Genomic DNA, 115,343 nt, shown 5'->3' with positions numbered 1-115,343 from the left:
GAAGCAAAATCACGAAATTATGGCAAGGTCGGAGATGACAACGGATTTGACGATTTGTAAGTCATAAGATACAGCCTTAGCTCGGTACTTACCGGGCTAAGGCTTTTTTCATGAGAATTTACGCAAATGTGCACTCACCCATCATGCGTTCAGCCGCTTCTTCACCAGCTTCTACACATTCCTGCCATTTTGTAAAATCGAACGCCGCAATATGTCCAACCTCAGGACGAATAACAATATCCGCAAGTCGAAGACTGTTATGCTTTCGTTCGGCGGTCATCAAGCTGTAGGAGCGGTACACAACTTCCATCATATTGCGTGGCGGCCTTTTCTCGTGTCCTCGTGCCACATCAACAGCAATGACTAAATAATCGGATTCCCGACTCAACTCCTCTACGGGCAAATTGTTTAATACCCCTCCGTCCACCAGCATCTTGCCCTCATGCATTACAGGAGCGAATAAGCCAGGAAAAGCCATGGTAGCCCGTAGTGCTGTCACCAAGTCGCCTTGCTCAAAAACGGCCTGCTTGCCTTCCAAAAGATCGACAGAGACAGCCTTAAAGCGGATAGGAAGAGCCTCAATTTTCTGTTTATGTTGTCCGTGCTGCTGCAACAGCTCATTCACTACTGTATTCACACTATTACCGGCGATTAAACCACGATGCCGTATGCCGATATCCAGCAGGCGATATTTAGGCGTCTTTTCAATACAATCGCGCAGAGCATCCGCAGGAACACCTGCAGCATAGAGTCCGCCAATGATGCCACCCATACTCGTACCGACAATGCAGTCGACCTGTATTCCGTGTCTCTCGAACACTCTTAGTACCCCAAGATGAGCCAAACCTCTGACCGCTCCTCCACCCAAAACCAAACCTACCTTTGACATTTACGCAGCCCCCTTGAATGTATTCAATAAATCTCCACCACACAAAAGACCCAAAAACTAAACAGAGAAGAGCGCCTCCTCTCCTTGGAATAACTTCATTCCTGTTCTATTCCAGGATAACCATGTTCTCACTCCATATATTTAAAAATGAAAAGCCTCGCCCAGAAAATCAAAAAGCAGTCCCTTTTCCTCCTCAGAAAGATCCGAGATGGTTTGTAGAAAACGGGAAACCAGTTCCGTAATTTCAAGCCCCAATTCATCATTCATCGTTTGTATAGCCATACCTAAAACTGTGCCGACGAACATGGTCATCCCCATTTCCTTGCTTGGTGCTGTAAGGACAATCTGGTGAATCCAGGGACCTGTTTTACCATCAATTTTCTTCAAATATATTAACAGCAGTCCAATGATATAGGCACAGAAGTTAATTCTGGTACTGGATTTTGGAATTTCCATCCAAATTTTACGCACAGCTTCGTTGAGACTCGTACTGTCCAAATGTTTGAGCAATTCGAAGATGCTATCAGCGTTTTTCTTCCAATCCACCAGATCCACTAGTTCATTCCGGGATTGATTGAACAAATCCGCTGCTTTATCCGTGGGTACAAATACAACCTGTGAGCGTCCGGTTACCTTAGTATTTACCTCATAACTGCGCGTAATAAAACCAAGCTTTTCAATTTCTTTCAGCATGTCATAGGCCGTCCACTTGCTAACCCCTAATGATTTGGCCAAGGCTTCGTAATGAATGGGTAAATTCGTTTTTTGGTACAGCTCAACTAATGTATGCAAAAACTGCAGTCGGCGTTTAGTAAGTGACATGATAGTGTTGTAACCTCCCTCTGTATTTTGTTCTGCCAATCCGTTCTTGGGTTTTTTGTGTCTTACATAATAGCACTGAATACCTGTATAAGCAAGCCACTGCATTTTTCCTGATTCCTGCACAGCGGGCTGCTCTTTTACATATTTCCTTTTTAATCGGCCTGTGTTATATTTTTATCCATATTGTTTTTTGGTTTTTTTGGTCTTTAAGGTTTTCTGTGTGATTATTTTATTGGAGGGAAACGTTTATGCAATCAGCTCTCAACCCGAACGGGGTTACTATTACAGGCACAGGATTTTACGTCCCGACGTCTCTATTAACCAATTTGGATTTAGCCGCGTCCCTAGATACATCTGATGAATGGATTAGCCAGCGAACAGGCATCCGTCAGCGATATATTGCAGAAGCATCCGCAGAAACCTCTGACCTGGCCGTCATGGCTGCAACCGATGCTTTGCACCGTGCCCAATTATCACCGGAAGATGTGGATCTTATTGTAGTGGCAACTTCCACTCCTGACTACGCTTTTCCCTCCACGGCCATGCTCGTCAAGCAAAAGCTCGGAAGCCGCGCACCTGCATTTGATCTGTCCGCAGCCTGTTCCGGTTTTGTGTATGCCCTCTCGATCAGCAGTGACTTGATGAAATCGGGCGCTTACCACAACGTTCTAGTGATTGGTGCGGACAAGTTCTCCAAAATCATGGATTGGCAGAACCGTAATACCGCCGTTTTGTTCGGGGATGGTGCAGGAGCTGTCGTCCTTCAATCTCGCCCTGGGGCTTCTTCGCCATTCTCCTTGCTGGGCTCGGAAGAACGTGGAGCAGACACACTGATCTCCCCCGTTACAGGACCAATTACGATGCATGGACGAGAGGTTTTCAAGTTCGGGGTGCGCATTCTGGAATCGATGCTGACCAAGGTGATGGGGGAATTGGAATTAAGCCTGGAGGATATCGCTTTGATTATTCCGCATCAAGCCAATGTTCGGATCATTGAGCATGCCGCAGACAAGATGAATATTCCAATGGATAAGTTCTTTATGAATATCGAAACCTACGGAAATACGTCAGCAGCTTCTATTCCCATTGCGCTCGCGGAAGCTGTGGAACAACAACGAATCCAGGCTGGGGATATTGTGGTCCTGGCTGGTTTTGGCGCAGGATTAGCCTGGGGCGTTCAAGTCATCCAGCTCGGATGAAATATGCTATTCTACAAAAAAAGCCTTGTCCCGTATCTATGAACCTTCTCCTTGTCGAGATGGAGCATTAGTAACGGGCTGAGGCTTTTTTTACATATAAACTAATAAAATGCTACAGACATATACTCAGAATCTGAGAAGTTCACCTTCACCCGATGTAGAGCATACATATAACCTAGAAGCGTGTAATTGAATCCATAGCCCCACAGTATGTCAACGCTATTCACGACGGAGGCATCAACGCGGTTTTTACCTGTTTCGTATAAGAAGGATAGCCTCCCGTATGCTGGAGCATTTCGATTTCACGCAAAATACGCGGCAAGTCAGCGACCGAGTTCATCACGATGTGAGCTCCTGCCCTTTTTAAACCATATACACTCTGTCTGCGCCGTTCCTCAGCCACTCTGTCGTCCGCTTCGCGGCTGGTCGTCTGAGCTGCGGTCGTCACGCTTTCGTTATGGTTCAACACACCAATCGTCCATACACCGGCGTTGCGTCCCTCTTGCATATCGGCTGCTGTATCTCCTACTTTCACAATATCGCTAAGCGGGAATACCTGCAAGCGATGTGCAATTTCATAAATCATCCACGGATAGGGCCTCCCCTGCGAAACTTCACAAGGGGCTACCATACAATCCAACGTATAGGGGGACTGTGCAGGCGTAAATATGTGACTGAGCATCTCCATCGGACAGGATGCAGTGGCACCTGACTGAATGCGACGATCCTGCAACTCCTGCAGCGCCCTGTCTATACCGACAGCAGGCTCCGCCCCTTGGATCAAGGAGCGGAGAACAGGGACAAGCTCAAGATAAATATGCTCAATATCCACTCTGCCAGGATGCGCACCAAAGCACTCCAGCCATTTTCTCCGAACCTCTGAAAGTCCCAGCACATTTGCAATATGATCCCGGATCGGCATTCCCCGCCCATGAGATACCTGTTCTTCAGTTACCTGTATACCTTTCCATCTGAAAATGTCACGCATTCCCTGGGTTAAGCCTCGTCCTCCGGGGTCTAACAATGTACTTTCGAGATTAAAAATAACCGCCTGTATCATGCAATCCCCGCCTTTCCGTACCGCGGCTATCCGCAATCTTTATTTTGCTTAGGAACATGATACACAGCTAACGTAAACTGAAATGTCGTAAACGGTAAGCGGATTGTAATTGAAAATAAATTCCTTGATTGGTTGTGAATACCGAGTGTGATAAGAGGAGGAGTCGCAACATGAAACAGCCTTGGAATGAATTTAATTCCAAAATGCCTTGGCGGATGGAGCTTGGTTGTTATGCGCTGAATAAACTAGCCTGTGGAGGATTGGTTTTTGGTCTCTTATGGGTTTACTGCTATCTGACAGAGGAAGTAACCGGGATTCCTCTGACTATAGCAGGCAATAGTGGTGAACTGACCGCACAGCTGTGGGCCTATGGCTTTGCCCTTCCGGCGGCTCTTGCCGCTGATGCGCTACGCGATCTTTTACCCTGGCTTCGTAAGCCCGAGCAGCTCACCCTATACCTCGCCGCAGGATTCAGTGTCTTCCTTCTGCTAGGTTCTTTGATGTCTCCTGCCGGAACGGGCATTTTATGGAGCAACGGCATAGCAGGTGCAGGGATTACACTGCTGTATTATGGAGGAAGGCACTGGCTGAACCGTGAATATGGATTACAGATCATGCTCGCCTTCCTCCTGCCACTGCTGCTATGGCCTATAGGGCTTCAATAATGTCGCCAGCTACCACTGAAGCAGGGTGCTGACGATGGCGTGCGGCTGTTTCTCCAGCCGCACCATGCAGATACACGCCAAAGGCTGCTGCCTGCGCAGCGTTCAAGCCCTGAGCCAGCAAACCTGCGATGATGCCTGTCAGCACATCGCCCGCACCGCCTGTCGCCATCCCAGCATGGCCTGTGGTATTGACATAGGCCATTCCGTCAGGACAAGCGATGACGGTGCGCGCTCCTTTGAGCACCAGCGTGACCCCACGTGTCCGGGCGTACTCCCGAGCATGGGTGATACGGTCACGCTGCACCTCTGCTGTCGGTATGCCCAGCAGACGAGCCATTTCACCGGGGTGCGGCGTCAGTACGACCGCCGAACTTCTCGGCTTCCAAGCCTCCAACTCAGGCCCCGCCGAGGCGAGAATGTTCAAGGCGTCCGCATCAAGCACGAGCGGACCGCCGTATTCCTCCCACAGGCGGCGCAGCCAACCGGTGTCCCCTGCAAAGCGGCCGAGGCCGGGGCCGACGGCTAATACATCACGTGCCTGCGCGAGCTGTAGCAGCTCGTCTGCGGACTCGGCATTCCATTCGCCGTCTCCGCCTGCTGCTGCGGCAGCGAGCATCAGTTCCGGCGCAGCGCCAATGACGCGCGGCAACAACGCCTCGGGCACCGCCCACGTGACAAGGCCGCTGCCGATGCGCAGGGCGGCACGTGCGGCCAGCAAGCCCGCGCCGCTCATGCGCAGGCTTCCGGCCGCAACCAGAACGTGGCCGTAGGTGCCCTTGTGCCCGTCCGGCACGCGGCTACGGCTTACATCCACGTCCAGCGCATCGCGCAGCGTGTCACGGGTCAAGAGCCGTAGCTGCACGCCGCACTCACGGGCAAGGCCGGGCGGGATACCGATGTAGCGTACCACTACATCGCCTGCGGTCCCGGCGCCCGGATATTGGACGAGCCCACGCTTCAAGTAGGCGAGGCATACGGTGACGCGCGCACGAATGCATGGCTCGTGCAGCGCACCTGTGTCGGCGTCGAGGCCGCTAGGCACATCTACCGACACGAGCGGCGCGCCGCTGGCATTGGCCTCGCGGATCAGCGAGGCGTAGGGTTCGCGCGGCGGGCCTTGCGTGCCCGTGCCCAGCAGGGCATCGACGATGCCGGAGGCGCCGCGCAGGTCGAGGGTATCCCGGCCATAGAGGATCACCGGGATACCCAGAGCCGCAATGATATCGCGTTGCGCAGCCGCTTCACCGCGTAGCGTGTCTGGCGGCTCGACGTACACAACGGTGACGCGCAGCCCTGCATCGGTTAGATGGCGGGCCGCCACCAGTCCGTCACCACCGTTGTTGCCTTTACCTGCGAGGATATACCAGTGTTCCCGTTCACGTAAGTCATGTCGCCCTTGGCTCCACGACTCTGTCCGTATAACACCGCCATGTCCCGGTATATCCCCTGGCCCTATGTGTGAAAGCTTCAATACCTCGTCAGCTACCGCACGCCCGGCATTTTCCATCAAGGTTAGGGCCGGAATACCCAGCTTGTCAATTGTGTACCGATCCAATTGCCGCATTTCTTCGGCGGTCACCATATACATGCTTTTCGCCTCCCGTAGGGCTATCCCTGCTTATTAATATCCGACCGTAAAACGGGAATTGACAAATTCCCCTTGTACTAATTCATCGATCAGGGCTACCGCATAATCTTCGACCGAGATACGGCTATGGCCTAATTCGTCAACCACCAAATGATCCAAACCAATACGGAACTGCCCTGTACGTTTTCCTGATTCAATCATTCCGGCAGGACTACAATAGGTCCAATCTACATCCGCAGCGCGGTACAGCTCCAGTGCATCTGCATGGGCAGCCGCTAGTGGCTTCACTTCCTCCGGAAACTCGGCGGTATCCATGAGGCGTTCACCGTTTTCTGTTTTCAGACTCCCCGCTCCGCCAACGACAAGTATGCGCTCAGCACCAGAACGCCGAGTTCCTTCCAGCAAAGAACGAGTCGCTTCGAGCAGTTCTTCCTCTTCTCCAAACTTGGGACCGTACGCGCTAATGATAGCATCGTGGCCTTTGGCCACATCCGTAACGGAATTCGGATTCAGAATATCTGCTTGAACCACCGTCAAATATTCACTTTGCTCCGTCACACGTTGGGGATCGCGCACCGCTGCTGTCACCTCATACTTACGCTTGATTGCTTCCTTTACTAAAGCTTGACCAATTGTTCCAGTTGCTCCAAAAATAATAACTTTCATATAAATGTGCCTTCTTCCTGTCTATATTTTACTTACTGTTATTTATCCGTTTTATCTCCAGCTTAAACCCGTACAAGATATCAGCTTACAGTCCTCCCGGCTGTCGCCAGTACATCCCTTCTGACCTCGGGCTAACCAACTGGAAGCCGAACTGTGCATACAATTGATCGGCTGGTTTATCCGCAATCAGCGTTGCAAAGCTGCCCGCCGGAACCTCCCGTCTTAAATACCCCATAATCTCTTCCATAAGCTTACGTCCATAGCCTTTCCCCTGATGGGAAGGCTTGACTGCAATATCCGTAACCAGAAAAAACACACCTCCATCACCGCTCACCCGGCCCATTCCGATCAATTCCTGCCCAAACCGTAACGTCACGGCAAATAGACTGTTTGGCAGACCCTTGGCTGCCGCTTCTTCCGTAATTTGCGTCAAACCAGCTTCTTTGCGTAGCGCCCGATACTCCTCGACGGATGGAATGGCGTAATCTACACGAAGCAGCTCATACGGTTGATTCGATGTCTCATGATGTTCTGTTGCATTTTCTATATTTTTATTCATGCCGAATCTCCTCTTCCTGCTTGTAATCTTGTCTATTTTACCAAAAAACACTTCATATATCCTGATCAGAGGTATACAAGCCCTTGAAATGCCTGTATGGTCTGTGCAATAGTGTAGAAAGAACAATGGAAGGAGGGATTGCGGGTGTCCCCGACGGACTTCGCGGCGTTAGCCGCATATATCTCACCCGGTCTGATTGCCTTCCTGCTGGCGTTGTCTTTGCTGGTATGGCTGTATGTTCACAGTGCAGCCCAGCTTCGAAATTCGCGTCAGCAGCGGCTGAAAGAATTACAGGAATCGTTGCGTATCTATGGACGATTAGCTGGTTGTCTCCAAACCGCTACCCAGAACGGGTTCAATAACAGCGAAAAGCAGTACCAGAACGGACTCATCCACGCTCTTCAGGAAGCCAAAGCTGCTCCCTATTTGACCCCTCACCTTCAAGAGCAGGTTCAAGCATCCCTTCGGGAGTGTGATACGTTCCGCAGAGAATTGCTTCTCAAATCACTGGAGCGTGAAATGAACAAACTCATCGAGGAACGGCGTCTTGTTCTGCTGGAATCTCATGCTCCGGGCTGGGGAACAGCATTGTGGAAGCTATTGCGCCCAGCAGCGGGTCCGTTGGCCCTGGCAGGAATTGTCTGGTTGGTCTCAAGGCTGGTTGTGGAACTGATAGCCTCCAGCCATGTTGATGTTAGTCTGCCCGACACTGCACAATCTGCCTCATGGCTCATAGGATGTGCATGGATGAGGTTCGTTTCCGGCTTGATCGCCCTACTGTATGTATACCGGCTGATGACCCTGCGCAGGCAAAATGATCTGGACGTGACGGCATCCCACTTTCCAACAAGCCTGTTGTGCTTGGTAATCGCCGCTGTCGCCCTGTTTCAATGGATCGGACCGGAAGCGTCTCCCTACATACTGGCTGTACAGCTTGTGCTGTTCTTGATTGGCTTCCGACTTACCCGAGGCCGCTCGCGCAGTGATCGTCCTTATGTTGGTCACCCCGGCTTGATCAAGGCAGATGCTTCTCAACATCAGGACGTACATGCAGCAGATAAAGATAAAACGGCTGACTCTTCTTTGGCAGAAGAACATATCCGGTCCTAAACACCAATGGCACATGACTCTACCCCCGTATCCACCCTGCAAATCACATACCATCACAGGACATCCCAACACAAAGAAAGAGTTCATGGGGTGTCCTGTTTTTCGAACAATTTTTGGCTTTTTGAGGGGTTAGGCTTGTGCCAGTGATCAAGGAAAGGGTATATTGTTTATATAAATGTAAATTATATCGTTTTTTATGTATGAATATTGAAAAAAATCCATATATGTTAAACTGCCATCAATTTATGATGTACGTTAGAATTGGAGGAACTATGCAACTGGACATTTCTGAAAAATCACTTCCCGTTTATGAGGCGCTGGCCAGTGAGGTTCGGCTAAATATGATTGTTCTGCTTGCGGAGAAGCCTATGAATATACGTGAGCTGGCGGAAGCGTTGGGGCTCAGCAGTGCGATTATGACGATGCATGTCAAGAAACTGGAGAGAGCGTCCATTATTTCGACCAAAATGCTGCCTGGACGAGGCGGGGTACAGAAAGTGTGCTCACTGGCTACAGACAAAATTGAAATCGCCATGCCACGCTACCAGCAAGATGTAAGGCAATTCCATCAGACGGAGATTTCCGTCGGACACTTTACAGATTTTGAGATTCAGTCGACCTGCGGACTGGCTACCGTCGAAAAGATCATTGGTGAATTCGATGAGCCTCGTTCGTTCTTGGACCCTGAGCGCTTCAATTCCAAAATTCTGTGGTTCAGCCAAGGATATATGGATTATAAGGTGCCGAATTTCCTACTGTCCAGCCAAAAAGCTGAGGAACTGGAAATTTCGATGGAACTATCATCCGAGGCCCCTTTTACCAATGATAATTGGCCTTCAGATATCACTTTTTTCCTAAATGATGTGAATTTGGGTACATGGACCAGTCCAGGGGATTTCGGGGATAACCGTGGTAAATACACACCTGCATGGTGGCCTGATTTTATCAATCAATATGGTCTCCTTAAAAGACTTCGCGTTACCTCCGAAGGTACCTTTATGGATGGCAAGCAAATATCCGACGTGACTTTAAGCCAAGTGCTGATTGATCAGAAGCAATGGAAATTCCGCATTGCCATATTGGATGATGCCCAGCATGTTGGAGGGGTTACTCTGTTCGGTACCGGATTCGGTAACTACAATCAGGACATCCTGTTCCGTTTGTACTACAAACATGCAGAAAATCATACGAAAACAGTAACGGTAGAAGCTGGCGATAGCAGCAAATAGTTTTTAGTCCACTTCAAGACCTGAACACGGCGTTTTGCCCATGCCTTTCATGGGAAACAAAGCGCCGTGTTTTATTTTTTCACCCACTTTTATCGTACTCTTTTGCCATGTGCTATCCGATTAGCGTACAGGTTCAACACACACAGGTGAAGGAACCTCCAGCACATATCCTGTTCGGGTCAGCCGTCCATCCTCACTATGGATGGCAAAGGATACGATGTTGTTTCCATCCTGATTCGCTACTACCAAATAACCGGACAGGATGTTAAAGTTACGCGGCGTGCTGCCGAAGGTTTCCACCCATTCCACCGTCTTCAGCTTGCCGCTGTCCAGATCGATATGGTACAGCACGATGCTGTCATGACCGCGGTTTGACACATACAAAAAGCGTCCACAGGGCGTAATCCGAATATCGGCTGCTGTATTTTCTACATCTATAATGCCTTCTGGCAGTGTGGACAGGCTTTGCAGCAATGTAAGCTCCCCATTACGTTCGTTATAACTAAACACAGCGACTGTATTGTTCAACTCATTGGCGACAAAAGCATATGGACGCGAAGGATGAAAAACCAGATGACGCGGTCCAGAACCAGGTGGCAAATCTGTCTCACGATGGGTCACCAGTTTTCCATCCTCTGTCAAACGGTATACCACAATCTGATCCAGCCCCAAATCACATACCAGGGCATACTGTCCTGAAGGATCTGGAATAATCGAATGCGGATGTGCCGCATCCTGGCGGTCCTGGCGAATACCTGAGCCAGTATGCTGAACCTGCCCCGACATGTCTCCCAACCCTCCAGCTTCCGTCACAGGGAACACAACGGCATTGCCGCCTGAATAGTTGGAAGCCAGCACATATCGTCCATCGGTTGTTACGGAAACATAGCAAGTATGTGCTCCCCCCGTCCCTTTTCGATCCAAAGGATGTAATTCCCCCGTCTGGGTATTCACCTGATACGCATACAGCTCGCCTTCTTCTGTTTCACTGGCAGCATACAGCTTCGTCCCATCCGGGTGTAGCGCGAGAAAAGAAGGCCTCTCCATCCCTTCCACACCTCCAACCATGCGCAGATCACCATTGGTCACATTCAAAGCACATACATATATTCCTCTTTCCTGACGAGACGCATAAGTTCCTGTATAAAATAACTGCTCATTCCGCTCTTTCATCGGCTCTCATCTCCTTCTAGCTGTTTTTTACATATGATCTGGCTTTTAGCTCTACTATTTGGCTTGTTGTAAACTCATCATGCATTATTACCCAAGATTCTGTCGTTTCATTAACGTTTCGCGATGTATGCAAAAAAATAGCCTCCTTCGGTGCAATCTGTGGTTCACAAGAACGTCACAGTTCACACCAAAAGAGACTAAATTTACGAGAAGAACAACATTAAACCGCTGTAGTCTGCGTATCTCTGCTATTCCATTTTACAGCCAGCCCCAAACTAAGAATGAGAATGACTGCCCCAAAAATGTATGGCAAATTGATATGCACCTCGAACAATGTACCCGCAAGCGCAGGCCCCAGAATATTACCAATACTCATATAAGCATTGTTCATCCCGGCTGCAACTCCCTGCTCATCCCCCGCCATTTTGGATAAAGCAGTATTAATGGCAGGCCGCAGCAACGACGTAGCAGTAAAGAAGATGAGCGATACCCCGAGTACATAATAAAAGTTGCCGGAGAGCAGCATAAGCACAAGGGAAATTGCCGAAAACAGAAAGGAGCCGATAATAACACCTTTTTCGCCAAAACGATTCAACATCGGACTAATGACCACAGCTTGAATCACCGTTCCGACCAGTGCACCTACGGTAATAATGATAGCAATATCACGCTCATTATAATGGAACTTGCCTGTCACAAAGAAAGGAAACATCGTTTCAAAATGAGTCAGTCCAAAGGTTAACGTGAATATCATAATCAGCAGCATAAAGTAAGGCTTGCGGAAAGAAAGGGCAAACTGTTTAATCACATTGTCCCGTTTGGCCTTGACATTCCGAAACTTCAATTGTTTCTCCAGCGACAAGGTTTCGGGCAGCATAATCAAGGAAATCAGTGCAGCTACACCTGATACGGCCGCCGAAACATATAAAGGCGTACGAATCGAGATATCTGCCAGCAAGCCGCCCACACCTGGACCAATCACAAAGCCAAGAGACATGGCGGCACCCAACAGCCCCATTCCTCTACCGCGATTGTGGACCGTTGTAATGTCAGCAATATAGGCCATCATCGGAGGAATCATAAAAGCTGCCCCTGCACCTCCCAGTAAACGGGAGATATACAGTATGGTCAACGATTCCCCAATCGCAAACAATACAGAAGACGCCGTCATGATTACCAAACCGATAATAATCATTTTTTTACGTCCGTATTTATCGGACCATTCTCCCGCTAGCGGCGAAAACAGGAATTGGGTTAAGCCAAACACGGCAACCAAATAACCACCCGTTTCACCACTACCTCCTAAGGAGCTCATAAACTTGGGAAGGATCGGAATAATGAGCCCAATTCCCAGCATGGCAATAAACATATTAATCATCAAAATGACCAGCGGGCCCATTTTCAACTGTTGTGAATCTGACATGTTGCGTTTTGTCCTCCTCAGGTTCTTTATTTCGTATACGAAAATCTTATTTTGCAACCATTTCAGCAAAACTCTTCATTATATTAATAGAGAGAGAGACAAATAACAATCATAAAATACTTCCGATAACCCTGAATCTTTCCTTTGGCAGAACAGCAAAAAGGAACAACCTGAAAAGACGATGTTGTCCCTCTCATAACGAACGACCAGGGTGAAACTTCTGGAACGGTCTGGCGGTCCCTACGATCCCTATTGTGGATCTTCGAATAGCTCCTGTATCATCTTTTCCTTGTTATTCAGAAATTGTTTCGTGATGATAAAATGGTCGGTTTCCTCCAGCGTCCGGGTGTCGATCCCTTCATGTGTCAGATGATATAAGATGGAATCTGGATAAGCCATCAAAATGGGGGAATGAGTAGAAATGATAAACTGTGAGCCCTGCTGCACCAGCTCGTGAATCCGTGCAAGCATGGCCATCTGGCGCAAAGGCGATAACGCAGCCTCCGGTTCATCCAAAATATACAATCCTTGTCCTCCAAACCGATGCACAAATGCAGCAAAAAATGACTCGCCATGCGACTGCTCATGCAACGACTTACCCCCGTAGGAATCTCGAATCGGTCGCCCTCCTCCTTCTCGATCCATCTCGTCGATGTGAGTCGCCACATTATAGTAGCTTTCCGCCCGGAAAAAGAAGCCATCCCTCGGCTTCTCTATCCCTCTCACCAGCCGGATATGCTCATGCAGTGAGGAATGCGTGGCTTGTGTAGAAAAATTGAAGTTTTTAGTACCGCCCTCTGGATTAAATCCCCACGCGACCGCGATTGCCTCCATAAGCGTCGATTTACCTACGCCATTTTCTCCAATAATATAGGTGACGGAAGGATGGAATTTGAGTTCGTTCCACTGGTGTAAGGCTTTTAAGTTAAACGGATATTGGCTCTCGTCAGCATCAGGGGGCCATATCAGCTCCAGGCGACGTATAAAAAGATTGCGATCCCATATACTCATGTTCAGTTCAGCTCCATTGCCAAGCAATTCACTAGGTTTTCCATCATTATATTGGAATTATTTACAGCAATCAAACTGAAATCCCATTTCGTAACCCTTCTGTTGTTATTCAAGCGATTATTATAGGTATAATATATAGTAATGTTCATCGGGCATGAAATCTAATCACTTCATTCCATGTATATCTCATTCTTTTCCAAGCAGGTGAATCTATGAAATCTAATCACAAACCGATTCAATCTTTTAAAATCGTACAGTTCGTAATGACCATCTACAGGCAACGATTGACACGTATTTTGCTACCGTTGGCTGTACTGGCTTTTATTATATGGGAGGCCGGGCGAGAACTAAAAGACTTTAATCTGGCGCGTATGCTTCATGAACTGCGGCGAATGGATGCCACCTTTCTCATCGAGATTGGCTTGTTCTCACTGGCTGCCGTGGCGGCTATGAGCGCATACGATTACGTAATCAGGCATCATTTCAAGCTTCAGGTCAAGCCTGGAACAACATTTCGCTACGCTTGGATCTCCAATACCTTCAATAATGTCTTTGGTTTTGCAGGCTTTACAGGAGCGGGACTTCGCACAGTACTGTATAAAAAAAGCGGGGTGCCGTTGGGTGTCATCACCTCTGCGGTCGTGTTTCTTTCGCCAGTCGTCATTACCGGACTATCTTTGCTGGCTTGGGGAGCCATTGTCCATCTGTATCCGGTACAGCCTGTACTGGATGCTCATCCGTGGCTTCATTGGGCGCTGTGGGGAATGGCGTTGTACCTGCCGCTATTTCTGATCATGCAGCGCTCCAAACGGTATTCCACATGGTTCAACAAGGGAGAAGGACAGCTTTCCTGGTCCACCATCTCCGCTTCCATCAGTGCTTCCCTGCTGGAATGGCTGTTGGCTGGCCTTACCTTTGCATGGATCGGCTCGCACTTGCTCCATGAACTGCCGATGCATGCTGTGTTCGGCATTTATGTGATAGCCGCGATTGCCGGGTTGATCAGTCTTGCACCCGGAGGGGTCGGGGCATTCGACATCATTGCCCTGCTCGGGCTGCAAATGGCGGGAGCCAACTCAGATCGGGCACTGGCTGTGCTGCTGGTCTTTCGTGTCTTTTATTACATCATCCCGTGGCTCATTGGCTTGGTATTAGCCGCGCTGGAAATGATTCCGCGTAACGAGCGCCTGAATCAGCTAGCTGAGACGGGTTGGGATTACTCCCTTAATGCTTGGCAGAAGGTATGGGGCTGGCCTGGTCAATTTCGGTTTTTGGCAGATCTAGGGGTATGGGCGCTTGGTAAGCTGGTACTCATCTCTGGCGTGGTGCTTCTTTTGTCGGCAGCTACGCCAGGTCTGTTATATCGGCTCCGTTTTGCTGAGCATTTGCTCAGCCTGCCCGTCATGCGCTTGTCGCATGAAATCTCAGTCATCATCGGGATTATGCTTGTCGTCCTGTCCCACGGGATCTCTCTACGTATTCGCAGAGCATTGCGACTGACATTGATACTGCTGCTGACAGGAGCTATTTTCACCTTCACTAAAGGTCTAGATTTTGAAGAAGCCTTATTCCTACTGTTTGTGGCGTTAATGCTATGGATCTCGCGTTCGCGGTTTTATCGGGTCAGTGCACCGCTGAATCGGCACAACATCTTAATATGGGGTGGATTATCTCTACTCGTAACCGGAGCTTATTTTATCATTGGGGCAGGCTCCAACACTCCTTTTATGCGCCATTTGCATGCCAAGGTCCATCTGGACTTTTTTATGAACCGCAGCGATTACGGAGTTACCGCCGTGTTTAGTCTGATTTTGGCATGGGTATTCCTAACGGTATATTTCTTTCTTCGACCTCAGCGTAGCATCGCCAATCTACCCGACGAGCAGGAGCTGGATAAGCTAAAAGAATTTTTGGAGCGGCAGGGTGGTAATCTCGTTTCTCATATGCTTTTTTTGGGCGATAAATATCTGTATTGGACCAAGAACGAACAGGTGGTCATTCCCTATGCGCGCAGCCGGGACAAACTGATTGTATTAGGTGACCCCCTCGGTCCAAAAGAACGCGTGAGTGAAGCCATTCAGGAATTTCAGCGGTTCGCAGATCGGTATGCGTTGACGGCTGTATTTTATCAGGCATCGCCGGAGTATTTGTCCATCTATCACGAGAACGGCTATCGCTTTTTCAAACTGGGCGAGGAAGCACTTGTGCCGCTGGAATCATTTACACTGACGGGTAAAAGCAATCAAGCGCTACGCAGCGCCAAAAACCGCTTTGACCGCGATGGCTACTCGTTCGAAATCATCCAACCGCCTCTAGAGGCATCACTGATTGAAGAGATGCGTCATGTTTCGAATATTTGGCTGGACGGGCGCAAGGAGAAGGGATATTCACTCGGCTGGTTCAAAGAGCCTTATCTTCAATTGGCTCCGATTGCATTGCTAAAGGACTCTGAAGGAAAAGTCATCGCTTTCGCTACGATGGCCCCTGCATATGATCATGGACGGACGGTCTCCATTGACCTGATGCGCCACTTGCCTGACACGCCAAATGGCACGATGGATTACTTATTCACACGGGTCATTGAGTGGGCCAAGGAGAGTGGATATACGACATTTAATCTGGGAATGGCACCGCTGTCCCAGGTAGGACAAAGCGAAAAGGCATTGCGCGAGGAAAAGCTGGCTCGACTTGTTTTCCAATACGGGGGGCATTTTTACGGTTTTCAGGGGCTTCGGCGCTTTAAGGATAAGTTCAAGCCGCAATGGGAGCCGCGCTATCTGGCCTATCCGGCTTCTGTCTTTCTACCGATCCTGACGCTGGAGCTAGTATATCTCGTATCCAAACGCTCGGACTAAACAAAGAGCTAAACAAAAGGCTTTTGACAGCCTAACACGACGTAAAAAAGGGTGTTCCCCAACCACGAACGGTTGCAGGAACACCCTTTTACATTCACAAATCTTCTTAGAAGCTGCCTTTTACAACAACTTCAGACAGTGGGAAACGTCCTGATGGACGTGCTGGCACTTGTGCCTTACCTACGCTAATAAGCAGGGTTGGCAGGTAACGTGCTGGAATATTGAATTGCTCGATCAATTGTGCTGGAATGAAACCGCCCATTGCGCAAGTATCGTAGCCCAGAGATTTAGCAGCCAGCATAATGTTTTGTGCTGCAAAAGCAGAGTTCAGGATGGCGGCATCGCGAGCTACTTGCGGGTTTTGGTACGCGCCGTTGATTTGACCTACCAAGGCGTCGCGGATTTCCGCTGGCAGTGCGCCTGCTTCTACCGCTTGATCATAAATGACGGTGTTGCGGTTCGCTTCCAAATCACCCAATACGGCAATCGTAACGGAACTTTCCGCTACTTGGCCCTGATTGTAGGCGATAGGCAGCAATTTTTGCTTGTCTGCTTCGCTTTCGATAACAAGGAATTTCCAATGTTGAAGGTTCCAAGCGGAAGGAGCTTCTATCGCCGCAGTCAAAATAGCCTCCAAATCTTCCTCTGGCAATTTAAAATCCTTAACATAGCTCTTTACCGCGTGTCTTTCACTAATAGTAGATAGGGTTTCATTTTTTGGACTGGTCGACATTCTAGGCACACTCCTAATTTCTTAATATATATATCTAACTTGAATCCTCATTAACTTCCCAAACTACTGCAATTATAAAAATGATAGTGAATGATGTCAATATGTTTAAGTATGACCCTGCACTCAAAATACAGTACAATACGGATTAAGACATACATATCGGCAGATGCCTGCCGATGGGACAAGACACGGGTGAGTTCATATTGTTCTCATTTGAATTAAAAAAGGAGCGTTACTATGATTGGATCTTTTAAAAAAACGGATATTGCTTTGTTTGCCGCCTGGGTTGTAGCTTGTGTGGCCACATTGGGCAGTCTGTATCTCAGCGAGATTTTGGGGTATGAGCCTTGTAAGCTGTGCTGGTTTCAGCGCATTCTGATGTATCCCCTGACCCTTCTACTCGGGCTCGCCTATTTTCGAGGGGATTCGGGGATACGCCGTTATGTCATGCCGTTGGCTATCATTGGAGGTGCAATTTCAGCCTATCATTTCATCATTCAGCGCATCCATGCAGCCGCCAAAGCAGCTGCGCAAACTTCAACTTCCTGCGGCAGAGTATCCTGTGAACAGGATTACCTGAACTGGTTCGATTTTATTACCATTCCTTTTCTCGCACTGATCGCCTTTATCCTTATTATTGCAGCCATGGGTTATATCATGCGTCAGGAGAAAAAATCAGCTCAAGGAGAGGTACAAGCAAAGGAACTCGCATAAGTATGAAAGAGACCTAATTATAGGACCTGTTACCACCAAGAGGCGTATAATCCGCTTGCCAGAGGAAAGACTGTAACTAAATATATCCATTGCATATGTGGTATAATGTAAAAGGTTTGCAGTCTGTCCAATAACGCTTATATTCCTTATAGAGGGGGCCAGTCCATGTTTCATATTAGCACCCCATTGCTGCAATATGGCGCAACCTTCGGTATGATCGTAATCGCTATTTCGGCTATTTTCATCCGTATGAAGACAGGTCATCGCCCGATTAATGCAAAAAAAATCATCATTCCTCCGCTCGGCATGAGCACCGGTTTTATGATGTTTGTCGTGCCGGAAGTACGGGTTCCCTGGCTTTGGGCGCTGGGCGCTTTTCTGGTCGGCTGGTTTATTTTTTCTTACCCGCTGATCCGCAGCACCAAATTTGAATTGCAAGAAGGGCTGGTTTTCGTGCAACGCTCACGTACCTTCTTTTTTATCCTGATCAGCCTGCTGATCGTCCGATTGCTGCTGCATGAATTTATTCAGCATTACATTACCATTCCGCAGACGGCAGGGCTATTTTTCATCCTAGCCTTCGGGACCTTGTTACACTGGCGGCTTCGTATGTATTTTCAATATCGTCAGTTCGTTCCGAAAGAGACAGAAGTTCGCATCTGACAAACGGGTTTTTAACATGCATGTCCGCATGTTGCTGTATAGACCAAAAAGACACGTTCTCCCGACAGGAGGCCGCGTCCTTTTGGTCTTTTTGGTCTTTTTGGTCTTTTTGGTCTTTTTAGACCATCGGAGGCTACATTCCCGTCTTGCCCGAACGCCGGGCGCTAGACACTTACTGGGAGCTTTCCTTTGTAAACAGTGTGCTGCCGTTTGTATTGTTCTGCGGAGCATAAGCGCCATCCCAGGTGATAAAGAAGCTTGCTCCAGTGTAGATTTCATTCAGGGCCTTGTTCCAAAGCGAATAATCAAATTTCTTGAGTTGATTATTGTTGAGATCCACATGGTCGCCGCCCACGGCTGGTCCAATTTCGCTGAAGCCATAAGTTTTGCCAAGTCCTTTGATGTCATTGTAAGCCATCTTGATTTCATTGTCATTGGACGGATCGTCGCTGTAGGCATCGATGCCAATCCAGGTGACATAGCTGGAGCCGGGGTAATAAGCAGCCGCGTTGGCTCCTTTATTAGGAGCATAGACAAAATTGACGTTGGACATGCCATTGGTCGTCACAATGTAATTGTACAGATTGATGTACAGGTTCTTATAGTCCGTCGTGTTCTTGTCTCCCCACCAGAACCAGCCTCCGTTCATTTCATGGAAGGGTCTATAGTAAACAGGGGATGAGTTAAACTTTTGCAGGCCGTTCACGACGTTGTCAACCTGGGCCTTATAATTTTGCAGCCATGCGGGGCTGGACGAATTGATGGATGCAATGTCTGTATTGGCCAAGATCGTAAAATCGGAATCAGACATTGGGGCGTTTACATTTCCACCCTGGGGATTGGGCATGTGGGTGGAAACGGTGACGATTTTCCCCAAGTCTTGGATGGCGGAGGCGCTATCGGAGGTAATGGATGCTGTATCGGTTCCCCCCTGGTTCCAGTTCTGCAGATCATAAGAGACGATGTCAGGGTTGTAGGTCCAGACAGGACTGGTGTTTACAGTTCTATCATAGCCCAGGAACATGCCAGTATAGTTGATATTGCTCTCCGCGCCTGCCGTCATCGGTAGCGACAATAATAATGCAGCCCCGGTCAGGGCGCCGATCAAGCTCTTCGTTTTCTTGAATGAATTCATAATGGTTATCCTCCTGATGTTTATATCTTGCTGTTTGTAATCGCAAGACTTAAGATGTGACCGATATTCCCCTAGGACAATTCTGACTCGCAACCTACATGTTTTTCGTTTTAGCGAGTGGATCTGCATCTTCCTAAAGGAATACGTTTTTGTGATCCTCAATTACATCGACATCAAGGAAAAAAGTTGAAATAGTTCTATTAGAGTAAAAAAATAATTCATATAACAATAAACAAACAATTTCTGAAAAATGTGGTAGGGACTAAGTGTGTAATAAAGGAAATTTTTTTATTTCATTCTTATGAATTTGTTTTCAAATTATTGTTATTTTTGTACTATATAGAAGATTCATAATCACACACTTAACGTATCCTAACGTCTATCAGAACTAAGCTGATCACTCTGATGGCATAGCGTACATTTTCGTTAAAATGGTGGCCTGGCACTCATGAAACGAAAAAAACCGATATTCGCCTTTTCGCCAAAATCGGTTTTTGGAGGTGAAACTTTTATTCCCCGCAGTTTCCTATTCTTTATCCAGTCCATGCACCCGTTGGATCTTGATTAATTTTTTTTCGCTCTAAAAGGCTTGTAGAAGGCACGAATGTCCTGAGCTAAAAGCTTAGGTTCTTCACCCGCCGCAGCAAATTTTTTGTACTGGACCTTAATAGAATGCACGTAGCAAAAAGGGACTGTCCCCTGGACAGCCCCTTTTTGTAATATGTCTAGCCCATTCACCACGGTAATCTGTTTCCATGCGGTGGATGCCTGCTTTTATTGCTGGGTCAAAATGATCGGACCCTCTGCTGTAATGGCCAGCGTATGCTCGTATTGCGCAGACAAGCCGCCGTCCAACGTGCGTGCGGTCCAGCCGTCCGCATCAATTTTACTGCGGTATGTGCCCGTGTTGAGCATCGGCTCAATCGTAATGACCATACCCTCTTTTAAGCGTGGTCCCCGGTGCGGAGGTCCGTAATGTGGAACCTGCGGTTGCTCATGCATCTCTTCCCCGATGCCGTGCCCAATAAATTCGCGTACAACCGAGAAGCCTTCCGCTTCCGCGTAAGTTTGTATCGCATGGGAAATATCACCGATCCGGTTACCAATAACGGCTTGCTCAATCCCTTTATACAGCGATTCCTTGGTAACATCCAGCAGCTTTTGCGCCTGCTCAGACACATTACCCACCGCATACGACCAAGCGGAATCTGCCAGCCAGCCATTCAGGTTCACAACCATGTCGATCGTCACGATGTCCCCGTCCTTCAACGGTGTCTTATTTGGAAAGCCGTGGCAAATCACATCGTTAGGTGAGCCACAAGTTGCAAACTGGTAGCCGTTATAGCCCTTTTGCTCCGGTGTTGCGCCATGCTTCTTCATAAAGGCTTCCGCAAAGGCGTCAATTTCTAGTGTCGTAATGCCCGGCTTGATCATTTTGGCAATTTCCCGGTGGCAAGCAGCCAAAATGTCTCCAGCTTTTTTCATATTTTCAATTTGTTCTTTGGTTTTAATGATAATCATTAAACGGTCTCCTTCTTTTCCGTGTTCGTTCCACTTTTCACTGCTTCTTTTTTCTGCTTCTATTGTAACGCTAAAAGCAGCGAAATGGAACCGATGTCAACTGATACCGTTTACAAGGATCTTAAACGGGGTATATAATATTCCATAACTTGTATACCAGTATGCAAAATCATTTCCAAGATAGGAGTATCCTATGAAATATCCAACAACCTGGTTACAGGGCGCATCGCTTGGGGAAAGGATTGCTTGTGAACTTCGGCTTCAGATTATACGTGGCATTCAGACACCAGGCACTGTGCTATCTGAGAATCAGATTGCTGCCGATTTTGGTACCAGTCGTTCTCCGGTGCGTGAAGCCATGAAGGCACTCTCGGGCGAAGGACTGATCCGTTTGGAGCGCATGGGAGCGATTGTCGTCGGCATGACACCCGGTGATATGGAGGAGCTATTCGATGTGCGAATGCTGATTGAGCATTTTGTTGTACAAAGGTATGTACATAGTGATAATGCCACATTGGTGACTGTTTTGAATCAGATGATTGACAAAATGGAAGTCGCTCTCAAGTACAGGGATGTCGTTGAATTTTCTCTTCAGGATTTTAAGTTTCATGAGGCTCTGGTTCTGGAAGCAGGCCATACTCGTATTCTTCATACCTGGAACGGTATGAGACAGCTAATCCTAACGGTCATGTTAGCTGCGACAGAACAACGATTTGCGTCCAACATCGAAGAATCACAAGGCACGATTCACAAACATCGAACCTTTGCAAACGCTTTAAATGGAGGGAATGCTCAGGAGTTGTCGGGATTTATTGAGGATCATTATCGAGATACCCGCAACGCGGTTAACGATAGCGTCCTGTCTCCCTACAGAAGAAAGACATCGTCCTAGCCACAACGTGCGTGACAAAGAGCCGATGTACCGCGCTTTATGCGTTTCTCGCTGGCGCGGTTCTCTTTTAATTGAAGTTGTCGACAAGTATACATTTAGCTATACATATAAGAATAAGGAGGCATACCTTCATGAACACATTATTCGGCTTAAGCCATAACGCGTCCCTGCTCATATGGGCGCTAGTTACCGTCATTCTTTTGATTTTGCTAATTGCCAAATTCAAATGGAATCCCTTCGTTTCACTGCTGCTTTCGTCGGTATTTCTCGGACTGGTTAACGGGATGCCTGGACATGAAGTTACTGCCTCCATCACCAAAGGGCTCGGCAGTACACTCGGCTCCATCGCCATCGTGATCGGTTTAGGCACAATGCTCGGTAAAATGATGGCAGAATCCGGCGGTGCCGAACGCATCGCGACCACACTGATGGATCGTTTTGGTGAAAAACACGTTCATTGGGCGATGATGATCGTAGGCTTTATCGTGGGCATTCCGGTTTTTTTTGAGGTTGGTATTATTTTATTAATTCCCATCCTGTTCACGGTTGCCCGTAAAATGAATATGTCTCTGCTGAAAATCGGTATTCCAATGCTGGCAGGACTATCGACAGTACACGGTCTTTTACCCCCCCACCCGGCTCCAATGATCGCGATTGAAGCCTTTAACGCCAATATTGGACGCACGATAGGATATGCACTCATCGTGGGCATCCCATCCGCCATTATTGCAGGCCCGGTCTTCGGCGCTTGGATTGGTAAAAGAATCATGGTCAGACCTTCCGAGAAACTGGACGAGCAGTTCAGAAATACGACGGGACGGTCGTTACCTCCTTTTTGGATTACTTTGTTCACCATTTTGTTACCTGTTATTCTAATGCTTAGCGGATCAGTCGCTGAAATCGTAGACCCAGCCAATACACATCCGCTCTCTGTATTTTTCAAATTCATTGGTGATGAGGTTATGGCATTGCTGATTGCGGCCGTGTTTTCTTTTTTCTCGCTAGGCTATGCACGTGGTCTAAAGAAAGAGGACTTGTCCCGTTTTACCAGTGAATGTCTGGCACCAACAGCCTCTATTATCTTAATTATCGGGAGCGGTGGTGCATTTAAAACGGTATTGATCGACAGCGGTGTAGGTCAGGCCATTGCAGCGGTCGCTACAGGAGCCCATATGAATGTGATTGTATTTGCTTTTCTGGTCGCTGCGCTCATTCGTGTAGCCACTGGATCAGCGACAGTCGCGATGACGACAGGCTCCGGTATTGTCGCACCTGTGCTGGCGCTTACTCCCGGTGCGAATGTCGAACTGGTCGTCCTTGCTACAGGAGCAGGGTCGCTGATCTTGTCTCATGTGAATGACGCTGGTTTTTGGATGATTAAAGAATTTTTCAATATGACGGTTCCGCAGACTCTAAAATCATGGACCGTTATGGAAACCATCCTCTCCCTGGTCGCTTTCGGTTTGATTATGCTGCTGAGTGTGTTAATTTAACGATAATGAGCTAATAACGGTAAGTGAAGGGGAGATTGAATATGACAGACATCCGATATATGATCGGCGTCGATATCGGTACGACCAGTACCAAAGCGGTGCTTTTCGAAGAAAACGGCAATATTGCCGCCCAGCACCATGTGGGCTATCCGCTCCATACACCTGAGCCGGATGCGGCAGAACAGGACCCGGAAGATATTTTCAAAGCTGTCGTGACGACGGTGCAAGAGGTCATGAAACAAAGCGGAGTGTCAGCCGAGCATGTGCTGTTCGTCTCCTTCAGTTCGGCCATGCACAGTGTACTGGCGGTGGATAAGAACGGCAAACCGCTGACCGCCTCCATCACTTGGGCAGATAACCGTAGCGCCAAATGGGCCGAAGCGCTCAAACATGAATACAACGGACACGACATTTACTTACGCACCGGCACGCCCATTCATCCCATGTCACCGCTAACGAAACTGATGTGGATTACACGGGATTTACCGGATGTTGTGGCCCAGACGTACAAATTCATTTCCATTAAGGAGTACGTCTTTGCCCGGTTATTCCACCAATATGTCGTGGATCACTCGATTGCCTCTGCAACCGGACTCATGAATTTGCAACAGCTGGACTGGGACGAGGAAGCGCTACACATTGCAGGTGTGACGAAGGAGCAGCTATCCGAGTTGGTGCCGACAACTCATGTGCTCAAAGGGCTGGATGAGACCTATGCGCATGACATGGGCCTACTGGAGACGACTCCTTTTGTGATTGGGGCCAGTGACGGTGTCTTGTCCAACCTCGGTGTGAATGCGATCAAGCCTGGAGTCGTCGCGGTTACCATCGGCACCAGCGGAGCCATCCGTACTGTAGTTGATAAGCCGCTTACGGATGCCAAAGGACGCTTCTTCTGTTACGCCTTGACCGAAAAGCTGTGGGTCATCGGCGGCCCGGTGAACAACGGAGGTATAGTCTTCCGCTGGATCCGGGATGAATTTGCAGCCTCCGAGGTGGAAACGGCCAAACGACTGGGACTTGATCCATATCATGTACTGACCCAAATTGCGGAACAGGTACGTCCTGGTTCCGACGGTCTGCTCTTTCTTCCGTACTTATCCGGTGAACGTGCGCCCCTGTGGGACCCGAATGCTCGCGGCTCCTTCTTCGGTCTGTCCCTGCGTCACAAAAAAGAGCATATGATTCGCGCCGCCCTGGAAGGTGTGCTGTTCAATTTGTATACCGTCATGCTCGCCATGGAAGAAGTCATCGACAGACCGTCAGTCATTCACGCCACGGGTGGATTTGCACGCTCGGAGCTATGGAGACAGCTCATGGCAGATATTTTTGATCAGGAAGTCATTATCCCCGAAAGTCTGGAAAGCTCATGTCTGGGCGCAGCTATTCTAGGCTTGTACGCACTGGGACGGATTGATTCGCTGGATGCTGTGTCCGGTATGATCGGTACCACTCACCAGCACAAACCGGTAGCAGAACACGTGGATATTTATCGTGATTTACTGCCGATTTATATTCGCATTTCACGTAAATTCGAAGAAGAATTCAAGGATATTGCGGAATTTCAGGCCAAGTCCCTACAATCTTTAAATTAGTGGAACCTGTTCTAACGCTGCTGCGTATTACCGTTTTATAAAAACCTGTCTATGTCAGTTGGGCAGGGTAAGAAGGAGGATTAGACGATGCTCAAACAATTACTGCACCGCCTGCTACATTCCACCTCTCATTCTCATAAGCGGCGATACAGCAGCTCAGACCGTTATTACGAACGTGAACGTAAACGCCATTCTTCTTCAGACGGTTACAAGAATAGCCACAATGGACACCGATATTACAAAGATAAACGCCGTCATTACTCCAGTTCTTAGCCAAACAACAAGTAGTAGCGACGGAATAGAGCGTAACTAAAGCGAAGACCCTTCTCATCTCAAGGGCCTTCGCTTTATTGTTGTGCGCCCTTCGTTATGCAGGGCAACATCGGTGCATTGTACAGGAAATCGGCCATGACCGAAATTACAGAAACAGGGTTTTAGAGATGATCACCAACAAAATAAACAGAACCAGAATTGCTCCTACAGAGGTCCATGCTCCTACACCATAACCCATTCCGCCTACTCCACACATATGACTCATTTACAACACTCCCTTCGCTCATTTACAGGATCATTGTATGTAGACCTGGTCAAATGCGTAAGGGGGGCATTCCCCCATTTTTGCGGCGAATGCCTGTTTATTTTCAGGAATTAACGTTATGGGTTAACCTCAAGCAGCAACAATGCTTCCTCCAGCTCTTGCATAAACTGTCGGCTATTCTCATAACGTGGCCGAATCTGAAAAAGACGCTCCAGCATATGACGCACAGGTGAACTCAGCTTCAATTCTTCCTGCCAGCTTGCCGGCGGTTGATCCGGCTGAGGCTCGTAACTGCTATACAGCATAAAAAGCATTAAATGTCCGACATCGTACAAATCGCTGTAGACGGCGACATCTTGTCGCTCGAGTGCGCGCTTTTCCAGCATGGATTCGGTAAATACATCCTCCTGTCGCTCTCCCACCGCCAGAGCAAGACCAAAGTCGATCAGGTAAGGCTTCCCCTCACGGTGAATCACATTGGGAATGCGGATATCCCGATGGATATAGCCCCGTTCATGTACATGCAGAACTCGCTCCATTAACTCCAAAATGTAGACAACGCATTCCTGTTCTGTAAAGGAACGCTCCTGTTCAAATATAAGCTCCTCCAGCGTCATGCCGGAGATGTATTCCATGACCACAACTATTCCGTTCGAATGTTCGACACTTTCGAGTAGCTTCGGAATATAGGGGTGTTCCATCTGCCGCATAATATGAGCCTCGCGCTGCAATAGTTGAACTGCCTTCGCCCGTTTGCTCGGTCTGGGCATTTTCACCGCCACCTCTTGTCCGCTGTGCCGATCCAAACAGAGATAGGTCAGACCATAGCTCCCCATGCCTAAAAGCGAACGAACATCATAACGTCCGCTCAGTAAATCGCCAGGCTGTTTCGGATAATCCAACCATGATTCATATGCGTTCCGCAACCATGCAAACATACTTATATCCTTTCCTCTACATGCCGCAGCAACGTTTCTTATGCGGCTTGTTCTAGTATTCTTGTGTTCCGTTATTATACCATCCACGATAAAAGACCATCAGTCCCGGAAGGTCTGATGGTCTTTATCAGAAAAGATGCTGGCTATGCCTCTCTGCGTCTGCGCGGTGTCAGACCAAGCCAGGACAACAACGAACTGCGCGATTTGCGTTGCCTGCCCTGGTAGGTACGCAAATTAGTAATTAACTGCCGGTCCCGTTCCTCATCGATCCTTTCTTTCATCCAACGTTTTTGATCCTCCAGTTGGTTAGACAGGTTGATATTCTTTTCCACCAAACGGCTGTGCTCTGCTTCCAGTTCCTCCAAACGGCTCCGCATTTCCAACAATGCGGTTTGCACCATGTCCTGCATCTGCGCCATTTCTTGCGACTCTACAGACTCCTGCGTTTGTAAGGATACAGGCGCTTGCTCCAATCTATACTCAATCGCTGATGCCAAAGTCTGGAACTCTTCCTGCGACTGTAACTGCATGGATTCCTCTGACAGTTCCTGAGCATTCATTTCATCCTGTAACTCTGTCAATTCAACCGTAGCAGCAGCTTGCGCCTGCATGACCGTCTCTTCCCTGCCCTCAGCCGCCGCCATTATTTCTTCCCAGGTTGCGGTCAATGACTCAGCATCCGAGATGGGTGGCAAGCGGAATTCTTCATCCTCCATTTGAAAGGGAGCGGTCACTCTCTCAAGCACCACCTGAACCGCCTGCTCCATCGTCATATGCTGCTCACGCAACGCCCTCCGCATCAGCTTCAAGCACTCAACATCCTCAGCACTGAACATCCTCGATTGATTCGCGGAACGCTGAAACACATACCCCTGCTCCTCCAGCGCCGCTGCATATTTACGAAGGGTACTCGCCCCGATTCCCAACTGTTTTGCTGCTTCCGTCGTCGATTTGCTTTCTTCCATTTAATCATTACCTCCCCGGATGGTATGGAAAGAAATAAGCTTGTATATGTAGAATTCGCGAAATCCATTGGAAACCCTTTGGCAAAAATGTTCTAATATTGCAGACTGCTAAGAACCTTTGTCATAACGAAATATTTGTAGATATACCAGGATTTCGCAAAATTCGATTCCAGTCGCTCCAAAGTGCAAGATATAGACGAACTAAACCATTTCGATCTTTATCTTGTTCATTGGAAGTCGCTTAAGGGATTTTTGCAAAATCCTCAGATATACAAGAAACGACATTGCAGAGAATACTTCGTTCTATGTACACTAAAGACTCTTTAAAGAGCGTCACATAAATGTCACACTTTCATTATTTCTATGGCACTATTCCTTCCATCAATATAGTTCATGTTATAATTTATACAGCAGTCACCTTAAATATAAATTGAAATGTGCTCTCCTATCTTCCAGTAAAAGTATTGATAATTTACGTTCATTCTATAATTAATCCTAAAGAACACCTCTATTCACAGTTTATCTTTAATTTCCCGGAATGGAGACAAAAAAATGGATATTTTCAAAAGATCAGCAATATGTTATGTTATGTAACGTAAAATGGATTTCAGGCATAATTTGTAGCATATTAACGTTCGCTGGAACGAGGAGGCAACATAGATGAAGGGGAAGGCAAGGAAAGTAGCTATTGTCGGCGCGGGAATGGTCGGTTCGAGCTGTGCCTACTCAATGGTTAATCAGTCCATTTGTGATGAGATCATGATGATTGACCGCACGTATGATCGGGCTTTGGCCCATGCATTGGATCTGTCCCATTGTATGGATTTTACGTCTACACGTACCAAGGTGCGTGCAGGCACGTATGCAGACTGTACGGATATGGACGTGGTGATTATAACGGCTGGAGCCAACCCTAAACCGGGTCAAGACCGCCTATCTGTGCTGGACGACGCAGTGCTTATTACCAGAGAGATTGTAACAGCGATTATGGAGGGTGGCTTCGACGGTATATTCGTCATTGCCGCTAATCCTGTCGACATTGTAACGTATATGGTACAAAGTATATCCGGTCTGCCGCGCAACAAGGTGATCGGCACGGGCACCTCCATTGACTCATCCCGACTTAAGACGTTGCTTTCTGAAGTATTTTCCATAGATCCACGCAGCGTACAAGGATATGCTCTTGGCGAGCATGGCGAATCCCAATTCGTTGCCTGGTCACACGTCACGATTGGCGGTAAGCCGCTTTTACACATTTTACGGCAGCATAAGGAACGATTCAGCCACGTCGATCTGGACGACATTGCCCGTAAAACTCGTGATGCAGGCTGGGAGATCTTTACCCGCAAAGGGGCCACTTATTTTGGTATTGCCAATGCGCTGGCGTACATTACCCGTTCCATTTTAAATGATGATGGTAAAATTATAGCGGTCTCTGCTGTATTGGACGGCGAGTACGGGCACACAGATGTCTGCACGGGTGTTCCAGCGATTATCGGCAGCAAAGGAATTCAAGAGGTCATCGAGCTGGAGCTAAGTCCAGAAGAACAAGCGAAGTTCGACGCCTCTTGCCACCTTATCAGCAATAATATCCGTGCCATTTCAGGCTTAGTGTAAACCAATAGCACAGTAAAAAACTCCTTACCTCATTTAGGATAAGGAGTTTTTGCAGTCCCCGTATTTCGCCCTATATCTCTTTATAACGAAATACCGTCAGTCCCGCCACCGTAAATACGACAAAGCTACCCATTATAACCGTCAACAGTGTATCAGTTGGCACCATGAACGCCCCGAAGTTGTCTCTTCCACTCGGCATCATCGCCAATAAAGGCTGTGTCCATGGATAGTACGGACCGTAGGTTTGAGAATTGGCGACCAGAATATTCGGCACGGTGAATACGAAATTCAACGCAAGCGGTGCGGCAAAGCTGGACCACAGGAAGGACACCATCAACTGCAACGCAGCCAGCGGCAGGCAGGCTACCCAGCCTGCGAGCAAACTTTGAGCGATCACGGCCCATGGAATCGGTCCGTTCATGTCCTGCACAGCTCCAACACCCAGCAGCGCTCCTCCGAACAGTAGCTGGGTCAATCCGACCAAGGCCATAATGATGGTCAGCTTGGCCGCGTACAGACTGGTGCGGGACAATGGCAATGACATGAGTTGCTTCCAACCGCCGCCCCCATGCTCGAATCGGCAGACCAGAGATGCAAATACGGCGGTCAGCATCGGCATGAACAGCAGCGCATGAACTGTAAGCATGGCAGACAACAACACCTGCCAATTCCCTCCTGGATTTGCCAGCAAACCAATCAGGACGGCAATCGCCGGGCTGACGAGCGCGAGCAGCCAGACGGGCGATTTCGCCATTTTCAACCGTTCAACAGAAAGCAGCCGTACATATCCTCCGAACATTACGCCACATCCTTTCGGCTAAAATGGGCCGCTGTCAGCAGGCTGAGAAGCACACCCGTTCCGCAACCGACGGACGCAAACATCCACGCTTGAGGTGCAACCCATGCGAATTGAGGCCAAGCCAATGGAAACCATTCGGACAGCTGCGAAGCAAACAAGCTGCCGATGCCTAACGTAATGCCCAGTGTTACAGGCAGCGCCTGATTATGGAACGTGACCGTTAACCACAACAACAATACGAGCATAGGCAGCGTGCCGCCCAAGGGCCAAAACCCGAGTCGTAGCAGTTCCCCTACGGGTGCGGGCTCTCCCCCGAAGCCGAGTAGCATGCCCAGTCCCCACGTTCCGGCCGTCAGGAGTACACAGGACACACACAGCATCCCGATCGCCAGTGTCAGCTTGGCCATATAGACGCTGAATTTGGAAATCGGCAAAGCCAACAGTTGCTTCCAGGAGTTAGACGAATGTTCCACATTCGCCAGCATGGAAGCAACCATGGTGGCTCCTAATACCAGCGCAAGGGGGACGAAAACAGCGATGTTATCCATCAAGCTTTCCCATAAACGTCCCTTGTATCGCGGAATCAGATAGTCATAGCGGAGTCCAAAGTTCAGCGCCTGCATGGCCACCAGCCCCAGAGGACCGAGAAACACCAGGAACCAGATTCCCTTTCTACGTGCTTTGAGCAGATCCGCCATCAGTGCTCGTAGCATCATAAGGAAGCTCCTCCTTTGCCCACCACCTGCATGAACATATCTTCCAGCGATTTGCGGTGTTCCTCCACACGGTATACAGCATGCGTATTTTCGACCAATCTTCTGACCAGCAGCGCAACAGCCGCATCATTCATGTTCTCGAATTCCAGCGCCGACCCGTCCTTCACCGAATGGTAGCCCTGCTCACGTGCAATCAACTGGGCGGCTTCCGGTTCCGACACTACGATCCGAATCCCGCCTGCGGATTCCTGACGGAGATTATGGATCGTGTTTTGAAAGACCAACTCTCCTTCACGGATAATACCCACGGTATTCGCCATATGCTCTACCTCGCTCAACAGATGGCTGGATACCAGCACGGTGATCCCCCGTTGCTTGGGCATCTCCTGAATCAATGTGCGCATCTCCTGAATACCCTCCGGGTCCAAGCCATTCGTAGGCTCATCCAAAATGAGCACTTCGGGATTCCCAAGCAGGGCGGCTGCAATACCCAGTCTCTGCTTCATGCCCAGCGAGTAGCCTTTGACTGGACGTTTGGCATGCTTGGTCAGTCGGACGACCTCTAACACTTCCGCAATGTTTTGCTTGGGTACATTTAAAATACGGCGAATGGCCTCCAGATTTTCAATGGCGTTCAAATGACCATAATACGAAGGATACTCCACCAACGAGCCGACCTTACGCAAAATATCAAGCTTATGTCTGCGAATATCTTTGCCGAATATACGGATCGTTCCTCGAGTTGGGCGAATAAGTCCAAGCAGCATGCGGATCGTCGTCGTTTTCCCCGCTCCATTCGGACCCAGAAATCCGTAAATATCTCCTCGGGCTATTTTCAGGTCCAGCTGATTAACCGCCGCGCGGCCTTTGTATATTTTGCTGAGACTGTTCGTTTCAATAATGTATTCGTTCAAGTTCCTCACCTCGACACCTATCGTAACGTGCCAAGTTTAAAGCCAAGGGGACACCGAGTTTAAGTTTTGTTTAAAAAACAGATTCGGGTCCCGGCTGATGAACTGAAAATCTCCCTCTCCAAATTCATTTCGCGAGCCAGCAGTTCTGTAATCGCCAAACCAATCCCAGCTCCTTTTGCACTGGACTGTTGCTCCATACCGGGCCCTTTATCTGTGATAACTAATGCCTCTTTCCCATTATTTTTCCGTACTTGAACACCGATATATCGGCCTGAGGCAGCATGGCGAACTACATTTTGAAAGAGATTGTCCAGCAGACGACGGAAGCCTTGCTCATCGACATTCCACACCATACTATGCTCAGGCAGGTCGATATCCACTTCAAAGCCCTCCTTTTCCCACACCGGATACCAGCTGGCTACACACTCTCGCACTAGCCGCAGGATATCACGCGGTGTGTTATTCATAGTGTATTTCCCACTAGCTAACAGATTATAGGTGAGCAGATTATCGATCAGACTCCCAAGGTCTTTTAGCTTGTTTTCCATCAGGGTAATCGACTGTTTCCCTCTGCTGCTCAGATTTTCACCATCTAGTGTATACAGATGGCTACGCACGACCGTAAGCGGCGTCCGAATATCGTGTGATAGATCCGCGACCAGTCTCTTCCGCAGCTCTTCCTCCTGACGCTCACGTCCCCGACTCTCTGCCAACTGCTCGACCATTTGATTAAATGCTTCTTCCAGCTTGCCGATTTCATCCGGGCGTCCAGCAGCAACAAGAATAGGCAAGCCATCCTCTCCTCGCTGCGACATGGCGGCCTGAAGCTGCAACAGTCTACGCCGAATGCCTCCAAAAAACAGAAGAGATACGCATATAAAAGCGCCCAGAATCAATACGATAAAAAAGAGATAGTACATCAACATGCTACTATTTGTAGGTGGCTGTTCAAAGAACGAACGAGGCACTTTTAATACCATATAGCCCTGATTCATATCATTCTTGCCCCCGCCAATAAAGGCTACTACCGTAAACGGCTCCTCATAACTTGCTTGCTTCATAAAAGCTATAGCCTGCGCAGCGTTCCATTGTTTTGGCAGGTTAGGTTGTGTCGGTAACTCCAACCTTGTTAACCCTGCGGTATCCACCCAAAATATTTGTGAGTTAGGGAACATATCTTGTTGTATTTTGCGCAGATGGACTGAGATTTGCTCTGGTGTGGCTCCTTTCAAGGCTACAGCTTCGCGATGCCAGCTATTTTCGGTATAGGTAGCAGAGGGATAGTAAGCGTTTTTAGGCTTGGACTCCGCCCCCCAATTTAATAACACGCTATATATCAAGGCTGTAGCAGGCAACACAATGGGCAACAACATCATAGCAACCATAATAATGACCAGATAACGGAACAACAGTGAACTGCGAAACCGACCTCCCTGACCCGGCCTAGAGCTGGGGTGCAGCCTTCTCCAATCCTTGCGCGTCCTGCTCATTATGCTTTCACCCGATATCCTACACCACGGATCGTCTCAATGATGCGAGGTGCCGCAGGATCAATCTCCAGCTTTTCGCGAAGGTGTCGGATGTGAACCATTAAAGTTTTGTCCCCGTCGATATATGGATCTCCCCATACCGCTTCATACATTTGTTCTTTCGTCATAATCTGGCCCAAATGCCGCAGCAAATAAGCAAAAATGTGATATTGCTTGCCTGTCAGTGTAATTTCCTCCCCGGTATCACGGTTCACAATACGGTTATCAGGAGAGAACACAGAGAGATGCCCCAGTTGCAAGGATTCTTCGGGCACGGTTCCCGATCGGCGCAGCAAAATTTCCATACGTGCTATGAGCTCGTCCGGGTGAAAGGGCTTGGTTACATAATCGTCGGCAAAATCCAGTCCTTGCAGCTTATCGTCAATGGATGTACGGGCAGACAACATGAGAATGGGAAGCTCCGGGTACTCTTTCTTGAGCCGCTTCCCTATGGTGAATCCATCCAGACCGGGTAACATCACATCCAAAATCACGAGCTGGCACGTACGGGCTGCTTCCACAGCCCCCTCCCCGCTGCGAAGCCATACTACTGCGTAATTCCGCTCTTCCAAATACTGATGCGTCCAAGCACCGATATCCTGATCATCTTCGATGTATAACACATTTGTTTTCATCATGGGCACCTACTTATCGTTTTTCTTTTATGTAATGGGCATTATAGCATTTATGGTACATAACCCACTTAAAAAGGTTAATAACTACCTTATACGACATATGCTTCACATTTTCAAATTTGAATGCTTATAAAAAAAGGAGGCCTACCCGATGCTGCTGGAAGCGATATACCATCACCCGAAACGCAATTGGGCTTTTGGTTATAATGATGAAACGATATTTCTACGGCTACGTACGAAGAAAAATGACCTGGACACCGTTCATGCTCTCACCGGAGATAAATACGATTGGGACCGCACCCGACAGCTTGTCCCGATGTCCAAATTCGCTACTGATGGCAGGTTTGATTACTATGAGTGCAGTGTAAAACCTACTCACCGTCGGCTGAAATATGGATTTTTGCTAGAAGACGGTGAGGAACGTATTTGGATGAACGAGGACGACTTTACTACCCAAGAACCCGAAAATGCAGATAAACTGTTCCAATATCCGTTTTTGAACCCGATTGATATTCTGAAGCCACCTGCATGGGTGAAGGATGCGGTATTTTATCAGATTTTCCCGGAACGTTTTGCGAATGGTGACCCCTCCATCAGCCCAGAAGGTGCGGAGACATGGGGCGGAACGCCACAAAGAGACAATTTTTTCGGTGGCGATCTACAGGGGATTCTCGATCACCTGGACCACCTGAACGAGCTGGGGATTAACGCCATATATATGACTCCTGTGTTCAAGGCGACGACCAATCATAAATATGATACAGAGGATTATATGGAGGTGGACCCGCATTTCGGGGACAAAAAAACATTGAAAAAACTGGTCGATGCCTGCCACGATCGAGGAATTCGGGTACTACTTGATGCGGTGTTCAACCATTCAGGGCGTACTTTTAAACCGTTCGTTGACGCGCAGGAAAAAGGCGAAGCCTCACCTTACAAGGACTGGTTCCATGTACATAGATTTCCCCTGAAAGTGGTGGATGGTACACCGACGTACGATACATTCGGGCTGGAACCGATGATGCCCAAGCTGAACACCGAACATCCTGAGGTGAAAAGGTACCTGCTGGATGTGGCAAAGCATTGGATTGAAGAAATCGGCATCGATGGTTGGCGGTTGGATGTGGCAGACGAGGTGGATCACGCCTTTTGGCGGGAATTCCGCACTACAGTCAAGCAGGCCAATCCGGATGCGTACATTTTGGGTGAAATGTGGAATGAATCGTCTGAATGGCTTCAGGGGGATCAGTTCGATGCAACGATGAATTATCCGTTCACCTACGCGGTGAATGATTTTTTCGTCAAAAAAGTGACCGATGCCCAAAGCTTTGCCTTCGCCATCGGACGACAGCTGGCCCGCTATCCACAACAAGCATCCGAGGTTGCCTTCAATCTGCTGGATAGCCACGACACACCACGCCTACTGACACTGTGCGGGGATGACAAGCGGCTGATGCGGCTGGCCGCTTTGTTCCAGTTCACGTACATGGGCGCACCCTGCATTTATTACGGCGATGAAATCGGCCTGGATGGAGATGCCGATCCAGACTGCCGCAAGTGCATGGAATGGGACACCGACAAGCAGGACCGCGAGCTATTCGACTTTTATCGTGAGCTGATTGCGCTTCGTAAGGGGCACCCGGTCCTCCGTGATCAGGGAAGCATCACTTTCCTGGAGGCACAGCCGGAGGGCACCTCACTCGCCTATGAGCGCTGCAGCGAGGAAGAAGTGCTGCTCGTGCTGCTCAACCGTTCCGATGAGGATCACGTTTTTGAACTGGACATTCCCGAGCAGGAATGGCAATTAGCTTTTGGCGAAAGCCAATGGTCCATAGGAGCGAAGGGGTTGCATGCCAAGCTTCCACCCTACGGATACGCTGTGCTGAAGGCAGCGCCTGCTCGGTCAGGAAAACCTGCTTAAGAGGATGATGTCAAAACGGGAAGAAAGGCATCCGCCTATATAGGCGGATGCTGATGAAGGTACCTGCCGAATACGGCAAAAAAGGCGAAACCACTAGGAACAAGATAGTTAACTTGTTCCTAGTGGTCTTTTTACGTTGAATATGAGCTTCTATCCAAGTCGTTTATTTGTTTTTAACATCTGTTCTTACTACCCCAACATCCGAAGCATTGATCGAAATGGGGTTACCGCCTTGTCCTGTCTGAGCTGAAGAAGATTGTCTGACGTTCACCGAAATTCTTTTATTTTTAAAGCCAGTTCGTCTCGTTCTTCCCAATGCAATACCTCCTTAGATAGATACGTGTGTTCCTTAAGCCTCTCAATTACGACTCAACTGTGAAGAGATATGCTATATGAATATGCCACTGAAGAAAACGTGTAGCGGCGAATAGCAGATCATAAAGAAAAGAGGCTCGGTGATTCACACAAAAAAAAACGAAATTTCCATCTATAAAAACTGCTCCAAGAGGATATACCCTTGAAGCAGTTTTTGAGTGCTACCTGAGCCAGTACAGCAGTTTACGCAGGTAGCGTCTGTGTTTTCAATTGCACGTACAACTGGTGCGTCACCTGCTGCGGCTCAATACCCAACTCATCTTCCAGTATACGGACGAAGCTTTCATAATGCTTTTGCGCAGCGGTATAATCGCCCAGTTGGGCATAGGCGGTCAGCAGCAGACCGCAGATATCGTCTGCGTACGGCTCCCGTTGCTGTAGGCTGAGCAAGCGCTGAACAGACTGCCGAGTACGACCTGAGCGAAGCTCTTCTCTCGCCAGCTCAGAAGCACATGCCAGATACATACTGCGCAGCTTCTCTCTTTTTGCATACGCCCACGGATAATCGTGCTCCTCCAGATAGTTGCCACGGTATAGAGCCAACAGGCTCTCAATACGCGGCGTACCGCCGCTACCGGATGCAGCCCATTCGGATATTCCCCGCTCGAATAGCTCCACATCTGTAATCCAGCCATTGCGGTTCAAGCGGTAGCGATCCAGATTGTATTCCAGCTTCGTATCTTGCATCCGTTCTTTCAACGCCTTGCGAATTTGGTAAATGGACGTGTGCAGGTGAACAACAGCCTTGTCCAAATGATATTCAGGCCACAGCGCATCCAGCAATTGTTCTTTGCTCACCCATTCCCCTTCATGGTGTAGTAAAAAGGAAAATAGCTCCTGTGACTTTAATGTGCGCCATTTGAGTGGTTTCGCTCCTACGACTTCCTGTCCAACCTCCAAAATTTCAAGCTTTTGAAAACAACGCACCTTTGGGGATTGCTCTGCCGCAATTCCCTTGCTGGAAGAACGGGAATCAGCCAGCGTGGATGAAATCCGGTCTAACGTTTTGGATAGCCGCCGGGCATGAACGGGCTTTAACAAGTAATCCAGTGCTTGCAGCTCGAACGCTTCAATAGCATATTCCGAGTACGCGGTCACAAAGACGATATGAATATGGGAATCCAGCTGTTGAATCCACTCGGCGGCCTCCAGACCGTTCATCTCTGGCATTCCGATATCTATAAAAACAATATCCGCACGTTCTGACGCCAGATGATCCAGCCCCGCTTGTGCAGACGTATACTTGCCCATTACCGTCAACCGTCCGTCCGCCTCCAACAACCGTTCCAAGTAGGTTAATGCCGACCTCTCATCATCAATCAAAATCGCCTTCATTTGTGTCCGTACTCCCTTCCTGCTGTAACCATCCATCATGATGCTCTATTTACATGCTATCCGCTTTATCCTTACGATTTTTAATTTCTTATATTTTATATATCGTATCATCGCGGGCGCGACATTAGCTTTTCCGACCAATGTACTGTACTTTTTTTATTCATCAGTATTCCGGGGCAAAATCATTTCCGGCACACGGAAGCTTACCGTCGTCCCTTGTATAGGATTACTTTCAATCCGCAATCCTTCTCCATACATATGGATAAGACGGCGATGGATATTACGCAGTCCCACGCTGGAAGATATATGATCCTCCGACAGCAGTTGTTCCAGTCGCTCGGGTGGAATCCCTACGCCGTCATCGGTCACGCTGACCACAAAATCGGTTCCATCCTCCTGCACAACCACTCGCACGGTTCCACCTGTTGCCCGTTGCATCACACCATGCCGTATCGCATTTTCCACGATGGGTTGAATACTTAATGGCGGGATGAGCGACCGGATGTTCCTCCCTACCTCTACGGTTACCTGCAAACGTTCTTCAAATCGTGCTTTCTCCAGTGCCACATACGATTCTACCAATTCCAGCTCCTTGGATAACGGTACCGTATTCTCCCTGTTCTGAAAATCAAAGCTCCCCCGCAAATACTGGCTCAGCTCCATGAGCAGCTCCGCTGCTTTGTCCGGGTCTACGGCTACGGTCGAAACAATGACATTCAAGGCATTGTACAGAAAATGCGGCTTGATTTGTGCCTGTAAAAAGGCCATTTCCGAACGCACCGCTTCCTCCGCTGAATGACGCATGTTCAACAGCGTGCGCACACGCGCCTTTAATTCCTCAGCATCAACAGGCTTACGTAGAAAATCATTCGCTCCCGCCATAAAACCTGCGCGGATATCGCCGGGCAGGTCGCGTGCCGTCAGCAGCAGCACCGGTAGCTCGGACAGGGAGTATCGTTCCCGTATCCGTCGACACAGCTCAATACCGGACATTTCCGGCATCATCCAATCCGTAATGACTAGGTCAAATCGGGTACGCCCATTCAGCATGTGAAGTGCCTCCTCGGCATGATCCACAGCCACTACGCTACAACCTGTGGTATATAATAGCTCCTCCAGCACCCGAAGATTAACCTCATCATCATCTACAGCCAGCACTTTGTAAGGAACAGTCTGAACTTGCTCCAGTGCATCCTCTTCATGTGGAATCACATTCTGAATGGACGTCACGCCAGGCTGCAATATAACCGCAGACGAAACATCTTTTTGAGCTTCATGTCCCAACGTTCTAGTCTGCGCCAAGGGCAGTGTAAAATAAAAGGTCGAACCCTTGCCCAATCTAGATTCTACCCGGATATGGCCCCCATGCAGCTCCACCAGACGACGGACTATACCTAATCCAAGCCCTGTTCCACTGTATCCTTCATCCTCAGCATTCGCCCCTCGGTTAAAAGGTTCAAATATATGCGAAAGATGCTCCTGGGCAATACCGGAGCCAGTATCCTTTACACTGATTTCCATTTCACGGGTCCCCGCTTTGGCAGAGATTACGATTTTGCCTTCCTCCGTAAATTTCACCGCATTCCCCAATAAATTGTACAAAATCTGAATCAGCCGATCCTCATCCGCATCCACCTTGGGCAATGAACTGGGCCATTCTTTGACGAATAGGAGCTTTTTCTTACCCACCGTATGCCCCAATACCTCCAGCACGGAATTCACAGCTGCCTGTACATTGACAGGCCGACGATTTAAGGCTAATCTGCCATTTTTCAAATTAGAAAAATCCAGAATATCGTTAATTAAATAAGAAAGTCTGCGTCCTACATTCGCAATCAAGGCCAAATTGTGCTTTTGCGGCTCATTGAATTGTGTACCGTAGCGGTCTAGCATGGATTGAGCGATATTAATAATTCCATGCAGAGGAGTGCGCAGCTCATGTGACGTGTTCGCCAGAAATTCGTTTTTCAACCCATCCAGTGTGAGCAATCGTCGTGACAGGTTCTCAACCTCCATAAACGAATGTACAAAACGTTTGGCCAGCAGCAGTGTTTGAGCCAATACGAATATGAGCATTTCATAGGCTGTCACCCCACGCACATCTCCCCAGCCCAGAATATACACAAAACTAGTCACTACAATCATAAGAATGCTCATAATACTAATGACTAACAGTGCAGCGTCATCCGTCCGTTGAAGAAGTCCACGAATCAAGATCAGTAATACATATCCCACACTGACAACACCAAAAAGAAGAATAAACGCTTCAAAGGATGAGAGTATCAGTGTAGGCAACAATAGCCCCATACCCAACATCAATGCGGTTGTAATATTATAGAGGCGCAGCACGATCCGATTCATAACAATCTGCGTCGAAAGATGAACATAGCGGATCAGAAAATAGTAGAACAGCGTTGAAGAGAACGACTGTATTTTCAGTATCCATTCATAAGGTAAATCTGGCATTCCCCAGACTAGCAGCTTCTCTCCATGTGTCAGAATGTAAAATAATGCCGCGATGCAGGAGCATGCTAAGAAAAGCAGTGCCTTCTCTTTTTTACGTAAAAGGTACAGCATGATAAAAAATACGGTAGGAATAAAAAATCCCGCAACCAGTACGGTGTCCTCTGCCATTGCAACTTCCCGACTATGCGTAATACTGGCATAATCCCCAAACAACAGCGGATAAATGATCCCACCGGAGGAATAGCTATAATTAGCTACATGCACGGTAATATCAGCCGAATGTCCATCTACCGCTGCAAATCCAACATAGGGGGCATTGCCCTGCTCGCCCTTGTCGGCCGAAACAGAGGGAATACCACTCGCCCCCACCTCCGCTCCGTTAATCCATACTCGGCTGGAGCTGCGAATATTTTGCATATGGATGCCGTACAGATTTTCCACTTTTTCAGGTAACAGTATACGGACATGGTAGGTGCCATATCCCGTCGCCTGTCCCTCAGGCATCCACTGATTCCATCTACCAGGCACATCCACAATCTTGGCAGAAGATCTCGTTTCCATCCCCAACTCTGAAGAACTCTGATGATTTTCCCAATCCTTATCTTGTATTCCATGAAAGGATGAAGGTTGCACAAGCTGATTGGGATAAAATTCCCATTCCCCTCCCAGCTGTACAGGGCCTTCCTTATCGGGGTCCCAATTACGCAAATCAATAACACCGTTGTGAGCTTTCCAATGACTGTTCCCGGATAAAACACCCGACACTAACGGATACACCGGCAACGCAACCGCAAGCAGAAGTATAATAAAAAATAAAACACCCTGTTTTTTCATAAATCCTCCGCTCTTTTCAATATCATCTATCTTTTAGTATCGGTTATTCTAACCAGCTGTATTAGAAGCGCTCCCCATGCAAAAAGGGACGCCCGCCGCAGACAAAAATCTGTGCGGAATCGTCCCCTTCTATACACCCTTGTACTTCCTGTATTCCCCTTATTAAGGAATCATAACGTCATCAATACTACCGCCAGGAATCGAGCCTGAATCATCTCCGCTGCTATCGCTTGGGGGCGTTGCTCCACCACTGCTGTCGCTGCTTCCTGTTCCGCTGTTATCGCTCGGTGGTGTTACTCCACCACTGCTATCGCCGCTCCCTGTTCCGCTGTTATCGCTCGGTGGTGTTACTCCACCACTGCTATCGCCGCTTCCTGTTCCACTGTTATCGCTTGGCGGTGTTGCTCCACTGCTGCTGTCGCTGCTTCCTGTTCCGCTGCTATCGCTTGGTGGTGTTTCTCGACCGTTGCTGTCACTGCTTCCTGTTCCGCTGCTTTGTTGCTGGCTGGCTACAAAATCTTTATACTCCTGAATCGCATCTTCCAGATTCATATAATTTTTCTTAACTTCCGGCATAGGATAATACGGGTCCAGATGATTATATGCATCCACTACTCTTTGAAATTGGATCGTCGTAGTATCTGTACCATTTGCCGTGAGCAGATTGTTTGCAATGGTCTTGAGCTCTTGGATATCCTGATCAGTTACTATCCATTTGGATTGGTAGTTCGCAAACGCTGTAATCAAATCCGTGTTAGCCTGGTCTACCTGCAGCTGTGTGCTATCCGGAGTATTAAGCACAAGGTTTGCCTGATTAATTGGCCCTTGAAGTTCTTCGTTATCTTGTTCGGTATAATGACGGCCGAACGTCTGAACTTCATTAATAGCCAAATTTATGTTGTAATTCAACAACGTAGTATCCACTGCTATAGGTGCAGCATACTGGCTCTGTACCTGTTGCAACTCCTCGTATACAGGAACAACGTCTTGCAATTCAAAATTGGGCAACCCCAAGAAGATGGAGGCATGCTCTGAAGCAGAAGACAGGGCTTGTTGGGCTTCAGCGCTTAATGCGCCTGAATTTTGCACCAAAATTCCATTGATCGATGTCTGCATTTCAATGACTTCGTCTCTTAATTGTAGTTTTTTCTCGTTATATTTTTCAATATAAGTCCCTTTAGCCTGACTTAATTGATTATAAGAGATCACCAATTGCTCCTCAGGAGTAAACGGCATAATGAGTGCAAAGTTAGCTTGTCCTGTTTGTTGATCTAAAGACAGCATTTCCGCATTCAAGTAATTACGAGCCACAGGGTTGGACAACAATTTCAAATGAATATCTTGAACCAACTGCTCCAGTTTTTCCCGAGTTGTAGCAGGCTCTGGGGAGTTAAATTCCGCAAGCCTTTGACTCAGTTCCATGTTCAAAGTCATTACGTCCTGTTGCGTCATAGCAGTATGCATCTTCTCTGTATATTCCTGAATGAGGTTGTACAGTTCAGCATTTTGAGAGACTCTCTCATCGTAGAGAACCTGCGCTTCTTGCAAAGTATTTTTAAGCACTGAGAAGTCCGCTGTTTGCAGTGCCATGAATGATTCAGTGGCAGCTTCTATTTTTCGTGTCCATTCCTCAAACTGCTCAGTTGAAGTTAATGGGTTTACATATACGCCTAATCCTTCCCTTACTAAGGGCTTGTAGCGCGCTTTATCTGTATTCAAATTATCTACACGATCCGTTACATCGACAAAATGCAGATAGGCATCTCTGAGTTTTACCGATGCTTTGTAGACTTCAATTACTCGACGCAAGCTTTTTACTTCCCGATCCACAATATTTTGAGGCGCATTCCCTTCCAACACATTGTTGCCAAATTGAATAGCTCGACTTAGTGATTCATCCCAAAGAGGCGGGAATTCGTCGCCAACTATTCGGTTTTGTTCAAGGGTAGTCGAAGCTACCTGAATCAGTCTAGTTAATTCCTGTGTCCCAATCACCGGTTCTGTGGCTGAGGCTGTGTACACAGAAACATCTTGTTTCAATGTGCTGAGTGCTTGATCTACTTCTGCCTGTGTAGCTGCTGTATTGTTCAGTACCAGCATAGCTTGATTGATTGCTATGGACAGGTTTTCCTTCGCTGCGGCCGTGTAAAGCGCCTGATCCAGTCCAACCTCACCTGCACGCTCTAGCAGTTCTTTGGCTGCATGGACTTCTGTCTCCAGATGACTGCGGTCTACGCTGATAATGTCACTGTTGTGTTTTTTCTTATCTTTGCTGTCTGTATCCGTGACAACCGATCCCGTAGAGGATGAGTTCGTCGTACCATTTACGAGACTAACAGCTTCTTTCATCGCATTATAGTTAATAATAACATCCTGCGGCTGTTTTTGTTCCGGCAGATTAAGCTGGCTGATTGCCGCTCCCTTAGCCAGCGTAATAAAAGGAACGCCCACATATTGAGATGCATCCAGCAAACCAATACTACCGTTAACCAACAGCTTGCCGAGTCCCTGTTGCAATGAAACACGACTAATCGCGGCATTTCCTTCGGTCACGATCGATGCATCATTTTTCAGCGTCAAGTTGTCAATCTTTGTCGTCCCGGTTGCTGTCAATTGTGCATCTTTAGAGCCAAGCTCCACACCAGACCATGTCGTATTTTCCAGAATTGCCGATACAGGCTGGGTACCTGAGCCTTTGATTTCTAATACGCCTGTGGAGGACATGTTTTTCAAGGTTACCGAACCATTGACGATCAGGCGTCCTTCAAAAGACACACCCTTACCGTCAAATACGCCGCCGTCTGCGTTAATTTCCAGCTTATTTACACCTGTGAGTGTACGTAAATTACGGTTAAGATCGATTTTTGCCCCTTTTAATACCGTTTTGTTATTTTCACCGAACAAACCTTGCAAAGATCCTTCCAGCTGGTACGGGATATTTCCGATTCGAACGGTATTGCCCTCTGATTTCACTTCTCCTACCGGATGATCCAGCAGGCTGACGAATACTTCCGCACCACTCTCCCGGTTCAATGGATTTTTCAAATCCGTTGCAGAAGCATCCTCTGATAACAGGCCATAAGAGCGGGCAACTTGAACTGCATTTTGCTGTGCATTCGCTGTGCTGGCATCCTGTAAGTCCATTGCACGTACTAGCGATACGATCAGTTCTTCCTTGGTAATGGCATCCCCCGGACGGAACAGTTCCCCGTTACCTGTCATATACCCGGCTGCACGTACAGCCTCAATATAGGGAGCGCCCCATGCATCGGACGATACATCCATAAAAGAAGTCTGCGACTGGTTGTTAACTTCCAACTGGAACAGACTGCACAAAATTTTAGCCGATTCTGCACGGGTCAAATTCTTTTGTGCCATAAAATCGCCCTGCTTACCGCCTGTCATCAAACCCAAGGTGCGGGCTTGTGCTACAAATCCAGTTTCGCTTTGTGTGTCTGCTGTCGCTGCATAAGCAATCTGAGCGCCTCCCAGCCAAGGTAGAGATACGATGGAGCCTGAAGCAATCCCCAATACCATCGCAGATGCAACCCATTTATTTCGATTTATAAGTTTCAACATTTCCACTCCTAGACGCTATTTATTGGCATATATCCTGTTTTATCAAAGTCTTTAGTCATGTTTAGTTCTACGGATTATGCAACCAAGGAACTATGCTAAGAGAATTATACGAAGGTTCACTGAACCAATTCTGAACAATTAGACCTAGATAAGCACTGGAAGTGGAAAAACATAAAAAAAGCGCCACCTATGTAGGTGGACGCATTATACATTTTTATCATTAACCCCTGCGTGCTTTACGGGACAATAGATTGCCTAAGGACTGAACACCTTGTACAAACAAGACTAGAATGATGACAGTAATCAGCATAACCAGCGTATCAAAACGTTGATAACCATATGCGATCGCCAGATCGCCAATTCCGCCTCCTCCGACCGCACCAGCCATAGCAGTAGCACCAATCAGACCAATAGCGGCTGTCGTTAACGACAAAATCAGAGAACTGAATGCCTCAGGGAGCAAAAAGTAGCGAATGACCTGGAATGGGGTCGCTCCCATCGCATCTGCTGCCTCCAGTATCCCCGGATTTACCTCCAACAGCGAGTTTTCGACCAGCCTGCCGATATATGGCGCAATATATATAATTAAGGGAACAATGGCTGCGCTGGTTCCAATGGATGTATGCACTATCAGACGAGTTAACGGAATGATCGCAATCAGCAAGATAATAAATGGCAAGGAACGAACAATGTTAATGATCGGATTCAAAATATTGTGCAGCCATTTGTTCTCCAGAATTCCGCCCGGGCGTGTGATGACGAGTAAAATACCGATAGGGATACCGATCAGGGCGCCAATGAATAATGATATGCTGACCATGAGCACGGATTCATACAAAGCTTCCCACAGTTGATCCCAGGTGATCGTGGTTCCTGTAATCATCATAGACTCTCTACCTCCTGAATATGGACTCCTTTGCTCTTGAGAAAATCAACAGCCTGCTGAATGGAATGCTGTCCACCGCGCAGTTGGATCGTCATATAGCCAATTGTCGTTTCTTGAATCTCCGTCATGTTGGCAAACAAAATGTTCACGTGGATATCATGCTGCCGAATCAATTCATGAACCACCGGATCAGAAGCAACCTGCCCTATAAACTCCAGCTTGTAAATTCGCTGTGATTCTTGCTGTTCGAACGTTTGCAGCACACTCTCGGGTACCGTATCGTGAATGACCGTGCGTACAAAGCTCTGTGTCGTTGGGTGCTGCGGCTGCCCGAATACCTCCAGGACATTGCCCTGCTCGATGATTTCCCCCTTTTCCATTACGGCTACCTTGTTGCAAATCCGCTGAATCACCGACATCTCATGGGTGATGATCAAAATGGTGATCTTGTATTCCTTATTGATTTTGCGAAGCAAGTCGAGAATGGACTGTGTGGTCTGCGGATCAAGTGCCGAGGTTGCCTCATCACAGAGCAAAATGGACGGGTTGCTCGCAAGCGCCCGTGCAATCCCTACACGCTGCTTTTGTCCGCCGGAAAGCTCGTTGGGATAGCTGTTCGCCTTGTCCGACAATCCTATGAACGCCAAAAGCTCTTTTACACGCCCCTCTATTTCCCGTTTGTTGCGCTTAAGCAGCACCAACGGAATTGCAATGTTGTCGAACACCGTTTTCGATTCCAGCAGATTAAAATGCTGAAAAATCATTCCGATCTTCTTCCTTACCTTCCGCAGCCCAGAGGTCGAGTAGGTATTTAACTGTTCCCCCTCAACAAGAACCTCTCCGCTGGTTACTTTCTCCAGACGATTGACCAAACGGATTAGCGTACTTTTCCCTGCGCCACTGAATCCGATAAATCCGAAGATATCTCCTTTATCCACTTTGATATTTATATTTTTTAACGCTTCAATACTTAGACCTTTTCTCACATAGGTTTTGGATACATTCCTAAGTTCAATCATGAGTCCTAACTCCTTCCGTTCTCACAAGTATGTAAGATGTTCTAAGCTAAATTGCTTTTCTTGGTATGAAAGATCGAATTAAATCCGACTATTCTAGTAAGTTTTATAAAGTATACTACTTCGATTTAATATTCATGTCAATATGTGTTTTACATTCGGTCAAAGCATGTCCTTGCATAAATCAGTACGATATTGCAGATGGTATGAAATATGTCGAAGCATACACACCTTACCCGAACGGGACGAAAGCGGAGGAAAATAGATGAAGCGAATATTTACCTTGTGGCTATGCATTGCAGTTATGGGTATGTTGGCAGTTACGGCGCAACCCGCATGGGCTACTCAGACTGTTGACGGACAGCCTTATCATTTTGGGTTTAAAAAAAGTAAAGGGGGGGAGCTACCTTCCATCGCACAAGAAGGCTTTATGCACCTGATCGAAAGACAAGGTGGCATCTTTCTGGGAGATACGACTAAAAAAGAATTATTTCTCACTTTCGACAACGGCTATGAGAATGGATATACTCCCAAAGTGCTGGATGTATTGAAGGCCAAAAAGGTTCCAGCCGCCTTCTTTGTGACGGGGCATTTTGTAAAAGACCAACCGGATTTGATGCGCCGCATGGCGAGCGAAGGCCATATTATCGGAAACCATTCATGGAGCCATCCTGATATGAGCACCATTTCTTCGGCAGAGATCCGATCTGAGCTGGATCGGGTACGAAATGCATCGGCAGAGCTAACCGGGCAAAAAGAAATGAAATATGTCCGGCCGCCTCGCGGCATTTTTAGTGAAAAAGCATTGGCTTCTTGTCGAGAAGCCGGATATACGAGCGTATTCTGGTCTGTGGCTTACAAGGACTGGGACACAAATATTCAGCAAGGAACGGACTATGCCTATCGTCAAGTCATGGGTCAGCTCCACCCTGGTGCGGTCATTCTTCTCCATTCCGTATCCAAGGACAATGCCGAGGCGCTTGCTTCTATCATCGACGAGGCTCGCAAGCAAGGGTATGAGTTTAAAAGTCTAGACGACCTTAAAGTGAAACATTATCACTAAATAGTAACTGTATTTAATGAGCCAATACGCGTTATCAGCCCGATCCACACTTGCCCATGGTAGCCAGTGTGAATCGGGCTTTTTAGTTTACGACCAAGGAAGGGAAGGCTTCTATGAGCCTTCCCTTCCTTTTACCATTCTAAAGATAGCAACGCCTATTTAATGGTTAGCTTATACACCCGGGCTTCATAAGGGCGCAGCTTCAAGGCATGCAGTTGTTCCCCTTGTATTGGCTTGTAGTTGGACAGCAGCAGCTCCGCCTTGGCGGTAGGAAGCTCCTCACCTTCGGGCCAGTGGAACACCGGATCACGGTCAAAGAAATTCAAAATAACCAGCAAACATTCTTTTCCCAGCATACGAGTGAATACATACAGCTCCGTATCCAGTGGCAACAGTAGCTTGTATTCGCCATAGACTATGACCTCATGTTGTTTGCGCAGAGCAATCAACTTACGATAATAGTGGTAAATCGAGCCCGGATTATTTCTTTCAGCCTCTGCATTAATGTGTGTGTAGTTATCGTTAATCTTCATCCACGGCTCTCCATCGGTAAATCCGGCTGAAGGTCCAGCATTCCATTGCATGGGAGTACGCGCATTATCCCGACTTTTTCGCCAGATCTCTGCCATAATCTGTTCCTCAGACTCACCGATCTTCCGTTGCTGCTCATAATAATTCAACGTTTCCACATCCCGATAATCATCAATGGACGGGAATGCAATATTCGTCATCCCAATTTCCTCACCCTGATAAATATAAGGCGTACCCTCAAGCATATGTGTGAAGGTTGCCAGCATTTTGGCCGACTCCACACGATATTGTCCATCATTCGCAAATCGCGAAAGAGCCCGCGGTTGGTCATGATTGTTCAGATAATTGGCATTCCATCCTTCCTCATGAAGCACTATCTGCCAGCTGCTCATTATTTTTTTTAGCTCTACCAGTGTCCAGGGCTTGGACTTCCATTTTTCCGTCCCTAGCCCTTGTGCATCAATAAACATGTGTTCAAACTGGAACACCATATTCAGCTCATGCCGCTGGTCCCCCACATAATCAAGCGCCTGCTCGGGTCCTAAACCGGACGTCTCGCCGACCGTCATTAAGGGATAACGTTCCAGCACCTTTTCATTCAGCATCCGTAGAAGTACATGTACCTGTTTCAGGTTGGAAAAGAGCTGATAGGCCCGCACCAAGGTTCGTTTATCGGGATTATCGGCATCCGGCAGCCCTTCGGCTTTGACAATATGGGCAATGGCGTCAAAACGGAAACCATCGACTCCCTTTTTCAACCACCACTCCACCATGCGGTAGAGCTCGCCCACCATCTCTTCATTTTCCCAGTTCAGATCCGGCTGATGTTCGGAATATAGATGCATATAATATTCGTCTGTAAGCTTGTCATATTTCCACACCGAGCCAGAAAAATACGATTCCCAGTTGTTCGGATATCCGCCATTTTTGCCTGTTCGCCATATGTAGTAGTCCCGCTTCGGATTATCCTTGGACGAGCGTGACTCCGTAAACCACGGATGCTCATCCGATGTATGGTTTAATACCAAATCCATCATGATTTTGATGCCTCGTTCATGCGCCTGATGAAGCAGTTCGTCAAAATCCTCCATTGTTCCAAACTCATCCATAATGGCATAATAATCACTAATATCATATCCGTTATCGTGATTGGGTGATTTATATACCGGACAAATCCAGATTACATCAATACCCAGCTCACACAAATAATTCAGCCTGGACAAAATGCCTCGCAAGTCTCCTTTACCGTCTCCGTCAGAATCCTGAAAACTGATCGGGTAAATCTGATATACAACGGCTTCCTTCCACCATATTTTTCTAGGCATGTTTCCCTCCTGTAGCTTCTCTGTACATCCAATAGCTTATGCTCTTAACATACACGCAATACCTGTCTGCGAATCGTTGGTGTAGGGGAACAAGAGTCTTGTAAGCTTGCTTCGGCGCATCAGCAGAGCCTCTATAACCTACGGAGGTTTATTTTAAAAAAATATTTTGCAAAACAGGTTGTAAAAGTGGATCTGGCGTTACCTATATTTATGAACTGCCCATATACATGTACTCAAAGCGTTGCCACTTTTGAATAAAAGGAGGAATTTACATGAACCATCGACCCAAGGAGCCAAAGGATCTGATTGTGGAAACTGCCGTGATCCCCCCCAACATCCATGTGGATGTGGAGTCAGCCACTGAGGGCGGAACACGCCGCCTGATGCTTAGCGATAACCCGGAGACGCTTATCCAAGTGACGGTACCTACCGAGCAAGCCACCCTGTGGCATGACATGGTTCGCACGACAACCCGAACAGTCAAACATCGCATTTTCGGCTGGCATTATAACAAAATCGGCAGCGCTGTTAAACTGGGCATCACCGTAGAGAACAGAAGCGCTGCTAAACTAGAAGTACGACATATTGAACGTGCCCTTAAGATTGTGCCTGAAGACGGCAACTGGATTATAGATGTCGGGCAGTCTATTGCTAAAAGCTGTTTGGCGGGTTCGATGGAACGTCTGAAGCCAGCAGACCGTCATAAATTCGGCAAAGGCACCGCTCTGCTGGAGGAATTTGAGCTGGCCGAAGGATCGCTGGCCGGATTCATCTATGACCTCACAGTAGAATTTGCTGAAGGCCACGGTACGCTGGATTATGTGATTCGCACCGTGATCAGTAAGGATACGCAGACCGATCTGCGCCAGATTCATACGGATGCGCTTCCTCCCGTACCTCCACCACAGGCGCATCCACGTGGGGTGTGGTCCTTTTCCGAAACGAATGCGCGAATGCCAGAGTACGTGGTGGGGCAGAGCGCCAACTATCGGGCGTGTGCCACCAAAAAGCTGAACGGCGAGGCTCCTGCCGATCTGCTGTTTACCGGGGCACGCAGCGAGCTGGGGCCTGCGCTCGATAATCGCGGACAATTCGGAACCGTATACAACGCGACCATTCCCATCGTTAATGACAGTGACGAGGTACGTATCGTACGAATCTACGCCAATCCACGTGGGGGCGCGTTCGCCGGGTCTGTACGCTTGGATGATCGTGTATATGGTATCCCTTTGCTACGAGATAATACCAAGGTATGCCGGCTGGCTGACATCAGCGTCCCGCCCGGTAAGTCCAGCTATTCTCTCAGCTTTATGGTTGCAGGGAGCGCAACTACGCCGCTAGGTCTGTACGTCATTACACTATAGCTATGCTCACGATGACTGGATGAGCGAACGTGGGCCCAAAATTTTCACAGGATATGGTCTGCTCTATAGTAAATGGAGCTGTCCCAAAGCTGGTTATAAATTTTATTGGACAGTCACGCTTCGTCATTAGTATAAAAAAGCACGAGTACAAGGGTTATTCCTCCCCTGTAGCTCGCGCTTTTTGGTTCATGCTCACCCATTTGAGCAGGTTATGGTCATGCGAAGGCACGTAGTCCTCTTCGTCGCATACTCGGCATCGGCGATGACCATACCCGGTTACCCCGTTTGTGTCAGAATAAATATCGCTCTATTTGAACCGCTGGACCTGCCTCGAAGGCATAATGGTCAGCTCTGGAATATTGACATGCTCCGGCTGCTCTAGTGCATAAAGGGCAGCTTCTGCAACATCATCGGGATGCAGCGGCAAAACGCTCGAAGCAAACGCCCGAATTTCCTGCTCGGGATATCCGGCCACCTGCGAAAATTCCGTCGCCACCGCCCCGGGGTGAATCGTAGTTACACGAATTCCTTGCGTACTGGTCTCCAAACGCAATGCAGAGGCTATGGCGCTAACGCCGTACTTGGTAGCGCTGTATAGTCCTCCTCCGGCAACCACTTCCTTCGCTGCAATAGAGGAGACAATGACAACATCCCCCTTGGCCTGTTCCGTCATTGGCTGAAGTCCGTACTTCAGTGTCAAGACAAGTCCGTGCACATTCGTCTTGTAAAGCTCCTCCCATCTTTCCAGTTCCACTTCTGCCAGTGGGCTTCGATACCCGAAGCCGGCATTGGCAACGATAATGTCAAGCCGCCCCCAGCGTTCAAGAATGGCGTGGACCGCCTGCTGTACGTCTTCAGCTTTTTGGATATCGGCAGGTATTGCCATGACCTCGTACAATTCCTCTTGGTGCAAGTCGCGAACCAATTCATCCAATCGCTCCTGACGGCGTGCCAATACAGCTACATACGCGCCTCGCTTTGCCAGTTTTTTTGCAATCGATGCCCCAATGCCGCTGCTTGCGCCTGTAACCAAAGCTACTTTCCCGGCCAGGCTTTCCTTCGCTTTCCAAGATAATTTCAACTCATCCAATATCATGTTAAACCCTCCCCAAACTTATTTGGTTAAAAGCACGCGATGAACACCCTGGCTGCCTCCAGGAGCTGTACCTATATATAAATATCCGTCATGGTTTACAGCCGTGGTTACCCCATAAAGCGAGCCTTCAGGATCATGCCAGCTTCCGATGAGTTTACCCTGCGGATTAAGCTCCACAGCAAGCCCATGCTTCACAGGTGCGCTTGCACCGCTGAGCAGCGATTGAGGCAATTTGGCCATCATTCCAGCCAGCCACGGGCTTCCATGCATCTGATCTACAAAGGGTATACGTGTCGTGAAGAGACCGACCCAGAAATGGCCTTGATCATCACGCGTAATGTTATCCGGAAAACCAGCGAGATTATCCGCAAAAATATCCGAAGTCCCCTTCTTCGGCCCTTTGAGCCAGTATCGGGTCAATTGGTAGTGATACGACTCTGCCACAAGTACAAAATCTTCGTCCGCAGACAAGGCAACCCCGTTCGCAAAATAAAGGCCTTCCAACAGAACTGTCGTCTGCTTGGTCGCCGGATCATATTTCAGCAAACGTCCATGCGGCTTGTTCTCGGCAATTTCTTTGAAGACTACACTGCCATAATTGGAGGTGTCAGAAAAATAAATGGTACCATCTTTAGCAATATCCAGCTCGTTGGCCAAATAGATCGGTGTGCCGTCGACTTGATCGGCCAACACCGTCACGTTTCCGGAAGGATCTACCGACAGCAGCCCCTTCTTAACATCCGTAACGATCAGATTTCCACTTGCGTCAAACATAAGTCCATTGGGCGTTCCTTTGGTATCTGCATATAGCTGGGCCTTTTGCGGATTGCCCTTAGCATCAAAGGCAACCTTATAAATTTTCCCGTCGGAGTCTCCCGTATATAAATTTCCTTCCTTGTCAAAGGTGATAAATTCCGGGAACTTAGGGGCATCTGTAACAAGCTCTGCGGAGCTGAGTTTGTTGTTTTGTTGCCATGGCCCCGCTTGTTCAAAAGAGGGTGCCGAAGGTGCAAGCCATTTTGCAGGCTGGACAGGAGAAGGGATGAGCATAAAAATAACCACTCCCAGAAGGATTACCGCCAGCAGCGATAATCCGGTTCTGCGTACCCATTTACGCGGTTTCTTATTCTTTCTTCCTTGAGAATCTTTGACAGATAAATCAGGTTTACTGGGCATTAGAGTGCCTCCTATGTGATGTGAATAATATTTCAGCATTTTGCATAATTCGATTCCCAACGCTCGAAAGTACACTATATAGACGAACTAAACCGTTTCGATCTATATATTGCTGATTTGAAATCGCTCTTGGGATTTATGCAAAATGCTCATTTATAATTGAACGACGATTTTACCGAAATACTGTTTTCCTTCAGCTAAAAGTGCGAAGGCTTCGCCGATTCGGCTGAGCGGGAATACCCGATCGATGACAGGATGTAAACGATGGCGGGAAATGGCACGATTCATGTTTTCGAAATGTTCCCGGTTACCGACTTGGCTGCCGCGAATCGTCGCAGCCTTCTGCAAAATGCTGGTGACATCGAACTCAGGAACGGTCAAGCCAGATAAGAATCCGACCATGCTCACAGTCCCTCCGGTGCGAAGTGCATTGATGGATTGCGCCATTGTTGCCGCTCCCCCTACATCCAGGACATGGTCGACTCCGCCGTCTGTCAGATCCAGAGCCACCTTATCCCACTCGGGAACCTCCGAATAGTTAATTGTCTGCCATGCGCCGAGAGCCTTTGCCCGTTCCAGCTTGTCATTGCTGCTCGATGTGATAATTACCCGTGCTCCCGCCATCAGAGAGAATTGAAGCCCAAAGATGGAAACACCACCTGTTCCTTGCAAGAGCACCGTATCCCCCGCTCGCAGCCCGCCGGATTCCATCAGCATGCTCCATGCGGTTAATGCCGCAATCGGCAAGGTGGAAGCCTCCTCCCAAGAAAGGTGATCCGGAATGGCGACGACCCCTTCTTCATGCAGAACGATATATTCAGCCGCCACTCCACTGAGCGGGCCTCCCAGACTGTCCTTTAAGACCTCCGCTCTCGTGCTCCCGCCAATGAATTTCTGTTGTAAATTTGCCGCTACCCTTTGTCCAACCTGAAATTTTGTCACCCCTTCGCCCACAGCTACAATTTCACCCGCTCCATCGGATAACGGAATGAATGGAAATTGAATGCCGATCGGCATGACTCCGTTGATAACTACCAAATCACGGTAATTGAGGGACGCTGCCCTTATGCGGATCAGAACTTCTAGCCGTCCCGGCACCGGTGTGTCAAGTTCCGTCAAGGTTAACTCTTCAAAGCCAAAACCGTTTTTCAGTTGCACTGCTTTCATTTTGGTTGTCCTCCCTGTAATGTTAAACCTTTTATCTAATATAGATACAGTGTATCGATGAGGAAACACTGTTTCTTATATAGTACACTGTATCCAATTGTCTTCAAAACGTCAATCTTTACTTTAAAAATAAAAACGGTCGTAAACTGCTTCCGGGCTTTTAACGTTCCTTACCAAGTAAAATTGGAGACTGGGTGGCTTCGCTTGTCCAGAAGTTGCTCAGGTGGGCAAGCATGACCAAAAAACGCGAGCTGCAGGGGTGAAATACCCCCTGCAGCTCGCGTTTTTTACATTGATGGTGATATAAGCGGTGTTCAATAGAATCGGAATTTGCTTATGCCACTGCCTTATTTAAGCTCCAATTTTTATAAAATACGTCTACTTAATTTTGTTCCTGACTATACTACGCTACTAAGTATAAAATTGGAGGGCGGACCGGGCTCCGGCTTGCCAAACAAATAACCCTGTGCCAGGGACACACCTGCTTCACGACAAAATTCAAAATCCTCCATCTGCTCTACGCCTTCAGCCAACACTTGGCCTCCAAAACGAAAAGCCGATTCTACAATCCCTGCAATTTGTCGCTTCTGATCACTGTTACTATGACAGCCGTCAATTATACTGCGGTCAATTTTAACATAATCCGGCTGAAGGCAATTCATAAGCTCTGTCGTAGAATAACCTGCCCCCACATCGTCCAGGGCAACTGAAACTCCTCGATTACGATATTGCTCAAAGATATGATGCAAAAAATTAAGGTCGTCTATCTCTTCCGTTTCTACAACCTCAAATACAAAATCCTTCGTACTCATGGATAACCGATCAATCGTCTCAAAGGTGTGGTTCAAGCAATAAGCCGGATTATAAATGGTGGAAGGGAGAAAGTTAATAAAACGTTTAATCCCCGCCGGAAGGCATATTGCACTTTTTTCAATAGCGGAAATACGAGCCGAGCGATCCAGATGAGCATGCAAGCCAGCTTCACGGGCGATTTCAAACAGTCGGAAAGGCTGAAAAGGTCTCTCTGCATGTGACGGACGCAGTAAAAACTCAAACCCGATAATATTCAGCTTGTGGTCAACAATAGGCTGCATATGGCTGGAAAAACTTTGATCCTTAATAATACTCACGATATCCGGATGTTGCAGTCTGGCTTGCAATTGACTAAATAAAAGCCAGTCCTCATATCCTTCGACATGATGCAAGCCGGTCACCACAACTTGTATATGGTTCAAGTATTCCTGCGGCAGACGAGCCAGTCCGTTAACTAGCTGTTCCAGCTCTGAACGGCTGTCATAGCGAAACTCTATGCCGCCCTCACGCCCATGTTCCTGCTTCATTTGTTCCGATAGCATACCCAAACCATCTAATGCTGGAGTAAGCGACATCCTGGAATGCCTAATTCTGAGCAATCCTTGATCCTTAATAGGTAATATGATGCTGCAATTGCTGCATGTCATAATGGTCCTCCTCGGAACAATTTTCCGGTTTTTTCACCATTATATCACAAATAACTAGAACAAAAGTACTATATAATTACGTGATTTTACAAAAAATCAGCTTATTCTTAACGACAACTTAGGACTTAAGTATATATTCGACAAAAACAATACCTTTTTACACTCATGATAATTCGAGGGCTGTTGTTTTTGGTATTAAAAAAAGCAGCAAATCTCTTGGTTAAAGAGACTTGCTGCTTCATTCTGATATGGAGTGAAACTAAAATGCGAAGTTATTTGGACGCCTTTGGCTTCGTTGTTTTAACTGGTTTAACAGCCGCAGGTTTGGTCGTTTTAGCAGCTGGCTTTACTGTTGCTTTCGCGGGAGCCACAGCTTCCTTTACAGGAGTCGTTGCTGCACTAGGCTTAGCGCCAGCTTTTAAGCTGTATTTGGCAAAACCGTCTGCCGCGCTACTCAAGTATGAAATTTGTTGATTTCCTGCCAGCACATCTTTGGCATCAGGAGAGGACTCGAAAGTAACCTTTGCCTGACCAAAAGGAGCAATAGACCAATTGCCATCCGCCGCTGGATTAATCGTTCCGTTCGTACGGATATAGTCAATAATGACCTGGCGATTTTCATCCGGTGCTGCCATCACAATTCGTTTGCCATCTGGATTAGCCAGTTTGGATGAGGAAGCACGATAGTTATTGGTGGCTACGATAAATTTCTGCTCAGGATCAATAGCCTTCCCATTGTATTGCAGATCCTTGATACGATGGGCTGAAGAATCAATAATCGTCCCCTTGGCATCATATCGTGCAGGCTGAGTTACATCAATCTGGTAATTCACACCGTCAATGACATCAAAATTATAGGTTGGGAAATCTTTGTTGATCAGCGATTGCTCCTCAGTTTGCTTTGGATCAATACGGTTGAACTGCCCCGCAGACCACTCCAGCCATTCCTGAATTTCAGCACCGGTCACTTCTACAGCATGAACTGTGTTCGGGTACACATACAGGTCGGACACATTTTTAATCGCTACCGTACCTTCAGGAATATTGGTGTAATACTCGGCTCCGTTTCGACCGCCGGCCTTGAATGGAGCGCCTGCCGACAATACTGGAAGTTTTTCGTATTCAGTTCCTTTGAGATGGTTTTGAACATACCATTTCTGTGCATTCGTCACAATTTGAACGGAAGGGTCGTCCTGCACTAATGCAAAATAGCTGGTAATCGGTGCAGTCGTTGTTCCAACAGGTTGACGAACATAATCCAGCGTTCCTTGATGCTCGCTCTGGATCGCGTCTTTCAATTTAGTGTCAGGATTAAATTGCAAAGTTTGATCCTTGGCACTCAAAATCGGTCGCACTTGAGACTGAGAGTCAAGTACTCTCCAATCGCGGTTTTTCTTTTTTAGACTAAGATCAATAATACCCAGATCCTTGCCCCATGAAGAAGCTTCCACCGCCGGTACGCCGTTAATGGTTCCTTTATCTAAATCTACACCCTTCATATCTTTAAAATCAGGGCCGGGGAACGATTTATGAGCATGGCCGAACAGAATCGCGTTAATTCCTTCCACCTGGCTCAAATATTTAACGGCATTCTCCATCATTGGCGTTTGCGGCACATCTTCATAACCTGTGTGCGCAAGCACGATAATAATGTCAGCACCCTCTGCTTTCATTTGTGGAATAAACTTTTTCGCTGTTTCCACAATATCTTTCGTAACAACCTTATCCTTCAAATTAGCTTCATCCCACTGCATGATTTGAGGTGTGACCAAGCCGATGACGCCCACTCTAAGAGTATGATCGTCGCCCTTTTCATCCGTTACTGTTTTGTCCAAAATCTGATAAGGAGTAAAATAATTTTTAGTAGCTTGCCCCTCCTTATCAACATAAACATTCGCATTTACGTAAGGAAAGTCAGCTCCCTTGAGAGATTTATCCAGAAAGTCAAGCCCATAGTTGAATTCGTGGTTGCCCACTGTAGCCGCATCATATCCCATCAAGTTCATCATCTTGTAGACTGGATGGATACCGCCTTCTTTCTCGAAGGTTCTATTTCTGGCCATATAATCGCCTAGTGGATTGCCTTGTAACAAATCACCATTATCAAACAGCATACTGTTTCTTTTTTCACTACGCGCCTGTTGGATCAATCCGGCTGTGTTGACCAATCCAAATTCGTTGGTTTCTTTGTCCGAATAATAATCATAGTTCATCAGATTCGCATGAATATCCGTTGTTTCCATGATTCGCAAATTCACCGTAGCGCTATCGCGAGAATTGCTGGAACTGCTAGCTGCCCAGGATGGAGCGGCTAAAAACACCAGCATACTACAAGCTACAACGGCTGCTGTCAAACCTTTAAACCCATTTTTACGAAATAACAAAATATACCCCTCCTCATTAAGGTGTATGCCTCATATACATACTTTTGCACATATATGTAAGCCTTGAACCCACCATTTCTATTTTAATCCAACGCCAGACAAAAGAGTAGTCATTTACTTAAAATTATTTATGAAAAAATAATTAATTTTCTCAAACATAAAAAAACCAGCACACCCCCTAAAAAAGCTCGGAGATTCACTGGTTTATCCATTTATATTCGTATTATTTCTTCCACATCTGGCGCTCCGTTTGCTGACCCACATACTCAATGCGAGTCGGATTCACGTCCAAAATGACATAATCGGGATCGTCTGGTCCTGAAAACCATTCCTTCAAGGAATCGTTCCACACTTGTTTGCGTAGTCCCTCATCAGCTGTAATCTGGACGGTAGCCTCCACTTCTACGACTTCCTTCGTACCGCCAACTTCATAGCCCAGCAGCAGATAAGCATTCGGATTGTCCTTTAGCTCATCCACTTTATGCGTTTTGCGATCTGTCGCCAGATGAATGTTCATTCCATCGTTAAAAAGGGCCATATAGCGTACTTTCGGTTTGCCCCCCTCTACCGTACCTAACGAGCAAAATTTGTTGTTATCCAAAGCCTTCACAATGGCTTGTTCCAGTTGGTTGCGATCCAATGTTTCCGTTTTACCCACAGTACAACAACTCCTTTTCACGAATTAGAATTCGAATTCTCTACGGCCATGCCATTGGGCACCAGCCCATCTGAACCTACTTGCGCAGCTGTTCTGAAAATAACACGACCGGATCGAATCGGATTGATTCACGCTCATTTTCAGATCAAAGCTCACAGTAAAAGTGTACCCTGTCGTTCGGCAAATGAACCGTCATCTCTCCCTTCATGCTGGACAGACCCGCATTCAAGGCATATAATCGTCGTAGTAAACCCGAATAAATGAACCCATTAAACCATACAATGCCAGGGGTGCTGGAATCGGCCGGCTGAGAGTGTGTCCCAAGACACTGACCCTTACAACCTGATCTGGGTAATGCCAGCGTAGGAATGCTTAAGCAAGATGTGCCCTTTTTACATAGGACCATCCCTTACTTTGGTATATACAAGCGCAAGCGTCCCGGAAACTCGGGGCGCTTTTTTTGTTGAAGATTAAGTTGGAAAGATCGCGTCCGGCAGATGTTATTTTTAGAAAATGGGGAACTTAAGCTGTCTGATTGGACGGATAACGGGTAATTAAAGGAGAGAACACAACGATGAAGCGCATGAAAATGTTAAGCCTGGGACTGATCAGTCTGTGGCTCATGGCCCTGACCCTCACCGCTTGCGGTGGAAGTCCCCCCACATCCCAAGAACCGGCTACCGCTACCGACACTCAAACGTCTACTCCGGCAAAGGAGCTCAAAGATGTTAAAGTCGTGCTCGACTGGACACCCAATACGAATCATACGGGACTCTATGTCGCCAAGGACAAAGGATTTTACGAAAAAGCGGGCTTGAATGTCCAAATTGTTCAACCTGGTTCAGGCGGAGCCGATCAAATGGTTGCTTCTAATGCTGCACCTTTTGGTATCAGCTACCAAGAAGGCGTCACACAGGCTCGTACACAAGGCGTGCCGCTTGTATCCATCGCTGCGGTGATTCAGCATAATACCTCAGGCTTCGCAGCCCCGGTAGATCGCGGAATTAAGAGCCCGAAAGATTTTGAAGGTAAAAAATACGGCGGTTGGGGCTCTCCCGTAGAAGAAGCGGTCATGAAATCCATCATGGATTCAGACAAAGGCGATGTGAGCAAAGTGAAGATCGTCAACATGGGCAATGCAGACTATTTTACAGCCGTGAAGCGGGATATCGACTTTGCCTGGATTTTCTACGCATGGACCGGAATCGAAGCCCAGCTTCGAGGTGAGCCTTTGGATATGCTGTATGTAAAAGATTATTCCAAAAGCCTCGATTACTATACGCCTGTAATTGTGAGCAACGGACAGACGATAAAAAATGATCCAGAGCTGGTCAAAGCGTTCATGGACGCTACCGCAAAAGGCTATGAATACACCATCGCCCATCCGGAAGAAGCCGCGGACATCTTAAGCAAAGCTGTACCGGAGCTGGATAAAAAGCTGGTACTTGCCAGCCAAAAATGGCTAAGCCCGCGTTATCAGGACGATGCCGCGCAATGGGGTGTGCAAAAAGCGGAGATATGGCAAAACTATTCGGACTGGATGTACGAACGCAAGCTGCTCAGCAAGCCTTTGGAAGTGGATAAAGCCTTCACAAACGACTTCTTGCCCAAGCGCTGATCATTTGTTAAAACGCTAAATAAGACTGAACTAGAGAAGAGAACGAAGCGCCACTACGCAGTCGGATGGTGCTTCCCATCGCTGTTGTACCCAGATTTCTTTTATGAATATCCAGAGGTTAAAATCTGGGTACAAAGGCGAACGCTAACGCTTGTACAGCACCATTCCGCCCACTTCGTTCTCGTTCCACTTGGTTATTCTTTAGTCTCATAGTATCTAAAGCGCAAAAACAGATGCGCTTGTGTGTAAAAATGCCACACAACCTAGCTTTAAAAATAAGGTGCTTTTAAGGCGGTTGGCAGCGTAGCGGTTCATTTGAATCTGGAGAAGCGCAGCGTTCGCCTTTGCCGTTGGATTCTTACCTTTTAAAATTTATTCAAAGAATCCCACGGCAACAGCGATCGTAAGATCAAATGAAACGCGAAGCGGTCTCACCCGCCTTAAACCACCCGATTTTCTCTAAAACACTCCAAATGAAGGACAGGTGAATTTCCATGGCTAATACACTGCTCAGTATTCAAGTAATCCCTAAAACTCCTAATAACGAGGACTCTTACCCGTATGTTGATAAGGCGATTGAGGTCATTCAACGCTCCGGCGTCAAACATCAGGTGAATCCATTGGATACGACCATGGAGGGCGAACTCGACGAGTTGCTGAGAGTGGTTAAAGAAATGCACGAGGCTTTGACGGAGGCGGGCAGTCCCAGCGTCATTTCACAGATCAAAATCGCACATAACCTACAAGGCATCAGCATGAACAAGCTGACCGAGAAATATCGCCCATGAATCCGAAAGGCAAGAACGCATCCTGGTGGAAAAGCGTATGGCCGCCCTTTGTGGCGGTCCTCTTCTTTTTAGCGGCCTGGCAGGGGGCGGTTTCCTATTTGCATGTTGAATCCTGGCTGCTGCCTGCTCCATCCCTCATCGTACAAGAGGGCATGGCCCAGATGGCGCTGCTTGGTGCCCATACATGGGCTACAATTCGCCTGACACTTGCGGGATTCGCTATAGGGACAGCAACAGGACTGTTGATCGCCATCGTTCTTCATACAATTCCTTTTCTCAAATCCGCCCTGTATCCGCTGCTTATCCTGAGCCAAAACATTCCGATCATCGCCCTGGGGCCGCTACTCATGGTGTGGTTTGGTTTTGGTGTGCTACCCAAGCTGATGGTCATTACCTTAGTATGCTTTTTCCCCGTGGCTGTAGCGGCCATGGACGGGCTGACTCGAACAGACCGTACGATGATGAACTATATGCGGATGTCGGGTGCAAGCCGCATGGCTATTTTTATGAAGCTGGAGCTGCCACATTCCCTGCCGCAAGTCTTTTCTGGCATTAAAATTGCTGCTACCTATAGTGTGATGGGCGCGATCATTGCCGAATGGATCGGAGCTAGTGAAGGAATTGGATATTATATGCTGCTGCAAAAATCGGCCTATCGCACGGACCTCATTTTTGCTGCCATCGGCATTATTGTCGCACTCAGCTTACTCATGTTTGTGGTTATTTTACTACTGGAGAAATGGCTGGTTCGCTGGAAACCCGATCGAGAGTAGCTTCCTCCTTAAATTAAATACACAAAGGAAAGGACGTGGCGCATATGAGTCTGCATCCGATTGGCTTATCATCACATAACGTGGCTAATGAACAACGAGCCGGGGAACAGCAGAGTACTTCAACTGCTCCTCCTGCTTTGGAATTGGAAGGCATCAGCCTCGCCTTCCGCGAAAAGCGAAGCTTACTGCCTGTACTGCAGGATGTATCCTTAACCGTCAAGCCGGGAGAATTTGTCTCTCTCATCGGTCCGTCAGGCAGCGGCAAAAGCACGCTGTTTCACATCATCGGCGGGCTACTCAAACCACAGCAGGGACGTATCCGTATGCACGGACGGGACATGACTGGTGAACGTGGGCATATCAGCTATATGCCACAGCAGCCCGCCCTTTTCCCGTGGCGTACCACGCTGGACAACGTACTGCTTGGGCAGGAAAATGCTCCACGTAAAACTACAGCAGTCCCCCCTGAGTACGCCAGTGAACGCGAGCGTCGCAAAGAAGCCTTGCAATGGCTCGAACAGGTTGGACTTGGTAAATTCGCCAAGGCGTATCCACATACGCTGTCTGGTGGAATGCAACAGCGCGCAGCCTTTCTTCGCGCACTGCTCAGCCCGCAGGAATTAATGCTGCTGGATGAGCCGTTCAGCGCACTCGATGCGCTGACACGTGCAGACATGCAGCAATGGTTATTGCGCATGTGGGAGAAGAACCGCCGCTCTGTGCTGTTTATTACCCACAGCATTGAAGAAGCGCTGATGCTCTCCGACCGCATCTATGTGCTGTCGGCGCGACCTGCTTCGGTGGTGCATGTCGTAGATGTCCCTTTTCCCCGCCCGCGTAGGGAAGAAATCACCCTCGATCCGCTCTTTATTGAATGGAAGCGGACCATGACCAGCTGGATGCGCGAGGAAAAGCACAAATTGGACGGCGACATGGACAATGCTCAGAGCGTCCACAAGAATATCCCGGAAGATGGATTGAATCGGCATGAGTGACGTAAAAGTTCGATGTGCATTGAAATGGAACAGCCAAACAAAGCTAGGCTTGGATTTGACCGCAATTGAACCCGCTCCATTGATCGACGCGCATATTCATGTAGACAGCTATCCGCCTGAACAACAGGAGTTATTGCTCGCTTCACTTGCCAATAGCAGCGTCCAAACCGTGATAGCCGTGTCGATGCACCTATTCTCCAGCAGAGCCAATCTATGGTTAGCTGAGCGTTACCCTAGGCTGGTACGACCAGCCTTTGGCTTTCATCCCGAACAGGCTCTTCCACCACAAGCTGAGCTTGACCTCTTATTCGACTGGATGGACGAACATATACAGCAGATGGTCGCCGTGGGGGAAGTCGGCTTGCCCTTTTACAATCGGCTGGAAGCCTCACAGAGCGGTTCACCTTTTGACCTTGCTCCCTACATAGCGCTGCTGGAGCGTTTTATCCAGTTTGCAAGCAAGCATAATAAGCCCATTGTCCTGCACGCCGTTTATGAAGACGCAGACATCGCCTGTGACCTTTTGGAACGTCATGGCGTCACACAGGCGCATTTTCACTGGTTCAAAGGCTCTGCCGCCACGACCCAACGTATGGCCCGGAACGGCTATTATGTCTCCTTCACACCGGATCTCCTGTACGAAGAAGAGATCCGCAGTTTGGCAAGACAGTATCCGTCTGATCAGATCATGGCAGAGACAGACGGTCCCTGGCCGTTCGAGGGGCCTTTTACCGGGCAACAGACACATCCACGGATGACTGCCGACGTCATTCGCGCGTATAGCAAGCTAACCTATCAAGATGAATCTGACGTACGTCAATTATTTCATGATAATACGAGACGCTTTTACTCACTATCTGATGGATAAAGGCATACCAGCTATTTACTGACTGCAAGGTTTACAACCACAACGTGCAACCAAAACAAAGAACCTCCTTATTTACGCTGGACTTCATCATGCGTAAATAAGGAGGTTCTTTTATTTTGCAGAGTTTTTTGTCGCTACTCAACTTTTATTGCTTCAAGAAACCCTTCTGTTCCAAAAACGGCTTCAACTGCAAGCGTGCCGGCTCGGTCAGTCTTGTGGCCATTTGCTCAGACCATGGCGTAGAGCGTTGACCGCCCGTACGTTCCTTCAAATATTCGGCTGATGTGTGATCGTATACCTCTACAGCTTTCATCGTTTGATTTTTGTCGTAGCCGTTCATATGCAAAACACCGGACAGTGGTAGACGTGGACGCAAGCCCGTTTCCTGATCTGGTACGCCAATACACATACCGAACACTGGATATACCAATTCAGGCAATCCTAACAGCTCGGATACTTCTGCTATTTTAGTACGAATGCCCCCAATATAGACGATGCCCAGACCCAGTGATTCAGCGGCTACCGCTGCATTTTGTGCAGCTAACGCGGCATCAATAGTCGCAACCGTATAATTTTCGACGGACCCTTCGTAGGAAGGCTGGCCTGGCTGATGGTGGAGCGTGGCCTGCTTCAAACGATACAGGTCTGCGCACCATACCAGAAACGCGGGGCATTGCTCAACGTAAGCCTGCCCTCCTGCTAACTCGGCCAGTTTTGTTTTCAAAGAAGGCTCAGTGACGGCAATAACGGTATATGCCTGCACATTGCTGGACGAGGAAGCCATTTGGCCAGCTGCCACAATAGCTGCGAGCTGCTCGTCGGTAACGGCGTCTGACTTGAATTTTCGCACAGACCGGTGATTCATCAACAAGGAAATCGTATCATTCATGACTGCTTCACTCCTAATCCATAATATAAGCTCTTTATCTACTTCAAGCTTGTGAGTATACGAAGAAGTTCTTGCATGGCACTCCTACAAATATTATGAAACTTTCACGAATGATAAGCAACCTGACGTGATGAAGGTTAACAGTATGGTTTAAAAAACCAAACACAACAAAAAGCAAGCACGCAGAAAACCAATTGTGCGTACTTGCTCTATACTCTGATAATAACTTTATCTCGCAACAGATGTCCGACAGCACGCTATCCTGCTGATACATCCATACATTTACAGCTTCACCCGTTGGAGACGCAGTGCATTCAGCACAACCGAAACAGAGCTAAATGCCATGGCTGCTCCCGCCAACCATGGGGCAAGGAAGCCCAAAGCGGCAATTGGAATACCGATCACGTTATAACCGAGCGCCCAAAACAGATTTTGCCGTATGTTTGTCATAGTCCGGCGGCTCATTTCGATCGCATCAGGAATGCTGTTCAGGTTGCCGCGCATGAGGGTAATATCCGCCGCCTCCATGGCCACATCCGTTCCCGTGCCCATCGCCATCCCAATATTAGCAGTAGCCAGCGCAGGCGCATCGTTAATACCATCCCCAACCATAGCTACGATCATGCCCTGCTCCTGAAGCCGTTTCACTTCTTCAGCCTTTCCTTCAGGCAGCACCTCCGCCAGCACTCGTTCAATTCCAGCCTCGGCGGCAACAGCCCGCGCAGTCCGTTCATTGTCACCCGTAATCATGATGACTTCAATGTTCATCGCCCGCAGACGGGCAACGGCCTCCCGTGACGTTTCTTTAATCGTGTCCGCTACGGCCACCAGTCCGGCATAGGAACCGTCCACAGCGACCAGCATCGCGGTTTTCCCTGCGTTTTCCAGCTCATTCATAGACTGCTCGGCTGAGTCATCTATTGCGATGCCTTCCCTGCTCATCAATCGGCGTGTACCCGCCAATACCTGCTTACCTTCCACATGCGCCTTCACACCATAACCCGGAATATTTTCAAAATCTGTCGGTCCTACCAGCTCAATTCCTCGATCTGCAATCCCCTTTACAATGGCTTCCGCCAGCGGATGCTCTGAGCTTTTTTCTGCTGCACCGAGCAACCGCAGCAAATCGTTTTCAGCCAAGCCGCTTGCACCAACCATAACATCCGTCAGCTCTGGCTTGCCGTTCGTAACTGTTCCTGTCTTATCCAATACCACTGCGTTGACTGAACGGGTCATTTCCAAATGCTCGCCGCCCTTGAACAAAATACCGTATTCAGCGGCACGTCCCGATCCTGCCATAATGGACGTTGGAGTAGCCAATCCAAGCGCACAAGGACAAGCTATGACGAGAACTGCAATCATTTTCTCCAGTGAGCCTGCAAAATCAGTCGGCGTCACAAGGAAAAACCATACGATAAAGGCCAACACAGCAATAGCAACAACAATGGGGACAAAAATACCGGAAATCTGATCCGCAATCCGCTGAATTGGAGCCTTGGAGTTTTGGGCATCTTCCACGACCTTAATAATACGGGACAACGCCGTATCACCACCCACACGCTCGGCCTGGATACGTAGTACCCCGTTTTTATTGAGCGTCGCCCCTGTAACTGCGGAACCGGCCTCTTTTTCAACCGGAAGACTCTCACCACTTAACATGGATTCGTCCACTGCGGAACGTCCGTCCACGACCACACCATCGACAGGAATTTTCTCGCCGGGTCGTACAATAAAGATATCCTTCACACGTACCTGTTCGATCGGTATATCAAGCTCTTGTCCATCACGTACTACACGTGCCGTCGTCGCCTGTAGACTCATCAGGCTCTTGATCGCCTCGGACGAACGCCCTTTAGCTACTGCTTCAAACCATTTACCAACCAAAATAAGCGTAATGAGCACCGCGCTTGTCTCGTAATACAGCTCTGGCATGGTCATGACAGGCATCCCCGCCATTCCCTCCATGACATCAGACGGACGCAGAGTAAGGTACAAGCTGTAAAAATAAGCCGCAGACGTACCCAGTGCAACTAACACATCCATATTCGAACTCCCGTTGCGAAGCGCTTTGTACGCACCCACATAAAACTGCCAACCAATGACGAACTGAATCGGCGTTGTCAGCACTAGTTGGAACCATGGATTCAAGAACAATTCTGGCACATAAATCCATGACGTAAAGGAAAAGTGAGCCACCATCGCCCACAACAACGGAAACGACAGCACTGCGGACACAATCCACTTCCATTTTTTACGATGGATATCCTTACTGCGCACATCCGCGATATTGTCCTCAGCGCTCTGCGGGATCGCTCCGTAGCCCAGCTGTTCAATCTTGCTCACCAGATCACCAACCGCAATACTCCCCGCGGCATATTCCACATGAGCTGTTTCCATCGCCAAATTTACCGTGGCACCTGTTACACCCGGCATCCGATTCAATCCCTTTTCAATCCGGGTTGCACAGGCCGCGCAAGTCATGCCCGTCACGTTCAGATTGGCTTCTTCACTTACAGTTCCAAACCCAAGAGAAGCAATTTTATCGCGGAACTCAGGGATCTCCACCTGCTTGGGATCATAGGATATTGACGCCTGCTCCAAAGCCAAATTCACATTAGCCTGTGCCACACCATCTATTCGATTTAAACCTTTCTCAATACGGCTTGCGCAGGCGGCGCAGGACATCCCCGTAATGTGAAGCGTTGTCTGCTTGTCACCGTCGGTCGCACGGTTTTCCATGGTAACCCTCCTCTTATACCCCAGTGGGGTATATCATATCCAAAAAGAAAAAGCTTCTAATATGGAAGCTTCTCCTTTGAAACAAGTCTTTTCACACATAAAGCATCTTCAGCTTAAACAACATCATAGCCCTGGTCTTCAATGGCTGTTTTCAGAGCTTCAACATTCAGCTTGGACTCGTCATATTCTACATTCACTTGTTTCGTTTCAAGGCTGACCTTGCCGGTAGCGCCAACTTTCTCCAAAGCTCCTTCTACTGCCTTCACGCAATGATTGCAGCTCATGCCTTCTACGTTCAATGTAACTTGTGCCATTTTCTTTTCCTCCCCAGGGGTACTTCCGTACCCATAATGTGTATGAATACTACTCTTAACGGATTAGCTTTTTGACCGTAACCAGCAGCTCGTCAATCACTTCCTGTTCTCCTGCCTGCATGCGCTCAATGACACAGCTTTTCATATGCCCTTCCAGCAGCAGCTTACCGACACCATTCAGCGCGGACTGGACAGCCGCAATCTGGTTCAGTACATCGTCACAGTAAGTGTCCTTCTCAATCAAGCCCTTAATTCCGCGAACCTGACCTTCAATACGGTTCAACCGGGATACGAGGCTGTTCTTGAATTCTGCCGAATGATGACTTTTTCTAACTGTCTTTTCCCCATCTGTTCCACAGTGATTCTCATGGGCTTCAGTGTGGGAAACAGGTTGCTCCTCAGCCATACATCAGCCTCCTGTGTGGTGTATATGCATTTATACATTTGTTATACCCCTATCATAATATACCCCCATGGGGTATGTCAACCTTCCAGAAAAATGTCACTTTCCCGCCCTATTTTATACTTTTGAGCGTGTTTCCTTAGCAAGTACGACAAAGCTTAATAGCGCGCCAATCTCGGCTATAGCTATAACGACCGCCATCGGTACGGGGGTTGTCCCACTCCCCAAACCTACTAGCGGTGAAGCAATGGAACCAAGCAATAGCGGCAACAAACCAAGCATGGCGGACGCACTGCCTGCGGAGCGCTGCTGACTCTGCATTGCCAATGAAGTCGTCGTTGTACTCACAATTCCTACGCAGGAAACGACAAAAAACAGAGGAACTAAAACAGCAAACAATTGGCCTCCGGTAAAGGCTACAGTAAGCAAGCTGATTCCGGCTACAGCCGCAATTACCAGACCCGACAAGAGTAACTGTCGTTCGCTGAAGCGACCCACGAGTCTACCCGTCAACTGCGAAAACAATACAATCCCCAAACCATTCACTGCAAAAATGATGCTATACGTCTGAGGAGAAACCCCGAAAATATCCTGAAGCACGAATGGTGAACCAGCGATATACGCGAACATCGCTCCTGTAATCAGCGCCTGTGAGAAGGCATAGCCCATAAAGCGTCGATCGGCAAACAAGTGACCGAGTGTTCCTAGCGTCTGCTTCAAGCCACCGGATGAGCGGCGGTTCGTTGGCAACGTTTCTGGCAAACCCAAGACGACGGCAATCAGCATAGCCACGCCGACTACACAAAGCACCATAAATACACCACGCCAAGAAACAAAGTTCAAAATAACACCGCCCAGTACTGGTGCAGCAATGGGGGCCACGCCGTTCACCAGCATAAGTAGTGAGAAAAAGCGTGTCAACTCTTTACCCGAGTAAAGATCACGGGCTACAGCTCTGGAAATCACGATCCCCGCCGATCCTGTAAGCCCTTGAATAAAGCGAAGTGCAATGAGCATACCGATATTCGGCGCAAACACGCATAACAGCGAAGCAGCAGCGTACAGAATGAGCGAGATCACCAGAGGTCCTCTGCGACCCCTTACGTCGCTAAGTGGACCAGCAACGATCTGACCAACGGCCAGTCCCAACAGACAGGCGGTTAAACTAAGCTGCGCCAGCGAAGTGGTCGTATGCAAATTGTCCGCTAATGTCGGCAACGATGGCAAATACATATCTATGGACAACGGCCCGAAAGCACTCAATGCACCCAGGACAAAGGCGATCCATAATATTCGCGATTTGGTCATATCTGCGGCAACCATAACAGTATTGGATAACCGGTTCATAATAATAATCATCCTTTTCACAAAAATATAAATAATTACTTCAATATATCATGATATCACTCATTTCGTCTGGCTTCGAATAATTACACGCTAATCCGCAATTTTTTTTCAAAACTACTATATATCAGGCAGGAATTTACCAATTTCAGGTCGAATTATACGGTAACCAAAACAAAAAATTTGTGGAATCTGGAGAATGATAATGGTCTATGATGGAGTGCTACTGGGTCTCATTGTAGGTCTGTTCAGAGGAGGCTGGCGGCAAGGTCTGATCCGTTTCAGTCAAATTCGCCTTATAGCTGGCTGGATGTTCCCCGTGCTGCTGCTGGTACAATTTATTATTTTTTATTTCCAGGAAAAGTGGGCTTGGCTGGCAGCCATTAACGGGTATCTATTTATGGGAGTCTACGTGGTTGGATTGATATTTCTCTGGTTGAACAGACACCATAAGGGATTCAAGCTTATTCTAATCGGCGTATTGATGAATTTTATCGTCATGGCGGTGAATGGTGGCCGGATGCCGGTCTCATTGAGCGCTTCGGAGGTGCTGGGTCCCTATTATACAGATATGCTTAAATCCGGAAGTGTCATCTCGAAACATTACATGATGGATGCGAGCACGCGTCTATCATTGCTTGGTGACATTATTCCTCTCTCCAAGCCATATCCCCGCACGCAGGTAATTAGTATTGGAGATGTTGTCATGAACTTCGGGATGTTCCTGTTTATCCAAAGCATTATGGTCGTGAAAAGAACCAAGGATAAACAGCAAGAAACCAATCCCCGCCACGCCTAGTGCGTACCTTATTCCAAGGAAGGGAGGGAACCCTATGAAAAACTTGAAATACTCCCGTGTGATTATCAATGCTATTATCGTAGCTTCTGTCATAATTGCTTTGACTTCCGGTTACAAAATCGGGGGCTAGTCACCGATAAGAAAAAAAGGAAGCACAGGCTCAACAAAACAGGCTGGATTCCGGCCTGTTTTTTCATGTGAAATTTTCGATTACAAAATTGTAAATTATCCCATTCACCCCTGGTAGCTTTGACATCAAGATACGACAAGGCAGGAGAAGAAATGATGAGTATAATAAAACAGCTGCAAGAACGGGTTACCGCGACGGGAATATATGTGTTTTTCATATGTTTGGCAGGCGTGATCGTCCTCCTGTATACGAACCAATGGTCCTTTTTGCACTATACGACAACAGAGTGGGTCACGATCTATTCCCTATTGGGGGCAGTTCTGATTCTGGAGCATTTTACATTCCAGCTACCACCGGCCAGCAACAAGCAGTCCATGGATTCCTCCGTGTATCTGGCTTGTATTTTTGTGCATGGCACCGAAATTGCTATTCTGATTTTGCTGTTAAATGTAATCATTGCCATGTTCCGGCACACAGAGCTATCCTGGTGGAAGCATACTGTCAATTTTTCCATTTACGCCCTTTCCATTTTCCTGTCTTCAACAGTATTTGAGCTAAGCGGCGGAACGCAGGGAGCTTTAAACCAAGATCATTTTGCTTCCTACCTACTGGCGTTGATTTGCTACTTTGCGGTGAACACAATCACACTGGGCATCTACTTTTATATCGCATACAAAGGGTCCTTCAATGAGCTTAAACAGGCTTTTTTGGCTGAATCCCTGCTCGTATACTTATGTACACTCATTCTGTCTTTGGTATTGACTACATTGATTTATAACAACGGTATTTTAGGACTTTTGCTGTTTCTTGGGCTAAGCATGCTTCTGTCTCACGCATTCAAGCAAATGTTCACGCTGTATCGGGAAATCGAAGAAAAAGCGAACATGGATCGCAGAACAGGGCTATACAATCACAGCTACTTTGAAAATACACTTGAAGCTGAATTAAATATATCCAGATCGGAAAATACCCCTCTCAGTCTGGCGCTGATTGATATTGATGATTTCAAAAAATACAATGATCATTTCGGTCACCTCAAAGGCGATCAGCTACTGGGATTTCTCGGTGAGTTTCTTAAAAAGGAAACCTCCGGCACCCACATCACCGTATCCCGCTATGGTGGAGAAGAATTCACCCTGCTTATGCCCGATCATACCGCCGAACAAGCATATGAAATAGTCAATGCTATTCGAAAAAGATTGAATGATTCTCGTTACGAGGGTGTTGAAATTTTTCCGCACGGCTGTCTGTCCTTCTCGGCAGGCATTGCACAAAGTCGCATTGACATCTACGACAAATCACAGTTGGTCGATCTGGCGGATAAAGCCCTGTACTACGCCAAGAAACAGGGCAAAAACATCGTTCATATGCACGGAAGCTTAAACGATGTGGAGCGCGAGGTCGATCTGGGACAGGATATTCGTGATCTTGAGCAGCAGCTTAATTTGTTCTTGTACAAGGATATTAACACTTTCAAGCATTCCAAACGGGTATTCAGATATGCAGCAGACATGAGCGATGTGCTTCAGCTCGGACCGGAGGATAAGCGGTGTTTCATACTAGGTGCCCTCATTCATGACATTGGTAAACTGGAGATTCCCTGGAATATCCTCAACAAAAAAGAGAAGCTGTCCGGTGAGGAATGGCAGATGGTGCAAGCGCATGTCATGTGGGGCAAACGAATTGTCGAAGCCAACGAACGATTCATAGATTTGGTTCCTTTTGTGGAGCTGCATCATGAACGTTATGACGGAGGAGGTTATCCGTTTGGCTTTAAGGGCGAGCAAATTCCACGTTTATGTCGGATGCTGACGATCATCGACTCTTTTGATGCGATGACAACTGAGCGCCCCTATCAACCCACCAAAACGTTCGAGGAGGCCATTGAAGAACTACGTGCTTGCTCGGGTAGCCAATTCGATCCCAAACTAACGGCTACTTTTATCCATTATATTCAACAAAAGCAACCTGCTTTCACGGATCTCATGGAAACAGGGCTCTAATTCCTTCATAGGCTCTTCCTCTTTCCCCCTAGTGTCGTTGAAATCGTCCTGAATTCAACCACACTAGGGGTTTTCATATGATTGGCATTTTGTATAATGCTTATTATTTCAAATTTCATATAAATGTCATAATTCGCTCCATCTATTCACGCTATATGCACTATGATTAAGATAGGAATGGGTTTGTCCGTATAAAATACTACAAATGGGGATATCCTCGCTTCAAGTAATCGAGAGAAGGTGACTTCACAGGCATGTTGTACCTGTCCAGACCAGCCCGTGTGGCTTGTCTTTTATTGCTGTGTCTCCCCCTTCTGATCCTGTTTCCTCACTCTTCATGGGCTCATGCATTTGTCATTGAATCCAGTCCGACCGAAAATCAGGTTTTGGACAAGTCGCCTTCTCAGGTGACCATCACCTTCAATGAAGATTTGCAATCTGCCTTCATGTCGATCAAAGTGACCGATGAAACAGGCAAGCGGGTCGACACAGGAAAAGCACAGCTTGACCCGAATCACAAAGCCACCATGGAAATCCAATTGATTCCAGGGGTGAAAAATGGAATTTACTCCGTCAATTGGAGAGCTTTATCCGCAGACGGACATCCGGTTAACGGAGTCATTCCATTTCAAGTAGGCAGCAGTTCCAATTCGCCTACTCATCAAGCTGCCGCATCTGAAGGCTCAGGGACATCACGAATCGACTTAATCGCTGTCCGTTGGTTTCTTTACATAGGACTATCGCTGCTTTTTGGAGCGATTTGTTTCCGGCTGTTCATATTACCGAGCATAAGCCAAGACAAGAATCGAAGTGAACAGCATAAGCAAAATCAGCGGCCCTTTGAAATATTGCCCCGCTGGACTAAGCTGCTATGGAGCGGCTACGGCATAACGTCTGCCGCCATTCTGATCAGCCTGCCACTTCAGGCTTCATGGGATGCCGGGGTTCCCATCAGGGAGGGTTTCTCACTCCCGATTCTGGGAGAAGCTCTCCAGTTTACTGGAGCCGGGCAAATTTGGTTTATCCAGATGATTCTCGTGCTGCTCCTGAGCGTAACGCTAATTTACGCGCTGGATTACAGCATTTCGAATCGTCAGCGCCGTCTTTGGGGCTACAGCTCAGCTCTCTTAACGCTATGCCTCATGCTGTCCAAAGCCTTTGTCGGTCATCCGGCAGCGGCTACCCATCCGGCTCCGGCCATTGCGGCGGACTTTGTCCATCTCGCGGCAGCAGCCTTTTGGATCGGCTCACTTGCCGTCATGGTCGTGTGCCTGCCTGTTGCCGGAGCAGAGTTGCCCGTATCCGAGCGGGCAACTCTGCGACAAGCCGCCCTGCGCCGCTTTGCTGGCTGGGGCATTGCTATGGTGGCGGCGCTAATCGCCACCGGTATATATGGAGCCGTGCTGTACATTCCGGCTCCCTCCATGCTGCTGAACACGTCCTATGGACTCGTTCTGCTCGGGAAGGCAGCGCTGCTGCTAGTCATGCTGGCCTTCGCGGCCAGCCAGTTCCGCAGCGCACGGCAAGCTACGGCGAGCAAGCGAGCCGCTGGGGGATTGCGTGCCGAGGTGTCCGTCGGCCTGCTCGTAATGCTGTTGACTGCGGTGCTCACTCACCTGTCACCCGGCCAGGCACCTGCTGTACCGTTTGAGGAGACTCGCACTACGGGCGAATATAACGTTACCCTGGCAGTCAGCCCCAATGCTGTGGGCAGCAATGAATTTAAGGTATCCGTTCAGGATAGCAAGGGTGCTGTCGTTTCAGGAATCCAGCAGGTTACATTAACGCTCACTCCAGCAGACCCTGACCAAGATCAACAGGAATTTGTTCTACCCGTGAAGCAGCAACAGCCATTCCGCAGTCAGGAATTGATGACCTCCGAAGGAACATGGGCGGTAAAAGTACATGCTCTGACGGCTTCACTCGATGCGGTTGATGCTGAATTCACCCTGCATGTAGGCGGTAAAAAATAATTATTTTATACTTAAAAGGAGCGAAATGAATATGAATACAACGATTCAAACAGCAAAATCCAGATTTTCCAGGTTTGCGACCTCTGTGGGTCTAATTGCAGCTGGTGCCTTACTTTTTGCAGGTATGGCCAGTGCACATGTGACAGTCAAGCCTTCTGTTTCACAACCTAATGCGTGGGAAACGTACACATTGAAAGTACCCGTGGAAAAAAACATTCCAACCACCAAAGTCGCCTTGAAAATTCCGAAAGAGGTCGTTTTCAAACAATACGAGCCTGTACCTGACTGGAAGGTTGCCACCGAAAAAGACAGCTCTGGCAAAGTAACTACCGTAACCTGGACGACTGAAAAAGACGGCATTCAAGCGGGTCAGTATCAGCGTTTCAGCTTTGTAGCGCAAAATGCAGACCAGAATACCGCAGCAGCCTGGGACGCTTTCCAATATTACAGTGACGGAAGTATCGTGGAATGGACGGGCGACGAAGGAAGTAACAATCCTCATTCCATTACCGAAATCACGGCGGAAGCCACGTCCGCAACCCCTGCCGCAGACAGCGGACACGATTCAGCGGGTACGGCAGCAGGCCACGCGAGCACAGATACGACTAAAGATAGCGGCAGCACCGCACCTGCTTCGAACAATGCTGTAGAAGCTGCACCTGCCGCTTCTGCTCCTGCCAGCTCTACTGCACAAATGACAGCACTCGTCCTCTCGATCATTGCAGTCGTTCTTGGTGCCGCAGCTGTCGGCATTGCACTCAAGCGCCGCAAGTAATCTGGGTTACGTATAAAGTTAGAATCGTTTTAAAAAGGAAAAGCTGACACCTATTTAAAGGGGTCAGCTTTTTTTGTATGAAAGAAAACGATTAATCATTCAGCTTAAATACATACTCAGATTCATCTCATCCTATTATTTCACATTCACCTTTCTATCATTTTTTTGGTAAAATGGTAGAACCCTCACGATTCTAACATGATAGCATTGCAATCTATTGAGCATAGGAGATCATAGGATGAAAATCGTAAATAAGGCTCTGTTATCTAGTGCTATTTTTCTAAGTACCGCAGCGGGCATATACAGCCCCTTGGCACAAGCCGAGGCCAGCAAGATCAGCATTATGCTGGACGGATATCCATTACCGTTCCCTGTACAACCTGCCATGATGAACGGCACGACCATGGTTCCCTTTCGCGCGATTTCTGAAGCTCTTGGCATTACAGTGAAATGGGACCAAGCCAGCCAAAGCATTACTGCTACCAAAGCGCAAGGCACTGCTACCAAGCAGGTGGTTCTAAAGATGGGTAGCCGCAATGCCACAGTGGACGGACAAACGGTTCAACTAACAGCAGCTCCGCAAACCGTGCGCGGCAGCACGATGATTCCGCTGGGCTTTTTCGGGCAGCAGTTTGGAGCCACGGTGAACTGGAACCAGGGAACACGGACGGTCTCCATTACATCGCCTCGTGAAGCTATGTATACAGTAGGCTTCTATGCGCTGTCTTCCTTTGACCAAAAATCCAAAATACCGGATTTTAACGCAGTTGCCTTCGGCTGGAGTCGAATTGATACGAACGGACAATTTACGACAAACGGCAAAGAATACAAATGGCCTCAAGCCGCTGGAACCGTAACACCGGAGTCCATTGTACAGGAGGCAGACAGCCAGGGAACTTCTCCCTACCTGATGGTCTATTCCGGAGATGGCAATCACGAGCTGACCAAAGTTTTGGAAAATGCGCAGCTTCAAGAACAAACCATTTTCCAAATCGTCAGCACCGCCACCGACAAACAATTTAAAGGCATTACGCTAGACCTGGAAGGATTGGGCTGGAGCGGCGATAAAGCCAAAGCTCGTTCAGACTACAACGCCTTTATTAAAAAGCTATCAGCCAAAGCGCATCAGGCTGGGCTCAAGCTCACCGTCGTTCTGCATCCGCTGAACAGTTCTTACTCTGGCTATGACTACAAAACGCTGGGCAATCTGGCGGACGATCTGATCATCATGGCCTATGATTACGGACAAAAGGCTACACCTGAGCCTTTGGAAAAAGTGGATGAAGCCATCCAACTGGCTTTGAAGGAAACCTCGCGCGACAAGCTCATTTTGGGGATTTCCATGGGGAGCGAAAAAGACAGCACCGTTAACGCCAAGATCGGTTTAGCCAAACGTTATGACCTCAAAGGAATCGCTATCTGGCGCTTGGGCATCATTGGAGAAACGACCTGGGCGCAGATGAACGAAGCCATCGAGTTTAAATAAGTGTACATTTTATCCTAAGTAAATCTGGCCTTATTCCGCCCGCTAATGATTTCTTATGCGTCTTCTATGAAATCATCTGGCGGGCTTTTTTCATTCCCTTTAACAAAAGTGCTTGCCTGATTTGGAAGTGGTCGTCACAGGCTCGCAACTCTGTTCTCCATAGAAGATCCCCCAGTCTCTCATAAAATCCAGCAACGGCCTTAACGTATCTCCCAACGGGGTAAGCGAGTATTCCACACGCGGTGGATTCTCGTTATAAATTTCACGGTGCACAATGCCATCTCTCTCCAATTCACGCAACTGCAAGGTTAGCATCCGCTGTGTAATATTAGGCAAGGTCCGTCGAATTTCGTTATAGCGCCGCGGCCCTGTGGTCAAATGATACAAGATGACTCCCTTCCATTTGCCGCCTATAACCCCGACGGTTTTCGCTACCGGACATCCATAATTAACGCTAACCGCATGTTCCATCTCCTGTGCCATGTATACCCCTTCTTTCTGCAGAATGTGTAAACCAATAGCCCCAGACGTATGACAAGGAACAAATATGTGCGTACTTGTTCCCTGCAAAAACTTTATATATGATAACTATATATTCGATATCAGCTCTCATTATAGTAGCAGAAAACCCATAGAGTACCAACTAAATCCATACCCAAAGGAGAACATTTTATGTCCAATACATCAGCTAAAAAACAGGAAATTTTGGATGCCTTTCTGTTCAGACATGCTACGAAGGAATTCGATCCCAATCGCATCATACCGGAAGAGGATTTTCAGTTCATTCTTGAAACCGGACGACTTTCTCCGAGCTCCGTCGGTTTTGAACCATGGCAGTTTGTAGTGGTACAAAATCAGGCATTGAGAGAAAAGCTGGCTGCAGTTTCCAGCGGCGGTCAAAAGCAGATTCCTGCCGCTAGCCACGTCGTCCTGATTTTGGCGCGCAAGGATGTCCGTTATGATTCTCCTTACGTGGAGTATATGTATAAAGAGGTTAAAGGTATGTCTGAGGAAGACTTTGCCTCACTACCGGGTCGCTATAAGATTTTCCAGGGTGAAAATCAACGCCTGCTGGAAAATGAACGTACGTTATTTGACTGGGCTTCCAAGCAAACCTACATTGCCTTAGGCAATATGATGACAGCGGCGGCTCAGATCGGTATTGATTCCTGTCCAATTGAGGGCTTTAACTACGATCAGGTGCATGCCATTTTGGAGGAAGAAGGACTGCTGGAGAACGGACTGCTCGATATTTCGGTCATTGCTGCCTTCGGTTATCGTGCTCATGAACCCAAGCGGGAAAAATCCAGACAACCACTGGAAAAGGTCACACGCTGGATTCTGTAACCTGGTCCCATACCTTCCCAAACTCTGAACATTAAAACACGTAAAAAGCGGGCTTGCGGCACTTCATCTGAATGATGAACACACCGCAACCCGCCTTTTTTAGGTCACTTCAATCTCTATTAAAGTACCCTTGGAAGCCAGGTTATCCAGGCACTCCTTCATATACTCGTCGTCATGCTCCACATATGCACACGCGCCTGCCAGTTCCTCACCTAGCTCCGCGCCCCAAGGCTCGCACTGCTTACCGCGATACAATGGCTGTTCCCATAGTGGATCAACGTTGTACCCTCTGCTTTTCATTTCGTCCATAATGAGCCTATGATAGCGCACCAGCAGCATCGGATGATAGTCGAACACATAATTCACAGTGGCGTGTGGCTTGCCCCACCCATTCCCGCGCAGGGCACAGCACTCACGATGTTGCCCCAGCAGTTGCGGGCGGGGTAACTTGTCGATTAAATGTTCATGCCAAAGCCTCATGCTTCCACAACCCTATCTGTAGCTTTTTCTGGTCTATTGGATTAGCATACGGATACCTGTCAGCACAATGCCGATCAGGAAGCCTGTAACTGCGCCGTTAATACGTATCCACTGCAAATCCTGTCCCAATTTGTCCTCCATCAGTGCAATCAGGGATTTGTTATCCATTTTGTCTACATTTTCGCGCACCAAGTTACCAATCCGACTATGGTTGGCTTCCACCAGTCCAGTAATACCTTCCACAATTCGCACATTGATCTTGTCCAGCAGCTCGGTATTCCCTTTTAAATCAGCCAGCATCCGATCCAATAGCGGTAAAATATAGGTCTGCACATAGCTTCCGTCTTCCATGTAGTCCAATAAGCGTATACGCAGCTCTTCCATTTTGCCCAGCACTGACGCATCGCCTTCCCAGGCTTCAACAAGGCTATCCTTCCAGCCGTTCAATCCTTCCTGAACCGTATCTTTCGTCGCCAATCGGGTCACCTGTGTTCTCAGACCATCCAGCACGGCCTGACGGCGCGGGTGCTCTTCCCTTTGCAGTTCTGCTACCTGATCCAGCAGGAAATGACGAATCATTTCACCCATACGCTCTTCGTTCAGATAGCCGAGGAATGCGTTCAAAGCAAACTGCATCAGCCCGCTCACCTGCAAACCGCTGACAGCCTGCATCCCTAAGGTGCCCAGCGTATAGCCCGTTTCCGGTCGCAAAAGCCAGGACTCGGCTTGCTCCAGCGTGTAATCCAGTGCGCGGCGATCGTAGCCCTTCTCGCTGGTCTGACGAGCAAGCGCCTCCAGCAGCGGTCCGGCGTCAAAGTCAGTCACCTGCCGCTTGAGCTCTGCCACGATGACCGGAGCCAATTCCGCGAGCGGGAGCGACTGGACGAGCCGCTTGGCGAGAACATCTATGGATGCCGCCGCTTCTGGCGTCCGCAATCCTTTTTCCACACCGCCCAGCACCAGATCCGCCAAACGAATATCTGCAATTTTGGACGCGATGCTGTCTTTGTTTAGCAGGTTATTTTCCACCGTACTCACCAATGCATTTGTGAGCTTGTCCCTATTTTTAGGAAGCAGCGCGGTATGTGGTATCGGAATGCCTAGCGGATGACGGAACAAAGCAGTGACAGCGAACCAGTCCGCCAGTCCCCCTACAAGTCCTGCCTCAAAAGCTCCGGCTAACAAACGAGCCCAGCCATATTGCTGGAAGGGCAATGTGGCTGCAAAGCCTGCCCCTAGAATAACGAGCGACCAAGCCGCTGCGGTTTTCGTATTTTTGGATTTTCCCATCCTGTAATCCTCCAAACTGACTGTCGAGTAAGTAAAGCACTATACCTGTATTACCCATCATATCATTGCCCGTCTCATTTCCAAAGTTGAAAGCACTCTTGATGAAACGCGTAAGGCCACTTTTTGCGTAATTTTTTATGCATATATCTCTCTTTTTTACATTCATGTTCGTGAACTAAATCACAACACTGGGCCCAAAATCTCATTTTTAATAATAAGCCTTACGAACCATTTTATCAGAACCAAGTCCTAAATTTCTTAAACCGAAAGGAGAAGTGAAGGGAAAAGTTGAATGGGCATGTAAGATATCTTTTTCAGCACTAATTCTATCTTTGACCCCAGAAAGGATTTGAATCCATGATGACCTCAGAATTCTTTCAACAATATTCGACCTTTTATACGGATGATCAGGTTAGATGTCCATAAGAGCGAGGCTTCTATAAAACTTACAAACATAATTTGATATATAGACATATTTCATGTGATAAAATAAACTTTTATAAATAGGAAATCATGTTTAATCAGCCATTATATATTGGTTAAATCAAACCAAGATAAGCTAGATAAAATTGCTTCTTTGTAAAGGAATTGAATATGACAACAGACCAAAAAAACAACGAGGGCCTCTGGAACGGCGAACCTATCGTAATTGTGCGCACTCCCTCCGCTTTTGCCAAGCAATCCCTTTTATATATTCAGGAATTAGGGTACTTCCAAAAAACTTCTGCTTTTACGGTGGAAAGAAAAGAACTCACCTCTTTTTTGCTTGTTTTTACGTTGTCTGGTAAGGGAGAATTACTATACCGGGACAAGAAATATATTTTAAAGCCTCATGATTTGTTTTTTATTAATTGTGAGGAGTATGTGCAATATAGCACCTCCGGTCATGAAGCCTGGGAGTTTATCAGTTTATACCTGTACGGCAACCTGATCGGAAACTTTTACGAACAATTTGCCAAGCACAATAAACCGGTAATATCCATGCATAATCCGTATATTATATTGGACAAACTGCATGCTCTGATTTGTGGGCAGTCTGACAGAAGTCTTTCCGCTGAACTGCTAACGTCCAGGCTCATTGGTGAAATACTGATGTGCATCTTGCAGCATCCCTATGATCACCAGCATGTGAATGCTGAAACCCTCAGCGAAGTACGTCGGGTACAGCAATATTTGGATCAGTCCTACTGTGAGCGAATAACACTGGACTCGCTGGCAGACATGTTTGAATTAAACAAGTTTAATCTGGCTAAAAATTTCAAAAAACAGATCGGTTTCTCTCCGATTGATTATCTCATTAATGTCCGTATCACGGCCGCTCAAAGCTGGCTTAAAACCAGTGACATGTCCATTGTGGATATCGCAAGGTACGTAGGGATTCCCAATACGAGCCATTTTATTAACCTGTTCAAGGAGCATGTAGGAGAAACACCTCATTCCTTCCGCAAAAAGTGGGGAAACCGTTCCAAGCTGTAAATGAGAGGTTACATGAAATCAGTTTGATAGATGATAGACGCACAAGCTATTCAAGTTAATGGCAAAGCTGTCGAAAGGCAGTGACGCAAAACTATAGGGCCTTCCTATCCGGATGGCAGCCAGCTACCAGATGAACGAGCTTTTTATTATGCCCTTTTTTACATAGATCCATCACAAATTGCTATGCCTATCTCGAGGAAAGCCCTGATCGCTATGATCAGGGCTTTTTTTCTATTGGGATAGTCATGTCAGCCTAGCATGCTGAATATACTAATTTCGAACGAAGCATTACCATATTACGATGAATAGGAGAATCACTTGGAGCATGAGAACAAAAATAAATGTAATGATCATTGCCTTATTGCTCATTGTCCAAAGCTTTTTCAGCGCAACGCTGGCTTACGCAGATGCTCCAGCCCCAGAACAGCCGCAGAGTGCTGTATCCGATCCTACACATCCCGTTACGGATGCTGTATACGTCGTCCCAAACCTTGAACCCCCTAGGGAGATTCCTCCAAATACGGTCCCCTTCGTTCAGGGAGCAGCCCGTTCAAAGTCTCAACATGATGCCGCTCCGCAGAGCATACTAACGAAGTTGAGCCTGACCGACGAAGCAGGGCGTGTCATTGATGCGGTATATAGTCCCGGCAGCCAATTCGACATCGGATCAGCCATCCAACTAGGCTATGAATGGGAGCTTCCTGACAATACGTATAAGGCAGGGGACACCTTTACCTTTCACTTACCAGAACAGTTTGTCATCTACACTGATATCTCATCTCCGTTAGTCACTACTGACGGAACCGTGGGATACTTCACAGTAGATCGTCAGGGCAAGGTGATCATGACCTTTAACCCATATGTAGAGAATCATTCCAATGTCAGCGGCAAACTGCAAATCAAAACCGAGTTTACGAAAGAAACGGTGAAAGGCAGTACAGAGATCATCATTGCGATTCCAATCAAAGGCGGGGTGCAAACGGTCATCGTGAATGTAAAACCCCAGTCAGGGCCAACCCTAAGCAAACAAGGGAAAATAGCTGGAACAAACCAGATCGACTGGACCATTGATGTGAACAAACAGCTAAATACCATAAAGCAGGCCCTCATTACCGATCCAATTCCTTCAGGACTGGAACTCAGAAGAGACTCTATCCGGCTCTATCATCTCCAAGTCAATATCGACGGCTCGACCGTTGTTCGAGACCTAGTAAATGCGAGTGAATATGCCATTGAGGCAGATCAAGCCGGGACAGGGTTTGTGATTCATTTTCAAGACGATAGCATGAACACGGCCTACCAGATTCAATATTTCACGCGCATTACTGGCGACGAAAATCGTTTTTCCAACACAGCGACGCTTTCAGGAGATGCGATAGAGGACGTTGCTGCTACCGCGACTGTTCAGGTAGAACGTGGTGAATTTTTGTCCAAAAAGGTTGAAAAATATGATCACGCCACACAAACACTCTCGTGGGCCATAAGATATAACTTCGGCGAGACAAAAATCCCCGAAGCCAAAGCTCTTTTAATTGATCATTTCAACAAAACTCAAGAATTGCTGCCCGGTTCTTTGAAAGTATTTAAGGGAAACACACTGGAGGAACTCCCATCGTGGGCGTATACTGTCATCCCAGTTGATTATCCGGACCGCAACGGCTTCAAACTTCAATTCAAACTCGACGTAGATTCAGCCTATACCATCCGATACCAGACCCAAGCCAGAGGCCGTGTCTATGAAAATGAAAAAGTCACAAACATCATAACCTCAGATGGAATCCAGAAGATCGTATCGACGGAAATCATAAGCGGAGTTATGACTAAAATGTATGACACACCCAATTACAACACCAAAATCATACCTTGGGTGATTACCATCAACACAGACTTGTACACCATGAAAAATATTGTCATTCAGGATGTGTTTCCAAACGGGGGCTTGGCCTTGTTGCCAGACACCCTGAAAATTCAAAGTGTTGACGGAACAACGGAGCTACGTGCGCCCACGGATTATGAGCTGATTCCGCTATCACAGGACTATAAACAAGGATTTACGCTCACTTTTCATAAAACCATTCAGAAAGCTTATACGATCAAGTATTCAACCACCTATAATAATGACTGGAAAACGGATACGACGAAGCCTGAGTTTCGTAATAAATCCATTATAGAATACCAGTTTGAAAACGGAGAAACATCATCGCATGCCGTGGAGTGCCCGATCTGGCCGGACTTTATGACCCAACGAAACGGTGCCAAGCAAGGAAGCTATAATGCGACCTCCAAGCTCATTACCTGGGACATTAAAGCTAACTACAATCGCAAGATCCTAAAGCACGCGGAAGTGAGAGACCCCTTGTTGCAAGGTCAGAAGTTACTGCCCGGCTCCGTAAAGGTATACGATATGACCTTGCTGGGATGGTGGGATGGCGTACAAAAAGGGGCTGAAATCCCGGCAGATCAATACACCATTATTCCTCCTTCCGAGCAAAATGGGAATGAATTGCGTATCCAGTTCAAGGAGCAGATACAGACTCCCTACTGGATTACCTTTCAAACTTCATTGGAAGGAGAACTGATTGAAAAGGAAATTCATAATCAAGCCCTTCTACTGGATGGACAAAAAACAGTCTCCGAATGGGCAGCGCAAGTCACGGTACCTCATGGCGGAGAATATGTATCTAAAGTCGGTACACAAAATGGAAATAAGATCGACTGGAGCATCCGCATCAATAAAGGACAGTCACATGTATCCAACGCTAAAATTATAGATCAGCCTAGCAGCAATCAAATCTTAATTGAGGATTCCTTTCATTTGTACTCTACAATCATCGCTGCCAACGGAAATACCACCAAGGGCACCGAGTTGATTAGAAACCAAGATTACAGGCTGTATATCAAAACAGACGCTCAAGGCCAGCAAACGTTTGAACTTACTTTTGCCAAGGATATTTCCACTGCCTTTATACTTGAATACCAGTCATTCATTCATGCTGAGGACAAAGCCAAAGTGAGTAATAAGGTTGCCTTTGAGGGGGATCGCTTGACGACAGAGATGCGGGAAACCAGCCAGGAAATCATCGTACGAACGTCTTCCGGCTCCGGTTCCGGCGGGGGTGTGACCGAAAGTCTTGAGCTGACCAAGGTAGATCAGGATATGCCTGACAAGGTACTGCCTGGCGCACAGTTTGCGCTCTATGATAAAGGTCAAAAAAGAGCCCCTCTCATTCAGACCACCAATCAGGAAGGCAAAATCATCTTTTCCTCCTTGCTTCATGACGATTACATCTTGGAGGAATTGGCAGCACCGGAAGGCTATAAAATCACCGAGGGCAAGCTCGAGATTAAAATAGACGCAACACTGCGACAAAGCTCTGGTGTAAAAAGGGTTGTGATCACCAATCGTAAAGAAAAGAAAAACGAACCAGGAACGCCTACTCATCCAAACCCTTCACCCCCGTCCGGAGGCTCAGGTAAAAAACATGACAAAGATCCGGAAATACCCGATACGCCGTCTATAATCGTTCCTCCGTCATTGCCAAAGTCTCCGGAGGACATAGTCCCTCCACAGGAGGAACCTGCGCCTATACCGCCGGAGCCGGAGCCGCCAGCCGTCATGCCTCATCAAGATCCTCCTCCGGTGGAGTCGAAGGACGATCCCGAACCCAAAATCCGTGTCAAGGTTCCGGGGAAAGAGCCAGAAGAGCCAGAGGATACACCTGCGGTACATCAATTGCCCCAAACAGGTGAAAGCAGCCCCGTTCCGTTCTATTTGACAGGCATAGCGATGGTTATATGGGGTGTATTTTTGAAATTCAGACGGACAAACCAAAAATAAAATTGAATCACCTGCCCTGATCTCCCGGCCATTCCATCCCGATTGGAATGAGTCGGGAATGGGGCATTTTTTTAAAAAATATGTATAACCCGTACATTGCTTAGGGGAGGCGAGATTGCTGAGTCTGCGTAAACTTTCCTATGTGTTTATTGTGTTAGGCTTACTTTTTATTTTGTTTCCTAAAGCGACAGAATGGAATGAGGATCAGGAACAAAGCAAGCTATTAAAAGCAGCAGAGCTACCATCAGGAAAAAGCGACGCGCTATGGACCTCCAGTCGTACGGACAGCAATGCTCGCTTGTCCACTCGTCTTACGGAAGTTCCGGTTAGTGAGGCTCGGCAACAAAATACTTCCCCATCCCCTGCTCCCATGGCAAGCGCTAATGAACAAATTCCCATAGCCACTATTGGTATAAGTCGTATTGCTTTAAAGCTCCCTGTATTGGAAGGCGCAACGAGGATAAATATGAGACACGCGGCTGTACATATGCCGGAAACGGGGACGCTGGGACAAGCGGGGAATGCCGCCATTGCTGCTCATCGAGCCCGTACCTCTGGGCGTTTATTTAATCGTCTAAATGAATTGAAGATCGGGGATAAGATTGTTGTCAACACTCGGGGTAACCAATATGTATATAGCGTTTATAGCCTGAAAGTGGTCGATCCTACGGACGTGTCTGTTCTGAAAAGCTTCAAAAACCAAAAGCTGCTCACACTGATTACATGTGACCCTCTCGTAAACCCCACCCATCGTCTCATTGTTCAGGCCAAACTAAGCACCTAAAGCTATTTTAAAGCACCTATTTCAATGAGTAAAAATAAATCAGGCGGGCCATTCCTGTTCATTACAGAAATACACCCGCCAATGCTCACATCATGATTCAGTTGGATTCTTGGCAATCAGCTTGAAATCATCAAAGTGGAATCCTGGTGCAACCACACAGGTTACCAGCACGGGCTCATCCCCAAGCGGACGTGCCGTTTGCCATACTGCTCCTGGGACAAGTGCTTGTGGATGCTGTCCTGCCTCCACATCCGCACCGACGATAATCACAGTTTCTTCACCAGGCTCTTCTCCGCTTCCACCCAATTTCAACTCTACAGGGCTTCCGCTATGATATAACCACAGCTCATCAGAATGGACCACATGCCACTCGGAGAACTCGCCTGGATGCAGCAAGAAATACGTAGACGAAGCTGCAAAGCGCGGACCGGAATACACATCCGGCAGTACAGGCTTCGGAATTTGGAAATGGGCCTTCCACATCTCTTTGTACCAGCCGCCTTCTGGATGGGGCTCCATGCCCAATGCCGTTACTAGCGGTGAAATAGCTTTCGTCATTGTCTAACCTTCCTTTACCCTAAATTCCTTCTTCCCTACTGTAAAACATAGCGTTGCTTTTGTCACGTTTCTCCCTTGGCATGTCGAGGATCAATAATTTATGTCAAATTTAATAACATAAAATTACGGATATTTATCCGTTTTCATCATATAAATAACAGTTTACTAGTAAAAAACACACCGAAATACATTACACGTAAAGTTTTATGACATAAAATCTTGTTTTTTATTGTAAGCTTATAGTATCATGAGAGAAATTTTGAAATTCTAATAGAGCTTGATCATGTCAATCCGTCTACTAAGTTATGTATCCAAGCCTAAAAGGGGTGAGCTCTCTGATCCAGTTTCACAATGTCAACAAGCATTACGGTCATTTCCATGTACTCAAAGACATCAATCTTCAGATTAAGGAGGGCGAGGTCGTCGTCATCATCGGTCCCTCCGGCTCGGGTAAAAGCACCCTGCTTCGCTGCATCAATCGTCTGGAAACGATATCGGATGGGGAACTGATCGTTAACGAGATCCCTGTACATGACAAAAAGATTGATATTAATGCCTTCCGCCGCAATATCGGAATGGTGTTCCAACATTTCAATCTGTATCCCCACAAAAAGGTAATTGAAAACATTGTACTGGCACCTATGAAGGTACTGGGCATCTCGAAAGAAGAAGCTACTCAAACAGCCATCACCTATCTAAAGCGCGTCGGAATCGAGGAAAAAGCACAGAGCTACCCCGCCCAATTGTCCGGTGGACAGCAGCAGCGGGTCGCGATCGCCCGCGGGCTCGCGATGAATCCAAAAATTATGTTATTTGACGAGCCTACTTCAGCACTTGATCCCGAAACGATCGGAGAGGTACTGGATGTTATGCGCTCGCTCGCCCATCAGGGCATCACAATGGTCATTGTCACTCATGAAATGGGCTTTGCACGTGAAGTGGCGGACCGCGTGATTTTTATGGACAAAGGACAAATTTTGGAAGACAGCCAACCTGCCGAATTTTTTCAGAATCCGGGTGAAGAACGGGCTCGCCTGTTCCTGAGCCGTCTGATTCATCATTAAACAGACTACCAATGTAGCGTAAATCGAAAGGGGAATGTTCTGATGAGAAAAAGATTTCAATGGAGTACTTTGGTGCTGGTAGCTTTATCTTGTCTGCTCGTCTTGGCAGGCTGTGGAGGCAAAGAAGGAGCGGCAACGTCGGGGAATGAGCCGGCAGCAGCCAACGGGCTGGAAGCGATCAAACAGCGTGGCAAACTGGTCGTTGGTGTGAAATACGATACCAAGCTGTTCGGACTGAAAGACCCGGCTAGCGGAAAAGTAGAAGGCTTTGATATCGACATCGCTAAGGCTGTAGCCAAACATATTTTTGGCGATGAAACCAAACTTGAACTAAAAGAGGTCACGTCCAAAACACGAATCACCTTATTGCAAAACGGGGACATCGACGCCATTATCGCGACGATGACCATTTCGGATGAACGTAAAAAGCAGGTTGATTTCAGCGACGTCTATTTTAACGCCGGGCAATCTCTGCTCGTGAAAAAGGGGAGCCCCATCACCGGGCTGGAGTCTCTGACCCCAAAAACCAAGGTGCTCGCCGTGAAAGGCTCTACCTCCGCCAAAAATATCCGTGAAAAAGCACCTGAAGCAACGATATTGGAATTCGAAAACTATCAGGATGCTTTCAACGCCCTCAAAGCAGGCAAAGGAGAAGCGTTGACTACGGATAACTCTATTCTGCTCGGCATGCAGCAGCAAGACCCGAATTATACTCTTGTAGGCGGGAACTTCACAGAGGAACCTTACGGCATTGCAGTAAAGAAGGGACAAACTGAACTGCTACAAGCTATTAATGATACGATCAAGGAACTGAAAAGCAACGGTGAATACGATAAGCTCCACGAGCAATGGCTTGGGGTTAAACCCGAATAGTATTCTTGTGAAGGAGCCGCGATTGCGAGCTCCTTCCTTTCTTAGTTCTGGATAAGGAGGTAAATTCGCAAATGCTTACTTTTGATATCAACGTGCTTTTTGATCATAGCGACCGTTTCAGAGAAGGCTTGCTTCATACCGTTCAAGCTAGTGTCATTGCCTTGATTGGAAGCTTTATTCTGGGAGCTATTATTGCCATCCTCCGAATTGCGCCTTTTAAATGGCTGAACTGGATCGGTACCGTCTATGTAGAGGTCATCCGCAATATCCCATTGCTGATCGTCGTACTGTTTTTTTATCTCGGGCTTCCCACTTTGGGCATCCCTTTGGACGGATTCGTATCTGGAACGCTTGGATTGACCGTATACACGGCCTCCTTTATTGCTGAAGCCATACGTGCCGGCATTCAATCTGTGCCCAAGGGGCAATTTGAAGCGGCAAGGTCCTCCGGGTTGAGTTACAACCAGACGATGATCAGCATTATTTTACCGCAAGCCATCAAAATTGTACTGCCTGCGATCGGCAACCAATTCATTAATCTGGTCAAAAACTCCTCCGTGCTGGCTATTGTGGCCGGACTGGACCTAATGTATTACTCGGACCTCATTAACTCGGATACCTTCCTGCCCATCACAGTCTACGCCATCACGGCGCTGTTGTATCTTATCTTGACGGTTCCGCTTAGCTTTCTTGTGCTATATATGGAACGGCGTCTGTCCAAAACATCCTAAGGAGGGAAGCCCGTATGGATTTCGGTGGATTGTTTGTGTGGCCTAATGTGCGTTTTATACTTGAGGGCTTCCTGCTCACGCTGGAGGTTGCTATTTACTCTATCGTGTTCAGCTTCGTTCTTGGTATCTTATTCGGCATCCTGCGCTATACTCGCTTACCTGTCATTTCACAGGTTGCAGCCTTTATCATTGATCTCATTCGCAATCTTCCATTATTGCTCATTATTTTCTTCATCGGTATGGTTTTACCATCCATCGGATTGTCGATTTCCCTCAAGTGGGCAGCCATTACAGGCCTATCGATCTTCGAGGGAGCCATGATTGCCGAGATTGTGCGCAGCGGCCTGAATTCGGTCCATAAAGGGCAGGTGGAAGCCGCACGTTCTTCCGGTCTAAGCTATTCTCAAACCTTATGGCATATCATTCTGCCCCAAGCGCTTCGTCGCATGGTGCCCCCGATTGTCAGCCAGTTCATTTCCCTATTCAAGGATACCTCACTGGCTGTCATTATCAGTTTGCCTGAGCTGACGCATAACATTCAGATTGTCGGTGGGCAAAATCAATCCTTTGTCATTCCAGCCCTGCTGTTCGCAGCTTTCCTGTACTTTGCTGTCAATTACAGTATGTCACTGATTGCACGCAGGCTGGAAGTTCGTACACATTAAAGCTCGTGATACTCATCAGGGTTGCCACTAGTTGGAACGCACTGTTAGTACAGCTTGTATCTTTTTAATCAATTGCTTCAACGCTTCTCCCTGATAACGGCCAGACCGATAAATCAACTCTAGCTGACCCTGGGGCGCCCCATGCAAAATAGGTACAGTGCAAAAGTGTGAGCGATCCATTTCTGCCGCAAGGGACTCCGTCTGTAGGGTTACGGCAAGTCCCTCCTGCACCCAGCGCAGGATGGAAGGTATGGAATTGGTCTCCAAGACGGTCGCAAAGGGATACCCGCGATCACGGAAGCACTTCTCAATCAGTTTCCTGCCAAGATGACACTCAGGCTGCATCGCCCAAGGTACGTGCCTCAATTCGTCCAGCGTAATGGAAGAACGGTTGGAAAACACATGCTCTACCGGAACAACAAGACAGTAGTTCTCCGTACGAAGAGGAAGCTGGACAAGCCTTTCATCCGTACCCGAATGCAGTGAAATCCCAACATCCACTCGGTTATCCAGCAGCTGTTCTGTTACATCAAATGATGAATGGATGTGCAGGCTGACTTTAGGAAATGACTGATGAAAATGGATAAGCATTTCTTGCAATGGTTCCTCCAGCTCCGGTAATGCGATACCAATCCGTAAACTCCCGCGTTGCTCGGTGCGCAACTCCTCAATGGAAGCCTTCGCTTGCTGTAAATCCTTGAGCGCATGCGCACTGTGTTGCAGCAACAATTTCCCGGCATCTGTCATTTTAATTTTCTTGCCTGCACGGTCAAAGAGCGTCATGCCCAATTCCTCCTCCAACGCCTTAATTTGCAAGCTAAGCGTGGGTTGGGAGATTCCGATCTTTTCCGAAGCTTTCGTAAAATGCAGTTCCTCGCATACGGCAATGAAGTATTGAAGCTGACGTATTTCCGTCTTCCTTCTCTCCCTTCGAGAATCCCCAGAATGATTGCATGAAAAGGTCAAAAGAAGCGCAAAATCGGATCAATCCGGTTCGCGCTTCTTCTTCAGGTTATTGCGCTTTTTTGAGATTATTGGGCTACTTCTGCTTTTTCCGCAGTCAACGTAATATTCGCAAACGTGTCTGCATCATACTCCTTGCCACGGGTAATATCGTAATTGGCTACCCGATTATTCACTGCCTCCAACGAATAACGGAATAACGTCGGTACGATTGGGGCCTCCTCGCTCATATACGCCTGCCACTGATTGTATATATCTTTACGATAATTGTCGTCAAAGGCTTTCACAGACACCCCTTCCTGCAACAGCTTATCATTCTCTTCACTGGTAAAGCGCGAGTAGTTAAAGCTGGCTCCGCGTCCATACAGCCCACTAGGGTTTACATCTGTACCTGTACTCCATGCGCCGCCAAAAATATCAATGCCGGGGTCATCCTTCTGCACACGGTCATAGAAAGAATTGAACTCAAGCAGACGACCGTCCACCAGCTCGACATGAAGCCCGACATCCTTCCAATTTTGCAAATAAAACTTCGCCAGCGATTCGGCTGTCGCATCCCCGCTCATTGCTGCATAATGGAGCACCAGTTCCTTACCCTTAGGGTCCTCAAGGTATCCATCTCCATTGGTGTCCACATATCCTGCCTCGTCCAGCAGCTTTTTCGCCTTGTCTGGATCATATGCGATGCCCTTCGCATTCACATCATGATATCCCTTAAAGGCAGGCGGAATCAGGGATGTTGCTGGAATCCGAAGTCCATGATAGAGCTGCTTGCCGACCTGCTCATTATTCAGCGCATAGCCGAGGGCCTGACGCAATGACTTGTTCGCCAGCTTAGCGTTCGGGTCCATGATATTTAGATTCTTGGCCTGATCGAATTTGCCCATCTTAAAGCCCACATAGCTATAAGATAATTCCTCCTGACCGAGAAACTGTACATTTTTCGGATTGCTGGCCTCATTGTAACGGGTGGTTGGATAGCTGGCCCAGTCAACTTCTCCACTTTTCAGCGCCTCGGTAATGACATTCGGGTTCACCACCTTCAGATGAAGGCCATCCAACTTGGGCTCACCGTGGAAATAATCTTCATTTTTGACGAATTCCACAGATTCACCTGTGACCATAGATTTAATTTTGAACGGTCCATAGCCAATCGGATTTTTACGGACAGGATCAGATCCGGCCATATCTTTCACGGGAATATTCTGAAACACCTTTTTCTCCAGTGGTGTAGACCACAGTCCCGATTTCACCGAAGGATTAGGTTCCTTGAAATGAATGGTAACCTCTTTCTCATTCAGCACTTTGATGCCAGAAATGGTTTTGGCCTTACCTGCGTGATAATCCTCCATGCCCACAATGTTGGTCATAAAGCTATCATAACGCGGACCTTCGTAGTCTTTATGACCGATCACTTCATAGGAAAAAGCATAGTCCTCCGCCGTTACAGGATTACCATCCGTCCAGTTCAGTTTGGGATCAATTTTGACAGTCACCGCCTTATTGTCTGGGGAAAAGGAAATCGTCGCCGCCCCTTTATCGTCAATATTCAGATTGGAGTCAATCGAAAACATAGAAGGGTAGAAAAACTGGAAGACTTCAAAATCAGGATTGCCTTCATAAAATACAGGATTCAGAATACCTTCAAAAGGGGTATCAGACACGAGTGCATAATTGATGATGCCACCCTTAATCGGGGCCTTATCGTTCTTGATCGCCTTCGCCAGCGCTGTCGTATTCACCTGTTTGCTGTCGGACCCTGAGCCGCCTGTACCGTCAGACGATTTTCCTCCATTCGAAGCGGAAGGCGAGCCGCTGCATGCGGCCAATGAAAGTACCAAAATTGCAGATAGAACAGGCAGAATCCCTTTTTTCCAGTGTTTAACCATTGTAAATCCCTCCTTGTCATTGTTCTTATCCTTGAACTTCGGTTAACCCAATCGTTGTCTGGCATCCGTGGCGCGTTTGAGCGCCTGGCCAATAAAGTTAATCGCCAGCATTAGCACCAAAATAAGCAGTGAGGCAGGCAACCACATCCACCAGCTATTCTGCAAAACATCCGGGTCATTCGCATAACTCACCAGTGTACCCAAGCTTGGCGTAGATTCCGGTAAGCCAAAACCGAGATAAGAAAGCCCGGTCTCAATCCCGATATTTCCCGCGAGGCTGAGGGTCAGATTGACGATCACGACCGAGCTAAGATTGGGCAGCACGCCAAACCAGATGATTTTCCAATTGGGTGTGCCAAGGGTTTTGGAAGCCTGCACATAATCCAGTTCGCGCTCCGACAACACCTTGGCCCGGATCAGACGTGCTTTTCCAATCCATAAAAAGGCAGTCATGATGAAAATAAAGGACCCTATGCCGCTTTTGGGTACAATGCTGACAAACACGATGACCAACATCAAAAATGGAAGTACCAGAATAAAATCAATGATTCGCATGATGATGTTATCGACCAGTCCCCCATAAAAACCAGCCAGCAAACCTAACGTTAAGCCAATAGCGGCGGATAGCAATGTAATCGTAAAGCCGATGGTGAAGGAATTGCGGGCTCCAATGACCAGTTGGCCGAAAATATCCCTGCCCGCTCGGTCTGTACCCAGCCAATGCACTGAGCCGGGGGCTTCACGGATTGCGCCCAAATCGACCGTCGTGACTACATCCTGATTGACAAACAGGACAGAGGCATATATAAAGATCAAGAACAGAATCACAAAGCCAATGGAAACCAAGGCCATTTTGTCACGCACCAGCTCACGACGCAGTACAGACCAACTGGATGGTGATTTACGAATGCTTTCCGGCGAGAAGACTTCCTCCACCTGTATAGACACCATAATCCCTCCCTTTCTCTAGATTGTTCGCTATTCAATTCGAATGCGGGGATCGACCTTGCTCAGGATGACATCAGATAAAAGGGTCCCTAATAGTGCCAAGAAGCCAGAGATCATGACCAGCGCGTTCACGACTGAAAAATCCCGTTGAGTGATGGACTGGAGAAATAATTGGCCCAACCCCGGATAACCGAAAATAGATTCAAGAAAAATATTGCCTGCAATTACTCCCGTCAGGTCATAGCCCAAAAAGGCAGCAATCGGCAATAGAGAGTTTTTAAAAATATGGCGGGAATAAATTTTACCTTCAGGTACCCCTTTGGAACGCGCTGTTTTCACAAAATCCTTCAGTCGTGTGTCAATGACCTCATTGCGCAAATACTGAATTGTAGCCGTTGTACTGAGCAATGCGCCTGTAACCGCTGGTAAAATGAGATGATACGACTTGTTCACGTAATATGACCATGTCCCCGGCTCCACACCTACATCCACACTGCCGCTGGTCGGAAACCAGCCGAGCCTGAATCCGAATACGTACAGCAGCAGCAACGCGAGTATAAATAAAGGTGTCGCAAAGCTAAGATAGGTATAGCCCACTACGGTTTTGTCCAGTAGACTATGCTGATAACGGCCGCTAAGTACGCCGAGCGGAATGGCGATCAGATACGTCAGAACCAGAATTACTACGCCCAGAAAGAACGTGTTCCCCAGACGGCTGCCAATCAGATCGGTAACGCTAATTTTATGTACATAAGATTTGCCCAGATCCCCGTGAGCAAGCTGGACGAGCCAGTTCCCATACTGCACCCACACCGGATCATTCAGTCCCAGTCTTTGTCGCTGTTCTTCCAGTGCGGCCGGATTCAGATTGGGTGTCGAGGTAATAAGTCCTGTCAGGGCATCCCCCGGCATAGCCTTAGCCAGGAAAAATATAAGCACGCTCAGTGCAAAAAGTTGAGGGATCATAACCAGCAGCCGACGCAGTGTAAATTTCCACATATTCCGTACCCCCTTATGGTAGCGCGACTTGATGGGATGGACTTACTGATTTTAGTGCAAACGGCTTTCCACTCGCGTCTAGATGTTTGGGTAGCTCTGTTTTGTAGGAGGATAAAAGCATTCGCCTTTTTCGAGCATTTTCCAGCCTTTTTGTAGGATCAATATTGGGAATGGTTGCAATGAGGCGTTGGGTATACAGATGCTGTGGACGCTCATAAATGTCTTGCTCGCTCCCCTGCTCCACTAGACGGCCCCGGTACATAATACCGATTTGGTCGCACATATGGCGGATAATACCCAAGTCATGACTGATGAACAAATACGTCAAATTAAATTCCCGTTGCACATCCTTCATAAAATTAAGCACCTGTGCCTGCACGGAAACGTCCAGTGCCGACACCGGCTCATCAGCAATGATCAGCTTGGGGTTTAATGTCAGCGCACGCGCGATCCCGATCCGCTGCCGTTGCCCCCCGGAAAATTCATGCGGATATTTGTAGGCTGCATCGGCGTTCAAGCCGACCTTTTCCAGCAACGTCTGTACTTTCCTTCGTTCTTCCTCACTGCTTAGCCTTTCAAAATTTCGCAGCGGTTCAGCAATGACATCCAATACGCGCTTACGCGGGTTGAGCGAAGAGTATGGGTCCTGAAAAATCATCTGGATGTCTCTACGCAGTGGATGGCGATTGTTACGGCTCAGAGCTGCAAAGTCCTTTCCTTTAAACAGAATCCGTCCGCTTGTCAGCTTATTTAGACCGATGATCGTCCTGCCTGTCGTCGTCTTTCCGCAGCCGGATTCTCCCACCAGCCCGTATGTTTGGCCTGCCTCAATGCTGATCGACACGCCATCCACTGCTTTCACCTGATCGATAACACGCTGGAAGAAACCACCACGTACCGGATAGTGGACCCTCAAATCATTTAACTCCAGTAGTGCCATGGGCAGCCTCCCCCTTTGCCTCGTCTTCAAAATGAAAATGCTGGTAACATGTACAACGGACCCAGTGTCCAGGTGAAATTTCATTTAATTGGGGATGGTCTTCATGCACTCTCTGCTGAATCCAGGGAATACGCGGAGCAAAGCGGCAGCTATTGCGGGGGATATCTTGTAATGAGGGAACAATGCCGCCGATGACATGTAGTGATTCCCCCTTGGTATGCGATCCCGGCATAGAAGCAAGCAAAGAACGCGTATACGGATGCTGTGGATGCCTGAATAATTCAAAAACATCAGCGCTCTCCACGATTTCTCCGGCATACATGACCACCACGCGGTCGGCTACTTCTGCCACAACACCAAGATCGTGCGTAATCAGGATAATTCCGCTCCCGGTCTCCTGTTGAAGCTGTTTGAGCAAGTCGAGAATTTGCGATTGGATCGTTACATCGAGCGCAGTAGTCGGCTCATCTGCAATAATAAGAGAAGGTCGGCAAGCTATGGCAATCGCGATCATCACACGCTGCCGCATCCCTCCTGATAGTTCATGCGGATACTGCTCATACACACGCACAGGATTCGGTATATCTACACTTTCCAGCAGCTCCAGCACACGTTCCCTTTTTTGCTTCGTAGATAGTGACGTATGATAATCAAGATTTTCCTCAATCTGCTTGCCAATGCTCATCAATGGATTAAGTGCTGTCAGCGGGTCCTGAAAGATCATGCCAATGCCTGCTCCGCGGATTTTATTCATTTGCCCTGAAGAAAGACGGTTCAGGTTCGTGCCTTTAAAAAGGACCTCTCCCTCTACACGCGTGCGTTCCATGTCATGCAGTTGTGCGATCGAAAGTGCCAGCGCACTTTTGCCACAGCCGGATTCTCCGACTACAGCCAGCACTTCATTGGGGTTGACCGTCAGATCCAGATGGTCGACTGCGGGGTGATATTGATCCTTGATGCGAAAAGATACGGATAATCCTTTAATTTCCAACACGGGTTCGGTATTCAATGCGCGCTTCCTCCATTCTCCATGGTCTTGTCCCGCTTATTCTCACCATGCTTGATGTTTAAAACCTTTCATGAACATTACATACCGTTTTTGTCGGAATAATTTGAATACATCCTATCACCAGTATATGGATATATCAATTAAGATTATGCTATCAACATCATTTAAAAAATCAATGATCCAGCAGCAGCGCGGCCTTTCTGGCACAAAATGTAATGAAATAACCAACCATAGGTTAATTTTCATCACAAAAAAAGTCGCCTGATCCCTCTGCAGGGATCAAACGACTAACCAATACCAACTCACATTGAGCTTCTGGCGATAATTATGAAGCTGCTCCATAGGAGCCAGACTTGAACGTTCTAGGATCGTACCATTTGTAGCCTGCTGCCGGAGCAGACCAAGGCTCAGGCTGCGGTTCCGTGGAAGCCGCAGGCTCCTCGAATGGCAGAAGCTTCGTTGGTTGATCCAGAGTCAAACCTGCCACATCAGACAATTTCGTGTAGTCCTGCTTCCATGCAAGCCATTGGACCGTTTGTACCAGGAAGGTGGAATCATCCACTTCTTTGAAACCATCATATGTCTTCTTCGACTGTCCGTTTTCTTCACGCACATATTTCGGTGTAGCATCTTCTACAGGGGAAGAATCACCGATGAACGCTGCTTTGCCTTGACCCATCTTGGAGATAGCGGCATAAGGTCCTTCCGCACGGCCCCCGCCGTTATAAACTCCCTGGTCTACCGCATTACCCCATTTTTTCGTGCCTGAAGGGATATAAGCAATGCCTTTAGCCTTGGTAGGATCAATAATAGCCAGCGTAGATCCTGCATGCATTGCAATCGAGCGCACACCCTTGGTAATGCCGAAAGATTGATCTGCGGCTACAATGTCGGTAGCATTCACGTCGCCCAGTGCATTGTAACGGAAACGAACGCCAAAGTTGGTCGCCAGCCAATCGGAGCTTGTTAATCCTTGCATCGCCGGTGATGCAGCTTCTTCTGCAGTCATGCCTTTGGCCGGATTAGTATAGGCTCCACGACGGTAGCCATTCATAACCTCGGAGGAATCCCAACGGTTTTTGTTACGGTCCGCATTATAATGATCGGAGATGAAGAAGACGCTCCCCCCGTTATTCACGTATTGCAGCAGGGCAGCCTGCTCGGATGCCTTAAAGGCAACATTCGCTTCACCGATGATGAACACATCATATTGGCGCAGCTTGTCATATGTTATGGCCTGCTCTCCATAAGTAAAAGGAATGGGACGATTCAATTGGTCTACCGTAAAGCCTACATTACGCAGTCCATTGGCAAAGTCGGAGAAGGCGCCTTCAATGACCCAATCTGCTGCACCAGCGGTCTGTGCGTGCGTATTATCGAACAGCACCTTTTTGCCTTTTCCATCCGGCAGTGTAGTACCAGGTTGACCCGGGTTGCCAGGTTCAGGTTCGCCCGGATTACCAGGTTCCCCCGGTTCGCTTCCGTTCACCAGTTCAACAGCGCTCGGGCTTTTCACTCCACCAAAATTATTGTAGGCGCCAAGTATACCCGTCACACGAATTTTGCTGCCGATCAGCTCAGGATGGCCTGACAGCCCAAATTGCCCTCTGTACGCGGATGTCAGCTGTACATCCAATAGATTAGAAGTGCTACGTTCATTAGCCTGGTCGGCAATCAGTACGTTAAAATCATTCACAAACGGAGAAGAAAAGTTAGCCGTTTTCGATCCGGTAGCATGTCCGACGATGTAACCTTCCACCGTCACCGTACCTCCACTGCTTTGGCGCTGAAGTGCTTCGGCTACTGTCAATGCTCCCTCTGCCTTGACCTGACCGAATGGAACGAAGATCCCGATCAGCATTGATACGATTGCTGCTAGATGCAGCATCCCTTTTAAGCGTGAACCTGTGAACCGTGAGCCTTTTACCATACGTCAATATCCCTCCTATGATTTCCATAAATATACTTGTCCTTTATCAGATTAGCTGCCAATCTTCTAATTCCTTCCTGGTTTTATCCATAATTATGTAAATTTTAATCTTTTTTATTGGAAACGCACCTGTTTCAGGATTTTGCAAAATTCGATTCCAGTCGCTCCAAAGCGCAATATCTAGACGAACTAGGCCATTTCGATCTATATATTGTTCATTGGAAGTCGCTTATTGGGTTTTTGCAAAATCCTCGTTTATGTAAAAATTGAACCCTGTGATTGACACCGAGCACGGCATACATTACGCTAAGAAAGACATGTAGAACGGTATACGCGAATGAAGATGACGGGAGAGTCTGTCCAGGGAGCCTACACTCTGGCGGCACCGAAGGAGCAAGACGCCAGCACCCGGCTGGCGGATAATCTCTCAGGTCCATGTATCGTCATCTGACGCAACTCTGGAGAGAGCGCAAGCCACCCAAGGGGTAAGGCGGTAAGTACACCGCACGAAACTCTCAGGTAACGAGGACAGAGATAAGGGAAACTTCCTTATCCTGTCCTTTTTTGTGCTCACATTGTGCGTCAGCATTAGCAACCGTCATAACCGCGCAAAGACGCGGAAATACCATATAGTATGGTATTAGAACATACAGGGGGCCACACCATGCGTTTCAAAGATGTATTTTCCATTATCGGTCCGGCCATGACCGGACCTTCCAGTTCACACACCGCAGGCGCGGTTCGGCTCGCACGCGTTGCACGGCACTGGCTTGGGGCGCAGCCTGACCGTGCCCGCATGACATTGTACGGCTCCTTTGCCGACACGTATAAAGGACACGGTACAGACCTGGCGCTCATCGCAGGGCTGCTTAATTACGATACGGACGATCACCGGATTCCCGATGCCGAGCAATGGGCAGAGCAAGCCGGGATGGCCGTGGAATTCGCCGTCAGCGGACTACCCGCGCCTCATCCGAACACCGTCCGTTTCGAGTTGTGGAAGGGCGAGGATCAGCGCACACTGCTGGGCTCCTCCATCGGCGGCGGCAGCATCCATGTCCAACAGCTCAACGAATTCCGGGTCAATCTGACCGGAGAGCTGCCTACGCTGGTGCTTCTCCACTCGGATAAGCCCGGTACATTGGGCGCGATAACTTCAGCGCTAGGCGCGGCCCACATTAACATTGCCTATATGCACGTAGATCGCAAAGGCCGGGATGGTGAAGCACTCACCGCCATTGAAACGGACAGTTCTGCTCCAGCTGAACTGATTGCAGAACTGCGTTCTTTACCTCATATGTATGAAATTAAGATGATTAATTTGAAAAAAGGAGCTGAATCCGATGAGGTTTAGCCATCTGCATGAAATCAGCGCTTTATGCGCTGAAGAATCCACCACGATTGGCCGTTTGATGATTCAAGAGCAGGTACAAGAGACGAATACAACGGAGGAAGAAATCTTCCGCCAAATGTCTGATTATTATGAAGTCATGAAGGAAGCCGTTCATCGCGGTCAGACACAAGACACCGTATCCCGCAGTGGATTGACGGGCGGCGACGGCAAGCGTCTGGCCGAGTATCTGCGGTCAGGGGAAACCTGCTCCGGTGATGCCTCCGCCCTCGCCATGGCTTATGCGCTCTCCGTGTCGGAGGTTAATGCGTCCATGGGGCGCATTGTCGCCACGCCTACCGCAGGCTCATGTGGGGTTATCCCTGGTGTGTTCATCAGTGCACAGGAGCGGTTCGGCTGGGATGATGAGCATATGGTGAACGGCCTGTTCGCCGCTGGAGCCATTGGCTACGTGATCGCCAACAACTCCTTCATTTCTGGCGCGGAGGGAGGCTGTCAGGCTGAGATTGGCTCAGCTATCGGGATGGCCGCTGGCGCTATGGTCGAGCTGCGCGGTGGTACGCCTGAACAGGCTGTTCACGCCGTGGGCCTCGCTCTTAAGAACACGCTCGGCCTGATTTGCGACCCCGTCGCCGGACTCGTGGAGATCCCGTGCATTGTGCGCAACGGGCTGGGAGCCGTGACTGCGCTTGCCGCAGCGGACATGGCTTTGGCGGGTGTGCGCAGCGCTATTCCGTCTGACGAAGTCATTGACGTAATGCTTGAAGTCGGCAGTGCGATGCCGTCGAAGCATCGCGAGACCGCCAAAGGCGGGTTGGCCCAGACGCCGACTGGCAAGCGTTTGACCGAATCACTTACACGCAACACACCGACCAAGAAGGATAAGTCATAATTTATAAGCGGTAGCCTCCTTAAAATAAAAGAGCAAGCATATCGTCCTTGGACGTATGCTTGCTCTCTTTTTTACTGAACGGTCACCTGTACCTTCGTCATTTTACCTGCATATTTCACAGTAATTACTGCTTTGCCCTTGCCCTGTGCCTTAATGTTACCGTCTTTGACGGTCGCAACAATAATTCTGGACGAGGACCAGACAGCCGGTTTGGAAACATCCTTCTCCGACTCATCCTTATACGTGGCTGTAGCCGTTACCTTAGCCAACTGTCCTGCCTTCAAATTCAATGCGACTTCGTCTGTTTGCAAATATTTAAGCGTATCAACGTCTACAGGTACGCTGATTATCTTCCCGCCAAACTTCGCCTGAATGTTAGCTTTACCGTAGCTAACCGCGGTAACCTGACCCTTTTTAACAGTGGCTACCTTATAATTAGACGTTTTCCATTCAGCTTGGGTCGTAACGTCCTTTTCTTTACCATCACTCGATTTAACCACAATCGCGATGGTTTTTTGATCTCCAGATTTGAGCGATAGCGCGATTGCATCCGCTTCAATCTTTTGCGCTACGTCCACTTCTACCGTAAACGTAATGTTTTGCTTGCCATATGAAGCAGTCACAGTTGCCTTACCGCTACCATTTGCTTTGATCAAACCTTCGCTAACTTCAACCACTTTTACATTACTAGTTGTCCAGGTGGCGTCCTTGGTTACATCTGTTTTTGTACCGCCACTCTTAACGCCTGTTACTTTCAGCTGCTTCGTTTCCTGAGCACCAAGCGCAATTACGCGCGAGTCTGTTTCCAGACGGTCTACAAGGCCTACTTGTACGTTAATCGTCAGTTTTTTGCCATTATAGGTCGCTGTAATAACCGCTTTACCAGCGGATTTACCCGTAATCGTTCCTTTGGACACAGAGGCAATATCTTCCGCGCTTGAAGCCCATTCTGCATCCTGTGTTACATCTTCCTTACGCCCATCCGCATAAGTAGCCGTCAAAGTTGCAGTATAGTCCTCATCAATATCAATCGTTGCCGTTTTGGAGGACAGAGACAGATCACCGGGTACATTTACGGAAACTGTAGCTGTAACTGTTTTGCCACCATAAGAAGCGGTGATCGTAGCCTCACCTGTTTTATAACCTGTGACTTCTCCCGCACTGACAAAAGCGATATCTTCATTGCTGGACTTCCACTCTGCCTTACTTGTGATATCTTCTTCCGTACCTGTTACATACGTTGCGGTCAGCTTGAGCTTTTTGGATTCCTTAGCATTCAGGCTCAGCTTGTCCTCACTCAAATCCAGATATCTGGAGGTTTCGACATCTGTCTTGATCGAAACGGTCTTATCTCCATACTTAGCTGTCACCGTAGCCGAACCCGCTCCAATGGCCATAATCGTTCCCTTATTCACAGTCGCAATCTTCTCATCGCTTGATGTCCAAGTAGCCTTATCTGTGATATCCGTTACCGTCCCATCCGGGTAAACGGCAGAAACTTGTATTTTTTTAGATTCATCCAGACGGAGAAAAATATTGGATTCGCTGGCTTTCAGCTTATTCGTTTGATCGACATCCACCGAAATTGTAGCGGACATCGTGCCATATTTACCTGTAATTGTCGCCTTTCCCGCGCTATAGCCGGTAATGGTACCTTTCAGTACATCCGCCACAGCTGCATTGCTGGAGCTCCACTCAGCGGACTCTGTCACGTCCTGTACCGATCCATCAGGGAACGTCGCCGTCAGTTTAACCTTCTCGGTATCCTTCAGTAAAAGAGAAACCTCTGATGAACTGACATCGAGACGTTTAACCTGCTCCACCTGCACAGCAATGGTTACGGTCTGTTGACCATATACGGCCTTAATATTGGCTGTACCTGCTCCCTGAGCGGTAACCAATCCGTTTACTACTGTGGCTACCTTTTGATTATCCGAGGTCCAGGTAGCATCACCCGAAACCTGAGCTGTTGTGTTATCACTGTATGTCGCTGTCAAATCAACCTGTCCTGTACCGCTTGAACGCAAGTTCAGGCTTTGTACACTGGATGTCAGCGCCTTAACCTTTTTCGTTACATGTACCTGAACCGATTGCACCTTCTCTTTATAGGTCGCAACCACGGTGGCTTCCCCTTCAGCCTTGGCCGAAACTGTACCATTATACACAGTAGCAATAGCTGTATTATCACTTTTCCAATCCGTGCTTACGGTTACATTCGAGGTTGTCCCATCGCTAAAAACAGCAGTAGCCGTCAACGCAGCCGTATCTCCCTGTTGCAAAGTTACCTCGTTAGAGGAAAGGACAATCTTGGAAAGCACCGCATCCGCAGCAAATGCAAACCCTGCATATGATGTAAAACTTGAGATCAGGATGACCAACGTCAGAAAACCGGACCATCTATTCTTCAAAATCTAATTCCCTCCCATTTCAAAACTTAAATTAAGGATTTCGCAAAATCCTTACACCTACGTTTTATGTCGTCATATGGAAAAGAATAGTTTAGGCTTCGAAGGAAATTTGGTCCTTATTAACTAGATCGTTTCTGATAAAGATTAGACATTACAATTTGTGTAGCTTCAGAGGCATAGTGAAGAGTTTTTTCTCAACAGATCCACAAGCTCGCATTTACAAACAGCTATAAGCTGCTGCGCGAACTCTCAAATGATGGTATTCCTCCATACTAGGGGCCAGCTGATGCATATAAACGACGGAGAATTGTTCGCTTGGATCTATAGAAATCCAGGTGCCTGCCATTCCCGTCCAGCCAAATTCTCCAATCGAGCTGTTTGCATGCCCAGCTGCTTTATCCATTAACGTGCGCACACCAAGTCCATAGCCATAACCTGTATGGTATGAATTGGTGAAATCCGATAGTTGAGCTGTATTCAGATGATTTGTACGCATTAAATCAATGGTTTTTCTACCCAATAAGTTCACACCGTTTACCGTGCCGCCATTTGACATCATTTGTGAAAATGTGAGGTACTCCTTAACTGTCGAATACAGACCTGCGCCTCCACTTTCATATATAGCATCGGGCTGATGATATTCATCCAAGAAACCCTCTATTTTCTCAAGTTTTCCGGTGTCTATCCGTTGATACATGGAAGCCATCCGCGATTCAATATCTCCACGATATCGGTAACCTGTATTGTTCATTCCAAGCGGATCAAATATTTCATCCTTTAGGAATTGCCCTAATGATTTACCTGAAATTACTTCAATAAGACCTGCAACAAGGTCATGTCCATATCCGTATAACCAGCGTGTTCCCGGCTCAAACGCAAGTGGAACTTCAGAAAGCGCTTTAATTTCTGTGCGCAGGTCATATTTCCCCTGCTTTTCCTTTAATCCTGCAATCGCCTTCTGCATAGCTTTTCCTGTTTCTGAAGACTCGGAAGCGTAAGGAAGACCCATACTCATATTGAATATATGCTTAATTAAAATGGGTTTCTCCGCCTTATCCACGTAGGTGTATCCATTAGGAGCGGTTTTGAATACATGCGCATTACGATATTCGGGAAGATATTCATACAAAGGCTCATTCAACAAAAATTGCCCACGTTCGTACAGCATAAGTGCAGCCGCACAGACAACAACCTTTGTCATGGAAAACAAGCGATACACTGTATCCTCAGTGATTGGTTTTCGGGCTTCCAGATCAGCATATCCATGATACCCTTCATACAACACTTTACCATTCTGGGCAATGGCACAACCGCAACCTGCCGGCCCATTTGCTAAGAAATGTTTCAATAGCTGATCTACCTTGTCAAAACGAGACATATTCATCCCTCCTATTTTTCCTTCAAAGAAACAAGCCTCCCCTCGCGCTCTAATTTCCTGTTCCAACAAGCTTAGCGCGATCCCTTGTAAGCGCTTATTCCCCGCATTTATTTTAACGGTAAACTTGGTAAATACATAGATTATTTGTCATAATCAGATGGCTTTACATTAACAGCTCAGCCACCGTTTCCTTCCAACGATGGAGCACCGATTCCGGTTCCTTGAGACGGACCGTGACACCTGTCAAGATATCCGCATATTGGGCCGAATCTTCTCTGGCTGCAAAAACATGAGCCGCAAATCGCTCACGTACATGCTTGGCTCCGGGCAAAGCAGGCAGATGTTCCAGCGACAACCGCACATAATGCGCCTTCCCCCCAGTAAACACCGCAAGCGTCGCCTTCCCAGTACGGATCATGTTGCCTGTCGTAGTCGTACCCGGCCATAGGGCCAGACGCAAATTCCCCTCGTCCAGCGCTACAACCTCGCCCACACTAATCATCGCTATGTGCGGCCACTGATCTTCCGTGACCGTCAGCAGCATCATTGCTTCATGCTGCTTGTTCTCCAGTCCCTTGCCGTCCAGTAGCGTGAACAGTTCCTTGCCGATCCTTGGTGTCTGCATGAAGTATAATCCCCTTTACATTTGGCCTATAACTTCAAAGTACCATAATTTACGGCTACTTACGAACGACCCTATATCCGCTCTGGAATAGGAGGAACATGAGCAGCATTCGGAATATCTCGGGGGTTTACCTTGAACGCCGATTTATACTTTGCTGGATCCGTAATGCTATCCGGTTCTGAGGTACGCCATGTGAACAGGCATACAGGACACAATAAGACCTCCCAGGTGCCTTTAACTGGCGAGCGGGTAACAACCTCCGAACGATTAGATTCACAACGGGGACAAATATGCATCTGTCAGCACTCCTTTAATTTTTATTTATTTTTAAAAATATTTAGCGAAGCATTTGGCTCAACTTTTTCTCCCATTCCGCTACACCCAGCGGGGAATCGAGCGGCTGCGAGTAATGGCCTCTAATATCCGGTGCTACAGGTGTCGTCGCATCCAATATCATTTTGTGCGTCATACCTGCCGGATCAGAGCCGGGGTCAAGCGGTAAAATAGACAAGCCAGGAACAATAACAGCATCATGCTTCGGATGCAGTTTGGTGGATAAAGCCCACATGACCTGCGGCAGATTGAACGGATCGACCTCCTCATCCACCACAATCACCAGCTTGCAATACCCCAATCCATGCGGAGTTGTTAACGCACGCATTCCCACAGCCTTTGCAAAACCGCCATACCGGGTTTTCGTGGAAATAATAGCGACCAGCCCATGCGTATACATGGCATTAACAGCTACGATTTCATTAGGAAAAGCATCCTTAAGCTGCTGAAACAACGGTACACTTGTATTCACACCAATCATATAATCCGTTTCCGTCCAAGGCATCCCGATGTACAGATGCTCAAAGATAGGCTGTTTGCGGTGATATACACGATTAATCTGAATGACTGGCATAGCGCGACCGCCGGAATAGTGACCTGTGAATTCACCGAAAGGACCTTCATACTCACGTTCACCTGCTAACACTTCGCCTTCCAAAATGACCTCGGCTCCCCAAGGTAGATCCAAATCTGCATCCTTCGCTTTGACCACACGATAAGGCTCTCCCTGAATGGCGCCCGCCATTTCATATTCGGATTGATCGTACAGCAGCGGCGTAGAAGCAGCCGTTGTAATTACAGGCTCACATCCGAGGGCAATAGCTACCTTCAGATTTTCGCCGCGCTCCTCAGCCTGACGGATATGGATCGCAATATCATGCTGTGGTACAGGCTGGATGCCCAAACGGTTCTTGCCTTTCACCTGCATCCGATACAAGCCGACATTTTGCTTACCGTAGGTGTTCGGGTCATCCAGATCGCGTGAAACTAAAATTGCTTTGTCCAGGTAAAATCCTCCGTCCCCCTGATTCAAACGAAACAACGGCAAAATATCAAACAAATTAATATCCTCCGTAATCTCGACTTCATGAAAAGGAGCGGTTTCTTCCCGCTTCACGGGTACCGGAAATTGTTCATAGCGTCTGGCAAATTCAAAAAACTGCTCCTTGAGCGGCGTGTTTTTTGGCATTCCCATCATGAGGGCATGATTGGGCCAGGAGCCCATTACATTCATTGCAATACGAGCATCCGTATATCCATAGATGTTGTTGAAAAAGAGAGCAGGCGTCTTATCTCCAAGATTGTTTAACGCTCTGTTAGCTGCTGACAGGTCTGGCTCCGGCTTTACCTCATCGCTGATCGTGAGTAATTGTCCCTCCTTTTCCAAGGTGTGTAGAAAATCGCGAAAGTCTTTATAAGCCATCATTCATTCTCCTTCGTTTTTCGATTTCTCAATTCTGGTGCAGTCTGGAGTCAGTCTGCTTCATTCCATCCCAGCGTTTGGCTGCGGTTGTGACAATACCGAACTGATCCAATGCGCGAAAAACAATATGATCCACCAATTCCTCGATACTTGCAGGATGATTATAAAATGCAGGCATCGGCGGCAGGATCATCACGCCCATACGTGACAGCTCCAGCATATTTTCCAGATGGATACTGCTTAATGGTGTTTCCCTGGTCATGAGCAGAAGCTTCTTTCGCTCCTTCAGCATCACATCCGCTGATCGGGTGAGCAGGTTGTCCGCCATACCGATACGAATGGAGGCGAGCGTTTTCATACTGCAAGGAGCGACGACCATACCGTCTACCCGAAAGGAGCCGCTGGAAATACGCGCAGCCTGATCCTTATACGAGTAGACCGCATCCGCCATTGCCTCCACTTCCTTCACCGTGTAGCCTGTCTCATAGGGTATGTTCGCAATAGCCCACGGGGATAGCACCAGATGGCTTTGGACTCCAGCCTCCCGTAATTGTTGCAATATGCGGATACCAAAGATCGATCCTGTCGCTCCCGATATTCCTACAATCATTTTCTTCATATGTCCCCTCCTTTCATCCCATCGTTTTATGTTCACCCATGCATTACTGTCAAAAATTATACGCCTGTTCCCTGCACACGAAAAATATATATAATATATGGAATGCATACTTTAATAGTATTCAAAATGAAGCGATGTTTAGAAATGAGGAGGAATCCCAATGGATATGAAGCATCTGCATTACTTTTGTGTCATCGTGGAGGAAGGGCAAATCACCAAGGCTGCCAGAACGCTCAACATGGCCCAGCCTCCACTGAGTCAACAACTCAAAAATATGGAGGACGAGCTTGGCGTAAAGCTGATTTACCGTGAAGGAAAGAAGTGGGAGGTTACCGAGGCCGGATATACACTGTATACACGCGCCAAGCGATTATTGGCTGAAATGGAGGACACCTGTAGAGAGATTGGGGAGTTTGAAAACAAAATAACCGGCACACTCTCCATAGGCACGTCATCCGCCTGTATGTCTCTGATTACTGAACAACTCAGCCGCTTTCATCAGGATTTTCCAGAGGTATACGTTAAAATAGGACACGGAGACACACATCATCTGGAAGAGCTGCTGCACCAAAATAAAGTTGATCTGGCCCTATTGCTGCTTCCGGTAGATGACAAATCGTACCATTCAATTGAGTTGGAGGGCGTTTCCTTTGTTGCCGTACTTCCGTCTGAATGGGCAGATCGTCATCCCAGTGGGGAAATTACGTTACAGGAAGCTGCCAGCTATGACCTCTTGTTGGGACGCCGAACAGAGGGACACGGACTATACGAAACCGTCATCCGCAAATTTCAGGAACACCATCTTATTCCGCGCGTCGTACTGGACTGTCCTGAAATATCGACCATTCTCTCGCTCGTTTCCACAGGTATGGGAATTACCATCATTCCAGACGCTGGCTTGGGACAAGAATACGGGGACAGATTTCGCACACTCTCCATTAAGGAGCCGTTCCCCTTCACGCGGCCTGCCGTCGTATGGCGCAAGGATCGATATTTATCCAATGCAGCTCGCAAATTGGTTGAACTGCTACAAGCTGAAAACACAAAAAAGACTGCTCCCGAGTAGATGCTCTACCGCTCTACTCCTGAAACAGTCTGATGCTGGATAAACTTCCTTCATTCGGTCGTTGATGTCGCTTACTTGACTCCCTGATGTCGATACTCGGTTGGAGTCATTCCACATTTGCGCCGGAATACCTGTGTAAAATGCCGCATATCCTGATAGCCGATCCGCTCCGAAATATCAGCCAGCCGCAGATGAGGATCACTGAGCAGCCGCTTCGCCTCCTCCATACGCAAGCAAATGACGTAATCCTTGTAGCCTTGTCCCGTCTTTTGCTTGAATAACTGGCTGAAATACACCGGATTCAAAAATACGATTGATGCCACCTTCTCCAACGACAGCTCCTCTGTAAAGTGAGCCCGAATGTATTGCAATGCCACATCGACCGTATGCATGCCTTTGCGGAGACATTCTCCTGTATCCGCTGCTGCGGCTGCAATCTCCTCTGGCGTACGTCTTAGTCGCGCCACCTCTTCAGGTATGGAGGCAAAATTGTGATGAACACCCGAACGTGTAATTTGTAGAGGCACCTTCACATAACGCTTCAGATGGGATTCGAGCAACGTCTCTAGCCGTGCGGCCTCTGCCTCATCCCTTAGCCTTGCAATGCCCAGCAGACTATGGCGGTCTAAACTGACGACAAAGCCGCTGCCTCCTGCCTCAATGAGCTCGGACAGTACATTTTCAATCATAAAATGCTCCAGATGCGTCTGCTTGTGATCAGGCTCCATACGAACCATGAAGAGATGGAATTCCGGATAGTTTTCGACAAAAGGCTGTATATCCAGCTTTCCCGTATCCAGTCCAAGGGCATAGCGTTGGAAAACGGCTTCACGCAAATAAACCATATTGGATTTGAGAAGCCTACCCTCGTTCGCCTGCTGCGAGGCCACAAGTGCTTCGGCTGCCAGTATTTCAATACATTCCAGCAGCTTTTTTTTACCAATCGGCTTTAACAGGTAGTCTTTGGCACCCAGCTTTACTGCTCTTTGTGCATAATGGAAGTCGGAATGGGCCGAAATGACAACCCACTGCAGATGAGGATGCTTTCGCTTAGAAATACGCATGAATTCCAGACCATCCATGCCGGGCATCAGGATATCAGTTAATACAATATCTACAGGATGCTCCGCCAGAATGCCTGCTGCCTCCTCGGTGGAAGCAGCGAGATGAATGCCGCAGGTTGGTAGAGCTTGGCCAATGGTACGCCGAATCCCCTGCCGAATCATACTTTCATCGTCAGCTATCAGAATATTCATGTTTCTCCTCCTTCTGTGGCAGAGGCACACTTACAGTGGCTGTTGTTCCGGCCCCAGGTGTGCTAGAGATCCGTAGGCCGTACTCTTCTCCGAACATGTGCCGTAGCCGTAAATTTAGGTTTTGCAGGCCGATGCCTCCCGCCTGCCCGCTGCCCGCCTGTTTGCCGGGTTCTGCCAAAGCGACCTGGACCACCTCCCATCGTTCGTACTCCATCCCTGCACCGTTGTCGATGATGTGCAGGCTCAATACACCCTCATATTCCTCCGCTCTGACGAGCAGCTTGCCACCTGTATCCGCATGAAGAGGCTCCAGTCCGTGCTTCACCGCATTTTCAATCAAGGGCTGTAAGGTCATTTTTGGCAAGCGGATATCCATCCATCGTTCATCAATGCTAATGTCTACAGATACCCTGCCCTCGAGCCGAGCTTGAATAATGGTGAGATAGTGGCCAACCTGCTCCACTTCTTCACGAAGGCTTACATCGGCCCCCTCTTCCCAATGGCTGCTGTAACGGAACATATGAGATAAGGAGAGAATCACCTCTCCGAGCTGATCCTGTCCCTTTTCATCCAGCATCCAATAGATCATATCCAGCGTATTATATAGAAAATGTGGATTGACCTGCGTCTGTAGCGCGTGCAGCTCCGCATTTTTTTCGCTGACCGATGATATACGCACCAGCTCGATTAGCTCTGCAATCCGTCTTACCATATGGTTAAAAGAGGTAGCTAGCTGATTGATTTCTTCATAGGATTTGGTGTTTACCGTATGGCGGAAATTCCCTGTCTCTACTCGCTTCATTTCCCGAATAACTCGCTTGAGTGGAAGGGAAATGCCCCTGGAGACGATGGACGCAATTAACGCCGACACAATAATAAGTATAGGTGCCACGATAAATAAGTACCTTTGATTTTGCACCAGCTCCACGTTCAGATCCTCACTAGGTGTCACACTAATCACAGACCAGTCGGCAAACGGCAACTTGGAAGCGATTACAACTTTCTCATTACTTCGATTTACAATAACATCCTCCTCCGGTACCTGCTGCTCTAGATTTTGCAAATCCGGTGGCGGATCAGAGGAAGTGGCCGACACAATTCGATTTTCATGACCCAACAGATATACCTGACTATTGGTGCCTAACCGCAAATTGTGGAGAGCGGACAAAACAGAACGCGGCTCCGCCTCAAACAGGACAATACCAATCGGCTTGTGCTCATCCAGATCATAGAGCTGCCGTCCAAACGCAAACACGGGTCTCGTTTCCACCTGATCAATGACAGAGTGAGGATACACGCCCAGCCATGCAATTTTGCCCGCCGACTTTCGAATTTCCTTATACCATTCCGTATGTTCGTAATGAGTATCAATGACATTCATATAATTGCCATAGTTGTATACCTTGCCTGTATCTGTGATGACATGAATGCCAATCAGATCCTCACGCGAATAATAGATAGCCCCCAGGATATTCGTAATTGTACGTTCGTTGATGTAATTGACAGCAGGTAAATCACTACTATCCGTCGTCAACAGACGAACCAAATCCATATTGTTGCTGATCGATTTGGAAAGACTGTTATAGCTGCCGAGCAACAATTCGAACAGTCCTGCCGTCTGGGATACATTTTTACGCGCCAGCTCGCTGACCTTATCATGGAACTGAACTGTAGTGCGGTTGTAAAATAATAGACTGACCGCCAGTACAATGCCGGACATGCTCAATAGGAACAGAACAAACAAGCGGTATTGAATGGATTGAAAACGGCGCAGCATACCTCCGTGCGCTCCTTTCGCATCGGCCGCCTATCCTTTAACCGCTCCCGCAACCATGCCCTTGGTGATATTTTCGGACAGAACAAAATAAATAATAATGACCGGTAAGGCACCCATGACTAGAAAAGCACCAATATTACCGTAGTTCACAGAATACTGGCTGACGAACGTATATACGCCGAAAGGGAGAGTTTTGAGCTTCTCGGACGAGATAAAGGTGGCAGCCATAATGTATTCATTCCAGATGTTAATGAAAGTTAAAATACATACCGTCATGATAGGCGGAATCGAGATGGGTAAGATTACACTGCGGAAAATACGATAAATGCTAGCTCCGTCAATGTAAGCGGACTCTTCAATTTCGTGGGGAATGGACCGCATAAAGCCGGATAGGATGAAGACCGCAATCGGTGTCTGAAAAGCGATATAGGGTAAAATCAGTGAGAAATACGTATTCAGAATATGGACGTTTTTAAACATCACCATCAGCGGCAGCAGTGTAGCTTGCATCGGGATCATCATCCCGATCAGAAACAAGGTCAGCACAACTGCCCCGAAGCGCCAACGAAAACGTGTAATCGCATAAGCAGTCATCGAGCTTAATAAAATGACGAAAATCATCGTAACCCCGGTCACCAGCACACTGTTTCCTAAATAACGCAAGTAGCTCCCTGATTCATAGGCTTCCTGATAGTTGTGCCACTGAGGCACTTCAGGGAGTGCAAAGAAGCTTGAGCTCAATATCTCTTCATTCGTCTTCAACGAATAGGTCAGCAGCCAAAAGAGTGGATACAGCTGTGTGACAACTAAGATTGCCAATAAGGAAAAGACTCCCGTTTTTTTCAAGGCATTCAACAGTTCCATCTCCTTTAGCTTACCTTATTTTCGATTCGTTTGAAAACAAAATTTATCACAATTGTAAATGACAAGCAAATCACTACGAGAATTGAAGCTAATGCGCTGCCATATCCGTATTTCATCGATAAAAAGGACATATTGTACATATACGTGGATACTGTATCCGTCGCATGGGCTGGTCCTCCACCCGTCATCACCCAGATCAAATCAAACGATTGCAGCGAGCCTATAAATGCTAATACAATTGATATCTTAAAAATAGGTACAATGAGCGGCAGCGTAATATAGCGGTCTGCTTTGAATCCTTCAGCTCCATCAATTTTGGCTGCTTCATACAGCTCATTCGGTATATTTTGCACCCCGGTAAACTGGATAAGCAAATGATAGCCAAAATACTGCCACAACGATACAAAATAGAGGGCGTACATCGCGATCTGCGGTTCCGTCAGCCATGAGCGTGTCCAGCTTTCCAGCCCAATCGCCAGCAAAATACCGTTCAGCATTCCACCCATTGAGGCTGGATTATAGATCGTCTTCCACAGCTGCCCGATAATGACCACCGACAGAATAACCGGCAGAAAATACATTGTAACCAGCGTATTGGCCTTACGCACATAGCGATTGAGTAAAATAGCCAGCAGCAGGCAGAGCGGAATTTCAAGCATGGAAAACACAGCAAACATCATGGTCCGCTTCACGGACGGCCAGAACACTGGATCGGCTGTAAAAATCCGCTCAAAATTAGCCAGCCCCACAAACTTTGCCTCCGCGATCCCGTTCCAATCCAGCAATCCGCAATACACCGACACCAAAATCGGAACAAATACCATACAGGTATACAACAACAGGCAAGGTAGCACGAAAACGGCAATGGTACGTGCTGGCACCTTCAGTACATTCATGCTCTAATCTCCTTTGTGTTGATTCTGAACATCTTCTGAGGATGCACAACCTACATGATTTCCAATCAGGGAAGAAGCATTCTGCCCCCTCCCTAGTGCTTGCTACTTCAGGACTTTGCAAAATTCAATTCCAGTCGCTCCAAAGTGCAATATCTAGACGAACTAGGCCAATTCGATCTATATATTGTTCATTGGGAGTCGCTTATTGGATTTTTGCAAAATACTCACTTATTTATTCGCTTCAAAAGTGTTCTGATGTTCCTTGGCAACTTGGGCAGAGTCTTCTTTTTGCACGAACAGGTTTTGAATGCTACTCAGATGCGCCTGCGCAATAGCCGGATTCATCGTATTATCAAAAGCGAGATCGCCCCCTTTTACATTTTTGAACAGCTCATTAAGACTAATCGCTAACTCGGAGTAGCCCGCTTCCTTCAGATCGCCTTTCATTTTCTGACCGCTACCAATCGCATTTTTCAAATCAAACTGAATCTTGGGCATCTCCGTAATAAAATAGTGCAGAAAATCCTTCGTCTCCTGTAAATGTTCACTGTTCGCAGATACCGCAAACGCGCTGCCCGGCGCAATTACATACTCATTCACATCACCCTTGCCATTCACCGTAGGGAATTGAAACGCTCCTACCTTACCCGCTACCGAAGAAGCATCAATTGACCCCGTTTCCCATGTACCCATGATATACATCGCGGCTTTTCCTGTTTTAAAAATATTACCGCCTGCATTATAGTCAATAGATGTAGCTCCATCCGGGAAAGCTCCTGCCTGCACTAATTCCTGAAATGCATCCACCGCTTCCACAAAAGCTGGATCGTTAAACGTCTTTTTGCCGTCCAGTACATCATTGAGAAAATTCGGCCCTTCATTCGTACGCAACAAAATGTTCATAAAAAGGAGGGAACCCGTCCATGAATCCTTTTCCCCAATGGCAATCGGAGTAATTCCCTTCGCCTTCAACGTTTTGACCGTCGTAATCAGCTCGTCAAAGGTGGTCGGCAACTTTTGGATTCCCGCCTGCTTAAACAGTTCTTTATTGTAAAACACCACTTCTATATTGTTACCGTCCGGAAAAGCATAGAGCTTATCGTCAAAGCTATAGTAATTAAGAAGTCCATTCTGAAACGTATCTTTTAACCCCTCTTTGTCAGCCACATCGTTTAATGGAGCTAGCAGCCCGGCATCTACGAATGGCTTCATCTGTGCAGCCGGGTTTACAATCGTGATATCAGGTACTTCCTTCGCCGCTGCCTGTGTTTTCAGCTTGAGCTTTTGTTGATCTGTATTTAGCGAATCCAATTTAATTTTGACATGAGGATGATCCTGCTCGTATTGACCTACAATTTGCTTAATCATTTTGTACGAAGGGGTGCTCGGATCAGGATTGATGTTCTGAAAGGTAATCGTAACATCTTTCGTTACGGTGCCTCTGCTCGGTTCTCCTGAATTTCCCGGACTTGCGCTTTGTCCGTTATTACAAGCTGCCAGCGTCAATGCCAAGGCGCTCGCCATCAGAATGGCAAACGCTTTCATTTTTGTTCTGCTCATAGTCTTTTTCCTCCTCTTGTTGAAGCATTGCGCAATTTTGCCCTCCTTATGGGTGGACACTCAATGCCCGCTTGTTCTTTTCATTATGTTCCATAGAAAAGACGTGAACAATGCGTGAACTTAAGGAGAAAGGTTTGTTTTTTCAAGCCCTCATTTGCGTGCTTCAAAATTCATTAATATCATAACTTGCAATTTATCTAGAACACAGGCATAATATGAATAAGATCGTTGTTTGATAATGATTATCATTATTAAATGATAAATACACATAGACTTTAAAGGAGGCAGGACCGCAGTGAAAGAAACTTTTAGTAAAACCTCCCTGCATATTGATGATTATTTGGATCTTCTCAATCTTGCCGTACAAGTCGGAGATACCAAGTGGCAAAAGGAAATTACCCGTAAACTTCAAGCCTTGAGTGTCCTTCAGACAGAGCAGGTTGAAATAGATTAACTTCCCTAGTTAATACTGTCCTCAGTTAAAAATGCTGACTAGGCACTACTATACAAAGGACAACCAAGATACCGTAAAACTTTTGACCGAATCCATGAAGAAGATCTTTCATGTGAATGATAAATAAATCGGTTATAGGAAAAAGAGCACAGCCCGTTAAGGCTGTGCTCTTTTTATCGTGCTTGGCGACGTCCTACTCTCCCAGGACCCTGCGGTCCAAGTACCATCGGCGCTGGAGGGCTTAACGGTCGTGTTCGGGATGGGTACGTGTGGAACCCCTCCGCTATCGCCACCAAACATGAATTTACATCGTAAATTCTACCGTACGGTTATTCCGTTCATCACCTATCGTGTGAATGAATAGCCATGCGCTTGTTGTATGTATTTCTACATACCTTCAAGGTTACACCCTGAAAACTGGATCCGAAACTCATTTGCGTTTTATTTTTAGGATAAGCCCTCGACCGATTAGTATTGG

The 115,343-nt window shown here is 47.7% G+C and carries 98 protein-coding genes, 1 rRNA gene, 1 pseudogene and 3 riboswitches (1 of these 103 running past the window's edge); of the genes and pseudogenes, 38 read left to right on the top strand and 62 right to left on the bottom strand.

Translation table 11 applies throughout. From position 1 onward, the window contains the following. A protein-coding gene (locus AC5ELV_RS17715; RefSeq protein ID WP_493431219.1) for a ribonucleotide-diphosphate reductase subunit beta crosses the window boundary here: on the top strand, positions 1-60 show its 3' portion. 972 nt of this gene lie to the left of the window's left edge; 60 of the gene's 1,032 nt are visible here — the last part of the coding sequence; its start codon lies off the left edge, out of view; its stop codon occupies positions 58-60. A gap of 58 nt (positions 61-118) precedes the next feature. On the opposite strand, the gene AC5ELV_RS17710 is transcribed toward AC5ELV_RS17715, so the two are convergent. Both AC5ELV_RS17710 and AC5ELV_RS17705 read right to left on the bottom strand, forming a co-directional pair. Then, complete coding sequence (locus AC5ELV_RS17710; RefSeq protein WP_342427847.1) at positions 119-889, bottom strand: patatin-like phospholipase family protein; 771 nt, start codon at positions 887-889, stop codon at positions 119-121. A gap of 141 nt (positions 890-1,030) precedes the next feature. Beyond that, positions 1,031-1,711 carry a MarR family transcriptional regulator gene (locus AC5ELV_RS17705; protein ID WP_307351944.1) on the bottom strand — a complete coding sequence of 227 codons (681 nt, stop codon included), beginning with the start codon at positions 1,709-1,711 and terminating at the stop codon, positions 1,031-1,033. Positions 1,712-1,959: 248 nt separating this feature from the next. Between AC5ELV_RS17705 and AC5ELV_RS17700 the strand changes: the two genes are divergently transcribed. Further along, positions 1,960-2,910 (top strand): beta-ketoacyl-ACP synthase III, encoded by a 951-nt coding sequence (locus AC5ELV_RS17700; RefSeq protein WP_493431218.1) that lies wholly within the window; start codon positions 1,960-1,962, stop codon positions 2,908-2,910. A gap of 223 nt (positions 2,911-3,133) precedes the next feature. Here AC5ELV_RS17700 and AC5ELV_RS17695 read toward each other — a convergent pair whose 3' ends face one another. Next, the gene (locus AC5ELV_RS17695) at positions 3,134-3,970 is read right to left on the bottom strand and encodes an HAD hydrolase-like protein (RefSeq protein WP_493431217.1); all 837 of its coding nucleotides are present in this window, start codon (positions 3,968-3,970) and stop codon (positions 3,134-3,136) included. Between the two features lie 170 nt (positions 3,971-4,140). Here AC5ELV_RS17695 and AC5ELV_RS17690 point away from each other — a divergent pair, with 170 nt between their 5' ends. Then, positions 4,141-4,635 carry a hypothetical protein gene (locus AC5ELV_RS17690; protein WP_342427843.1) on the top strand — a complete coding sequence of 165 codons (495 nt, stop codon included), beginning with the start codon at positions 4,141-4,143 and terminating at the stop codon, positions 4,633-4,635. Here the strand turns inward: AC5ELV_RS17690 and AC5ELV_RS17685 are convergent. From AC5ELV_RS17685 to AC5ELV_RS17675, 3 genes are all read right to left on the bottom strand, one after another. Next, entirely contained in the window at positions 4,619-6,223 is a 1,605-nt protein-coding gene (locus AC5ELV_RS17685) for an NAD(P)H-hydrate dehydratase (RefSeq protein WP_493431216.1), read from the bottom strand. The genes AC5ELV_RS17690 and AC5ELV_RS17685 overlap by 17 nt on opposite strands. 33 nt (positions 6,224-6,256) lie before the next feature. Then, positions 6,257-6,889: an NAD(P)-dependent oxidoreductase gene (locus tag AC5ELV_RS17680; RefSeq protein WP_493431215.1), complete on the bottom strand. Its 633-nt coding sequence runs from the start codon at positions 6,887-6,889 to the stop codon at positions 6,257-6,259. Between the two features lie 85 nt (positions 6,890-6,974). Then, a complete protein-coding gene (locus AC5ELV_RS17675; protein WP_493431214.1) occupies positions 6,975-7,448 on the bottom strand; it encodes a GNAT family N-acetyltransferase in 474 nt (157 codons plus the stop codon). Positions 7,449-7,592: 144 nt separating this feature from the next. Here AC5ELV_RS17675 and AC5ELV_RS17670 point away from each other — a divergent pair, with 144 nt between their 5' ends. Together AC5ELV_RS17670 and AC5ELV_RS17665 are read left to right on the top strand one after the other, a co-directional pair. Then, positions 7,593-8,558 carry a hypothetical protein gene (locus tag AC5ELV_RS17670; protein ID WP_493431213.1) on the top strand — a complete coding sequence of 322 codons (966 nt, stop codon included), beginning with the start codon at positions 7,593-7,595 and terminating at the stop codon, positions 8,556-8,558. Positions 8,559-8,830: 272 nt separating this feature from the next. Continuing rightward, on the top strand, positions 8,831-9,787 hold the full coding sequence (locus AC5ELV_RS17665; protein WP_493431212.1) for an ArsR/SmtB family transcription factor: 957 nt from the start codon (positions 8,831-8,833) through the stop codon (positions 9,785-9,787). A gap of 120 nt (positions 9,788-9,907) precedes the next feature. Here the strand turns inward: AC5ELV_RS17665 and AC5ELV_RS17660 are convergent, their stop codons facing one another. The 3 genes from AC5ELV_RS17660 to AC5ELV_RS17650 form a co-directional block, all read right to left on the bottom strand. Next, positions 9,908-10,960: a lactonase family protein gene (locus AC5ELV_RS17660; RefSeq protein WP_493431211.1), complete on the bottom strand. Its 1,053-nt coding sequence runs from the start codon at positions 10,958-10,960 to the stop codon at positions 9,908-9,910. 220 nt (positions 10,961-11,180) lie between these two features. After that, entirely contained in the window at positions 11,181-12,383 is a 1,203-nt protein-coding gene (locus AC5ELV_RS17655; RefSeq protein WP_493431210.1) for an MFS transporter, read from the bottom strand. Between the two features lie 249 nt (positions 12,384-12,632). Continuing rightward, entirely contained in the window at positions 12,633-13,394 is a 762-nt protein-coding gene (locus AC5ELV_RS17650; protein ID WP_493431209.1) for an AAA family ATPase, read from the bottom strand. Positions 13,395-13,606: 212 nt separating this feature from the next. On the opposite strand from AC5ELV_RS17650, the gene mprF reads away from it, so the two are divergent. Further along, on the top strand, positions 13,607-16,249 hold the full coding sequence (gene mprF / locus AC5ELV_RS17645; protein WP_493431208.1) for a bifunctional lysylphosphatidylglycerol flippase/synthetase MprF: 2,643 nt from the start codon (positions 13,607-13,609) through the stop codon (positions 16,247-16,249). Between the two features lie 106 nt (positions 16,250-16,355). Here the strand turns inward: mprF and AC5ELV_RS17640 are convergent, their stop codons facing one another. Next, complete coding sequence (locus tag AC5ELV_RS17640) at positions 16,356-16,982, bottom strand: nitroreductase family protein (RefSeq protein WP_493431207.1); 627 nt, start codon at positions 16,980-16,982, stop codon at positions 16,356-16,358. A gap of 237 nt (positions 16,983-17,219) precedes the next feature. Here AC5ELV_RS17640 and AC5ELV_RS17635 point away from each other — a divergent pair, with 237 nt between their 5' ends. Further along, positions 17,220-17,696 carry a disulfide oxidoreductase gene (locus AC5ELV_RS17635; protein WP_493431206.1) on the top strand — a complete coding sequence of 159 codons (477 nt, stop codon included), beginning with the start codon at positions 17,220-17,222 and terminating at the stop codon, positions 17,694-17,696. 165 nt (positions 17,697-17,861) lie between these two features. Further along, on the top strand, positions 17,862-18,359 hold the full coding sequence (locus AC5ELV_RS17630) for a CcdC family protein (protein ID WP_493431205.1): 498 nt from the start codon (positions 17,862-17,864) through the stop codon (positions 18,357-18,359). 172 nt (positions 18,360-18,531) lie between these two features. On the opposite strand, the gene AC5ELV_RS17625 is transcribed toward AC5ELV_RS17630, so the two are convergent. Beyond that, positions 18,532-19,494 carry a glycoside hydrolase family 26 protein gene (locus AC5ELV_RS17625; protein ID WP_493431204.1) on the bottom strand — a complete coding sequence of 321 codons (963 nt, stop codon included), beginning with the start codon at positions 19,492-19,494 and terminating at the stop codon, positions 18,532-18,534. Positions 19,495-20,268: 774 nt separating this feature from the next. Continuing rightward, positions 20,269-21,015 (bottom strand): type I methionyl aminopeptidase, encoded by a 747-nt coding sequence (gene map / locus AC5ELV_RS17620; protein ID WP_307351911.1) that lies wholly within the window; start codon positions 21,013-21,015, stop codon positions 20,269-20,271. A gap of 193 nt (positions 21,016-21,208) precedes the next feature. Between map and AC5ELV_RS17615 the strand changes: the two genes are divergently transcribed. The 4 genes from AC5ELV_RS17615 to AC5ELV_RS17600 all read left to right on the top strand — a co-directional run bounded on the left by AC5ELV_RS17615 (position 21,209) and on the right by AC5ELV_RS17600 (position 25,268). Beyond that, positions 21,209-21,907 carry a GntR family transcriptional regulator gene (locus tag AC5ELV_RS17615; protein WP_493431203.1) on the top strand — a complete coding sequence of 233 codons (699 nt, stop codon included), beginning with the start codon at positions 21,209-21,211 and terminating at the stop codon, positions 21,905-21,907. A gap of 131 nt (positions 21,908-22,038) precedes the next feature. Beyond that, on the top strand, positions 22,039-23,400 hold the full coding sequence (locus AC5ELV_RS17610) for a GntP family permease (protein ID WP_493431202.1): 1,362 nt from the start codon (positions 22,039-22,041) through the stop codon (positions 23,398-23,400). Between the two features lie 41 nt (positions 23,401-23,441). Next, entirely contained in the window at positions 23,442-24,995 is a 1,554-nt protein-coding gene (gene gntK / locus AC5ELV_RS17605; RefSeq protein WP_493431201.1) for a gluconokinase, read from the top strand. An 87-nt stretch (positions 24,996-25,082) separates the two neighbouring features. Beyond that, on the top strand, positions 25,083-25,268 hold the full coding sequence (locus tag AC5ELV_RS17600) for a hypothetical protein (protein ID WP_061831157.1): 186 nt from the start codon (positions 25,083-25,085) through the stop codon (positions 25,266-25,268). Between the two features lie 145 nt (positions 25,269-25,413). Here the strand turns inward: AC5ELV_RS17600 and AC5ELV_RS17595 are convergent, their stop codons facing one another. The 3 genes from AC5ELV_RS17595 to AC5ELV_RS17585 form a co-directional block, all read right to left on the bottom strand. Then, a complete protein-coding gene (locus tag AC5ELV_RS17595; RefSeq protein WP_340953961.1) occupies positions 25,414-25,533 on the bottom strand; it encodes a YjcZ family sporulation protein in 120 nt (39 codons plus the stop codon). Between the two features lie 116 nt (positions 25,534-25,649). Continuing rightward, positions 25,650-26,471, bottom strand: a complete 822-nt coding sequence (locus AC5ELV_RS17590) for a serine/threonine protein kinase (protein WP_493431200.1) — start codon at positions 26,469-26,471, stop codon at positions 25,650-25,652. Between the two features lie 143 nt (positions 26,472-26,614). After that, positions 26,615-27,436: a MerR family transcriptional regulator gene (locus tag AC5ELV_RS17585; RefSeq protein WP_493431199.1), complete on the bottom strand. Its 822-nt coding sequence runs from the start codon at positions 27,434-27,436 to the stop codon at positions 26,615-26,617. Positions 27,437-28,096: 660 nt separating this feature from the next. Between AC5ELV_RS17585 and AC5ELV_RS17580 the strand changes: the two genes are divergently transcribed. After that, positions 28,097-29,053 carry an L-lactate dehydrogenase gene (locus tag AC5ELV_RS17580; protein ID WP_322157618.1) on the top strand — a complete coding sequence of 319 codons (957 nt, stop codon included), beginning with the start codon at positions 28,097-28,099 and terminating at the stop codon, positions 29,051-29,053. Positions 29,054-29,123: 70 nt separating this feature from the next. Here AC5ELV_RS17580 and AC5ELV_RS17575 read toward each other — a convergent pair whose 3' ends face one another. Genes AC5ELV_RS17575 through AC5ELV_RS17555 form a run of 5 tightly spaced genes read right to left on the bottom strand, consistent with a single transcriptional unit; the run spans position 29,124 to position 33,646 of the window. After that, positions 29,124-29,852, bottom strand: a complete 729-nt coding sequence (locus tag AC5ELV_RS17575) for an ABC transporter permease (protein WP_493431198.1) — start codon at positions 29,850-29,852, stop codon at positions 29,124-29,126. Continuing rightward, positions 29,852-30,568 (bottom strand): ABC transporter permease, encoded by a 717-nt coding sequence (locus AC5ELV_RS17570; RefSeq protein WP_493431197.1) that lies wholly within the window; start codon positions 30,566-30,568, stop codon positions 29,852-29,854. The genes AC5ELV_RS17575 and AC5ELV_RS17570 overlap by 1 nt, the downstream gene beginning before the upstream one ends. Beyond that, positions 30,565-31,482, bottom strand: coding sequence for an ABC transporter ATP-binding protein (locus AC5ELV_RS17565; protein WP_493431196.1), 918 nt, complete (start codon positions 31,480-31,482; stop codon positions 30,565-30,567). The genes AC5ELV_RS17570 and AC5ELV_RS17565 overlap by 4 nt, the downstream gene beginning before the upstream one ends. 59 nt (positions 31,483-31,541) lie before the next feature. After that, positions 31,542-32,972 carry a sensor histidine kinase gene (locus AC5ELV_RS17560; RefSeq protein ID WP_493431195.1) on the bottom strand — a complete coding sequence of 477 codons (1,431 nt, stop codon included), beginning with the start codon at positions 32,970-32,972 and terminating at the stop codon, positions 31,542-31,544. Continuing rightward, on the bottom strand, positions 32,972-33,646 hold the full coding sequence (locus AC5ELV_RS17555) for a response regulator transcription factor (RefSeq protein WP_493431329.1): 675 nt from the start codon (positions 33,644-33,646) through the stop codon (positions 32,972-32,974). The genes AC5ELV_RS17560 and AC5ELV_RS17555 overlap by 1 nt, the downstream gene beginning before the upstream one ends. Before the next feature lie 151 nt (positions 33,647-33,797). Here AC5ELV_RS17555 and AC5ELV_RS17550 point away from each other — a divergent pair, with 151 nt between their 5' ends. Further along, a complete protein-coding gene (locus tag AC5ELV_RS17550; protein ID WP_493431194.1) occupies positions 33,798-35,567 on the top strand; it encodes an alpha-glycosidase in 1,770 nt (589 codons plus the stop codon). 163 nt (positions 35,568-35,730) lie between these two features. On the opposite strand, the gene AC5ELV_RS17545 is transcribed toward AC5ELV_RS17550, so the two are convergent. The 6 genes from AC5ELV_RS17545 to AC5ELV_RS17520 form a co-directional block, all read right to left on the bottom strand. Beyond that, positions 35,731-35,883, bottom strand: coding sequence for a hypothetical protein (locus AC5ELV_RS17545; RefSeq protein WP_172828288.1), 153 nt, complete (start codon positions 35,881-35,883; stop codon positions 35,731-35,733). Between the two features lie 242 nt (positions 35,884-36,125). Beyond that, positions 36,126-37,277, bottom strand: a complete 1,152-nt coding sequence (locus AC5ELV_RS17540) for a response regulator (protein WP_493431193.1) — start codon at positions 37,275-37,277, stop codon at positions 36,126-36,128. Between the two features lie 156 nt (positions 37,278-37,433). Continuing rightward, the gene (locus AC5ELV_RS17535) at positions 37,434-40,577 is read right to left on the bottom strand and encodes an ATP-binding protein (protein ID WP_493431192.1); all 3,144 of its coding nucleotides are present in this window, start codon (positions 40,575-40,577) and stop codon (positions 37,434-37,436) included. Between the two features lie 162 nt (positions 40,578-40,739). Then, on the bottom strand, positions 40,740-44,156 hold the full coding sequence (locus tag AC5ELV_RS17530) for an S-layer homology domain-containing protein (RefSeq protein ID WP_493431191.1): 3,417 nt from the start codon (positions 44,154-44,156) through the stop codon (positions 40,740-40,742). Positions 44,157-44,376: 220 nt separating this feature from the next. Continuing rightward, a complete protein-coding gene (locus AC5ELV_RS17525) occupies positions 44,377-45,042 on the bottom strand; it encodes a methionine ABC transporter permease (RefSeq protein WP_029514704.1) in 666 nt (221 codons plus the stop codon). After that, a complete protein-coding gene (locus AC5ELV_RS17520) occupies positions 45,039-46,061 on the bottom strand; it encodes a methionine ABC transporter ATP-binding protein (protein WP_493431190.1) in 1,023 nt (340 codons plus the stop codon). Before AC5ELV_RS17520 ends, AC5ELV_RS17525 begins: the two co-directional genes overlap by 4 nt. 262 nt (positions 46,062-46,323) lie before the next feature. On the opposite strand from AC5ELV_RS17520, the gene pdaA reads away from it, so the two are divergent. Then, positions 46,324-47,121 (top strand): delta-lactam-biosynthetic de-N-acetylase, encoded by a 798-nt coding sequence (gene pdaA / locus AC5ELV_RS17515; protein ID WP_493431189.1) that lies wholly within the window; start codon positions 46,324-46,326, stop codon positions 47,119-47,121. A 155-nt stretch (positions 47,122-47,276) separates the two neighbouring features. Here the strand turns inward: pdaA and AC5ELV_RS17510 are convergent, their stop codons facing one another. Then, positions 47,277-48,977 (bottom strand): glycoside hydrolase family 13 protein, encoded by a 1,701-nt coding sequence (locus AC5ELV_RS17510; protein ID WP_493431188.1) that lies wholly within the window; start codon positions 48,975-48,977, stop codon positions 47,277-47,279. Positions 48,978-49,249: 272 nt separating this feature from the next. On the opposite strand from AC5ELV_RS17510, the gene AC5ELV_RS17505 reads away from it, so the two are divergent. After that, positions 49,250-50,341, top strand: a complete 1,092-nt coding sequence (locus AC5ELV_RS17505) for a hypothetical protein (protein WP_493431187.1) — start codon at positions 49,250-49,252, stop codon at positions 50,339-50,341. 307 nt (positions 50,342-50,648) lie between these two features. On the opposite strand, the gene AC5ELV_RS17500 is transcribed toward AC5ELV_RS17505, so the two are convergent. From AC5ELV_RS17500 to AC5ELV_RS17475, 6 genes are all read right to left on the bottom strand, one after another. Beyond that, on the bottom strand, positions 50,649-51,437 hold the full coding sequence (locus AC5ELV_RS17500; RefSeq protein ID WP_493431186.1) for an SDR family oxidoreductase: 789 nt from the start codon (positions 51,435-51,437) through the stop codon (positions 50,649-50,651). 18 nt (positions 51,438-51,455) lie between these two features. Further along, a complete protein-coding gene (locus tag AC5ELV_RS17495) occupies positions 51,456-52,613 on the bottom strand; it encodes an SMP-30/gluconolactonase/LRE family protein (RefSeq protein WP_493431185.1) in 1,158 nt (385 codons plus the stop codon). Positions 52,614-52,766: 153 nt separating this feature from the next. Next, positions 52,767-53,780 (bottom strand): zinc-dependent alcohol dehydrogenase family protein, encoded by a 1,014-nt coding sequence (locus AC5ELV_RS17490; RefSeq protein ID WP_493431184.1) that lies wholly within the window; start codon positions 53,778-53,780, stop codon positions 52,767-52,769. Positions 53,781-54,178: 398 nt separating this feature from the next. Then, the gene (locus tag AC5ELV_RS17485; protein WP_493431183.1) at positions 54,179-55,240 is read right to left on the bottom strand and encodes an EAL domain-containing protein; all 1,062 of its coding nucleotides are present in this window, start codon (positions 55,238-55,240) and stop codon (positions 54,179-54,181) included. A 272-nt stretch (positions 55,241-55,512) separates the two neighbouring features. Next, the gene (locus AC5ELV_RS17480) at positions 55,513-57,624 is read right to left on the bottom strand and encodes a bifunctional 2',3'-cyclic-nucleotide 2'-phosphodiesterase/3'-nucleotidase (RefSeq protein WP_493431182.1); all 2,112 of its coding nucleotides are present in this window, start codon (positions 57,622-57,624) and stop codon (positions 55,513-55,515) included. A gap of 223 nt (positions 57,625-57,847) precedes the next feature. After that, a complete protein-coding gene (locus AC5ELV_RS17475) occupies positions 57,848-58,282 on the bottom strand; it encodes a pyridoxamine 5'-phosphate oxidase family protein (protein ID WP_493431181.1) in 435 nt (144 codons plus the stop codon). Positions 58,283-58,558: 276 nt separating this feature from the next. Beyond that, positions 58,559-58,668, top strand: a riboswitch (TPP riboswitch). 188 nt (positions 58,669-58,856) lie between these two features. Here AC5ELV_RS17475 and AC5ELV_RS17470 point away from each other — a divergent pair. The 5 genes from AC5ELV_RS17470 (at position 58,857) to AC5ELV_RS17450 (ending at position 63,324) form a co-directional block, all read left to right on the top strand. Next, complete coding sequence (locus tag AC5ELV_RS17470) at positions 58,857-59,900, top strand: ABC transporter substrate-binding protein (RefSeq protein ID WP_493431180.1); 1,044 nt, start codon at positions 58,857-58,859, stop codon at positions 59,898-59,900. A 494-nt stretch (positions 59,901-60,394) separates the two neighbouring features. Further along, complete coding sequence (locus tag AC5ELV_RS17465; RefSeq protein ID WP_493431179.1) at positions 60,395-60,688, top strand: MTH1187 family thiamine-binding protein; 294 nt, start codon at positions 60,395-60,397, stop codon at positions 60,686-60,688. After that, positions 60,685-61,461 (top strand): ABC transporter permease, encoded by a 777-nt coding sequence (locus tag AC5ELV_RS17460; RefSeq protein WP_493431178.1) that lies wholly within the window; start codon positions 60,685-60,687, stop codon positions 61,459-61,461. Before AC5ELV_RS17465 ends, AC5ELV_RS17460 begins: the two co-directional genes overlap by 4 nt. A 44-nt stretch (positions 61,462-61,505) precedes the next feature. After that, a complete protein-coding gene (locus tag AC5ELV_RS17455) occupies positions 61,506-62,456 on the top strand; it encodes an ABC transporter ATP-binding protein (protein ID WP_493431177.1) in 951 nt (316 codons plus the stop codon). Further along, positions 62,449-63,324, top strand: a complete 876-nt coding sequence (locus tag AC5ELV_RS17450) for a TatD family hydrolase (protein ID WP_493431176.1) — start codon at positions 62,449-62,451, stop codon at positions 63,322-63,324. Before AC5ELV_RS17455 ends, AC5ELV_RS17450 begins: the two co-directional genes overlap by 8 nt. A gap of 145 nt (positions 63,325-63,469) precedes the next feature. Here AC5ELV_RS17450 and nfsA read toward each other — a convergent pair whose 3' ends face one another. The 5 genes from nfsA to AC5ELV_RS17425 all read right to left on the bottom strand — a co-directional run bounded on the left by nfsA (position 63,470) and on the right by AC5ELV_RS17425 (position 69,016). After that, positions 63,470-64,213, bottom strand: coding sequence for an oxygen-insensitive NADPH nitroreductase (nfsA, locus tag AC5ELV_RS17445; protein ID WP_493431175.1), 744 nt, complete (start codon positions 64,211-64,213; stop codon positions 63,470-63,472). 282 nt (positions 64,214-64,495) lie between these two features. After that, entirely contained in the window at positions 64,496-66,952 is a 2,457-nt protein-coding gene (locus AC5ELV_RS17440) for a heavy metal translocating P-type ATPase (RefSeq protein WP_493431174.1), read from the bottom strand. A gap of 113 nt (positions 66,953-67,065) precedes the next feature. Further along, positions 67,066-67,266, bottom strand: a complete 201-nt coding sequence (locus AC5ELV_RS17435; protein ID WP_013308457.1) for a copper ion binding protein — start codon at positions 67,264-67,266, stop codon at positions 67,066-67,068. 55 nt (positions 67,267-67,321) lie between these two features. Beyond that, positions 67,322-67,672, bottom strand: coding sequence for a metal-sensitive transcriptional regulator (locus tag AC5ELV_RS17430; protein WP_328801548.1), 351 nt, complete (start codon positions 67,670-67,672; stop codon positions 67,322-67,324). Between the two features lie 114 nt (positions 67,673-67,786). Continuing rightward, entirely contained in the window at positions 67,787-69,016 is a 1,230-nt protein-coding gene (locus tag AC5ELV_RS17425) for a multidrug effflux MFS transporter (RefSeq protein WP_493431173.1), read from the bottom strand. A gap of 202 nt (positions 69,017-69,218) precedes the next feature. Between AC5ELV_RS17425 and AC5ELV_RS17420 the strand changes: the two genes are divergently transcribed. From AC5ELV_RS17420 to AC5ELV_RS17400, 5 genes are all read left to right on the top strand, one after another. Continuing rightward, a complete protein-coding gene (locus AC5ELV_RS17420; protein ID WP_493431172.1) occupies positions 69,219-69,812 on the top strand; it encodes a DUF5317 domain-containing protein in 594 nt (197 codons plus the stop codon). Positions 69,813-70,094: 282 nt separating this feature from the next. Further along, positions 70,095-71,945 (top strand): bifunctional diguanylate cyclase/phosphohydrolase, encoded by a 1,851-nt coding sequence (locus AC5ELV_RS17415; RefSeq protein ID WP_493431171.1) that lies wholly within the window; start codon positions 70,095-70,097, stop codon positions 71,943-71,945. 254 nt (positions 71,946-72,199) lie between these two features. Next, a complete protein-coding gene (locus tag AC5ELV_RS17410; RefSeq protein WP_493431170.1) occupies positions 72,200-73,918 on the top strand; it encodes a copper resistance CopC/CopD family protein in 1,719 nt (572 codons plus the stop codon). A gap of 31 nt (positions 73,919-73,949) precedes the next feature. Beyond that, a complete protein-coding gene (locus tag AC5ELV_RS17405; protein WP_493431169.1) occupies positions 73,950-74,693 on the top strand; it encodes a YcnI family copper-binding membrane protein in 744 nt (247 codons plus the stop codon). Positions 74,694-74,931: 238 nt separating this feature from the next. Then, the gene (locus AC5ELV_RS17400; RefSeq protein ID WP_493431168.1) at positions 74,932-76,179 is read left to right on the top strand and encodes a stalk domain-containing protein; all 1,248 of its coding nucleotides are present in this window, start codon (positions 74,932-74,934) and stop codon (positions 76,177-76,179) included. Positions 76,180-76,278: 99 nt separating this feature from the next. On the opposite strand, the gene AC5ELV_RS17395 is transcribed toward AC5ELV_RS17400, so the two are convergent. After that, a complete protein-coding gene (locus AC5ELV_RS17395; protein ID WP_493431167.1) occupies positions 76,279-76,662 on the bottom strand; it encodes a winged helix-turn-helix transcriptional regulator in 384 nt (127 codons plus the stop codon). A 189-nt stretch (positions 76,663-76,851) separates the two neighbouring features. Between AC5ELV_RS17395 and AC5ELV_RS17390 the strand changes: the two genes are divergently transcribed. Beyond that, the gene (locus AC5ELV_RS17390; protein WP_028541224.1) at positions 76,852-77,526 is read left to right on the top strand and encodes an NAD(P)H-dependent oxidoreductase; all 675 of its coding nucleotides are present in this window, start codon (positions 76,852-76,854) and stop codon (positions 77,524-77,526) included. 99 nt (positions 77,527-77,625) lie between these two features. Here the strand turns inward: AC5ELV_RS17390 and AC5ELV_RS17385 are convergent, their stop codons facing one another. Beyond that, complete coding sequence (locus AC5ELV_RS17385) at positions 77,626-78,006, bottom strand: TIGR02328 family protein (RefSeq protein ID WP_493431166.1); 381 nt, start codon at positions 78,004-78,006, stop codon at positions 77,626-77,628. Between the two features lie 33 nt (positions 78,007-78,039). Next, positions 78,040-79,296, bottom strand: coding sequence for a DUF445 domain-containing protein (locus tag AC5ELV_RS17380; RefSeq protein WP_493431165.1), 1,257 nt, complete (start codon positions 79,294-79,296; stop codon positions 78,040-78,042). A 594-nt stretch (positions 79,297-79,890) separates the two neighbouring features. Here AC5ELV_RS17380 and AC5ELV_RS17375 point away from each other — a divergent pair. The 3 genes from AC5ELV_RS17375 to AC5ELV_RS17365 all read left to right on the top strand — a co-directional run bounded on the left by AC5ELV_RS17375 (position 79,891) and on the right by AC5ELV_RS17365 (position 85,394). After that, positions 79,891-80,772, top strand: a complete 882-nt coding sequence (locus tag AC5ELV_RS17375) for an AraC family transcriptional regulator (protein WP_493431164.1) — start codon at positions 79,891-79,893, stop codon at positions 80,770-80,772. A 50-nt stretch (positions 80,773-80,822) separates the two neighbouring features. Then, a riboswitch (cyclic di-GMP riboswitch) is annotated at positions 80,823-80,903 on the top strand. A gap of 194 nt (positions 80,904-81,097) precedes the next feature. After that, positions 81,098-84,610: a collagen binding domain-containing protein gene (locus AC5ELV_RS17370; protein ID WP_493431163.1), complete on the top strand. Its 3,513-nt coding sequence runs from the start codon at positions 81,098-81,100 to the stop codon at positions 84,608-84,610. Positions 84,611-84,725: 115 nt separating this feature from the next. Then, complete coding sequence (locus AC5ELV_RS17365) at positions 84,726-85,394, top strand: class D sortase (protein WP_493431162.1); 669 nt, start codon at positions 84,726-84,728, stop codon at positions 85,392-85,394. Positions 85,395-85,484: 90 nt separating this feature from the next. Here AC5ELV_RS17365 and AC5ELV_RS17360 read toward each other — a convergent pair whose 3' ends face one another. Continuing rightward, complete coding sequence (locus AC5ELV_RS17360; protein WP_013308442.1) at positions 85,485-85,952, bottom strand: cupin domain-containing protein; 468 nt, start codon at positions 85,950-85,952, stop codon at positions 85,485-85,487. Positions 85,953-86,257: 305 nt separating this feature from the next. On the opposite strand from AC5ELV_RS17360, the gene AC5ELV_RS17355 reads away from it, so the two are divergent. From AC5ELV_RS17355 to AC5ELV_RS17340, 4 genes are all read left to right on the top strand, one after another. After that, positions 86,258-87,016 carry an amino acid ABC transporter ATP-binding protein gene (locus AC5ELV_RS17355; RefSeq protein WP_493431161.1) on the top strand — a complete coding sequence of 253 codons (759 nt, stop codon included), beginning with the start codon at positions 86,258-86,260 and terminating at the stop codon, positions 87,014-87,016. Between the two features lie 42 nt (positions 87,017-87,058). Beyond that, on the top strand, positions 87,059-87,889 hold the full coding sequence (locus tag AC5ELV_RS17350; protein WP_134903150.1) for a transporter substrate-binding domain-containing protein: 831 nt from the start codon (positions 87,059-87,061) through the stop codon (positions 87,887-87,889). A gap of 71 nt (positions 87,890-87,960) precedes the next feature. Next, on the top strand, positions 87,961-88,620 hold the full coding sequence (locus tag AC5ELV_RS17345) for an amino acid ABC transporter permease (protein ID WP_023986681.1): 660 nt from the start codon (positions 87,961-87,963) through the stop codon (positions 88,618-88,620). A gap of 14 nt (positions 88,621-88,634) precedes the next feature. Further along, entirely contained in the window at positions 88,635-89,285 is a 651-nt protein-coding gene (locus AC5ELV_RS17340; RefSeq protein WP_039270255.1) for an amino acid ABC transporter permease, read from the top strand. A 27-nt stretch (positions 89,286-89,312) separates the two neighbouring features. Here the strand turns inward: AC5ELV_RS17340 and AC5ELV_RS17335 are convergent, their stop codons facing one another. The 8 genes and pseudogenes from AC5ELV_RS17335 to AC5ELV_RS17300 form a co-directional block, all read right to left on the bottom strand. Further along, positions 89,313-90,068, bottom strand: a complete 756-nt coding sequence (locus AC5ELV_RS17335) for a LysR family transcriptional regulator substrate-binding protein (protein ID WP_493431328.1) — start codon at positions 90,066-90,068, stop codon at positions 89,313-89,315. A gap of 6 nt (positions 90,069-90,074) precedes the next feature. Next, positions 90,075-90,251: pseudogene (locus AC5ELV_RS17330) on the bottom strand (LysR family transcriptional regulator); the annotation flags it as partial. Between the two features lie 65 nt (positions 90,252-90,316). Continuing rightward, positions 90,317-92,137: an oligopeptide ABC transporter substrate-binding protein gene (gene opp4A, locus AC5ELV_RS17325; protein WP_493431160.1), complete on the bottom strand. Its 1,821-nt coding sequence runs from the start codon at positions 92,135-92,137 to the stop codon at positions 90,317-90,319. Between the two features lie 42 nt (positions 92,138-92,179). Continuing rightward, positions 92,180-93,088 carry an ABC transporter permease gene (locus tag AC5ELV_RS17320; protein ID WP_493431159.1) on the bottom strand — a complete coding sequence of 303 codons (909 nt, stop codon included), beginning with the start codon at positions 93,086-93,088 and terminating at the stop codon, positions 92,180-92,182. Between the two features lie 27 nt (positions 93,089-93,115). Next, positions 93,116-94,084, bottom strand: coding sequence for an oligopeptide ABC transporter permease (opp4B, locus tag AC5ELV_RS17315; protein ID WP_104497429.1), 969 nt, complete (start codon positions 94,082-94,084; stop codon positions 93,116-93,118). Between the two features lie 13 nt (positions 94,085-94,097). Beyond that, entirely contained in the window at positions 94,098-95,024 is a 927-nt protein-coding gene (locus AC5ELV_RS17310; RefSeq protein ID WP_493431158.1) for an ABC transporter ATP-binding protein, read from the bottom strand. Next, positions 95,002-96,033: an ABC transporter ATP-binding protein gene (locus AC5ELV_RS17305; protein WP_493431157.1), complete on the bottom strand. Its 1,032-nt coding sequence runs from the start codon at positions 96,031-96,033 to the stop codon at positions 95,002-95,004. Before AC5ELV_RS17305 ends, AC5ELV_RS17310 begins: the two co-directional genes overlap by 23 nt. 325 nt (positions 96,034-96,358) lie before the next feature. Continuing rightward, positions 96,359-97,963, bottom strand: coding sequence for a DUF6359 domain-containing protein (locus AC5ELV_RS17300; protein WP_493431156.1), 1,605 nt, complete (start codon positions 97,961-97,963; stop codon positions 96,359-96,361). 337 nt (positions 97,964-98,300) lie between these two features. Continuing rightward, positions 98,301-98,416, top strand: a riboswitch (glycine riboswitch). A 211-nt stretch (positions 98,417-98,627) separates the two neighbouring features. On the opposite strand from AC5ELV_RS17300, the gene sdaAB reads away from it, so the two are divergent. Further along, positions 98,628-99,317, top strand: coding sequence for an L-serine ammonia-lyase, iron-sulfur-dependent subunit beta (gene sdaAB, locus AC5ELV_RS17295; protein ID WP_342427800.1), 690 nt, complete (start codon positions 98,628-98,630; stop codon positions 99,315-99,317). Further along, on the top strand, positions 99,307-100,206 hold the full coding sequence (sdaAA, locus tag AC5ELV_RS17290; protein ID WP_013308429.1) for an L-serine ammonia-lyase, iron-sulfur-dependent, subunit alpha: 900 nt from the start codon (positions 99,307-99,309) through the stop codon (positions 100,204-100,206). The genes sdaAB and sdaAA overlap by 11 nt, the downstream gene beginning before the upstream one ends. A 71-nt stretch (positions 100,207-100,277) precedes the next feature. Here the strand turns inward: sdaAA and AC5ELV_RS17285 are convergent, their stop codons facing one another. The 6 genes from AC5ELV_RS17285 to AC5ELV_RS17260 form a co-directional block, all read right to left on the bottom strand. Next, positions 100,278-102,614 (bottom strand): Ig-like domain-containing protein, encoded by a 2,337-nt coding sequence (locus tag AC5ELV_RS17285; RefSeq protein ID WP_493431155.1) that lies wholly within the window; start codon positions 102,612-102,614, stop codon positions 100,278-100,280. 217 nt (positions 102,615-102,831) lie between these two features. Next, a complete protein-coding gene (locus tag AC5ELV_RS17280; RefSeq protein ID WP_493431154.1) occupies positions 102,832-103,992 on the bottom strand; it encodes a serine hydrolase domain-containing protein in 1,161 nt (386 codons plus the stop codon). Positions 103,993-104,155: 163 nt separating this feature from the next. Beyond that, positions 104,156-104,617 (bottom strand): pyridoxamine 5'-phosphate oxidase family protein, encoded by a 462-nt coding sequence (locus AC5ELV_RS17275; protein WP_493431153.1) that lies wholly within the window; start codon positions 104,615-104,617, stop codon positions 104,156-104,158. 71 nt (positions 104,618-104,688) lie between these two features. Then, positions 104,689-104,913, bottom strand: coding sequence for a non-oxidative hydroxyarylic acid decarboxylases subunit D (locus AC5ELV_RS17270; protein WP_493431152.1), 225 nt, complete (start codon positions 104,911-104,913; stop codon positions 104,689-104,691). A 41-nt stretch (positions 104,914-104,954) separates the two neighbouring features. After that, on the bottom strand, positions 104,955-106,373 hold the full coding sequence (locus AC5ELV_RS17265; RefSeq protein WP_493431151.1) for a non-oxidative hydroxyarylic acid decarboxylases subunit C: 1,419 nt from the start codon (positions 106,371-106,373) through the stop codon (positions 104,955-104,957). A gap of 28 nt (positions 106,374-106,401) precedes the next feature. Continuing rightward, complete coding sequence (locus tag AC5ELV_RS17260) at positions 106,402-106,992, bottom strand: UbiX family flavin prenyltransferase (RefSeq protein ID WP_493431150.1); 591 nt, start codon at positions 106,990-106,992, stop codon at positions 106,402-106,404. Between the two features lie 160 nt (positions 106,993-107,152). Here AC5ELV_RS17260 and AC5ELV_RS17255 point away from each other — a divergent pair, with 160 nt between their 5' ends. Continuing rightward, positions 107,153-108,058, top strand: coding sequence for a LysR family transcriptional regulator (locus tag AC5ELV_RS17255; protein ID WP_493431149.1), 906 nt, complete (start codon positions 107,153-107,155; stop codon positions 108,056-108,058). A gap of 71 nt (positions 108,059-108,129) precedes the next feature. Here the strand turns inward: AC5ELV_RS17255 and AC5ELV_RS17250 are convergent, their stop codons facing one another. The 5 genes from AC5ELV_RS17250 to AC5ELV_RS17230 form a co-directional block, all read right to left on the bottom strand. Then, entirely contained in the window at positions 108,130-109,314 is a 1,185-nt protein-coding gene (locus AC5ELV_RS17250; RefSeq protein ID WP_493431148.1) for a response regulator, read from the bottom strand. Then, positions 109,295-111,091, bottom strand: a complete 1,797-nt coding sequence (locus AC5ELV_RS17245; protein WP_493431147.1) for a sensor histidine kinase — start codon at positions 111,089-111,091, stop codon at positions 109,295-109,297. The genes AC5ELV_RS17250 and AC5ELV_RS17245 overlap by 20 nt, the downstream gene beginning before the upstream one ends. A gap of 30 nt (positions 111,092-111,121) precedes the next feature. Continuing rightward, positions 111,122-111,955 carry a carbohydrate ABC transporter permease gene (locus AC5ELV_RS17240; RefSeq protein ID WP_493431146.1) on the bottom strand — a complete coding sequence of 278 codons (834 nt, stop codon included), beginning with the start codon at positions 111,953-111,955 and terminating at the stop codon, positions 111,122-111,124. Positions 111,956-111,960: 5 nt separating this feature from the next. Continuing rightward, positions 111,961-112,851, bottom strand: a complete 891-nt coding sequence (locus tag AC5ELV_RS17235; protein WP_493431145.1) for a carbohydrate ABC transporter permease — start codon at positions 112,849-112,851, stop codon at positions 111,961-111,963. Positions 112,852-113,079: 228 nt separating this feature from the next. Further along, positions 113,080-114,411 carry an extracellular solute-binding protein gene (locus AC5ELV_RS17230; protein ID WP_493431144.1) on the bottom strand — a complete coding sequence of 444 codons (1,332 nt, stop codon included), beginning with the start codon at positions 114,409-114,411 and terminating at the stop codon, positions 113,080-113,082. A gap of 295 nt (positions 114,412-114,706) precedes the next feature. Here AC5ELV_RS17230 and AC5ELV_RS17225 point away from each other — a divergent pair, with 295 nt between their 5' ends. Continuing rightward, positions 114,707-114,865 (top strand): hypothetical protein, encoded by a 159-nt coding sequence (locus AC5ELV_RS17225; protein ID WP_165147892.1) that lies wholly within the window; start codon positions 114,707-114,709, stop codon positions 114,863-114,865. A 180-nt stretch (positions 114,866-115,045) separates the two neighbouring features. Here the strand turns inward: AC5ELV_RS17225 and rrf are convergent. Further along, positions 115,046-115,162 (bottom strand): 5S ribosomal RNA (gene rrf / locus AC5ELV_RS17220). Positions 115,163-115,343: the final 181 nt, after the last annotated feature.

The organism is Paenibacillus sp. NMA1017, assembly GCF_058895805.1.
This window is presented reverse-complemented; position numbering and strand designations above follow the sequence as displayed.

What these genes read in the sequence shown, in the direction of transcription:
- AC5ELV_RS17420 (WP_493431172.1), top strand. Translation starts at nt 69,219, where the DNA reads ATGGTCTATGATGGAGTGCTACTGGGTCTCATTGTAGGTCTGTTCAGA.
- AC5ELV_RS17425 (WP_493431173.1), bottom strand. Translation starts at nt 69,016, where the DNA reads ATGAACCGGTTATCCAATACTGTTATGGTTGCCGCAGATATGACCAAA.
- AC5ELV_RS17560 (WP_493431195.1), bottom strand. Translation starts at nt 32,972, where the DNA reads ATGAGCAGGACGCGCAAGGATTGGAGAAGGCTGCACCCCAGCTCTAGG.
- AC5ELV_RS17230 (WP_493431144.1), bottom strand. Translation starts at nt 114,411, where the DNA reads ATGAGCAGAACAAAAATGAAAGCGTTTGCCATTCTGATGGCGAGCGCC.
- AC5ELV_RS17340 (WP_039270255.1), top strand. Translation starts at nt 88,635, where the DNA reads ATGGATTTCGGTGGATTGTTTGTGTGGCCTAATGTGCGTTTTATACTT.
- AC5ELV_RS17555 (WP_493431329.1), bottom strand. Translation starts at nt 33,646, where the DNA reads ATGAAAACAAATGTGTTATACATCGAAGATGATCAGGATATCGGTGCT.
- AC5ELV_RS17610 (WP_493431202.1), top strand. Translation starts at nt 22,039, where the DNA reads ATGAACACATTATTCGGCTTAAGCCATAACGCGTCCCTGCTCATATGG.
- AC5ELV_RS17650 (WP_493431209.1), bottom strand. Translation starts at nt 13,394, where the DNA reads ATGAGTATATGGGATCGCAATCTTTTTATACGTCGCCTGGAGCTGATA.
- AC5ELV_RS17665 (WP_493431212.1), top strand. Translation starts at nt 8,831, where the DNA reads ATGCAACTGGACATTTCTGAAAAATCACTTCCCGTTTATGAGGCGCTG.
- AC5ELV_RS17430 (WP_328801548.1), bottom strand. Translation starts at nt 67,672, where the DNA reads ATGGCTGAGGAGCAACCTGTTTCCCACACTGAAGCCCATGAGAATCAC.
- opp4A (WP_493431160.1), bottom strand. Translation starts at nt 92,137, where the DNA reads ATGGTTAAACACTGGAAAAAAGGGATTCTGCCTGTTCTATCTGCAATT.
- AC5ELV_RS17590 (WP_493431200.1), bottom strand. Translation starts at nt 26,471, where the DNA reads ATGTTTGCATGGTTGCGGAACGCATATGAATCATGGTTGGATTATCCG.
- AC5ELV_RS17535 (WP_493431192.1), bottom strand. Translation starts at nt 40,577, where the DNA reads ATGAAAAAACAGGGTGTTTTATTTTTTATTATACTTCTGCTTGCGGTT.
- AC5ELV_RS17505 (WP_493431187.1), top strand. Translation starts at nt 49,250, where the DNA reads ATGAACCATCGACCCAAGGAGCCAAAGGATCTGATTGTGGAAACTGCC.
- AC5ELV_RS17585 (WP_493431199.1), bottom strand. Translation starts at nt 27,436, where the DNA reads ATGGAAGAAAGCAAATCGACGACGGAAGCAGCAAAACAGTTGGGAATC.
- AC5ELV_RS17450 (WP_493431176.1), top strand. Translation starts at nt 62,449, where the DNA reads ATGAGTGACGTAAAAGTTCGATGTGCATTGAAATGGAACAGCCAAACA.
- AC5ELV_RS17265 (WP_493431151.1), bottom strand. Translation starts at nt 106,373, where the DNA reads ATGGCTTATAAAGACTTTCGCGATTTTCTACACACCTTGGAAAAGGAG.
- AC5ELV_RS17410 (WP_493431170.1), top strand. Translation starts at nt 72,200, where the DNA reads ATGTTGTACCTGTCCAGACCAGCCCGTGTGGCTTGTCTTTTATTGCTG.
- nfsA (WP_493431175.1), bottom strand. Translation starts at nt 64,213, where the DNA reads ATGAATGATACGATTTCCTTGTTGATGAATCACCGGTCTGTGCGAAAA.
- AC5ELV_RS17595 (WP_340953961.1), bottom strand. Translation starts at nt 25,533, where the DNA reads ATGAGTCATATGTGTGGAGTAGGCGGAATGGGTTATGGTGTAGGAGCA.
- AC5ELV_RS17635 (WP_493431206.1), top strand. Translation starts at nt 17,220, where the DNA reads ATGATTGGATCTTTTAAAAAAACGGATATTGCTTTGTTTGCCGCCTGG.
- AC5ELV_RS17660 (WP_493431211.1), bottom strand. Translation starts at nt 10,960, where the DNA reads ATGAAAGAGCGGAATGAGCAGTTATTTTATACAGGAACTTATGCGTCT.
- AC5ELV_RS17630 (WP_493431205.1), top strand. Translation starts at nt 17,862, where the DNA reads ATGTTTCATATTAGCACCCCATTGCTGCAATATGGCGCAACCTTCGGT.
- AC5ELV_RS17260 (WP_493431150.1), bottom strand. Translation starts at nt 106,992, where the DNA reads ATGAAGAAAATGATTGTAGGAATATCGGGAGCGACAGGATCGATCTTT.
- AC5ELV_RS17625 (WP_493431204.1), bottom strand. Translation starts at nt 19,494, where the DNA reads ATGAATTCATTCAAGAAAACGAAGAGCTTGATCGGCGCCCTGACCGGG.
- AC5ELV_RS17540 (WP_493431193.1), bottom strand. Translation starts at nt 37,277, where the DNA reads ATGAAGGCGATTTTGATTGATGATGAGAGGTCGGCATTAACCTACTTG.
- AC5ELV_RS17690 (WP_342427843.1), top strand. Translation starts at nt 4,141, where the DNA reads ATGAAACAGCCTTGGAATGAATTTAATTCCAAAATGCCTTGGCGGATG.
- AC5ELV_RS17335 (WP_493431328.1), bottom strand. Translation starts at nt 90,068, where the DNA reads ATGACGCTCTTTGACCGTGCAGGCAAGAAAATTAAAATGACAGATGCC.
- AC5ELV_RS17500 (WP_493431186.1), bottom strand. Translation starts at nt 51,437, where the DNA reads ATGATATTGGATGAGTTGAAATTATCTTGGAAAGCGAAGGAAAGCCTG.
- opp4B (WP_104497429.1), bottom strand. Translation starts at nt 94,084, where the DNA reads ATGTGGAAATTTACACTGCGTCGGCTGCTGGTTATGATCCCTCAACTT.
- AC5ELV_RS17485 (WP_493431183.1), bottom strand. Translation starts at nt 55,240, where the DNA reads ATGACATGCAGCAATTGCAGCATCATATTACCTATTAAGGATCAAGGA.
- AC5ELV_RS17495 (WP_493431185.1), bottom strand. Translation starts at nt 52,613, where the DNA reads ATGCCCAGTAAACCTGATTTATCTGTCAAAGATTCTCAAGGAAGAAAG.
- AC5ELV_RS17700 (WP_493431218.1), top strand. Translation starts at nt 1,960, where the DNA reads ATGCAATCAGCTCTCAACCCGAACGGGGTTACTATTACAGGCACAGGA.
- AC5ELV_RS17320 (WP_493431159.1), bottom strand. Translation starts at nt 93,088, where the DNA reads ATGGTGTCTATACAGGTGGAGGAAGTCTTCTCGCCGGAAAGCATTCGT.
- AC5ELV_RS17510 (WP_493431188.1), bottom strand. Translation starts at nt 48,977, where the DNA reads ATGCCTAGAAAAATATGGTGGAAGGAAGCCGTTGTATATCAGATTTAC.
- AC5ELV_RS17640 (WP_493431207.1), bottom strand. Translation starts at nt 16,982, where the DNA reads ATGTCGACCAGTCCAAAAAATGAAACCCTATCTACTATTAGTGAAAGA.
- AC5ELV_RS17245 (WP_493431147.1), bottom strand. Translation starts at nt 111,091, where the DNA reads ATGCTGCGCCGTTTTCAATCCATTCAATACCGCTTGTTTGTTCTGTTC.
- AC5ELV_RS17390 (WP_028541224.1), top strand. Translation starts at nt 76,852, where the DNA reads ATGTCCAATACATCAGCTAAAAAACAGGAAATTTTGGATGCCTTTCTG.
- AC5ELV_RS17380 (WP_493431165.1), bottom strand. Translation starts at nt 79,296, where the DNA reads ATGGGAAAATCCAAAAATACGAAAACCGCAGCGGCTTGGTCGCTCGTT.
- AC5ELV_RS17440 (WP_493431174.1), bottom strand. Translation starts at nt 66,952, where the DNA reads ATGGAAAACCGTGCGACCGACGGTGACAAGCAGACAACGCTTCACATT.
- AC5ELV_RS17360 (WP_013308442.1), bottom strand. Translation starts at nt 85,952, where the DNA reads ATGACGAAAGCTATTTCACCGCTAGTAACGGCATTGGGCATGGAGCCC.
- AC5ELV_RS17460 (WP_493431178.1), top strand. Translation starts at nt 60,685, where the DNA reads ATGAATCCGAAAGGCAAGAACGCATCCTGGTGGAAAAGCGTATGGCCG.
- AC5ELV_RS17300 (WP_493431156.1), bottom strand. Translation starts at nt 97,963, where the DNA reads ATGGTAAAAGGCTCACGGTTCACAGGTTCACGCTTAAAAGGGATGCTG.
- AC5ELV_RS17370 (WP_493431163.1), top strand. Translation starts at nt 81,098, where the DNA reads ATGAGAACAAAAATAAATGTAATGATCATTGCCTTATTGCTCATTGTC.
- AC5ELV_RS17345 (WP_023986681.1), top strand. Translation starts at nt 87,961, where the DNA reads ATGCTTACTTTTGATATCAACGTGCTTTTTGATCATAGCGACCGTTTC.
- AC5ELV_RS17615 (WP_493431203.1), top strand. Translation starts at nt 21,209, where the DNA reads ATGAAATATCCAACAACCTGGTTACAGGGCGCATCGCTTGGGGAAAGG.
- AC5ELV_RS17685 (WP_493431216.1), bottom strand. Translation starts at nt 6,223, where the DNA reads ATGTATATGGTGACCGCCGAAGAAATGCGGCAATTGGATCGGTACACA.
- AC5ELV_RS17550 (WP_493431194.1), top strand. Translation starts at nt 33,798, where the DNA reads ATGCTGCTGGAAGCGATATACCATCACCCGAAACGCAATTGGGCTTTT.
- gntK (WP_493431201.1), top strand. Translation starts at nt 23,442, where the DNA reads ATGACAGACATCCGATATATGATCGGCGTCGATATCGGTACGACCAGT.
- AC5ELV_RS17465 (WP_493431179.1), top strand. Translation starts at nt 60,395, where the DNA reads ATGGCTAATACACTGCTCAGTATTCAAGTAATCCCTAAAACTCCTAAT.
- AC5ELV_RS17240 (WP_493431146.1), bottom strand. Translation starts at nt 111,955, where the DNA reads ATGGAACTGTTGAATGCCTTGAAAAAAACGGGAGTCTTTTCCTTATTG.
- mprF (WP_493431208.1), top strand. Translation starts at nt 13,607, where the DNA reads ATGAAATCTAATCACAAACCGATTCAATCTTTTAAAATCGTACAGTTC.
- AC5ELV_RS17355 (WP_493431161.1), top strand. Translation starts at nt 86,258, where the DNA reads ATGTATCCAAGCCTAAAAGGGGTGAGCTCTCTGATCCAGTTTCACAAT.
- AC5ELV_RS17400 (WP_493431168.1), top strand. Translation starts at nt 74,932, where the DNA reads ATGAAAATCGTAAATAAGGCTCTGTTATCTAGTGCTATTTTTCTAAGT.
- AC5ELV_RS17580 (WP_322157618.1), top strand. Translation starts at nt 28,097, where the DNA reads ATGAAGGGGAAGGCAAGGAAAGTAGCTATTGTCGGCGCGGGAATGGTC.
- AC5ELV_RS17525 (WP_029514704.1), bottom strand. Translation starts at nt 45,042, where the DNA reads ATGATGATTACAGGAACCACGATCACCTGGGATCAACTGTGGGAAGCT.
- sdaAA (WP_013308429.1), top strand. Translation starts at nt 99,307, where the DNA reads ATGAGGTTTAGCCATCTGCATGAAATCAGCGCTTTATGCGCTGAAGAA.
- AC5ELV_RS17235 (WP_493431145.1), bottom strand. Translation starts at nt 112,851, where the DNA reads ATGAATGTACTGAAGGTGCCAGCACGTACCATTGCCGTTTTCGTGCTA.
- AC5ELV_RS17310 (WP_493431158.1), bottom strand. Translation starts at nt 95,024, where the DNA reads ATGGCACTACTGGAGTTAAATGATTTGAGGGTCCACTATCCGGTACGT.
- AC5ELV_RS17470 (WP_493431180.1), top strand. Translation starts at nt 58,857, where the DNA reads ATGAAGCGCATGAAAATGTTAAGCCTGGGACTGATCAGTCTGTGGCTC.
- AC5ELV_RS17655 (WP_493431210.1), bottom strand. Translation starts at nt 12,383, where the DNA reads ATGTCAGATTCACAACAGTTGAAAATGGGCCCGCTGGTCATTTTGATG.
- AC5ELV_RS17250 (WP_493431148.1), bottom strand. Translation starts at nt 109,314, where the DNA reads ATGAATATTCTGATAGCTGACGATGAAAGTATGATTCGGCAGGGGATT.
- AC5ELV_RS17255 (WP_493431149.1), top strand. Translation starts at nt 107,153, where the DNA reads ATGGATATGAAGCATCTGCATTACTTTTGTGTCATCGTGGAGGAAGGG.
- pdaA (WP_493431189.1), top strand. Translation starts at nt 46,324, where the DNA reads ATGAAGCGAATATTTACCTTGTGGCTATGCATTGCAGTTATGGGTATG.
- AC5ELV_RS17710 (WP_342427847.1), bottom strand. Translation starts at nt 889, where the DNA reads ATGTCAAAGGTAGGTTTGGTTTTGGGTGGAGGAGCGGTCAGAGGTTTG.
- AC5ELV_RS17520 (WP_493431190.1), bottom strand. Translation starts at nt 46,061, where the DNA reads ATGATTGAACTTAGGAATGTATCCAAAACCTATGTGAGAAAAGGTCTA.
- AC5ELV_RS17270 (WP_493431152.1), bottom strand. Translation starts at nt 104,913, where the DNA reads ATGCATATTTGTCCCCGTTGTGAATCTAATCGTTCGGAGGTTGTTACC.
- AC5ELV_RS17680 (WP_493431215.1), bottom strand. Translation starts at nt 6,889, where the DNA reads ATGAAAGTTATTATTTTTGGAGCAACTGGAACAATTGGTCAAGCTTTA.
- sdaAB (WP_342427800.1), top strand. Translation starts at nt 98,628, where the DNA reads ATGCGTTTCAAAGATGTATTTTCCATTATCGGTCCGGCCATGACCGGA.
- AC5ELV_RS17415 (WP_493431171.1), top strand. Translation starts at nt 70,095, where the DNA reads ATGATGAGTATAATAAAACAGCTGCAAGAACGGGTTACCGCGACGGGA.
- AC5ELV_RS17275 (WP_493431153.1), bottom strand. Translation starts at nt 104,617, where the DNA reads ATGCAGACACCAAGGATCGGCAAGGAACTGTTCACGCTACTGGACGGC.
- AC5ELV_RS17435 (WP_013308457.1), bottom strand. Translation starts at nt 67,266, where the DNA reads ATGGCACAAGTTACATTGAACGTAGAAGGCATGAGCTGCAATCATTGC.
- AC5ELV_RS17695 (WP_493431217.1), bottom strand. Translation starts at nt 3,970, where the DNA reads ATGATACAGGCGGTTATTTTTAATCTCGAAAGTACATTGTTAGACCCC.
- AC5ELV_RS17600 (WP_061831157.1), top strand. Translation starts at nt 25,083, where the DNA reads ATGCTCAAACAATTACTGCACCGCCTGCTACATTCCACCTCTCATTCT.
- AC5ELV_RS17385 (WP_493431166.1), bottom strand. Translation starts at nt 78,006, where the DNA reads ATGAGGCTTTGGCATGAACATTTAATCGACAAGTTACCCCGCCCGCAA.
- AC5ELV_RS17490 (WP_493431184.1), bottom strand. Translation starts at nt 53,780, where the DNA reads ATGAAAGCAGTGCAACTGAAAAACGGTTTTGGCTTTGAAGAGTTAACC.
- AC5ELV_RS17570 (WP_493431197.1), bottom strand. Translation starts at nt 30,568, where the DNA reads ATGATGCTACGAGCACTGATGGCGGATCTGCTCAAAGCACGTAGAAAG.
- AC5ELV_RS17530 (WP_493431191.1), bottom strand. Translation starts at nt 44,156, where the DNA reads ATGTTGAAACTTATAAATCGAAATAAATGGGTTGCATCTGCGATGGTA.
- AC5ELV_RS17575 (WP_493431198.1), bottom strand. Translation starts at nt 29,852, where the DNA reads ATGTTCGGAGGATATGTACGGCTGCTTTCTGTTGAACGGTTGAAAATG.
- AC5ELV_RS17705 (WP_307351944.1), bottom strand. Translation starts at nt 1,711, where the DNA reads ATGTCACTTACTAAACGCCGACTGCAGTTTTTGCATACATTAGTTGAG.
- AC5ELV_RS17280 (WP_493431154.1), bottom strand. Translation starts at nt 103,992, where the DNA reads ATGTCTCGTTTTGACAAGGTAGATCAGCTATTGAAACATTTCTTAGCA.
- map (WP_307351911.1), bottom strand. Translation starts at nt 21,015, where the DNA reads ATGATTATCATTAAAACCAAAGAACAAATTGAAAATATGAAAAAAGCT.
- AC5ELV_RS17375 (WP_493431164.1), top strand. Translation starts at nt 79,891, where the DNA reads ATGACAACAGACCAAAAAAACAACGAGGGCCTCTGGAACGGCGAACCT.
- AC5ELV_RS17395 (WP_493431167.1), bottom strand. Translation starts at nt 76,662, where the DNA reads ATGGCACAGGAGATGGAACATGCGGTTAGCGTTAATTATGGATGTCCG.
- AC5ELV_RS17405 (WP_493431169.1), top strand. Translation starts at nt 73,950, where the DNA reads ATGAATACAACGATTCAAACAGCAAAATCCAGATTTTCCAGGTTTGCG.
- AC5ELV_RS17455 (WP_493431177.1), top strand. Translation starts at nt 61,506, where the DNA reads ATGAGTCTGCATCCGATTGGCTTATCATCACATAACGTGGCTAATGAA.
- AC5ELV_RS17675 (WP_493431214.1), bottom strand. Translation starts at nt 7,448, where the DNA reads ATGAATAAAAATATAGAAAATGCAACAGAACATCATGAGACATCGAAT.
- AC5ELV_RS17350 (WP_134903150.1), top strand. Translation starts at nt 87,059, where the DNA reads ATGAGAAAAAGATTTCAATGGAGTACTTTGGTGCTGGTAGCTTTATCT.